The organism is Hymenobacter properus (assembly GCF_015694735.1).
In the GTDB taxonomy this organism is placed as follows: domain Bacteria; phylum Bacteroidota; class Bacteroidia; order Cytophagales; family Hymenobacteraceae; genus Hymenobacter; species Hymenobacter properus.
In genome coordinates this window covers 864,799-979,768 of sequence record NZ_JADQDP010000002.1, presented here as the reverse complement: position 1 = coordinate 979,768, position 114,970 = coordinate 864,799, and the positions used below count along the sequence as shown (strand labels likewise).

Genomic DNA, 114,970 nt, shown 5'->3' with positions numbered 1-114,970 from the left:
GGCCATCCTCTACGCCGATTACATCGTGAACCTGGCCGGGGCGAGCGTAAGCGACGGCAAGTGGACCGACGAGCGCAAGCGCGACATCATGAGCAGCCGGCTGGGCGGGCTGGCGCTGCTGCACCGCGAGCTGAGCAACCCGCGCCACCACGTGCAGGCGTTTATTTCGGCTTCGGCCATTGGCGTGTACGGCGACACGGGCGACAAGCTACTGACCGAGGAGACGCCCCCCGGCCTGCCCACGCACGATTTCCTGGCCGACGTGGCCCACCAATGGGAACTGGCGGCGGCGCCCATTGCGCAGCTGGGCATCCGGACGGTGGTGCCGCGCATCGGCATTGTGCTGAGCACCGAAGGTGGGGCCCTGCCCCAGATTGCCCGGCCGGTGAAGCTGGGCGCGGGCGCGGCGCTGGGCAGCGGCAAGCAGTACATGTCCTGGATTCACCTGGACGACATTTGCCGCCTGTTCATCGCCATGCTGGAAGGCGCGGCTTGGGAGGGCACCTACAACGCAGTGGCCCCGAACCCGGTGACGAACGAGGCCTTCACCAAAGAGCTGGCCGAGGTGCTGCACCGCCCGCTGATTTTGCCCAAGGTGCCGGCTTTCGGCCTGAAGCTGGCCATGGGCGAGATGAGCGAAATCGTGCTGGCTTCGCAACGGGTGAGCGCAGCCAAGGTGCTGGCGCAAGGCTTCCGGTTTGAGTACCCGGAGCTGCGCGGGGCGCTGGAGGCGCTGTATGGGGGAGAGTAGAAGCTGTACCTAAGCATGGCAATGGTTTCACAGTCAGATAGATAGCACGGGAAGTGTTTGTGGCAAGGCAACCAGTCGGCCGATGGCCGCGAAACACGTTAGCTTAATAAACGTTGTTTCCGCATTATTCTAAAAAGCCGCTATGCAACAACTGCCTGACCTCGAAATGGTGGCTGCGAAAGTCCACGAGGCCTGGATGCAAACCAAGAGGGCGCAGGGCGTCATAAGCCGCCTGAGCGAAACCGGTGAAGAATTGATGGTGCCGTATGCGCAGCTCAGCGAGCCAGCCAAGGAGTTGGACCGCATGACCGTGCGGACGGTGTATGCGGCAATTAAGGCGGTGGGTAAATGACCCACAAGCCCTAGTTACAATTTCCCACGAATGCTGAATTTCATCAGAAAGCTCTTCATAAGCAAGCCGGCACCGAAAGCGGACGCCATGTCCGCTGAGTTTCCCGCTTATGCAGACAAGGCTATTCAGCTAATTGCAACCAGTAACGGGCAACTTGAGAACAAAGAGCTCTTGGGCTTATTCACGACTGCGGGCATTCCTGAAACTGAGGCTACTGAATTGCTGCTGTTTTTGCCAACGGCCTTCTGCCGGCATATGCTTCCCAAGGTGGCTTGGCCCGCTTATTATGTTGAGTACGTTTCTGACAAAGACCAAAAGCAGGTGCAGTATGCTGACAACCTGCGATACTTGGCGATGCAGGCAGCGATGATGCGCTATTTGACCACCCCTTTCGAACAGGCTGACTTTCTAAAAATAGCCGGGCGTAGTGCGGCTTTTAAAACCATCAATAGCTTGCTCAAAGACCACCCAGCTTTCAGTCCTGAAGATGTAGAGCTTACCCCCGAATACGTGGTGCGCTAGCGCCGGATGCTGTCCGGCACCCCGCCCCCGTTGTTCATCTGCTCCAGCAGGTTGTCGGCGGCGATGGTGTCGATGGCGGCGGCGCGGCGGCGCGGCTCCGATTCAGACACGCAGGTGTACTTCTTGTTGATTTTGACGGTGGGCTTGGGGAAGTGGCCGGGCGTGTAGCCCAGGTCCTTGTCCTGGTACACTTTCTCCATGAACTTGCCGAAGATGGGCAGGGCCGTGCGGCCACCTTCGCCCTGCTGCGAGCCCACGAAGTGGATGCTGCGGTCTTCGCCGCCCACCCACACGCCGGTCATCAGGTCCTTGGTCATGCCCATGTACCAGCCGTCGGAGTAGTTGCTGGTGGTGCCGGTTTTGCCGCCAATCTGGTTGTCGTTGTGCCAGAGGTCGTAGTCCCAGAGGGCCTGGGAGGTGCCGCCGGGCTCTTCCATGCCGCCGCGCAGCATGTAGGTCATCAGCCAGGCGGTTTCGGCCGGGATGGCGCGGTGCTGCATGGGGTCGAACTGCTGGATGACGTTGCCGTTACGGTCCTCGATGCGCGTGACGAGGCGCGGGTCGGAGCGGAAACCGTTGTTCATAAACGTGCTGTAGGCGTCCACCATTTCGTACACGCTCACGTCGCCGGCCGAGCCCAGGCCAATGCTGGGCACCGGCAGCAGCGGCGAGGTGATGCCTACTTTGTGGGCATACTTGGCCACGTTTTCCCAGCCCACTTTCTCGGTCAGCTGGGCCGTTACGGAGTTCACGGAGCGGGCCATGGCGTGGCGCAGCGTCATGTTGATGCCGGTGTATTCGCGGGTCACGTTGTCGGGCTTCCACTCCATGGGCTGGCCGTTCTCGACGTAGTTGATGGTGACGCGCTGGTCGCGAATGCGGTCGCAGGGCGAGTAGCCGTTGTCGAGGGCGGTGAGGTAGACGAAGGGCTTGAACGTGGAGCCGGCCTGGCGCTTGCCCTGCTTCACGTGGTCGTACTGGAAAAAGCGGAAGTCGAGCCCACCCACCCAGGCCTTAATCTGGCCGGTGTAGGGGTCCATGCACATCATGCCCGATTGCAGGAAGTGCTTGTAATAGGCCAGCGAATCGAGCGGCGACATCACCAGCGTGGTGTCGTTGTCGTCGTGCTTCCAGGTGAAGACCTTCATGGGCCGCTTGGCGTTCAGGGCCGAATCGAGGCGCTGGGGCTGGCCTTTGTAACGCGCGGCGAGGCTCTTGTAGCTCTCGGTGCGCTTCATCTGAGTGAGAATGAAGTCGGGGATTTCCTGGCCTTTCTCGTCCACCCAGGGGTTCGAGCCGCGGTTGCGCCAGAAGTTGTCGAACTGCCGCTGCAGGGATTTCATGCGCTCGTGCAGGGCTTCCTCGGCGTGGGCCTGCATGCGCGAGTCGATGCTGAGGTAGATTTTCATGCCGTCGCGGTACATGTCGTGGCCGGTGCTGTCACACCAGGCGTCCACAAACTGGCTGATGGCGCTGCGGAAGTAGGTATCGGGCCCGTCGATGTGGGGCTCAACGTGGTAGTTGAGCACGATGGGCGTGGCCTTGAGGGCCTTGATTTGGGCGGCGGGCAGCACGCCGGCCTGGCCCATGCGGTCGAGCACCACGTTGCGGCGGCGCAGAGCGGCGGCGGGGTGGAACTTGGGGTTGTAGGCCGTGGGGTTGTTGAGCACGCCCACCAGCATGGCGGCCTCCTCGGGCTTGAGGCTGTCGGGGGAGGTGTGAAAGAAGGTTTTGGCCGCCACCTTGATGCCGAAGGCGCTGGAGCCGTATTCCACGGTGTTGAGGTACATCCGCAGAATTTCTTCTTTGGTGTAGCGCTGCTCCAGGTCCACGGCCGTGAGCCACTCCTTGGTCTTGGCCACAATGGTGCTCACTACCGGAATGTAGCCCAGGGCCCCGCGGCTCTGCTGCCGGCGGATTTTGTAGAGGTTTTTGGCTAGCTGCTGGGTGATGGTAGAGCCGCCGCGCTTCTCGCCGCGCAACGACGAGAACGCGCCGCCCACCACGGCCTGTAGGTCGATACCCGAATGCTCGTAGAAGCGCACATCCTCCGTCGCAATCAAAGCCTTGATGAGCAGCGGCGACATTTGATTGAGGGCCACCGGCGAGCGGTTTTCGCGGAAATACTTGCCGATGAGCACGCCATCCGAAGTATAGATTTCCGAGGCCTGCTCCACCTTGGGGTTTTCCAAATCGGCCAGGCTGGGCGACTTACCGAAGAGGAACATGAAGTTGGTGCTAACCAGAAACGGATACACCAGAAACAGAATGACGACCAGGCCGAACCCTACCCAGGCCCAGCTGGCCAGCCGCAGGGGCCAGCGGCGGCGCGGCGCTTTCGGTTTGGGGCCCGTAGAAAGGGAAGAGCTTGTCGGTTGGGAATCGGCCATGCGGGGCTGCAGAGTGGAATGCGAAGCCGAAACTCCGCCGCGAAGAACGACAAATATACCAGCCTATGCGCCTAAGCAGGCAGGAACCGGGTGGCACAAGTACAGCAAAACTCCATTTCGTGGTACTGGCGCTAGCGGCGCTGGCGGGCAGCCAGAATGGCCTGGTGGTGCACGTTGCGCCGGGCCCGGGCCTTGTTGCGCTGCCAGCGCCAGGCCAGCTCGGCCAGGGCCAGCAAGATGATGCCCAGCCCCAGGAAGTAGCTCCAGTGCAGCATGCGAATCTGCCCCCGGGTGGGCGCTTCCAACTCCTTAAACAACAACAGGCCCCACAGCTCATCGAGCAGCGTGAGCAGCCACACCACGGCCGCAAACACCCGACCCACCCGGCCCAGCGCCAGCTGCCAGTGCAGCAGGTAGAGCGTGAGCCCCGGCAGGGCCGACAGCAGCACCAGTGGCTGCTCCTGCACCAGCGGCAAGCCCAGAAACACAATGCTGAGCGTTTCCTTCAGCACCTGAGCCGCAGCCAGGACGCGGCCCAAGCGCGAAATTTTGGGGATGGAAGGCAGCGGATGCAGGTGATGCGAGTGAGGCATAGCGCGGGCAGAAACGGAGGCCAATACGCCGCCAATATAGGCAGCCGGCGTTAGTAGCGGCGCAACATGACGCGGCTGGCCTGGCAGCGCCAAGTTAGGATGACGATGAGCAGGCCTTTGACGGAATCGAGCAGCAGGTTTTCGGGCTTGCCGAAGGCCAAATAGATGCCAATGCCGATGCCTATCCACCACACGCCCAGCACGTAGCACCAGGCCGCGTAGCCACGCTGGCGCTGCCCCACCTGCACCAGCGCCACCAAGGCCACCAGCGATACAAAGCCGAGCAACCAGCCCAGAATGTAGGTCAGGAACTTGGTTTCGGGGCCGTATTTCACGCCAAACTGCGCCAGGGTGAACGCGGGCGCGAAGAAGGCGCCCCCCGTCAGCGCCACCTCAATGAGCAAGGCGATGAGCAGCACAACCAAAAGCAGCGTACGGGCCATGAGCGAAGGCAAGCAGGAAGCCGTCACAAGCATTTCTCAGACGCGGAAAGCCCGACGGGCCGCCAAGCTAACTAACAAACTTGGATTTGTTACTATTCAGACATAGCGTCCGTTCTACCTTTTCCTTTGTAGGGGACCTGACAATGCGCATGTTCGCACTTCTGGTGCTACCACACCGGCCACCCCTTTCTTGATTATATTAAATTTCAATTCAGCAAAATTCTATTCAGCGCGATGAAATAATCGGGCCCGTTTGTCAGTCCCCACGATTCAACCAATCTCAGCCCGCGCTCAGAAACGCCGCCCGCAGGCCACTGAGCAACGACAGCAGCAACGTGACCAAGGCCACCACCAACCCCACCGCCACCGACAGGCAGCCCAACGCCAGCCGCAGCCAGCGCGGCCCGTTGTAGCTCATGGGCCAGCGCAGCAGCACGCCAATGGTTTGCAGGCCGCCCGCCAGTAGCAGGAGTGTCAGGGCTACCCAGGCCCAGAGTTTTGCTTGCGGGAAGTTTGGCCATATTTCCTGCTCGAAAAGCAAGCTGAGGCCCACTAGCCCAATGCCCGCGGCCGTGAGCCACAGCCGAGGCGGCACCTCGGGCCAGTGCGGCAGCAAGTGCCGCAGGTGGTGTTGGAACATATTTTTTTAGATGAATTAGGGTACCAGGGCGGGCCGCTGGCTCGCAGCCGGCTGTCCGCTCGCTGCGAGAACAATGCCGAGTTGGGCCAACGACGAGCGGACAGCCGGCTGCGAGCCAGCGGCCTGCCCCGGCTTTATTTCGACGACCACAACAACATGAGTTGCGTGAAGGCCAGCAACAGCAGGCCCAGCAGCACCACCGTAGCCGGCAGCACGCCGCGTATCAGGCGTTGCCAGCGCACGTCGGGCGTGGCGCCCCGCTCCTGCCAGGTGAGCAGCACGCCGAGCACGGCCACGTCGCCGATGCAGAACAGGATGCCGAGGAAAGTGAGGGCGAATTGGGGGAACATTGCTTTAGTAGTTGACTAGGTTAAAAAATTGATTTTAAAGGCTATTCGACCCACATATTCCTGCCGTCATCAAACCAGCTGAATACCATAATCAACGCCAGCATCGCATTCACTACCCACCAGCCGGCCAGTAGCAGCCTCAGTCCCACGGCCCAGCCGAAGGCCATATTTCTGGCCCAGCCAAAGCAGGTTATTTGCCGAAAAAAGGGGGCGAAGCCAATGATGGCCTTATTGTTAAATAGGTGAGCACCCAGCACGAGGACCACCGTGAGTGGTGTAATTAACCAACTGGTGCCGCAGGTGCGGCAGTCGGCGTCCTGCACCACCATTACCCAATGCCACAGTGCAATGCAGGGCAACATGCAGGCCACCGCCCAGGCCAGGCTGCGGGCCAGCCAGCGCCCCAGTCCCAAGGGCGGGACCGTATGATGGAGCTTATTCATGGGCGCGCAGTTTTTGGCCCGCCTGCCAGTGGGCCCAGGTGAGGCTCTGCCAGTCGGTGGGCGCGGCGTAGGCGGCGCGGGCGTTGGCCAGGGCCACATCGAGGCGGCGCTGGGCTTCGGCGGGGGCTACGACCTGATAGGTGCCGTATTCGGTGTCGGCGGTGAGTTGGGGCACTTGACTGAGCACGGCGCGGCGGGCTTGCAGGGTGGGCAGCACCCGGTCGGGCATGGCGAGCAGGAAGCCGATGTCGATGCTGCGGAAGCGGGCCTGCAGGTTGTACTCGGCTATCCAGACCTCCCAATTGCCAGCGGCCAGCAGCAGTAGCACCGCGTAGGCGGCCAGCGCATTGAGCCGCACGAGGCTGTAGGCCGAGCGGCGCTGCCATACTTTGAGCAGCACCGTGCCCAGCCCGAAAAATACCAGCAACAGAAAAAAGCACACCCCGATGCGCTTGTAGGCCACCCCGCAATGCAGGATGTAGTAGTAGTTCCGCAAACCCACCGACACGGCCAGCACTGCGTTCTGCACCACCCACACCGTGGCCCCGCCGCGCAGCCAGCGCAGGCCGGGCTGGTAGAAATTGAGGTTGCGCCGGAAAAACCACAGCACAATGCCCATGGCCAGCAGGATGCTGAAGATGAGCACATATGTTCCCTCGTGCACAAACTGCATCAGGTTGAAGCCCGGCGCGGGCTCGAATCCAAACCACAGCCAATGAATGTCGATGGCATTCACCACCAGCAACAGCAGGTTGACGAGGCCGAATACGGCCGCGGCGGCGTAGAACTCCTTGCGCAAATCGAGCGCCCGCATGGTTTTCAGTCGGAAATCGGGCCGCCGCACACCGAAGGAAGCCACCCGGTCGCGCTGCCGCCGGATGAACTCCCCGAAGCGCGATTCGTGGTCGGCAAAGGCATACACCGGCACCGCCACCAGCACCCCGGCCACCACCACGAAGCCCACCATAACGAACAGCAGGTGCGCCAGCGAGATGTCGGGAATCAGCCGGGCCAGCCAGCGGCCCAGCACTGCCAAGGCCCGCCCGCTCAGGCGGTCGTATACTGGGTTGGCGATGGCGAAGAGCAGGTGAAACGCGCCTAGCACCACCAGCGGCACCACCAGCAGGCGGGCGTAGAACCACCCGCGCCTTACCCCCGCCCCGCCCTGGCGCGGCGCCCGCAGCCCGCGTAGCACCCGCAACCAGGCCTGTGCCGCGCTGCTGGCAGCCGTGAGCGCCGCGTAGAGCACCAGCTTCAGGTGGGGCTGGTTTACATAGCCCAGCAGCAGCAGCACTGAAGCCCAGCAGGCCAGCGCCGCGGCGCCCGAGCCGTACACGGCCATCATGGCCCCGCTAAACAAGGTGCCGGCCATTACCAGCCAGAAGTAGGCCGAGCGCCGCACCGCCGCCACCCGCGGCAGCACTACTAGCTGCGCCACCACTATGAACACCATAAAAACCAGCATGTTTGCGCCGCCTTTTTCCAGCCAGAACAGCCAGTCGAACAGCACCATGCCTAGCGGCAGCAGAATTTTTTGCGCCTTGGTGAGGGGTGTGCGCGCCGGTTGGGCGAAGGTGGTGGGAGCCAGCGGCCATTGCGCCGCCGAATCAGCAGTAGGATTCATGCTTTTGATTTATTAAAGAACTTTGTGTTACAAAGTCAACACGCAAAAAAAGAGAGATTATAGCTGGTGTGTTTGCGGCTGCGGTGAAAGCGACGGCTGCAGTTGCGCTGCATTCAATTGCGGCGCCTGCGCCCCGGGCCGGTTCGTCCATTCCCGCGTGGCAAACTGCGCGGTGCGCAAGGCCACGGTGCCGCCCGGTTGCTGCATCTGCTCCAGCCGCCGATACTCGGCCGCAATAGCCGCGCCGAAGCGCCCCACGCCATAGCCACCGGCCCGGAATGTGCGCCAACTGGCCGTGTACACCACCAGCGCCGTGCCGGCCATCAGCCCGCGGTAGAACTGCTGCCACAGCCACTTGGGCAGCCGCCCGCGCCCGAACGACCACTGCCTAATGGCCACGCAATGGTAGGCCAGGTGCATTTCCTCGTCGTACAGAATGCGGCGGCAAATCTGCCGCAACAGCTCCGAGGTGGTCGCGTCAGCCAGCGCCCGGTAGTAGACGGCGGCCACCACCTCGGCCGTGAGAATGACGCGCACCATGTGCTCCAGGCCCAGCGGCCGCCCCAGCGTGCGGAAAACCTCATGCAGCCAATGCGTTTGCAGTTGCGGAATGCCCTGCTGGTCCATAAACCGCCCCAGCATGGCGGCGTGGCCTTCCTCTTCGGCTATGAACAGTTGCATGGCGGCCGCGTAGTCAGGCACGCTGTACTGCCGGGCCAGGTCCATGAGGTGGTCGCCGCCGGTGCCCTCGCCGCGCTGGAAGGTTTGGAGGGAGGCGCGCACGGCGCGCAGCTCGGCCGGCGTGAGCGGCTGGGTGGGCTCCCAGGGCAGCGCAGCCAGTTGGCTGCGGTTGACCTGAAAGTAGGTTTTGATGTCGGTGAACGTCATGGTTTTGTGGTTAGAGTGTTAGCCCGTAATGTTTCCCCAGCTGGCACCGCCATCCCAACCGAAGGTTAGGCCTATGGCCGCTAGTAGCAGCAACAGCATGGCTACCTGAGCCAGCGTGAGTACAGCAGCCCAGGCAGTGACCGCGGCTTCCTGCAGCCACGCACCAGGGTTGGCGGGCCATGACCAAATCCCTGGAAATGCTTTCCACCATATCGACGCGTGAGCAACGACCGCCGCACCAAGAATCACCATCCATAGCACCGCGCCGTGTTGGGAGCCATCCTCCACTATCAATAGCAAGCTCGACAGCAGTAGCCAGCCTCCCAGACAGCTCATGGCCCAGCCGATGCTTTGGGCAAGCCATTGCCCGGGGTTGGCAAAATTTTCGGGTTGTTTCATCTAAGATGGTGTGCTTTGAAAGCACTTTATTTTTAATTGAACCCTTCGTGCCCTGAAATCAAAAGGGTCAGAAGCGTGCCTATTGCTCCTGAAAGGGCCATGGCAATTTGAAAGAGGAGCAGAACAACATACCAAAGACAGCCGAGGGCTTCGAGCGCTGAAGTCTGCCTTATTGGAGAGCGTAGAAAGGTCGCCTCTCCGCTCACTGCACGCCGCCATACCAGAATATGCGCCAGCCAGAACGTGCTGACTACAAATAGGTCGGCGCCAAGACTGCGCAAGCCCCAACCGAACGAAACCGACGTCAGCCCCCACCAGCCGCCCATGCAAGCAACGGTCCAGCACACGCTACCCAGCAGCCATTGCCCCAGCGTCAGCGGCTTTGCAAAAGGGTTACGCATTGTTAGAACGTGGCAAGGCTTGTAGGTGACTGGCGCTAATCGGGCTTTAGCGGTTGGCTAATCATTCCACCCGCCACCGTTGGAACCCGAGCTGCCGGAAAGCGCCATCCATATCAGGGTTCCGAAGGCGATGCCGAGGACCGACAAAACGAAAGCCGCTGTCTGGAGCAGGAGCCATAGCCCCGCCAAGATGTTCATTGATAATACCTCCCGATTATCAGACCAGAGGCGCCACCCAACTTTAATGACGCGTTTCCACATCAGAATGCAGACAAGCACGGCCGCGCCAAACACCAGGAACATTCCATCATCACTCTTCCACCACCACATGCTACCCCAGCTGAACAGGCTGAATGCTACCCAGCAGCTAGCGGCCCAGCACGCACTGCTGAGCAGCCATTGCGGCAATGTTTCGGGTTTTTCAAAAGGACTGCGCATCAATCGTGTGTTTATTGAATTGGTAAATTCTCAGTAAGCATTTTTCACCGCTTCAGCACCGGCAGCGGCAGCAGCATCCCCGAGTCCCCTGCTGGCGGGGCCGCTGCGGGTGCCTGGCCCCTCCCCTCTTTGCCACGCACCTTGCTCAAAATGGCTTCCAGCAGCGGGCGCATCGAGTCGAGCTGGCGCGACTTTATCATGAAATTCCAGAGGGGCTCGAATTTTTTCCAGCCGCCGGCGTAGGCGAAGTGCTTGAGCTGGTGGCGCAGGGTGTCGTGCACCAGGCTGGCCTTGGCGATGTTGGTCCAGGAATAGAAGTCGCGGTAGGCGCCGTCGTAGCCTTCCTTGAGCTGGCGGGCCGTCAGATAGGGGCCGGGCTGGCACACCACGGTGCGGGTGTCGTACTCGTTCCAGCGGCGGTGCAGCAGGCGGCCCTCGGCTTCCATGCGCTGAAATAGGGCCGTGCCGGGGTAGGGCGTGGCAATGTGGAAGGTGGCCGTGGTGATGCCCTGGCCCACGGCCCAGTCCACGGTGCGCCGGAACACGTCGGGCCGGTCGTCGTCGAGCCCGAACACGAAGCTGCCGTTCACCATGATGCCCAAATCGTGCAGGCGCTGCATGGCGGCAGCGTAGTCGCGGCCCAGGTTCTGGGGCTTGTTGCTGAACTTCAGATTAACCGGGCTCAGCGTTTCAAACCCCACAAACAAGCTGCGCAAGCCCGCCTGCGCCGCTTTTTCCAGCAGCCCGTTGTCGCGCAGAATGCTATCCACCGTGGCCGCGCCCTGGAACAGCCGCCCCATGCCGCGCATGCCCTCAAACAGCCCCGCCGCGAAGCGCGTGTGCCCCAGCAAATGGTCGTCGAGAAAGTACAGGTGCCGGCCGGGCAGGCGGTCAATTTCGGCCAGCGCATCGTCCACGGTCTGGGTGTAAAACCCTTTGCCGCCTTCAAAAAATGCGTCTTTGTAGCAGAAGTCGCAGTGGTGCGGGCAGCCGCGCGTCACCACAATGGAGTTGGGCACGAGGTAGCGCTCCCGCTTGATGAGGTCGCGCCGAATGGGCGGCACGCCCACCAGCGTACGCCCGGCCTTGGAAGCGTAGCGCGGTAGCGCCCGCCCGGCCTGCCAGTCCTTCAGGAATTGCGGAAAAATCTCCTCGCCTGGGCCCAGAAAAATGCTGTCGGCGTGGGGAGCGGCTTCCTCGGGCAGGCTGGTCACGTGCAGGCCGCCCAGGCACACGTAGGCACCGCGGGCGCGGTAGTGGTCGGCCAGCTCGTAGGCGCGGTAGGCGTTGGTGATGTACACCTGAATGATGACGAGGTCGGGCGCGTCGTTCACATTCAGGGTTTCGACGTGCTCATCCTGCATGTCGGCCTCCCAGTGCGCAGGCAGGTAGGCCGCCAGCGTGGCCAGCCCCAGCGGCGGAAACAGTGAGTACTTGATGGGCCGCCAGTACGGGCTGGTGGCTTCGGTGAGGGCCGGGAGGATGAGCTTTACTTTCATTTTAAAGAACTTTGTGTTTCAAAGTTTATGGACAAAAAAAGAGAGCTGCTAAGGAATGGGGACTAATAATTGGCCATAGTCATAGCTCCTGCCGGCGCAGTTGCTTTAGCATATGCAACAAAGGGCTTTGCCTGCGGGTAAGCCACCCGAATTAAGCCGTCGTTGAGCTTGCAGTGCAAGCGGCCGAAGTTGAAGCGCGTGTAAGAACGGCGGGCCAAAGGCTGGAAAAAGTAGTTATCGTAAAACACCACCGTGCCCGGCGCCTGGCGGATGTACAGCAAGTCGAAGGCGTAGTAAAGGCCCCAATCGGTGCGGCGGGCGATGTAGAAAGGGCCCGCCGCGGCTTGATGCCGAAACGTGATGCCTGGCTTTTGCAGGCGCAGGGCCTGTTGCACTTCGGGGTGGCGCAGCAAGGGCTGGGCATCGAAGCGTAAAGTGTCGCCGCGGCCGCCGCAGTAGTGGCCCAGCAGCTCAGCCGCCTGTGGGTACACCACCCGGCCGCCCAGCTGCAAAGCGCCGTAGAGCAGCCGCAGCCCAAATTGGTCGAGGCGGGTAGAGCGGCCCGCCAGAGCCCGGCTTTCCACGCCGTTCAGCACGCGCTGCGTCAGGCCGAAGTCGCCCACGGTGTACAATACGCCCGCCCCGGCCAGCACGGCCGCTGCACCAGCCGCCGCCCAGCGGAACCGGCGGCCCAAGCGTTTTGCAGGTTGAATGGGCAGTGGCATCGGAGCAGAAAATATTGATTGCGTAATCGGTTGCCGGCTTTCTTACCCTCGCAGCAGCTTCTCCAAGGTTTCGAGGTGCTGCTGAAAGGCCACTTTGCCGGCGGCGGTGGCGGCGTAGGTGGTGTTGGGCTTTTTGCCCACAAATTGCTTGCTCACCAGCACGTATTCGGCTTTTTCGAGGGCGGCCACGTGGCTGGCCAGGTTGCCGTCGGTGAGGTCGAGGGCTTCTTTGAGGTCGTTGAAACTTACGGATTCGTTGGCCATCAGCACGGCCATCACGCCCAGCCGCACGCGGTGGTCGAAAGCCTTGTTGAGGGTGTGGATGAGGTGCTTCACGCAGAGACAGCGGGTTTGGCGGCCGCGCCCGGCCGCTCGTAGCGGTTATACATCACCAGGCCATAACCGATGTGGCCCAGCCCGAAACCCAGCGCAAAGAAAAGCAGTCCGTACTCCGGCAGCAGCATGCACACCAACCCGAGGCCAATTTGCGTGACGCCCAGCCACCGAATTTCGTCTAGCGTGTACTTGCTGGCGTTGAGCAAAGCGAGGCCGTAAAACAGCAGCAGGCCCGGCATTACCATGGCCACGTCGGGGCCCAGGTACAGGCGCAGGCAAAACAAGCCGCCTGCCACCAGCGGAATGGCCAGCGCCAGCGCCAGCCGCCGGCCGGGGGCGCTCCAGAGCTTCTGGCCGCCGCTGTGGGTGCGGCGCCGCGTGAAATAAAAAGCCACCAACACGGCCAGCGCAATCAGGCCGCCGGTCAGGAAAAGCAGGCTGGGCAGCTCCCGCATTCGCATTTCCGGCGTGGAGTGCAGCAGCCGAGCGTAACCACCCGATACCGAGGTATCCTGGAAAGCGCTTTCCAGCAGCCGCATGCTGAAGGCCGTGCCCAGCAGCGCCACCACGCCCGCCCCCACCCCGCTCAGGCCCGAGAGCGACAAAAAGCGCGAGCTGCGCTCCATAATGGCGCGGATTTCGGTGAGCTGGGCTAAGGGGTCGGGGTTGGCGGGCTTCATAAGTATCGAAGTGCTTTGTGTTGCAAAGTTACTGTGGTTATTAACTTGCGCAAGTCCCCTGCAAAATTATTTGCCCATGCCCTCCCCCGCCGCTCAGCCGCCACAGTTGTCGCGGCTGCTTTGGTGGCACTACCGCTGGCACTTGGTGGTGGGTCTCGCTATTTGGACGGGTGTAGTAGCGGCCTTTGTGCTCGCCAAGTACTTGCAGGACAGAAGCATAATATTGCACGAACCTTTTTACGCCCACAATCAGGCCGAGTCCCTGCTTCATGCCGCAAGCAGCAATGCCGAGTTGGGCTTTATGCTGCTGGTCACCGGTTTTGTTCCGGCGGCCATTGGGGGCCTTATCCGGTTTCCTGCCATGGAGTTTCTGGGCCGCCGGGCCCGGTCGCGAAACGAGTTGATTTGGAAGTCGCTGCTGGTTTTTGCGGCGCTGGTTTTCATTGCGACGCTTGTTCCCTGGCCTATTGCCTACAATCGATTCAGCGCCGAAATGGTGGGCCGGCAGTTGCGGGTATTATCCCTCATCAGCTTGCCTTGGCTGTTGAGCAGTGGCCTGGCCTCGCACAAGCTGGCCCGCAGGCTGGGCCTGTCAGGGCGGAGCACGCCCCCGGCGGTGGGCAATTAACTGCCCCTTGGGCCGTTATCAGACCATCAACTTCAGGTACTTACTCCCAGAATTGGAAGTCAGGAATTGTATTTACTGCACACTACAATTGCTGTTTTAATAACTATTTAATTTTCAAGCCAATACACCAATAGCTCCGAAGGTCGGAAACATCCCAAAAAGGGGTTGATTTTTCCCAAAAATATAATTACCACCATTACAAACCGCTCATTTACAGCCATTCGTAGGTCCTGCCGTTAGCAAATAGCTTGGTGATTTGTGCACGCTTTTTGCTACTGGCCATTTGCTACTCGCTCCACACGCTTTCTATGAAAATGAATTACCCTACCACAGCTCTTTCGGCTCGCCCATCTGCCCTGGCGAGCACGCTCTACATCTGGCTGTTTACCAACGTGGGGGGCACCGCGCAGCTTGTGGCCAGCTTCGGCCTCGACGAGCCCGCCGACCTGAAAGTGCCGCTGCTCATTGGCTTGGTGGCGGCGTTGTTTTCGTTGGCGGCAGTGCCCTTGGCGGTACCCGTTTTTGCGCTGGCCCAGCGGGCGTGCACGAGTTGGCGGTGCCGCTTCACGGCCCTGGCGGGCGTGCTACTGGCCTACGCCATAGCCAACGCGTTGCTGCTGTACGCGCTGCCACTGGGCCCGCCCGCAAGCTTGCTGGGCCTGACGTGGCCGTACCTGGCCGCCGCGTTGCTCGCCGTGGCGTGGCTATACCGGCCCCGCCCGGCCATTGGGCGGCTGAACCGTCCGGCGCCCCTGCTCAGCGCGTGGCAGCACCGCGCCTCCAAGGCCACCCCGGCTTATTGAGCCCGCTACCTTAGCCCGTGGCGCTAGCCTTTGCGGGCAAAAGCGGCCGGCTGGGCCGTTTGTGCGTACAGGGAGGCCATGCGCCTTCGCCTGCGGTTGTTTGAGTTTGAGGATTTGCCGTGGTTTCCGGCCATCATTCGGGCCGGGATGATGGACTACCTGCGCTTCATGATTTCGGGGCTGGGCACCTACCGACCCATTGCGCCGCTGCTGGCCGAAGGCCTGGCCCGCACCGGCCAAACCCGCGTGCTGGAGCTGGGCGCCGGCGCGGGCGGCGGCACCGAAACCGTGCTGGCGGCCCTGCAGGCCCACGGCCAGCCCCGCGCCACCATCACCCTCACCGACCTCTACCCCCAGCCCGCCGCCTGGGCCGACATTGCCCGGCGCACGCACGGCGCCATCGGCTTCGAGCCGGCGGCCGTGAATGCCTTGGCCGTGCCCGCACAGTTAGCCGGCTTCCGCGCCATCTTTTCAGCCTTCCACCACTTCCCGCCCGAGGCGGCCACGGCCATGCTGCGCGATGCCGTACAAGCCGGCACCGGCATTGGCGTATTTGAGGGCGCGGGCAAGCACTGGGTTGAACTGTTGCTGGCCTGGACGGTGCTGCCGGTGGCCCAGCTGCTGCTTACGCCGTTTTTCCGGCCATTCCGGCTTAGCCGGCTCGTTTTCACTTATTTGATTCCGCTCATTCCGCTCTGCACCATCTGGGACGGCACGGTGTCGGTGCTGCGCATGTATCCGGTGGATGAGCTGCTGAAGCTGGCCCACGCGGCCGACCCGGAGGGGCATTTTGCCTGGCAAGCTGGCAAAAAGCGGCACTGGTGGGGCCCGGAGGTGACGTATCTGGTGGGCTGGCCCGCGGCTGACAACCTATAAGGGGCGTCATGCTGAGCTTGCCGAAGCATCTCTACCGCTCAAGTAATTCTCTCTATTGAATTAGTATTGCGGTAGAGATGCTTCGGCAAGCTCAGCATGACGTTTTTCTATCTCGACACAATTTCATTTCCAAACCGCAATTGGCTCTCGCCCACTATAAAAAGGCCCTGCCGCTGCTGCGCATTCCGTTTTCGGTGTACCTCATGCCAGTGTTCTGGTTTGGGCTGAGCGCCTTGCGCGGGCCCTGGAGCGGGTGGCGGGCGCTAGGCGTGTTTGTGGTGCTGCACCTGCTGGCTTACCCGGCATCCAACGGCTACAACTCCTACTACGACCGGGACGAGGGCAGCATCGGGGGCCTGAAGGCGCCGCCTAAAGTGACGCCGGAGCTGCTGCACCTGGTGTGGCTGTTCGATGTGCTGGCCGTGGCGGGCGCGGCGCTGCTGTCGTGGCCGTTTGCGGCGCTGGTGCTGGTGTATCTGCTGGTGTCGAAGGCGTACAGCTACGAGGGCATTCGACTAAAAAAATACCCGCTGCTCAGCACGCTGGTGGTGGTGGTTTTCCAGGGCGCATTCACTTTATTGATGACGCAGGTGGGCGTGGGTGCCACTGCGGCGCAGCTTTTTGAGAAAACCAACCTGCTGCTGGCGCTGGTGAGCACGCTGTTTTTGTGCGGCTCCTATCCCCTTACGCAGGTGTACCAGCACGAGGAAGACGCTCGGCGCGGCGACCGCACGCTGAGCCTGCGGCTGGGCATTCGGGGCACTTTTGTGTTTGCGGCGGTGGGCCTGCTGGCGGGGGCAGCGGCCCTGGGGCTGGCCTACTGGCTGCGGCAGGAAGTGCGGCCCCTGCTGATATTTCTGGTGGCCACGGGGCCGGTGGTGGCCCTGTTCAGCCGCTGGGCCTGGGCAGTGTGGCACGACGAAACGGCTGCTGATTTCGAGCACACCATGCGCATGAACCAGGTTTCCTCGTTGTGCCTGAGCGCGGCCTTCATCGTCATGCTGCTGTGGCGGTAGCAGGCGGCCAATGGCCCAGGCAACTTAGGGCACCCTGGGTAGCGTATTACCTGAACATTATTCAACCAACCTGCTTTCGCTATGCGCTTCGCCTGGCTCCTGCTGCTGCCGCTGCTGGCGGCCTGTAACTCCACCCCCTCGGCAGATGGCACGGGCGCCGCAGCCGACGTTTCCGAGCAGGGCGCCTCGGCCGATACCGCCGCCCTCCCCGCCCCCGATACCTCTGCCACCAAAGCCGTTTCGGCCGGGCATGACACGCTGCGCGTGGTGCGGCAGAAGCACAATTTCAGCAACCCCAAGGGCCCGGCCGACTTGTTCAAGCTGGTGTTTCGGGGGCCGTCGTTTCTTGAGGGCACGGGCGAGTTCACCATCACCAACCCAGCCGGCCAGGTCATTTTCCGGGAAGTGCTGACCGAGCCCGACCTCGAAGCCGCGCTGGTGTATGAGATGAACAGCCCTACCGCCAGCCACAACGAGCGCGAAGCCTTCGTGCGACGCCGCATCGACCGGTTTTTCGCGCCCTCGCAGTTTCACACGCCTGCCATCGCCCCCGACGCGGAGTTTCCGGTCGATTTGGTGAACCTCGAACGCGCCACCTGGGACGACCTGCAGCACCGCCCCGACGCCATTGGCTTCGACTACCTGAAAGGCAAGGAAGACCGGCAGCGCATCGCCTGGTCGGGACTCACCAAGCAGGTGGTGCGGGTGCAGTAGAGCCGCTTGGCACGAGTACGCCGAAGCTGTGCTTCGGCTTGAGTTGAACAATAGACGTTCTTGTAGAACGAAGCACAGCTTCGGGGGCCTCGTTCTAGCGGCCCGCTTCCTCGCGCAGCAGTTGCTCCAGCCCGGCGCTCATTTGCTCGTAGGGCTGAAAGCCACGGGCCAGCACGTAGCCTTGTTCGCCAATGCGCACTACGACCGTGGGAAAACCCTCGACGCCAATGCGGGCCACGGCGGCAAACTCCTGCTGGGCGGCCCGGGCCGATTCGGGCGCGGCCCAGCGGCGCTGAAACTCCACCACATCGACCTCAAACGGCGCCAGCAAGGCGTTGTAGGTAGAGGGGTTGTTCAAGTCCTGGCCGTCGCGAAACAGGGCCGCCTGCACGGCGTGGGCAAAGGCCACGGTGCGGGCAGGGTCTTGTGTGAGCTGGCGGAAGGTGGCAATGGCCCGGCACGGCGGCTCCGAGTCGTAGACGTACTCGCCGGCCGCGCCCAAGGCTTTGAAAGCCTCGCCGAACTGCACGCCGGTTACTTCCTCCACCTCATGGAGGCTGGTGCGCAGGCCCTCCCAGCTGTCGGCAATCGGGCCCACGTCCTCGCCCTTCACCATGCCACCGCACAGCACCGACACGTCGAGCCGGCCCGCAAACTCCTGCTGCAGGCGGCTGATGACCGGGCTCGTGCCGTAGCACCAGCCGCAAAGTGGGTCCTGGATGTAGAGCAGTTCGGGCAGGTTGGCGGGCGTGGTTTCGGGAGTCATGCGGCAAAATAACCGCTCAATGAGCGAGCTGGGGGCACCGTGGTAGCGAGTGAATCAAAATTTCGGCACATTTACCGGCTAACTTACTCGCCTGCTGATGGAAACACTCTCCTCCGCCCTGGCCCCGGCGCTGGTGGTGCCCGTGCCGCCCACGCCCGAAACCCCCACTTGCGCCAGCTGCCACACGCCACTGGCAGGGCCCTACTGCCACGCCTGCGGCGAAAAACGTCTGCACCGCCACGACTACGCTCTCAAGCACTTCCTCGAGCACACCATCGACACGGTCACGCACTTCGACCTGCGCGTGGTGCGCGACTTATGGCTGCAGCTGCGGCGGCCGGGCTTTCTGGCGGCGGAGTGGCTGCAGGGGCGCCGCGTGGCCCACGCCCCGCCGGTGCAGCTGTTTTTGGTCACCAACTTGTTGTTCTACCTGGCGGCCAGCGCCTCGCATTTCAGCGCTTTCGAAACCAAGCTCCAATACCATTTCGGCAGCCGCAACCTCTACGGCGGCTTTGCTTCCCGTTTGGTGCAGGCGCACCTGCATAAAACGGGCCTGACCTTCGACGCCTTTGCCGAACACTTCGACCACCTGGCCCACGGCTATTCCAAAAGCCTGGTTTTTCTGTTCATTCCGCTGCTGGCGGGGCCGCTGTGCCTGTTATTCATCCGGCAGCGGCGCTACTTCGTGGAGTGGCTCATGCTGAGTACCTACCTGTTTGCCGGCATGCTGCTCGTGTACGCCGCCATGGCCCTGGTTATGTACGGGTTGCTGTTCATGTCCGTCTTAACCCCAGCCGTTAATCAGGACGGTCTGCTCACCCTGCTGATGGTCACGCTCACAACCACCTACATGGCCCTGTTTTTCAGGAGGGCTTTTCCCCGTCAGCCCTGGCCGTTGAGCGGGGGCAAGGCGTTAGTTCTAACTTTTAGCTTCGCTTTGGCCCTGGTAATTCCCTACCGTTTTGTGCTGTTTCTGGTGTGCTATTGGGCTGCTTCTTAGGCTGCGGAGAAATAGCTGTCCGAAGTTGAATCCTTTCGCTGCGCCCGCCGTTACGGCCTCAATATGCTACCCCGGTAGTGCTAGGCTCGATACTTGTTGATATATAAGAAAAAGCCCCGTGACAGCACTGCCACGGGGCTTTTTTATGGCCGAACTAAAAATTACTAGCCGTTCATGGCCAGCAGGAATTCTTCGTTGTCCTTGGTGCCTTTGATGCGGTCCTTGAGGAATTCCATGGCTTCGGTGGCCGTCATGTCCGACATGAACTTGCGGAGCACCCACACACGGTTCAGCTCGTCCTTGCCCATCAGCAGGTCTTCGCGGCGCGTGCCCGAAGCCGGAATGTCGATGGCCGGGAACACGCGCTTGTTGGCCAGCTTGCGGTCGAGTTGCAGTTCCATGTTGCCGGTGCCTTTGAATTCCTCGAAGATAACCTCGTCCATCTTGGAGCCGGTTTCAATGAGCGCCGTGGCAATGATGGTGAGTGAGCCGCCGCCTTCCACGTTGCGGGCTGCGCCGAAGAAGCGCTTGGGCTTTTGCAGCGCGCCGGCGTCGATACCACCCGAGAGGATGCGCGAGGAGCTGGGCTGCACCGTGTTGTAGGCACGCGCCAGGCGGGTGATGGAGTCGAGCAGAATCACCACGTCGTGGCCGCATTCCACCAGGCGGCGGGCCTTGTCGAGGGCCATTTCGGCGATTTTCACGTGGCGGTCGGCCGTTTCGTCGAAGGTCGAGCTCAGCACTTCGGCCTTCACGGTGCGGGCCATGTCGGTTACCTCCTCCGGGCGCTCGTCGATGAGCAGCACCATGAGGTACACCTCGGGGTGGTTTTCGGCAATGGAGTTGGCCACTTCCTGCAGCAATACCGTTTTGCCGGTTTTGGGCTGGGCCACGATGAGGCCGCGCTGGCCCTTGCCAATGGGCGCAAACAAATCGAGCACGCGAGTGCTGATTTGGCTGGGCTTGGTGGTCAGCTTCAGCTTGGAATCGGCGAAGAGCGGCGTGAGGTGGCTGAACGGCACCCGGTCGCGGACTTCCTCCACGGTGCGGCCGTTCATGCTTTCCACGCTCACCAGGGCGAAGTACTTTTCACCCTCGCGCGGCGGCCGGATGTTGCACACCACGGTGTCGCCGGCCTTCAGGGCAAACTGCTTCACCTGCTGCGGCGACACATAAATATCGTCTGGCGAGGCCAAGTAGTTGTAATATGGCGAGCGCAGGAAGCCGTAGCCGCCATCCGGCATCAGCTCAAATGTGCCGCCGCCGGGCACCACAAGGTCCAGGTCCTGGCGCTGGGGGCGCTGCTGTTGCTGGTTTTGGTTCTGGCCCTGCTGGTCGGTGCGGGGCGAACCGTCGGCATTAAGCTGCTGGTTTTGCTGCCGCTGCTGGCGTTGCTGGTCGCGTAGGGCGTAGCGCTCCTCACGAGTCAGGTTGCGGTTGTCGCGGCCGTCGCGTGGCTGGTCGTTGCGGGGCTGGCCGTCGCGGTTTTCGCGGGGTTGATTGTCGCGCGGCTGGTCGTTGCGCGGCTCCCGGGGTTGGTTGTCGTGGCGCGGTTCGCGGGGTTGGTCGTTGCGTTGTTCGCGCGGCTGGTTGTCCTGGCGTTGCTCGCGGGGCTGCTGGTCCTGGCGGGCGGGGCGCTGCTGGTCGCGGCCGTCGCGCAAGGGTTGCTCACGGGTGTCGCGCTCAAACCGGTCGGCGCGGTTGTCGCGGCGGTCGGCAAAACCATTGCCCCCGAACTCACGGCGGCGATTTTCCGGGTTATTATCGCGTGATTCAGCGCCGTTTTCGGCCGCTTTAGCGGCGGCCGCTGCGGCTTCGGCGGCGCGTTCGGCGGCCATCTCGGCGGCGCGCTGCTCGGTGATGGGGCGGCCGGCGCGGTCTACACGCTCGCGGCGGCGGGGTGCGGGGGCACCATTTTGGTCGGCCGCGGGGGCGTCGGCGGGCGCTTCGGCTGCAGCGGGCGCCTCGGGGGTGGTTTCTGGCACCGACGTGAAAGAAGTATCCGGCTCGGCGGCCAGTACGGCGCCGGTGGCATCGGCAGCGGGCACCAGGGCCAAGCCTTCGATGGGGTCGAGGATTTCGACGGTGGCAGCGGCGGGCGCCTGAGCCGCCGGGGCCTCACGGCGGGGCTCGCGGGCCGGCCGGGCGTTCGGGGCCTTGCGGGTGGGCGGAGCTACGTCAGAGAAAGGCTGCTCGGCGGTGCTGGGGGCCGGGCGGCGGGCCGGCTTACCGGCGCGGGAAGCAGGCGCGGCTGCAGTGACGGGAGCTGGTGCGGCAGGCGCGGGGGCGGGCTGCTCGTCAGCGGTGGGAGTCAGGGCCTGCTGGTCGAGGATTTTGTATATCAAATCCTGTTTGCTCAGTCGCTTGAAATTGCCCACGTTCATTTTCTCGGCAATTTCTTTGAGGTCGGACAGCAGCCGGTCCTTCAGCTCGTTAATGGTGTACATAAATGGAATAAGGGAGGGAACATCGGCTTGGGGCGAGGGAGGCCGGCCGCGCGGCAAAGCCTACACAAAGGGCTTGCAAGGCCGGCAAGGCACAGAGCGGTAAGGCCGCAGCTAGTACTCGCGGGGTGCGCAAAGGGCACCGGATACGCGCCTGGGGCGCAATCGAAATAAGCAGGAAATGAGGTGCAGAATGGGCCGCTGGAATTTTCAGCAAGAGACGGGCCGGAGGCGGGCACTGCGGCCCGCAAACCCAGACCACGGCGGCCGGTTGCTCCCGCAATGTTAGGGCATTACGGGCAAACTGCCAAATCGGATGCGGCCGGATAGGGTTTAAACACGGCGGATTGAGAAATAAGTTGCTCAGCACGGCTAACGTCTTAGCGGGAAGGCGCAGCGCGGCTCAGATTTCTTCCGACCTTTGCCCGCATTACCTTCTGATTTATGCTGCAACTTTCCGTTCTCCGCGACCAGACCGACCTCGTGCTGGCCGGCCTCGCCAAAAAGCGCTACCCCACCGGCCCGGCCGACGTAGCCGCCATCCTCGACCTCGACCAGCGCCGTCGGCAGCTCCAAACCAGCCACGACTCGTCCCAGGCCGAAGCCAACAAGCTGGCCCAGCAAATCGGTGGCCTGATGAAATCGGGCGACAAAGCCGGCGCCGAAACCCTGAAAGCGCGCACCGCCGAGCTCAAGCAGCACATCCAGAGCGCCGCCGCCGAGCTGGCCCAGGTGGAGGAAGCCCAGAAGCAACTGCTCTACAAGCTGCCCAACCTGCCCCACGCCAGCGTGCCCGAAGGCCGCAGCGCCCAGGACAACGAAGTGGTGCGCGAGCACGGCGCCAAGCCCGAGCTGGGCGCCGATGCGCTGGCCCACTGGGACCTGATTAAGAAATACGACATCATCGACTTCGAGCTGGGGGTGAAAATCACCGGCGCGGGCTTCCCGGTGTACAAGGGCCAGGGGGCTCGTTTGCAGCGCGCCCTCATCAACTTTTTCCTCGATGAGGCCCGTGCGGCCGGCTACACCGAGATGCAGCCGCCCATTCTGGTGAACGAGGCCAGCGGCTACGGCACCGGCCAGCTGCCCGACAAGGAAGGCCAGATGTACCACGACGCCAAGGACGACCTGTACCTGATTCCGACCGCCGAGGTGCCCTTGACCAACATCTACCGCGACGAGATTATTCCGGTGGAGAAGCTGCCTATTCGCATTACGGGCCACACGCCATGCTTCCGCCGCGAGGCCGGCTCGTGGGGCGCCGACGTGCGCGGCCTCAACCGCCTGCACCAGTTCGACAAGGTGGAAATCGTGCATATCACGGAGCCTGAGCAGAGCTACGCGGCCCTCGACACCATGGTAGCCCACATCGAAAACCTGCTGCAGAAGCTGGGCCTCCCCTACCGCGTGCTGCGCCTCTGCGGCGGCGACATGGGCTTCACCAGCGCCCTCACCTTCGACCTGGAGGTGTGGAGTGCCGCTCAGGGCCGCTGGCTGGAAGTAAGCTCGGCTTCGAACTTCGAAACCTACCAGGCCAACCGCCTCAAGTGCCGCTACAAAGCCGAGGGCGGCAAAACCCAGCTGCTGCACACCCTGAACGGTTCGGCCCTAGCCCTGCCCCGCATCGTGGCCGCCCTGCTGGAAAACAACCAGACGGCCGATGGCATTAACCTGCCGGAGGTGCTGCACTCGTACTGCGGGTTCAGCAAGATTGGGTAAAAATGTGTCATTGCGAGGCCGTAGGACGTGGCAATCCGTCCTGTTCTCAGCGACCAGCCTTCTAGTGTGACTAAGCCTTAACAAAAAGCCCCGGCACTGCGCAGTGCCGGGGCTTTCTGATAAAAGGACGTATCTGATTTTTGACAGGACGGATTGCTTCGGCTCCGCCTCGCAATGACAGGCGAAGCTGCAGCCGCTCTTAATACTCCGCCATTTCCTCATCCACATAGCACCAGAGCCACCGTTCGCCGGGCTCGGCGGAGGCGATGACGGGGTGTTGGGTGGCGTGGAAGTGCTTGGTGGCGTGCTGGTTTTTGGAATTGTCGCAGCAGCCGACGTGGCCGCACTGCTGGCACACACGTAGGTGCACCCAGCTGTCGCCGAGGGCCACGCATTCGGGGCACTCGTGGCGGGGCGCGGTTTTAAGGCTGGTGAGGGAGGTGAGGTGTTGGCAGGGCTCGGGCATGGGATGAAGGTAGGAAAACGGTGGGCAATGCGGCCGAAAGAAACAGCGCCGGATTGGAAATCTGCAACTCCCTTTTCTCCGGGCCAAACAGTGCAACCGTCGATGCGAGGCCGCAAACCGGCGATTGCGGGGAAGAAAGGGGAATGTTGGGCGGCAATTTCGAATTGTCAGACTGCGAGAGTATCCCCTTTATCTTATTTCATCCCTCCCCCAACGTCATGGAAAGAAAACATTTTTTGAAGAGCCTGTTGCTGGGAGCCGCCTCTACGCCCGTGCTACTTTCGGCCTGCGGCAAGGAAACGGTTTCGCCCACGGCCAGCACCAGCGGCACCTCGGGCACGACCGGAACCACGGGCTCCAGCAGCGGCTCGGGCAGCTGCGCCGTGGCGCCAACGGAAACTGAGGGCCCTTTCCCCACGAAAACGCCGTCGTCTTACGTACGCACCGACATCACGGACGGTAAAACGGGCTACGCGCTGACCATCAGCATCACCGTAAACAACAGCAACGCCAACTGCGCCGCCCTAGCCGGTGCGCTGGTCGACATCTGGCACTGCGACGCCGAGGGCAACTACTCCGAGTACGGCGGCTCGGGCATGCAGGCCACCAACTACCAGTCGGTGCACTTCCTGCGCGGCCGGCAGGTAACCGATGCTAGCGGCAAGGTGACGTTCAGGAGCATTTTCCCGGGGTGGTATTCGGGCCGGGCCACGCACATCCACGTGCACGTGTATTCGGCCACCGGCACCTCCCTGAAGGTGACCCAGATTGCCTTCCCCGAAGGCAGCGGCACGGCCGTGGCGGCTGTGAACGGCTACGCCAAGGGCCTGAGCGGCTACACCGCCAACGCCCAGGACAACGTGTTCAGCGACGGCGTGTCCCTGGAGCTGGCCACTGTGACGGGCAGCACCACGGCCGGCTTCCAACTGGCGTGGGCGCTGAGCGTGCCGGCGTAGAACAACCCAGCAGGCGGTGTCATGCTGAGCGCAGCCGAAGCATCTCTACAGCGCAATGCAATTATTCACTATTGCGGTAGAGATGCTTCGGCTGCGCTCAGCATGACGTTCTCATGATTTTATTCTTCCCATAGCCATCATGCCCGACCGCCTCATCACCCTGTGCTACCGCAAAATCATTGATGCTACGGCCACCCGGCCCTGGGACAAGCTGGTGTGGGGCGACAGCTACACTGAATTCCGGCTGCAGGCGCAGAATTTCAACCCCGAAAACCGCTACCGCTCTTTCGGCGAGATGTTGCACTATGTGCCGGGCGCCGAGCGGCTGCACTTTCTGGTGAGCGGGGCCGTGACGGGCTACGTGCAGCAACTCAGCGAGCGAATGCCGGACATTTTCAACAACCTGGGTCGGCAGTTCTTGCGCTTCAACCGGTTTCAGTTCGAGCTGATTAATTCCGACCTGCAGGACAAAAGCAAGCATCAGGTGGCCGTAAATTTCGTTTCGACGACGCTGCGTTGGCACGACACGGTGGGGCAGTTACTGCTGGTGTCGGATGCAGCTCCGGCTGCAGCGCCAGGCGGCGAGGTGCTTACCCACTTAGTACAGCTTCAGGCTTTCCTCAGCATTTACTCCATTCAAACGCCCGAAACTGATGCGCCAGCAAACGCCGGGTAAAATCTTCCTCGCCGATGAGCGGGGCCTGATAGAATCGGACCGTTTCCGGCGGTTCAGCACATTCAATTTCGGCCCCTGGGCGCGCCCGCACAAAGGGCCGTTTGGTCGTCTCTACGGCTTCAACGAAGAAACCCTGGCCGGGCAGCACGCCGTGGCTTTCACGGTGGCCGAGGCCTCGCATGTGCTCATCATCCCCGTCACCGGTGCCGTGGCGCTGGCCGTTGATGGCGCTCCGGAAGTTACTACTGAGGTGGAGCAACTGCAGGTGCTCACCTTGCCAGCTGGCAGCGTGCTCACAGTGAAAAATCCGTATGCGGAGGAGTTGGTCATCTTCCTACACCTATGGCTGCTGGCTGATGCGCCGGTTTCAACCGGCTGCACGCAGCAGGCCGAATTTCGGTTTGACGCCGCGCCCGGTCAGCTACAGCCCGTGACGCCTGTACCGGCCGGCCCTTCGCTGCCCTTCGCTGTGCATCTGGGCCGCTTCGCGGGCCGCGAGGAAGCCGTTTACAAGCTCCACGGGCCAGATTCCAGCTTTTTCGCCTTCGTGCTGGCCGGGGCCTTTGAAGTGGAAGGCCGGCTGATGCACGAGAAAGACGGGCTGGCGCTGTGGCAGGTGAGCGAAGTGGAGCTGGAGGCGCTGAGCAACAACGCCGTTATTATCGTGCTCGGCCTCCAAAACCGCGCAATGGCTTAGCCGGCAACCAGCGGCCAGTCCAGGTTCAGGTTTTGGTCGCGCATGCATTTGAAATGGCCTTGCGGGCATTTGGCGAAGCCGATTTTGGAGCACGGCCGGCAAGGCAGCCCTAGCACTTCCAGGGTCTGAAATTCGGTTTTGTAAGGGTACATACCGAAGGCCGGCACGGTGTTGCCCCACACGCTATAAATCAGCTTGCCGAAAGCGGCTGCGATGTGCATCAGCCCGGTATCGTGGCTCACCACAAACTGCGCCTGCCGCACCAGCGAGGCCGATTGGTGCAGCGAGTAGCGCCCGCAGCCGTTGTGGATTGGTGAGCTAGCTTGGCCCAGGGCCGCGATGATGGCCTCGGCTGCCGGGGCGTCTTCGGGGCCGCCGAGCAGCATGATGGGGCGCGGCGCCAGGCGCTGGCACAGCTCCACCAGCTTCTCCATGGGCAGGCGTTTGGTGGCGTGCTGCGCGCCGATAGCCACGGCCACGTAGCCGCGCTGGAAGGCTATGGGCAGCGTGGCCGGGTCGATTTCCTGAGCGGCGGGGATGAAATAGTCGAGGCCGCGGCCGTCGTCGCGCACGCCCAGCGGCGCGGCCGCGGCCAGGTAGCGCTGCACGATGTGCACGCGCGGCAGCTTATCCACCTTGAAGTTTACCAGCAGCCACTTCTGCCAGTTCAGCTTGTCGAAGCTGCTCGATTTGACGCCCAGCCGCAGTTTGATGAGCCGCGTGCGCAGGTTGTTGTGCAGGTCGACGATATAATCGAACCGCTCGGCTTTCAACGCCTGCACCAGCTCGCCCAAGCTGCCCGTGAGGCAGTGCACCTTGGTGATGTAGGGGTTGGGCTCCAGCAGGCCGCGGTAGGCAGGCTTGGTGGCGAAATGCACTTCCGCCTGCGGCACCTGCTGGGCCAGCGCCCGCACCACCGGCGTGGTCAGCACGATGTCGCCGATGGAAGAAAAGCGGAGAACGAGGATTTTCATTGATAACTCGGCAGAACGTCATGCTGAGCGCAGCCGAAGCATCTTGCGTGCTTCCACTAACTCCATTCGTTCAGCGGTTGTAATTACTGCTGCACGCGAGATGCTTCGGCTGCGCTCAGCATGACGTGCTAAAGTGATGCCTACTCAAACAATGACTTCTTGTATTCCAGCGGCGGCTTGATGTTGGCCTTGCGCTGTTCGAAGTAGGCCGCCACTTCCTCCACCGTCTTGGCATTGAAGGTCATCTCTTTAGTCAGGTGGCCTTTGCGGCCCATGAGCACGCCGTAGCGCATGTCTTCGTAGCCGTTGGTGTGGTGGGCGTCGGGGTTGATGCTGAGCATTACACCCTGGTCCAGGGCGTAGCGCACCCAGCGCCAGTCCAGGTCGAGGCGCCAGGGGTTGGCGTTGATTTCGATGATGACCTGGTGCTGGGCGCAGGCGTCGATGACGGCTTTGTAGTCGATGGGGTAGCCCTGGCGGCGCAGCAGCAGGCGGCCGGTGGGGTGGCCCAGCATGGTGGTGTAGGGATTTTCGATGGCGCGCAGCAGGCGGTCGGTGGCCTTGCGCTCGTCCATTTTCAGGTTGGAGTGCACCGAGGCCACGATGAAGTCGAAGCTGGCCAGCACGTCGGCGGGGTAGTCGAGCGAACCGTCGCCGAGAATGTCACTCTCGATGCCCTTGAAAATGCGGAACGGAGCCAACTCGGCGTTCAGCTGGTCGATTTCCTGGTGCTGCTGGCGCACGCGCTCCACACTTAGGCCGTTGGCGTAGTGGGCGGCCTGGCTGTGGTCGCACAGGCCCAGGTACTGGTAGTGGTGGTCGCGCAGCCAGGTGGCCATTTCCCGGATGCTGTGGTTGCCGTCGGACCAGGTGCTGTGGTTGTGCAGGGAGCCGCGCAGGTCGCCGTCTTCCAGCAGGCGGGGCAGCTTTTTGTCGGCGGCGAGGGCGATTTCGCCCAAACCTTCGCGCAGTTCGGGCGCGATAAACTGCAGGCCGGCCTTCTCGTACAGTGCTTCTTCCTGTTCAAACTTCTCACGGCGTGCCAACTGACGCAGGGTGGCCGGCGCCCCGCCGCCGTGGCCCTGCACGCCGGGCAGGGCTTCGTCGAGGTGCTCGCCGGCGGCCGAATTCAGGAATACTTCGGTGGCAAAGGCTTCGGGCGACACCAGCAGCACCTCCACCTGCACACCCGATTCGGTGGCCCGGCCGCGCCAGGCAAACGGGCCCGAGCGGCGCGGGTCGGCCGTGAGGCCCTCCAGCCCGTTCAGCAGCTGGTGGGCAGCGGCGGACTGTGCGGTGGCAGCCACCAGGCGCACGGTTTCCACGGTTTCGAGGCGGCGGCGGATTTCGCCGGCCACGGCTACTTGTTCGGTTTTGAGGGCTTCGCGCAGGCGCTGGGCCAGGTCGTCGGCCAGCTGCTCGGCTTGGGGGTAAAGCAATTTGCCGCTGCTCTGGCCGGCAAATTCCAGCGCTTCCAAAATGCCTTCCTGGGTCTTTTTGCCGAAGCCTTTGAGCTTGCTCACCTGGTCGGTTTCGGCGGCTTCGCGCAGTTGCTCGATGGTTTCGATGCCCAGTTCGCGCCACAAGCTGCGTATTTTCTTGGGGCCAATGCCTTTAATTTTCAGCATCTCTACCACACCGGGCGGGGTGATTTCCAGCAGGCGCTGCAGGTCCGAGAACGTGCCGGTGTCGAGCAGCTCGGCCACTTTGGCGGCGGCGGTTTTGCTCAGGCCGGTGCGGTCGGGCAGGCCGGAGCGCTCCACTTCGGCCACCGGGAAGCTCAGGGCGTCCAGGGCGTTGGCCGTGCCTTCGATGGCGCGAATTTTAAACGGGTTTTCGTCGTGCAGCTCCATAAGCTGGGCAGCCAGCTTGAAGGCGCGGGTGAGGGCGCGGTTGTCCACGGGAAGTTGGTTGTTGGAAGAACGAATGTAGCGTACCCGGCTGCTTACGCGGAAAGTGGCGGGCACGGCCAGCCGCGCCTTTTCCGCGTACGGACCTGAAACGCCTTACCTTGGCTTGTTACCCTTTCTGATTTTTGTTATGAGGTTTTGTTTCTCCGTCCGGTTCTGGCCGGTGGCCTTGCTGCTGCTCGCCACGGCCTGCGAGCGTCGCAAGTCGGTCGTTATTTATTCCCCGGCCTCCATGAAACAGCTTGAAGGCACTTGGCTCAGCTCGCGGGAAGAAGACAGCGGCGACACCTTGGTTTATCGGCCCAACACCTACCATTTCCCGTCCAGCCGGGGCCGCCCTGGGTTTGCCTTTAAATCGTATGGCCGCTTCGAGCAGTTCAACATTGCGCCCACCGACGGCCTGGCCGGCTATCCTGGCACCTGGGTCATCGACGGCAGCAAGCTCAATAAAATACGCATTCACCTCAACGAAGGGCAAGAGCCCGATTACGACCTGGAAGTGTTTTCGCTTAAAAACAAGGTACTCAAGCTGCGCAAGCTGCCGGCCGGAAAGCCCTAAGCAGGACGCTACTGGCCGATTACTTCTCCGGGCTGGTCGATGCGCGCGGCCTTTGTTCATGGCGCGCTCATGCGGCAGCAACAGCTTTGTAAGGCCGAAGGCACCGTCTTTGCAAACGGCTGTCAACCTCCACAAAGGCCCCGCGTAAGAACCACGCAGCGCCCGCCAATGGTTGTGCAGGCCTTATCATTTAGCCGCGTTATCATCATGTCTATCAATCCATTCTCAGCCCCCACCCGAGTACTCATTCTCGGCCTGGCCCTCAGCGCCGGCCCCGCCTTGGCCCAGAAAACCACCATCAAAGCCAAAGACGATAAAGTCAAGACCAAAACCACGGCGGCCGATGGCAGCACCAGCAAAACCAAAACCGTAGCCACGGCCGCGCCGCAGCCCGTTTCGCCAGCGGCTTCGGCCCCGCAAACGGTGCTGCCGGCTGCTACGGCGCCAGCCCAGGGGTTGGCAGGCTCCGAAGGCTGGGTGTCGGACCTGGGCGCCGCACAGGCGCAGGCCAAAGCTACCAACCGGCCCATTCTGGCCGTTTTTTCGGGCTCCGACTGGTGCAAGCCCTGCATCATGTACGAGCAGGAAGTATTTGCCAAGCCCGAGTTTGCGGCCTACGCCAAGGACAAGCTGGTGCTGGCCCACTTCGACTTTCCCCGGATGAAAAAAAATCAGCCCAGCGCCGCCCAGCTCAAGCTGAACGAGGCCGCCGCGGCCCAGCTCAACCGCGAGGGAGAGTTTCCATTGGCCGTGGTGATTTCGCCCGAGGGCAAGGTGCTGGCCAAAACCGGTTACATCGCCGGCGGCCCGGCAGCCTTTGAAGCCTATCTGAAAACGGTGGTGCCCACGCTGTAGGGCAAATTTGTTCCGGAGTGCATCCTAAAACGCTGCTGATTCTGTTGCTACTGGGGCTGCTGAGCGCCGGGCCCGGCCGCGCCCAAACGGCGGCGCCCGGGCCGCAGCGCCACACCTTCTCCCGCAGCGCCCACCTCATGGGCTCGCACTTCACCTTCACGGTGGTGGCCGAAAACGACTCTGCCGGGCAGCGGGCCCTGCGCGCGGGCCTGCTGGAAGTGCGCCGCATCGACCGGCTGATGTCGTTTTGGGATTCCGCCTCCGAAGTGGTGCGCGTCAACCGGATGGCGGGCGTGCGGCCGGTGGCGGTATCACAGGAAACGTTTGACTTGATTAGCCGCACGCTGCGCCTCTCGCAGCTCAGCGACGGCGCTTTTGACATCACCTTCGCCAGCGCCGACAAGCTGTATAAGTTCGACCGACAGGCGCACGCCGGCCTGCCCGACTCGGCGGCGGTGCGGGCCTCGGTGCGGCGCATCGGCTGGCAGAAAATCAAGCTCGATGCTACGCAGCACACCGTTTTTCTGCCCGAAAAGGGCATGCGCATCAACCTGGCGGGCATTCTGCAGGGCTATGGCCTACGCCGGGCCAAGCAGGTGCTCGACGGGCTGGGCATTAAAGGAGGGCTGCTGAACGGCTCGGGCGACATCTACTGCTGGGGCCGGCAGGCCGACGGCTCGCTCTGGCGCGTGGCCATCGGCGACCCCGACCACCCGCGCAGCGTGGCCGCCTGGATTGACGTGACCGACATAGCCGTGGTGACAGCCGGCAACTACGAGCAGTACTTCACGGTGGGTGGGCAGGTGTACGGGCACATCATCAACCCGCACACCGGCTACCCGTCGGTGGGTTTGCGCTCGGTCACCATCCTGTGCCCTGATGTGGAATTGGCCGATGGATTAGACGAAGTCGTCTTCGTGAAAGGCCCAACCGCCGGTTTGGCGTTTATCAACGGCTTGAAAAATGTGGATTGCACGTTGATAACCGACGACAACAAAACCCTCGTATCGAAGGGCATGAAGCTGAATTATTACCACGGCGCCACCCCAACTCAGCCTTGATTTCTCGTATTACTCCCGTGAATAAATCCCTGCTCCTCTCCTACCCGCGCCTGGCCCTGGCGCTGCTGTTGCTGCCGATGGGCGCTGCCCTGCCCAGCTGCGTGTCGGTGGCGGCTTACCAGAAGGTGTACCTCAACGACGAGGACATGAAGCTGGCCAGCAAAACCGTGGAAACGCCCGAAACCAACTTCGAGAGCTACCGCGAAGGCGCGGGCGGCGCCAACGGCGGCAAGGTGGGCGGCGGCTGCGGATGTAATTAGGGGTTAGTGGTAAACGTCCTGCTGAGCGCAGCCGAAGCATCTCTACCGCAGCAGTAATCCAATCGAATGAATCCGTTGCGCGGTAGAGATGCTTCGACTCCGCTCAGCATGACGTTCTTTTTTCTCTTGAAAACGCTACTCCTCTCCTTCCTTGCTCTCGCTGCCCTGGCTGCCCCGGCCTGGGCCCAGACCGGCACTACCCAAAACCCCAACCGCATCGACGGCTACGGGGCACCGGTGAGCCCGACGGCCCCCGCGAGCCGGCCGGCCGGCGAAACCACCATCGACATCATCGGCGGCTACTACCAGCAAGACGGCAGCCACGGCGCGGTGGAAGGCGGCCGCGGCACCCAACAGTTGACCGACGTGCCCCCGGCCATCATTGTGAACGTGCCGCTCGACACGGTGAGCCGCCTTTCGGCCAACTTGGGGGCCGACTTCTACGCTTCGGCTTCGACCGACCGGATTGATTTTGCGCTGAGCACGCCCTCGACCCACGATGTGCGCTACCACGGCGACTTCGGCTACACCCGCGAGCACAAGTACAAGGGCACCATCTGGGGCGTGGGCGCGGGCGTGTCGAAGGAATACGACTATTTCTCCACCAACGTGGCCGGTTCCTTCGCCAAAACGTCGCGCGACGGCAACCGCCAGCTTAGCCTCGCCGGACAGGTTTTCTTCGACCAGGTGACGCTCATTAACCCCATTGAGCTACGCCCAGGCTACAGCGGCAACCTTACCGGCAAGGGCAACTACGGGTCCGATACGCGGCAGACCTATAACTTCACGGCCACTTACTCGCAGGTGCTCACCAAGCGCCTCCAGGCGGCCGTTAGCACCGAGCTGGTGTCGCAGAACGGGCTGCTGAGCACGCCGTTTCACCGGGTGTATTTCCGCGACAATACCGTGGCCAACCCTGAGCCTGCGGCCGGCGGCGAATTCGCGCCGCGCTTCCCCACGGCAGCCCGCATCGAAAACCTGCCCCGCGCCCGCTTCAAGTATCCGGTGAGTTTACGAATGAATTTTTACGCCACCGACCTGGTGCAGGTGCGCGGCTTCTACCGCTTCTACAACGACAATTTCGGCATTCGGGCCCATACGCTGGAAGTGGAGCTGCCGGTGAAGGTGACGCAGTTTTTCGCGCTGTATCCCTTCTATCGCTACCACACCCAGACGGCGGCCACCTACTTTGCGCCCTTCGCCCAGCACTCCGTCAACGACACATATTACACTTCGGACTACGACCTGTCGGCATTCTCGGCCAACAAGCTGGGCCTGGGGCTGCGCTACTCGCCGGTGTACGGCATCACCCGCTTCCGCGTGCCGGGGCAGGATGGGCAGGGCCGCCCGCATGTAATGCGCCTCAAGTCGCTGGATGTGCGCTATGCGAACTACCAGCAAACAGGCTCCAGCATCTACAGCGCCGCCGACCGCGCCGACCTCAAGGCCAACATCGTCAGCTTCGATTTGGGCTTCGCGCTATGAGTTAGCGGATTGCTGGGTTGGTAGAATGGTGGATTATTGAGTTTGCTGGCTGGTGTATGCAAATTGCGCGGCCAAGGCATCAATTCACCACCCCACTCATCCACCAATCCACCACTTGAGACACTGGCTCGTTAAATCTGAACCCGATAAATATTCCTGGGACACCTTCGTGGCCGAGGACGGCACCGACTGGACCGGCGTGCGCAACTACCAGGCCCGCAACAACCTGAACCTGATGCAGCCCGGCGACCTTGTGCTCTACTACCACAGCGTGAGCGAGAAGGCCGTGGTGGGCATTGCCGAAGTGGCCGCCCTGGCCGCGCCCGATGCCACGGCTGAAGCCGGCTCGCCCTGGGTGGCCGTGCACCTGCGGCCCGTGCAGCCCCTGCCCCAGCCCGTGGGCCTGGCCCAGATTAAGGCTGAGGCCCGTTTGAGTGAGCTGGCCCTGCTGCGGCAGTCGCGCCTGTCGGTGCTGCCGGTGCGGCCCGAGGAGTATGACGTCATTCTGGCGCTGGGCGCAAAATAAAAAGCCACCGGCGGGCACAAAACCGCCGTATTAGCCATTAACTTTAGCGAAGCAGCCGCTCGTTGGAGTCGGTATTTCCAACTGCTTTTCTAGAGCACTCGGGCATGAAACTCCGCTACTTTCTTCTGCTACTCTGGGCCGGCTCCCTCGTCGGAGCACCTGCGGCGCGGGCTCAGAAACGGGGCCAGTTGTCGGCCATACCGGCGCCGGGGGCGCCCGTGCAAACGGCCCGTACCGAACTGCCCCTGGAGCCGTCGGACAGCGAGGTGCACGTGCAAGCCCTGCCCGCCGACAGCACCGTGGTGCTGCTGCTAGGCCGCAATAAGCCGCTTTCCAGCAAAACGCTGTTCAGCTTTCAGCAGTACGACCACGCCCTGCACCTGCGGCAGGAAATGCCGCTGGAAGTGCCCGACGAGTTCGATTTCACTCGCATGTGTGCCGAGGGCAGCACCGTGTACGCCCTGTTTGCCTCGCACAGCAACCCCGGCCGGCTGTGGGCGGCGGCCTACAACGGCCATCTCGGCCAGGTGCGCACCCAGCAGTTCGACACCAAGCTAAGCCGCGACGTGGTAGAGCTGAAGGCGCTCGACGGCCGACTTTTCGCCACCGTGCTGCTCAACGACCAGCTGCACGTGACGGCCCTGCTGCTCGACGTGGCCACCGGCCAGATGCAATACCTGCCCTCGGTGTACGAGCCGCTGCCCACCCAGCTCACCTTCGTGGCCGATGCCGCCACCCGCCGCGCCGAGTACGTGCTGAGCCAAACCAACGGCCGCAAAAGCCGCCTGCTGCTCAAGCAGCTCACCGACCGGGGCCAGCTCGTGAAGTCGGAATTTGTGCAGGCCGAGAGTGAGCGCAGCCTCATCACGGCCCAGGTAACGCCCCCGCAAGACACCACTGCCCGCTTGCTCATGGGCACCTACTCGCTGCGCGGCCCCGATTTTGCGCAGGGCCTCTTCGCCACCGACCTGGGTGCTCCGACGAGCCCCGGCACCAAGCAGCCGCTGCGTTTCTACGATTTCCTGCACCTCAAGCACTTTTTCGACTACCTCAAGCCCTCGCGCCAGGCCCGGCTGCGGGCGCGCATGGCGCGCCGGCTGGCCCGCTCCAGTGCGCCCGTGCGCTGGCACTACCGCCTGCTGCTGCACGAGTTGCTGCCCCAGCCCGACGGCGGCTACGTGCTGGTGGCCGAGGCCTATGTGCCCCACTACCGCTACAATAGCTACGGCAGCTACACGGGCCCTTTTAACAACCTTGGCAACCAATTTGGCCCTTTGCCCTACGCCAACTCACGCGTGTTCGACGGCTACCAGACCACCCACGCCGTGGTGTGCGGCTTCGACCACACCGGTGCCCTGATTTGGGACAACACCTTCGTGGTGGAAAACCTGCGCCGCGTCGAGCTCGAAGAAGCTGTGCGCCTGCAGCGCCTGCCCGACGGCCGCCTCGTGCTGGCTTACCTCGACGAGGACAAGCTGCGCTACAAGCTGATAAACCGCGCCGAAGACTCGCCCAACGACCAGCAGGTCGTCATCCGCACCGGCACCGGCGCTGCCGAAACCGGCCCTGAGCGCACCAGCGACACCTCGCAGGCCGACCTGCTCCCGTGGTTCGGCAGCCGCTTTGTGGCTACCGGCTACCAGCGCGTGAAGGTGGAGCACGGCCCCGACCGCCAGGTGTTCTTTCTGAATTCGGTGGTTTTTTAGGCTGAGTGCAGGAAAGTTGTCCTGTCATGCAGAGCGTAGCGAAGCATCTCGCGCGCAGCAGCAAATCAATCGTCCGTCATCCTGAGCGCCGCGAAGGACCTTCTCATGCCTCGACCAACTGTGCTGACGTGATAAGGTCCTTCGCGGCGCTCAGGATGACGGACGATACGTGGCAGGACGTTCTTTTTTCTGGATTTCTCGTTATTCCGAAAACACACTTCTCTTACCCCAACACTCCTGTATGCTTGCCAAACTCCGCTTTCCCGTCCTTTTCCTGATTTTGCTGCTGGCCGGCTGCCGCGCCGGCGGCCCCGGTACGCCCGCCAAAACTGTGGCTTCATTCTTCTCGAAATACGAAAACCGCGAAGGTTTTAAAGCCACCGAATGGTCGGCCGACCTGCTGCAGCGCCTGGCCTTGGTGAAAGCCGCCAAGCTGCTCGGCGGCTCCGACCTCACCAACGCCATTACCGGCATCCGCGCGGCCCGCGTCATCAGCTTCACGCCCACCACGTCGTCGGCCAAGGAACTGGCTGCGCAGGGCCTGCGCGCCGAGGCGGCTGGCATTCTGCAAAACAACAAGTATGACCCGCTTTCCACGGCCGGCTTTGGCGGCAGCAACTACGCCATTTCCACCCGCGGTTCGGGCAATAGCGTGTCGGAGTTTGCTGCCTTAGGCACGCTGCCCGACGTAGCCGATTCTTTCGTGCTAGTGTCGGTGCAGGGCAATTTTACCAAGTCGCAGGTAGAAGCACTGGGCAAGTACTTGCCGCAGATAGTGCAGGCGACGGCGAAATAGTCTTGCTTTACACCCGAACGAAAAAGCCCTTCCCGCTGCGCAGCGGGAAGGGCTTTTTTCCTATTATACAGCCGGGATTTAGCGCCCTGCCGCCATCAAATCTTCAATGGTATCGGCCTGCAAGGGAATGTCGGCCATTAAATCCTCATTGCCACCGGGCGTGATGAGAATGTCATTTTCCAAGCGGATGCCCAGCCCTTCTTCGGGGATGTAGATGCCGGGCTCGCAGGTATATACCATGCCGGGCTCAAACACGCGGTATTTGTAGCCCACGTCGTGCACATCGAGGCCGAGGTAGTGGCTGGTGCCGTGCATGAAATACTTCTTATAGAGCGGCGCGGCGGGGTCCTGATTTTTAACGTCCGAGGCATTCAGCAGGTCGAGCTTGATGAGTTCCTGCTCCATGCATTCGCCCACCAGGCGGTGGTACTCCTCAATCTCGGCGCCGGCCACGAGGCGGGTTTTGGCGAAGGCCATCACGGCCAGCACCGCGTCGTACACCTGCCGCTGGCGCGGGGTGAACTTGCCGTTGACGGGGATGGAGCGCGACAGGTCGGCCGCGTAGTTGGCGTACTCGGCGCCAAAGTCCAGCAGAATCACGTCGCCATCCTGACACTGGTTGTCGTTGGTGGTGTAGTGCAGCACGTTGGCGTTTTTGCCGCTGGCCACAATGCTGCCGTAGGCCGGCCCGCGGCTGCGGTTGCGCATAAACTCGTGCACAATTTCAGCTTCAATCTCGAACTCCCACACGCCCGGCTTCACGAAGCCCAGCAGCCGCCGAAACGCCTTGCCCGTGATGTCGCAGGCCTGGCGCATCACCCGGATTTCCTCGGGGCTCTTGATGGCGCGCAGCTGGTGCAGCAGGCGCGCGGCGCGGCGGTAGTTGTGCAACGGGTACTGCGCCTGCAGCATCTTGATGAAGCGGGCGTCGCGCGTTTCCACCTCCACCACGGCCCGAATGTGCTCGTTCGAGTTCAGGTACACATTTTCGGCCTCGTTCATCAGCGCGGGCAGCACCGACTTGAAGCTGTCGAGCCACATAATGGTCCGGATGCCGGAGTTCTGCCGGGCCTCGTCCTTGGTCAGCTTGTAGCCCTCCCAAATGAGAATGTGCTCCGACGTCTCCTTCAGAAACAGAATTTCGCGGTGCTGCGGCAGCCGCGCATCGGGGAAGATGACCAGGATGCTTTCCTCCTGGTCTACCCCGCTCAGGTAGAAAAGGTCATTGTTCTGCCGAAACGCCATGGTGCCGTCGGCGTTGGTGGGCATGATGTCGTTGCTCTGGAAAATGGCCAGCGAAGCCGGCGGCAGCAGTTCGCGGAAGCGGCGGCGGTTTTCAACAAAAAGCTCGGGGGCGAGGGGAGCGTAGCGCATGGGCAAGGGTCGGTTAGGAATCTGGGCGCAAGTTAGGCCGCTGGCCGCGGCGGGGCCCGGCGGGTGGGCGCTAATATGCAAAAAAAGGCCTTGCCATCACGGCAAGGCCTTTTTTAACAAGTGCAAGGCCGAACCTTACATTTTGGTTTTGGTCGTTTTTACCGTCGACTTGTTGGCCTTGTAGCGCATGTCGGGCGTGCCGTCGGCTTTCATGGGCCCGGTGGTTTTGGTCATCTTGTTTTCCTTGTAACGCATGTCGGCGGTGCCGTCGGCCTTCACGTGCGTGCTGCTCGACGTGGACGATTTCGTCATGCCCGAAGGCGTGGTCATGGTGCTCGACTTGGTCATCGAACCCGAGCTCTTAGTCATGGTGCTCGACTTGGACATGCCCGCCGGGTTTTGCATCGTGCTCGACTTTGTGGTCACTTTCGAGCCGGGCTGGGTTGTTTTGGTAGTTGTCATCTTCGTTGAGCTGCTGCTCGACGTAGCAGCCGGCGCAGTTTGCGCGGGCATGGTGGTTTGAGCCACGGCGGCCGTGCCACCTAACAAGCTCAGGGAAACGAGGAAACCGAGGATGCGCTTCATGTTGAAAGATAAAAAAAGGGTGAGAGATGGGCCTCCTACGCGACTTGAGGCCATGTAGTTGGCGTGGCATTATCCTCAAGGCGAAGCTGAGGTTGGCAACCGGAACAGTAGCGCTTTAAATTACAATTTCGCAAATCGCATTAAACGAGTATTTAATCCCCATTTCTTCTTCCAAAACCGCCTTAAAAGTGACCCTCCCCGGCCTTTTTCGGCCACAGCCTACACGTATAAAAGCTCCAAATCATTCTTTATTCAGTTAATTATTCGACAGATTATCAATGAGTAAGCACGTCATTTAGAAAATTTCCTTATTTAATAGCAATAATAACTTGAAATATATTTGGCAAAAATGTAATTAGGCATACATTAGCACCCACCGACCAGCAACCACGGCGCTTAGCTGCCGTTTGTGTGGGGCACCGGCATCTTCATTTTATACTCTTTACTCATGAAAAGACACCTCTACTCTTTCGTCCTCGGGGCATTGCTGATTTTTGCGCATAGCGCAGCACAAGCTGCTAACAGCTACCTGCCCACGCCCGACAACCCAACCGAAATGCAGCGCAAAGCCGCCGCAGCCGAACGCCGGGCCGCCGCCCGCGAAAAAGTGGCCGCCGCCAAGCAGGTTTCCAAGATGAAGAAGCTTTCGGTTAAGACAAACCGCTTCGCCGCCAAAATGCAGCATGTGATGTTCGTGGTGCTGGGCCTCGAAGAAAGTAAGGGAGTGACTTCGCCGCGCCAGCTGCGCCGGCAGCTGCACGGCCACCAAAAGCAACTGAAGCTGCACGCCAAAATGCAGTCGCGCATCCGCCGCAGCCATACCCACGACTAATCATCCTCCCCAAAACACCTGAACAGAAAAAGCCCCTTGCCGCACTGGCAAGGGGCTTTTTTATGAACGAGGCGAGGGCGCTTAAGCCGTTACCTGGGCTTCGAGTTTTTGGGCGAGCACGTGCTTGGGCACAGCGCCTACTTGCTTGTCCACGATTTGGCCGTTCTTAAACACCAGCAGCGTGGGGATGCTGCGGATGCCGAACTTCATCGAGGTCTGGGGGTTGGCGTCCACGTCAACTTTGCCCACCACGACTTTGCCTTCGTATTCGCCGGCCAGCTCTTCTACCACGGGGCCTACCATGCGGCAGGGGCCGCACCATTCGGCCCAGAAGTCTACCAATACCGGTTTGTCGCCGCCGATGATTTCTTCGAAGTTGGCGTCGGTGATTTCAATTGCTTTGTGTCCCATTTCGATTGGGGTTGGGGGTTAAATAATGGTCTGGCGTATACGGCCAACGGGGTCGCAAGGTAGCAGATTGGAGGTAAAACAGAGCGGGCAGGGGAAAGTTCAGGCCGGGCCGGCCGTGGGCGGGCAGCGGCGGATTATCTGGGCGAACGGCGCGTTTGGCCAAGCCAACGGCGGGCCGAAGACGACGTGTGGAAATTTTGCGCTATTCTTGATGAGCCAATTAATTACCCCGGCCGGGCTAAATAATTTTTCCGGCTCGCCAAGCCAGCAGGTCTGAAGAAGGCAAACCCAACATCTTCTGCAGCAGGCCACCCGTACTTGCTTCAGTACATTACTGCCGCGCTTCCAGCTCTTTACCATTCCGCTATGCTCACACTGTTTACGCTACTGACCTCGGCATGCCTCCACCCGGCCGCCAACGGCGACACGGTTCGCATCGATTGCGGCAGCTCACAAGCTTATCGCACCACCGACGGACGCCTGTTTCTGGCCGACCAGTATTACACGGGTGGCCGCCCCTATGCCAACCCGGCCATTGTGGACATTGCCGGCACTGCCGACGACGCCTTGTATCGGACGGAACGCAGCGGCCCGCCGTGGCTCGCGCCGCTGCGCTACGACATTCCGGTGCCGGCCGGCGACTACCTCGTGCGCGTGCACTTAGCCGAAATCTACCACGGCGCCACCAACGGCGGCCCCGGCGGCAGCGGCCGGCGGGTGTTTAGCATGCGGCTCGAAGACCAGCGCGTGCTCATCAACCACGACCTCAACGCCACCGCCGGCCCCATGACGGCCGTGGTGAAGGAATACCGCGCTACTGTCACGGATGGCTTTGCGAGCCTGGAGTTTGTGCCGATGGTAGACCAGCCGACCGTGACGGCGATAGAAGTACTGCGACAACCGGCCGGCTCGACGCCGGCCCCTGCGTGTGCCTGGACGCCGCGCGCGGCCAGCGTACTGGAGCGCAAGGAAGGCCAATGCGGCCTGGTGGGCAACCAGTTTTACACCTTCGGCGGTTATTACAGGGGGCTTCTGGCCACTAATCTGACGCAGCGATACGACTTGGCTGCCAATACCTGGGCGACGCTGACTCCCATGCCATTGATGGCCACCCACACCGCTGCCGCCGTGGCCGGCCCAACTATTTGGATAATGGGTGGATTTGTGGGCAACTACCCCGGCGTGGTCACAGATGCGGTGCAGGTGTACGACACGCGCACCGATACCTGGCGCATGGGTCCGCCCCTGCCGGCGCGGCGCGGCGCGGGCGCAGCAGCCCTGCTGGGCCGGCAGCTGCATTACTTTGGCGGAGTTGAGGCCGATATTCAAACCGATTCGCCCATGCACTACGTGCTAAACCTCGACAACGAAGCAGCGGGCTGGCAGGTGGCGGCGCCGTTGCCGCTGCCGCGCTGCCACTTGGGTGGAGCCTCGGTGGGCGGCAAGATTTACGCCCTGGCCGGCCAACACGGGCACAACATTTCGGTGACCCAGACAGCGCTGGTGCACGAATACGACCCACTGACCAATGCCTGGACGCGGCTCCGCGACTTTCCCACCGTGCGCTCCCACTTCGAAGGCACCGTGACGCCCCTCGACGGCCGCCTGCTGACCATAGGGGGCCAGGACGACTACACCAACCGCGAAGATGTGCTCAGCTACGACCCCGGCACCGACCAGTGGACCGAACTTTGCCGACTGCCCACCATGCTCGGCGGCGCCTTTGCCACCGTATTGAATAACACGCTCATCGTGGCGCAAGGCGAAATAGAGGGCGCGCTGGGCCCCGAAACTGCCACGCGCACCACCCCGCTGGCTCGTACCCCGGCTTATAATTTGCATTTTTCGCGGGCTCAGCTCAGCGCCCAGGTGGTGGCTGGCGGACAAGTGGCCGTCCGCAATTTGCTCTGGACGCCCAGTGGCACGGCCAACTACACCCTCAGCGCCTTGCCGGCCTGGCTCACGCTGGCCGCGGGCGCCCGCACCGGAACAGTGGACCCATCGGGGCAGTATGTGGTGCTGCAAGCCGACGCCACCGGCCTCGCGCCTGGCACCTACACGGCCACACTGCAAGCCACTGCCCCCGGCTACGCCGCGGCCAGCAGCACGTTCACGCTGACCGTGACGGCCCCGCTGGCCACGGCCGTTGCTGCCTCACCGGCCCTCCTGCGCCTGTTTCCCAACCCTGCCGCCGACCAAACCACGCTGCAATTCACCGCGCCCTCGACCCAACTGGCGCAGGTTGAGGTGCACAACGGCCTTGGCCAACTGGTGTGGCAGGGCGCGCACCCCGCCGCCCCGGGCGACAACCGCCTTGCGCTCCCTACCTATTTATTGGCCCCCGGTGTGTACACGGTGAGGCTGCGCTTGCGCGAGGGCAGCACCACTGCCCGGCTGGTGCTGGCGCGCTAGGGCACCAGCACTAAGCCTAAATCAGCGTGCAAACTTCCATTTCTAGCTCCTTCATCTTCTCGATAAAAGCCTTCGGCTCAATCTGGAAGCGGCGCGAGAACATGTCGACGGCCAGGTGCTCGTGCGGCTCCACGAACTGGATTTCGAGGCGCTTCGAGCCTTTGGCAAACTCGATGGCTTCTTCCAGGCGGTCGAGCATGGGCTCGGTCACGGTGCGCAGGTCGAGGCGCACGCGCACGCCCTTGCTCATCTTCTCGGCAATGTCGGCTAGCGGCTGAATGCTGAGGATGCGCAGGTCCCACTGGTCCTGGGTGTGGCGGCGCAGCTCCTGCTTGAGACGCACGTACATGGGCGGCACCTGCTCGTTGGGGTAGTTGCGCGGGTTGATGAGGGGCGCAAACTTGGTGTAATCGTCGCGGAACAGGGCCGGGCTGATGCTCGTCTCGTAGTCTTCGAGGGTGAAGGTGCAGAAGGGCTGGCCGGTTTTGGTGGTCTTGAACATCACGTTGGTGATGAGGCCGGCCACGGCTAGCTCCTTGTTCTTAATCTCATCTACCTTTTCCAGGCCGCAGGTGCAGTATGCGTCCAGCTCCAGCTTGTAGCTGTCGAGCGGGTGGCCCGAGAGGTAGAAGCCCACCACTTCCTTCTCGCGGCGCAACTGCTCGGTTTTGCTCCAGGGCTCCATCTCGTGGATTTTGGGCATGGGCGCGGCCACCGCCCCGAAGGCCCCCGCCCCAAACAGGCTGTGTTGGGCCGACTCCTTAGCCGCCGCGTGCTGCTGGCCCACGCGCATGGCCTTTTCGATGAGGTTCTGGTCGCCTTGGGGCGCATCCAGGTACAGGCGGCGGTGCTTGCCGAAGTTGTCGAAGGCGCCGGCCTGGGCCAGGCTTTCGAAGGTTTTCTTGTTCACGGTGCGCAGGTTCACGCGCTTGGCGAAGTCAAAAATGTCGGTGTATTCGCCGTTTTTCTCGCGCTCCTGCACCATGCTTTCCACCGCGAGTTCGCCCGCTCCCTTCACCGCACCCATGCCAAAACGGATGGCGCCCTCCTGGTTCACGTTGAACTTGAGCAGGGATTCGTTCACGTCGGGCCCGAGCACGGGCACGCCTTGCTTGCGGGCTTCCTCAATGAAGAAGGTCACCTTCTTGATGTCGCCCATGTTGTTGGTGAGCACGGCGGCCATGTACTCGGCCGGGTAGTTGGCCTTCAGATAACCCGTCTGATAAGCCACCACCGAGTAGGCGGCCGAGTGCGAGCGGTTGAAGCCGTACTCGGCGAACTTCTCCATCACGTCGAAGACTTCGTTGGCCTTCTTCTCCGGGATGTTGTGTAGCTCCTTGGCGCCCTTGGTGAACTTCTCGCGCTCCAAGGCCATCTTTTTCATGTCCTTCTTACCCATGGCGCGGCGCAGCAAGTCGGCCCCGCCGAGCGAGTAGCCGGCCAGAATCTGGGCCGTCTGCATAATCTGCTCCTGGTACACCATGATGCCCTGGCTGTACTCCAGGATGGGCTTGAGCAGGTCGTGCGGGTACTCTACTTCCTCGCGGCCGTGCTTGCGGTTGATGAAGTTCGGGATGAACTGCATCGGGCCCGGCCGGTAGAGTGCGTTCATGGCAATCAGGTCCTCAATGTTGGTCGGCTTCAGGTCCTTGAGGTACTGCCGCATGCCCTCGGATTCGAACTGGAACGTGCCAATGGTGTCGCCACGCTGGTAGAGCGCGTAAGTCTTTTCGTCGTCGAGCGGAATCTCGTCGATGTCGATTTTGACGCCGTGGTTTTTCTCAATCAGCGTCAGCGCATCCACGATGATGGTCAGGGTTTTGAGGCCCAGAAAATCCATCTTCAACATGCCGGCGCTCTCAATCACCTTGCCGTCGAACTGCGTCACCAACAGGTCCGAGTCCTTCGAGGTTGAAACCGGTATGTACTTAGTGATGTCGTCGGGCGCGATGATGACGCCGGCCGCGTGGATGCCGGTATTGCGCACCGAGCCTTCAAGCTGCGTAGCGAGGCGTAGAATCTGGCCCTTGAGGTTCTCCGGCGATTCATCACGCCGAATCATATCGAGCTCCTGGTTTTCGGCGAAGGCACCGGCCAGGGTGGTGCCGGGCTTGTCGGGCACCATCTTGGTGAGGTCGTTGGTGTGCGGCAGGGGTAGCTCCATGGCGCGCGCCACGTCCTTGATAGACGATTTCGCGGCCATCGTACCGAAGGTGATAATCTGGGCCACCTGCGTTTTGCCGTACTTGTCCACCACGTAGTCGATGACGCGCTGGCGGTTCACGTCGTCGAAGTCGATGTCAATATCGGGCATCGACACACGCTCGGGGTTGAGGAAACGCTCGAACAGCAGCGAGTACTTGATGGGGTCGATGTTGGTGATGCCCACGCAGTAGGCCACGGCCGAGCCGGCGGCCGAGCCCCGGCCCGGGCCCACGGCCACGCCCATGTTGCGGCCCTTGTTGATGAAGTCCTGCGTGATGAGGAAATAACCCGCAAAGCCCATCGTCTGGATGATGCGCAGCTCGTAGTCAAGCCGTTCCTCAATCTCGGGGGTGCGCTCCGAGTAGCGCGGCGGCTTGGTCATGGTCACGGTGCCGTTGCCGGCGCTCGGGCCAAAGGCGCCCACATAAGTCAGCTCGCGCAGGAACTCGTCGGCGTTGGCGAAGGGCGCGGGAATGGGGAAGTTGGGCAACAGGATGTCGCGCGCCAGCTTGGGCGGCGTCACTTTGTCCACAATTTCGTTGGTGTTGTCCAGGCTTTCGGGCACGTCGGCGAACAAGTCGTTCATCTGCGCCTGCGTCTTGAAGAAGAACTGGTCGTTGGCGAAGCCAAAGCGGGTGTGGGGCTTGGGCTTCTGCAGCTCCTCGTCGATGCGGCGCAGTTGCTGCTGGGCTTTTTCGTCGCGGCCGTAGGCGGCGCGCAGGTTGTCCAGCAGGTCGTACTTCACCTCGCCCTTGCTGGTCATCAAAGTGTAGTAGTTGGTGCGGATGTCGCCGACGGGGATGCTGTGCTCCTCACCAGTGTTCACGCACAGCAGCAGGTCGTGGGCGGCGTAGTCGGTCTGGTCGACGTAGTGCGAGTCGTTGGTGCAGATGACTTTGACGTTGTATTTCTTCGCAAAGCCCAGCAGCACCTGGTTCACATCTTCCTGGCTTTTACCGGTGCCGTCGAAGTTCATCAGCCCGTGGCGCTGGATTTCGATGTAAAAATCCTCACCAAACAAGTCGAGCCACCACTTCAGCTTTTCCTCGGCCTCGGCCTCAGTGCCGAAGAGAATGGTTTGCGGAATCTCGGCCCCAATGCAGCACGAGGTGGCAATGAGGCCCTCGTGGTATTTCACCAGCAGCTCCTTGTCGATGCGCGGAAACTTGGAGTACACACCCTCGATGAAGCTCAGCGAGCAGAGCTTGGCCAGGTTGTGGTAGCCGGCCTGGTCTTTGGCTAGCAGCAGCTGGTGGAAGCGGTTGTCGCGCTCCCCCTTTTCGCGGCTGAAGGTCTTGCGGTGCCGGTCCTCCACCAAGTAGAACTCGCAGCCCACGATAGGCTTCACGTTGTACTTGTTGGCTTCGGCCACGAAGTTGAACGCGCCGAACATGTTGCCGTGGTCAGTGAGGGCCACGGCGGGCATCTCGTCCTTCTGGGCTTTCTTCATCAGGGCCCCGATGCTGGCCTGGCCGTCGAGTAGCGAGTATTGCGTGTGCGAGTGAAGGTGCGAGAACGTGGGCATGAGAGGCGGCGCTTAATGACGAATGAAGAATGAGGAACGAAGAATTGAGAATGCCGTGTGGGCAATTCCCGTTCTTCATTCCTCATTCTTCATTCTCAAAGATACCCCCGGTTGGCGGGCATTCCCAAACCTCAATTTGCCCCGGTCTGATTCCCTGAGCGGTGCATTTTGGCTTATTTATTCCACCACCACGCGCTGCGTGAGCGGCGCGAGCGCGGCGGCCTGCACGGTGAGCAAGTACACGCCCGGGCCCAGGCCATTAGTAGTCAGGCTGGTGGCCTGGCCGTTGAAAGCTTGTTGCCGAACCAAACGGCCTAAGGCATCGTGCAGGGTGGCGGTAGCGGGGGCGGCCGTCGGCAGTTCTATCCACAACTGGCCAGTGGAAGCTGTGGGATTGGGCCAGCAGCGGAACGCCGTGGTGAGTTGGGGGCGCGTGGCCGAGGTGGTGCGGTTGGCGTTGCGGCGCAGGAGCAGCGGCGCATTCACGGCCGTCTCGATGGCGAGCACATCCAGGTCGCCGTCGTTGTCCATATCGGCCACGGCCAAGCCTCTGGGGGCGCCGCTGCTGGCCACGGTGGCCGCCGCGCCGAAACCTCCCCGCCCGTCGTTGAGATGCACGAAGTCGCCGACGCCGTGTACGAGCAGGTCCAAGTCGCCGTCGCCGTCGAGGTCGGCGAAAGCGGCCCGCTGCGCACCAGAACCCGACGTGAGCGTGGCGCCCGCGGCAAAAACACCGGCCCCGTTGTTGAGCAGCAGCCGAACCGGGCTGGCCATCTGGTAATCCACCACGGCCAAGTCGAGGTCGCCATCGCCGTCCACGTCGCCCAGCGCAGCACCGCCCGAGTAGTTAGCGGCCGGGTACACGGGGCCGGCGGTGTAGCTGCCAGCGCCGTTGTTGAAAAAGGGCTGCGCAAAGCTGTCGACCCCATTGCCATTGCAGCACAGCACTAAATCCAAATCGCCATCCTGGTCAAGGTCGCCCGGCTGGAGCGTGGCATAGCCGTATTGCGCCGGCACCGTCGTCGCCATGGCGGCGCCAAAGCTGCCCGTGCCGTTGTTGAGTCGCACCTCAAACTGGCGGGGCGCCGCGCTGTTCCAGTTATAATAAGCCATATCCAAGTCGCCGTCGCCGTCGGCGTCGAACAGCAGCAGGCTGCTGGCTGAAGTGTTGACAGCCGAGGTGGAAACCGCCGAAACGGTAAAGTTGCCGGCCCCGTCGTTGCGGGCGATGTCGAACTGCGAAGGCCGGGCAGCACAGGCCACCACATCCAAGTCGCCGTCGCCGTCGATGTCGCCTACGGCCACCTGTTCCGCGTTGTTTGCGACGGAAATGAATCGGTTGGCGCTAGTAAGTTGGCCGCTGCCATCGTTCAGGTACCACGCCAGCAGCCCCGACCCATACCCGCCGGGCACCAGCACGTCGAGGTCGCCATCGCCGTCCAAGTCGGCGGGGGTAATGGTCGCGGTGCTGCCGCTGGTCTGGCCGGGCGCCGTATTCACGGAAGTGGTGGTGGTGAAGGTGCCCGTGCCGCCCGTGGCGGCGGCCACGAATTGCCACACGTGCGGCGAAGCGCCGGTCAGGCTGGTGGTCACCGTTTCGCCGGGCCGAAAATCGACGGCCGGGGCGAACGTCACGGCATTGCCGCTCACGGTGCTGCTGCCAGCCTTCCGGCCGCCGGCCTGGGCACTGAACACGCGCAGGGCGGCCATTGGGGCCGGCGCAGCCAAGGTGGCGGAGACGACGGTAGCGCGGTTAGCAGCCGGCGCATTGCGCGCGGGCACGAGGCTGCTGACCGGCTGGCCCCAGGCAGAGCTGGCCAGCAAAAGCATGGGGAGAGTGGCGTAGCTTTTTTTCATGAAGTTTAGATGAAAGGAAGGTAGTTGCAAATGTGCATTAAAACCTTTGTTTCAGCTAGTTTTCTTCATCTACAAACCAGTTGTTTCTGGCAATTTTCGGCCACTCGGCGCGTCCACCACCACTCACTCGTCGAACCAAATTACTTGGCAGGAGCTTGCACCCGCAGCACTTCTCCAATCTTAGCCGAAGCATCTTCGGGTGCCTTGCCATTCCAGGCCTGCAAATCAGCTACGGCCACTTTGTACTGCCGGGCAATGCTATAAAGCGTTTCACCCTTAGCTACGGTGTGCGTGGCTTGGCTGGCGGGGGCCACGGGCGCAGCCGGCGTGGCAGCGGCGGCCGCAGCCGCCGGGCTGGTTTTCTTGGGCACGTACAGCATGGCCGGATTAATCCGGCCGCTGGATTGGGAGGCCGGGGCAGGCGCTTGGCTGGCCGCTGGGGCGGGCTGCTGGGGCGCTTTGGCCACTGGCGCCGCCTTGGATACGGCGGGCGCAGCTTCGGGCTCGGCGGCTTTCAGCTTCAGGGTTTGACCCAGCACCAAACCGTAGGGCGGCTGAAGCTGGTTGATGGCAATCAGCGTAGCCGGCGGAATGTTGTAGAGACGGCTGATGGAATACACGGTTTCCTTGGCCTCGACGCGGTGGGTGGCATCGGCGGGTGCGGCCTTCGGGGCCACGGCCGTCGGCTTTGTTACCGCCACGGGCGCCGTAGCTACTGGCTTAGCCGCCACAACCGCCGGGTAAGTGGGCGCGGGCTCAGCAGCCTTGGCCGGGGCTGGCTTGGGCGTGGGGGCGGGTTTGGATACGGTGGTGGGGCGCGCCGGCGCAGGGGCCACCGCGGCCGAATCTATTTCCCCGGGGTCGTCGGCCAGGGGGGCGGGCGCCGGAGCAGCGGCGGGCGGCGGCAGGTAAGTCGCTTTGGCCACTGCCGGCCGGGCGGGTGTCGGTGCCGGCGGGGTGGGCGCAGGCACGGCGGCTACCGGCGCAGGAGCCGGAGCTACTGCGGGCGTCGGAACGGGAACCGGAGCCGCGGTAGCAGCGGCCGTGGCCAGAGTTTCGCCCCAGCCGTCGGCGTCGTCGGCCACTACGCGCTTGGACTTGGTTTTGCCGTCCTCGCTTTTCACCTTGACTTTCACCTTCACCTGGCCGCTTTCGGTGGCCGCACGGCGGGGCAGGGTAATGGCTTCGTTGGCGGTGCTTACCAAGGCGTCGGTTTCGCGCTCGGCGGCCGTCGGGGTGCTGCTGGGGCGCTCCAGGGCCACCGATTCGGTGAGGGCGCGGTATTCGATGGCGGTTTCGCGTGGGCGCGTGTGCTGCAGCCAGAGCACGCGACCGGGGCGCAGCTCCTCGTTGCGGGCCATGCGGTTTTTGTTGTACACGGCTTTCTGGCGCATGCCGTACTTCTGGGCTACGTCGAACACCGTTTCGCCGGGCTGCAGCACATGGTATTCCACGGCGGCCGCGTCGCGCTTGCTTTGCAGGTAGTACGGGCGGCCGGCCACCACTTTGTCGAAGCCGGTCATCTCATTGTGGCGCAGGAACTCGCCCAAGCGCTTGTGCGCGCGGCGGGCCAGGTCCACCATGGTTTCGCCGGGTAGGGCGATGAGGGCGCGCAGGCGGTTGATGCGCACTTCGGCCGTGTTGCCGGCCACGGCGGGTGCATTCAGCAGCTCACCGCGGCTTTGCAGGCGCTGGTTGGCCAGAATGCCGGCGGCCTGCGTCACGTCGCCCACGGGCACAATGAGCGTGTAGGGCCGGTCGGCAGGCACGGTAGCGGCCAGCAGCCAACGATTGTGCAGAGCCAGGGCGGCGGGGTCCACGTGCAGGGCCGCAGCTTGGGCGGCCAGGGGCTGCCCGGCCACGGCCGGAAACTCCTGAAGCAGCAGCGCGGGCTTGGGATTCAGACCGCAGGCGGGCTCGAAAACCACTTTGTGCGCCAAAAACGCCAGCACATAGGGCGAGGTGGCCTCCGTAATGGCCATTTCGGTGGCGTCGAAATCAGAAGGCAGCGTGTAGGGCTGCACGCCGGCGGGGCCGGTGTAGTAGCTCAGCAGGGCGTTGAGCCAGTTGTGCAGCGGTTTGTTGTTGCGGCTGAGGTAGCGGGCGGCGGCGCGGGTGCTGGCCGCCAGGTGCTGGCGCTCGTCCACAGCGTCGTTCACGGTCAGGCCCAGGCCGGTGGCGGTTTCCTGCTTGAGCTGCCAGTAGCCTACGGCTTCGTGGTTGCTGCGGGCGTCGCCAATCAGGGCGCTTTCCTGCAGGGCCAGGTAGCGAAAGTCGAGCGGCACGCCTTCCTCCTTCAATACCCGGTCGATGATGGGGAATGAAGCATCGGCCAAATCCACCCGAGCCTGGAATGAAGGCTGGTGGCGGCTCAGGCCGTCTACCTTTTGCTGCACCAGGCGCTGGGCTTCGGCATTCAGCACAAGGTGCAGGCCGGCCACGTCGAGGGCGGCGGGCACGGTGGGACGCAAGGGCGAGGTGGTTTGGGCCACCACAGACTGTATCAGAAGCAGGCTCAGGCCGAGCAACAGGGCAACGGAATTTCGCATAAGCAAGACGGGCGGAAGGCGGCCACCGCGGCCCCCTCCCGCCCGGAAGTTGCAAAGAACCTGATTTTTGAGCAAAAAGCCGCCTCTCGGTTGTCATGCTGAGTGCAGCGAAGCATCTTTACTGCAATGGTAATTTGATTTACTGCTGCGGTAAAGATGCTTCGCTGCACTCAGCATGACGGTCGATGTGACGTGCCGACTGCGTTCTTACTGCGGGCCGCCTCCCCCACCGCCGGGGGGCGGGCCGCCCATGCCGCCGCCCTGACCGCCACCATCGGGCCGGCCGAAGCCGCGGCCTTCCCCACGACCCTCACCCCGGCCTTGGCGTCCCCCATCCTCACCTGAACTGGGCGCTATCACGTTGCCGCTGCGAATGTTGTAGGTGAACATCAGCATGAAGTAGCGCTGCAGGATGTTGGTTTGCACGTCTTCGTAGTAGGCCTCGGTCACGTTGCGCGAGATGCTGCGGTTTTGGCCCAGCAAATCGAAGGCGTAAACCTTGATTTCGCCACGCTGGCCCGGAAACAGCTTCTTGCCGATGCTGGCGTTCCAGAGGGCGTATTGCTGGTTGTAGCCGGCCGAGAGGCCCGCGTAGGCCTGGTGCACCAGGTCGGTGGCAATGTTGATGCCGGGGCCCACAATCCAGTTCAGCCGCGCCCGCGTCACCTGCGAGAAGTAATTGGTGTTAAGCTTAGTCTGAAGGGTGTTGATGACGTAGTTCTTGCTCGACGTGGTGGAGGCCGTGAAATCAAGGTTGGCGCTGATGTTGGAGCTGAGCGTGAGGCCAGCCCCGAACGAGGGCACGCGGGCGTAGTTCAGGCCGCCGTTCACCAGGCCAGGGTTTTGGGAGAAACCGGCGTTGGCGCTCAGGTTCACGTTGGTTTTGATGGCTTTGATGGGCCGGCCGTAGCTGGCCAGCGAGCGCACGTTGTACTGCTGGCTCAGGTTGGTGGGCTGGGTGAGCTGGCCGCCGGCCGGAATGGTGACGGGCGGGGCGCCCTCCGGCGTCACGGTGGTTTCGCGGGCCGCCACAATGGTGCGGTTCGAAATCGGGTTCTGGGTGTAGGAGCCCGAGAGCAGCGCGAAGAAGTTGCTCGACACCTCGGGGTTCGACACCGAGTAGCGGATGTTCACCGAGTGCTGGAATTCCTGGCGCAGAGTGGGGTTGCCGATGGTGAGCTGCAGCGGGTTGGAGTTGTTCACCACGGCCTGCAGCTGGCTCACGCTGGGCGGGTTGGTGTTGGTGCGGTAAAACAGGCGCAGGTTTTTCTGGCGCGTGAAGCGGTAGTTCACGTTGGCGTTGGGCAGCACATTCACGAAGTGGTAGCGCCCAATGCTGGGCCGCGGATACTGCGCGTCGCTGTACAGCTCGGCGTATTGGCCGGCGAGCCCCACACCGGCCTGCAGCTTCTGCGTCACGTGCCGGAACGTGACGCCGCCCGCCTGCGTGAGGTAGTAGTTATCAAACACGTTGCTCAGCCCCTCGTTCAGCTGCCGGGTGTCGCCATTCAGCCGGTCGTAGGTGTACTTGTTGCTGTTGTTGGGCGCGTAGTTGATGTTGTAGCTGGCCTGCAGCATGTTTTGCCGCGAAAGGGCCTCTGTCAGAGCCAGATTGGCGCTGATGTTGCCACCGTGCTGCGTGAGGTCGCTCAGCTGGTTGAGGTTGTTCCGCGCCGAGCCTGTGTCCTCGGTTTGCAGCGTGGTGGTGGAGGTGCGCTGGTTGTAAGCGCCCCCAATGCTGAGGCTGGCCGTGCGGCCCGCCTTGGCAAAGCGGTGGCGAAACAGGAGGTCGCCGCCGGTGTTCATGCCGCTGTTTTCGCCGGTGTAGGTGCTGTTGAGGCGGCTCTGCTCGATGCCCCGGCGGCTGGTGATGCCGTTGAGCACGCTGTTCGAGTTGTTCATTTGCGAGCTGAACCGGGGCCGAAACAGGATGGAGTTGGCCGAGTCTATTTTGTGCTCCAGCCGCAGGTTGAAGCGGTGGTTGGTGTTCTGGCTGCGGGCGTTGGCGGCCTGGTTGTAGCGCGTGCTGGCCGTATCCACGTAGTAACGCTGGGTGCTGCTGGTCAGGGCGTTGTTGGCGTGGTTGAAGAAGTAGCTGGCCGAGAGGTCGGTCTTCTTGTTCCAGGAGTTGGAGTAGTTCAGGCCCGCCGCGTTGGTGGTGGTGATACCGCCGCTCTGGTTCACCAGGAAGTCGCCGGCGTTGCCGCCGTTGCCGGGGCCGCGCCCGCCCCCACCCCCACGGCCCCCGCCGCCGGTGTTGGAGTTGCCCACCACGCCCAGCAGGTCTTCGGTGCCGAAGTTCTGCTCGTTCACGTTGTTGCTTTGGGCCAGCACGGCCACCCGCTGGTTACCGTTGAACTTGTTGATGTTGCCGCTAGCCCGGTAATGGTCGGGGCCAGCGCCGCCCAGCACGCGCCCAAAGGTGCCGTTCCGAAATTCAATCTTCGTAACGATGTTGATGGTCTTAGTTGTGTTGCCATCGTCGAAGCCCGAAAAGCGGCTCTGCTCGCTGCGCTGGTCAAACACTTCTACCTTGTCCACCATTTCGGCGGGCAGGTTTTTCAGCACCGCGTCGGGGTCGGTGCCGAAGAAGGGCTTGCCGTCCACCAACACCTGCTGCACGTTTTCGCCCTGGGCCTGAATCTTGCCGTCGGCCCCGCGGGCCACGCCGGGCATCTTCTCGATGAGGTCGCCGGTGCTGGCGTCGGGGTTGGTTTTGAAAGCGCGGGCGTTGTACTGCGTGGTGTCGCCCTTCTGCACGCTCTGCGCCGCCTGGCCCGTTACCACCACGCCTTTCAGCTGAATGCCGCCCGTTTGCAAGGCCAGCGTGCCCAGCTGCACCGGCGTGCCGCTCACCGTCACGGCCTGGCTCAGCTTGGCATAGCCCACAAAGGAAGCATCGAGCACGTAGCGCCCGGCCGTCACGTTGTCGAACTGAAACTTGCCCTCGGTGTCGACGGCCGTGCCGCGCTTCACCGAGTCGGGCAGGTGAATGAGCAGCACGTTGGCCCCAATAAGCGGCGACTGGTCTTTGCCGTCGGTTACGCGGCCGCTCACCGTAGTGGGCGCAGGCGCCTGCGCCCGGGCCGCACCTATGCTCAGCAGCAATAAAACAAATAAGGTAAAGTGCCGCATGCGAAGGAATTGAGCGCTGGAGGTTTGTCTTGACGGGATTAGCCCGGCGAAGGTTGGCGGAGCGAGAACAATCGATTGTGTAGCTACTACTTTTTGCGCAGCAGCAGCAGCCCGTCGCGCAGGGGCAGAAAAACCGGCTCCACACGCGCATCCCGGGCCATTTTGTCGTTGAAGGCGCGCACCAGCGGCGTGTCCTTGTCGCCCGTTTTCACGGCGTGGTCGGGCAGCACCTTGCCGCTCCACAGCACGTTGTCTACGACGAGCAAGCCGCCCGGCCGCACCTGTTCAATGACGGCTTCAAAGTACGCGTCGTTGTTTCGCTTGTCGGCGTCAATAAAGACCAAGTCCCACACTTCATCGACCAAGCCCGGCAAAACATCGAGCGCCGCACCAATGTGCAGCTGCACCCGCTCCGTGAGCCCGGCCGCCGCCACGTAGCGCCGGATGCGACTTTCTTTTTCCGGGTCGATTTCGATGGTATGAATCAACCCGTTATTAGCCAGCCCTTCGCCCAGGCACAGCGTGGCGTAGCCGCAAAACGTGCCGATTTCGAGCACACGCCGCGGCCGCATCAGGTGGCTGAGCAGGCTCAGGAAACGGCCCTGCACGTGGCCGCTGCTCATGCGCGGCATCAGGGTTTGCAGGTGGGTTTCGCGGGTAAGCTGGGCCAGCAGCGGCGGCTCGGGCGCGGTGTGTAGGGCGGCGTAAAGGTCGAGAGGGTCTTGTTGCATGAGATTAAACGGCGTGGAGACGCAACCCTTTGCGTTTCGTCGTTGAACAATGACGCGATAACGACGCCTGAACGAACCCAGATGGCGCGGGTTGGAACGTTCAACGACGAGACGCAAAGGTTGTGTCTCTACGCGCCAACTAAAGGCCGTAGCCGGAATACGTAGACCAGAAAGCCCGATTTTCCCGGCGCGTAGGTTGAGCCCACTACCTGATATAATCCTTCGTAGCGGTACACTTCCAACTCGCCATCGTCAGCCGGCACCTTGCGTAGCACGCGCACCGGCAGGCCGGTTTCCACGCTGCGCAGCAAGGCCAGAATGCCGGTGGTGGCTACTTGGTCGGTGATTTGGCGACCGGTTTTGGGGTCGCGTCCCCCATTGCCGGAGTACTGGATTTCTTCTTCCTCGAAATTGTCCTCCTCATATTGCCCGGCCAGCACGATGCTCTCGGCCCCCAGGACAGGGGTGCCGCACACGCCGGCCCGGCGCGGTCGGTGCACGCCGCTTAGCGATAGGTCGATGCGGTTGCGAAAGGTGTCGCCGGGCCGGTAGGTGCCGGGGTGGCCGAAGGTGGGAACAGGCATAAGCTTAACGGCTCAGACAAGTTTGCAGCCATTGTACGCACTCGGGCGCATCCACTATCGACCAGGAATGAGGAAACTGCCGGCCCTTTAATTTCCCTTTGCCGGTGGTTTCGATATACTCGGCGCGGGTGTTGCCTTGGCGTTGCAGGCAATCCACCAATTGCCGGAGCGTTACCGCATTGAGGTCTTCGAGCTGCATGGTGGCGCACAAGTGCCACCGCCAGTAGGCCATATCCGGCTCGCAGTACACCCGCACGGGCGTGGCCGCCAGCTGGGACAGGTTGCCGCCGGTCGGACTGGTGTTGATAAAAGCCGAGTATTGCTGGTACACGGCCGGAACTTGCTCCGGCGAGCCGCCGAAGGCATCCCCCAGCGTTTTAAGCGTGGATTGACCTCCACGCACGAGCAAGGCGCTGCAGTTCCGGTCGATGTCACGTTGGCCCCGCTGCCATAGGTTGGCCAAATCGGCGGGCGGGTCCACCCCAAACACGGCCTTCACCCGCCAGGTTTGCCGGACGCTGTCCCGTACCAATTGCTCTGCGTACGCCAGAGCCAGTTGTCCGCCGGCCGAGAAGCCGCCGAGGCACAAGTTGCGGCCCGCAGTGGGGTATTGCTGCGCTACCCGGTTCAGCACCTGCCCCAGCAGGCGAGTCCCGGCCGAATCCAGGTACAAACGGTTGTTCAGCGTGGGCACCGCCACCACGAAGCCCGAGCGGGCGGCCTCCTGCGCCAGTGCCGTTTCCTTGAACACCCCTTCGGCCGGGCAGGCGAGGCCCGGCAGCAACAGCAAGACGCCGCGCGGCGGGCCCGCCGGGGCCATTAAATAATAGGCGAGTTCCCCGGCGTGCTTGCCGTTACGGTAGATGTCGACGGGGTCGTTGGACTGCACGCGCTGCCGCTGCACCGGCTGCGCCATCGCGGCTGAAGCCAGCGATAGAAGCGTGAACAGCCAAACCAGTACGCCGCTCGTTCTCCGCATCGCGCTACTTCCCTTCCGGCACGTATTGCAGCACGCTCAGGTGGTCCTCGGTCAGCACCTCATTGGCCATGTCCTGCAGCTCGGCAGCCGAAACACGCTCGATTTTCTCGAAAATTTCGCTCAGCGGCTCCACGCGGCCCAGGTCGAGGGTGCTTTTTCCCAACAGCTGCATCAGGCCGCTGTTGCTTTCCTCGCTCATGGCCAACTGGCCCATGAGCTGGTGCTTGGCAATGTGCAGCTGGTTGGTGGTGAGTGGCTTTTCGCGCAGCAGCTTCAGCTCCTTCTGCACCAGGCCCAGCGTGCGGTTCAGCTGCTTGCCCTCGGTGCCGAAATAGATGCCGAACAGGCCGGTATCGGTGTAGGGCGAGTAGGTACTGTCGATGGTGTATACGAGGCCATACTTCTCGCGCACGGCCAGGTTGAGCCGCGAGTTCATGCCCGGCCCGCCCAGGATGTTGTTCAGCATGAAGAACGGGATGCGGCGCGGGTCAGTCAGGGCGTAGGCCGGGCCGCCCACCAGGCAATGCGCCTGCGAGATGGGCCGCTTCTCTACCTGCGTTTTGCGCGTGTAGTCGCCCACCGGGCGGCGCACCCGCGGCCCCCGTTTTGCCGGCAGCGGCGCCAGAAACTTATCGGCCAGCTTCTTCACCGCCTCAAACGGCAGGTTGCTCACCGAGCTGAACACCAGCCGGTCGGTGCGCATCTGCTCCTGCAGGAAGGCGTGGAAGTCGGCCGTCTGGAAGCGGCTCACGCTCTCGCGCGTGCCCAGAATGTTGACGCCCAGCGGGTGGTCGCCGAAAACGACGGTGTCGAAATCGTCTACGATGGCGTCCTCGGGCGCGTCCTGGTACATGCTCATTTCCTCCAGAATCACGCCCCGCTCCTTCTCCACCTCGCGGCCCGGAAACACGGAGTTGAACGTGAGGTCGGTCAGCAGCTCAAACGCCCGCTCAAAGTGAGTGCTGAGCAGCGCGGCGTAGAAGCAGATTTTCTCCTTGGTGGTGTAGGCATTCAGCTCGCCGCCCACGGTTTCGAGGCGGTTGAGGATGTGGAAGCTCTTGCGCTTCTCGGTGCCCTTGAAAGCCATGTGCTCCCAGAAGTGGGCCAGCCCTTGCTGGTGCGGCGCCTCATCGCGCGAGCCAATATCGAGCAGGAACCCGCAATGCGCTATTTTAGTGTGCGGTACCTGCTTGTGTAAGAGGCGGATACCATTGGGATATTCGTGAATGTGATAATCGAGCATAAGAAAACAAAGGTACGGGCAGCCGTAGGTTGTCAGTTGCTCGTTGTCCGTTGTTAGTCACGGAATACCTGGCAACGAACAACGAGCAACTGACAACTATAAAACCGGCAACGTGGCCAGGAGTTGCTCCACCTCAATGGTGTGCGCGCAGCGAAAGTGCCCCAGCGGGCAGGCGCCGTGCCCGTGCAGCCCACAGGGCTTGCAGGCCAGCGGCTCCCGGGTTTCGACCACGAACGACGCGGGCGCCAGCGGCCCAAACCCGAATGCCGGCACAGTGCTGCAGAAAATGGCCGTGACCGGTGCTCCCACCGCCGAGCACAGGTGCATGGGCGCTGAGTCGTTCACGTAGTTCATCACCGCCCCGCGCATGAGGGCCGCCGAAGCCAGCAGGCCAATTTTGCCCGCAATGCTTACCACGTTTTCGCGCCCGCTCGCGGCAGCCAGGCGCTCGCAAGCGGCCACGTCGGGCGGCCCGCCCAGCAGGTACACGCGCAGGCCAGCGGGCAGGGTCGCGAGCAGCTCCAGCCACTTGCTTTCCGGGTATTGCTTGGTGAACCAGACCGACGTGGGGGCCATACAGATGTACGGCCCGGCTGCCGCGTAGCCAGCCACCGCCGCTTCATCAGCCGCCGTGGGATACAGGCGCGGCGGCACCAGCGGCGTGGGCACGGCGTCGGTCAGCAGGCGCAGGTTGCGCGTCACCTCGTGGGTGCCGTCGCCGATGTGGTGCGGCACGCGGCGCGTGAAAAACCGGCTGAGCGGGTTTTTGGCGAAGCCGATGCGCTCCTTCGCTTTCGAAAAGGCAGTGAGGAAACCCGTGCTGGCAAAACGCTGCAGCGTGACTACGCGGCCGTACTGTGCGGCCCGAATCTGGCGCAGCAGGTCCCACAGGGCGGCGTACTTACGGTGCTTTTTGTCCCAAATCAGCACTTGGCGCACGTGCGGGTGGCCGGCCAGCAGGCCCTCGTTGCCGCGCCGCACCAGCACGTCGACGGGCGTGGCGGGCTCGGTGTGGTGCAGGTATTCGAGTAGCGCCGTCATCAGGATTACGTCGCCGATGAAAGCGGTTTGAATGAGCAGCGTGGCGGGCGGAGGGTTCGACATGGGCAGGCACAAAAATAGGGCAGTCCGGCCACGCTGGTTTTGTGGTGTTGCACTGTTCAGCCTGGCGCTTACCTTTCCGCCTGGCTTTCCGCTGGCAGTGGCTTGCCTTCTTGTAATGCCTGTCAATCAACGCCGATAAATTCCACGCTTTCGCTTTAACGCTTCACCCTTTTTCTTTTCTGCTTTCTATGCTTCTAGTTATTACCGTTTCATTGGCTTACACGCTGCTGGGCATACTAGTAGGCCTGCTGCTGATAATGCTCCTGGCCAAATCGTTGCTCGGCATCGTCGTCATCGGCGAGATGCAGGTGGGCGTGGTGGCCAAGAAATTTTCCAGCCGCAACCTGGCGGCCGGGCGCCTCATCGCCCTCGAAGGCGAGGCCGGCTACCAGGCCGACACGCTGGCGCCGGGCTGGCACTTCTTCCTCTGGCCCTGGCAGTACGCCATCACCAAAGAGCCGGTGGTCATCGTGCCGCAGGGCGAAATTGGCCTGGTGGTGGCCAACGGTGGCGAGCCCATCCCACCCAGCCACATCCTTGCCCGCGAAATCGACTGCGACAACTTTCAGGACGCCCGCGCCTTCCTAACCAAAGGCGGTGAAAAGGGCCGCCAGGTGGGCATGCTCACGGCCGGTACCTACCGCATCAACACGGCTCTGTTCAGCATCATCACCCAGCGCAACGCCGCCACCATGGGCATGCGCCCCGAGGAGCTGTTCATCTACCGCGTGGCGCCCGACGCGGTGGGCATCGTCACCACCCTCGACGGCATTCCCATCGCGCCCGGCGAAATCGCGGGCCCCGTGGTGCCCAACCACAACAACTTCCAGGACGCTCAGGCCTTCCTCGACGCCGGGGGCAGCCGTGGCTTGCAGGAGCAGGTGCTGCTGTCGGGCTCCTGGAACCTGAACCCCTGGTTTTGCCGCGTGCAGCAGGTGGCCATGACCGAAATCCCCATCGGCCATGTGGGCGTGGTTATTTCCTTCGTGGGCAAGCCCGCCGTGGACGTAAGCGGGGCCGACTTTACCCATGGCAACCTCGTGGAAGTGGGCCACAAGGGCATCTGGGCCACGCCGCTCTACCCCGGCCGCCAGCCGCTCAACACCGAAATTATGAAGGTGGAGCTGGTGCCTACCACCAACATTGTGCTCAACTGGGCCAACCGCACCGAGGCCCACGGCTACGATTCCTCGCTGAGCAGCATCACCGTGCGCTCGCGCGACGGCTTCTCCTTCAACCTCGACGTGTCGCAGATTATCCACGTGGCGGCGCTGGATGCGCCCCGCGTCATCTCGCGGGTGGGCTCGATGCAGAACCTCGTCAACAACGTGCTGGAGCCCATCGTGGGGAACTACTTCCGCAATTCCAGCCAGGAATACACCGTACTCGACTACCTCACCAACCGCGCCGAGCGGCAGCACGACGCGGCCACCTTCATCCGCAACGCCTTGGCCGCCTACAACGTGCAGGCCGTCGATACGCTCATCGGCGACATCGTGCCCCCGCAGCAGCTCATGACCACCCAAACCGACCGGAAGCTGGCCGAGGAGCAACGCAAAACCTACGAGGTGCAACAGGTGGCCCAAACCCAGCGTCAGGCCCTAGTGCGCGAAACCAGCATCGCCGACATTCAAAACTCCCTGGTGCAAAGCGAACAGGGTGTTAACATTGCCGAGCTCAACGCCAATGCCCAGGTAAAAAAGGTGCGCGGCGAAGCCGAGGCCGCCAAGCTCCGTGCCGGCGGCGAGGCCGAAGCCATTCGCCTGCGCGCCATCGCCGATGCCGAAGCCACCCGCCTGCGCGGCGCCGGCGAGGCCGAAGCCATCCGCGCCATCGGCAACGCCAAGGCCGAAGCCTACCGCGTGGGCGTGGAGGCACTGGGCACCCGTGAGTTCACCGGCCTGCAACTGATGCAGATTATCGGCGACCGGCAGGTGAAAATTGTGCCCGAGGTGCAAGCCAACGGCGGCGGTGCCGGCGCAGGCGGCGGGCTGGTCGAGGCGTTGATTGGCTTATTGGCCCAGCAGCAAATGGGGCAGTTGAACGCCCCGACCCCGGCTGCCCCCACTACTTCACCGGTCGCGCCTGAAGCTCCTTCGGCTTCTTCCGAGCCGAAGGGAGAATAAACAAAAAATAGAACGTCCTGCTGAGCGCAGCCGAAGCATCTCTACCGCAGCAGTAAATGAATTACGTTGCGCGGTAGAGATGCTTCGGCTGCGCTCAGCAGGACGTTCTTATACATTGACCGTCAGCCGGTCATCGAATTAAGTCAGCTGCGTGGGGCGGTTTACTACCTCCTCCAGCGAAATCAGCGTTTCGGTGCGCTCGATGCCGTCGATGGGCTGAATCCGGTCGTGAAGGACGTCGCGCAGGTGCTGCGTGTCGCGGCACACGAGGCGGGCAAATACGCCGTAGGCACCGGTGGTGAAATGAATGCTTACCACCTCCGGAATGTCGCGCAGCTGGTTGACCACGCTGGTGTACACCGAGCTCTTGAGCAGGTAGATGCCGAGGAAGGCGCTCACGCCGTAGCCCAGCTTCTGGTAATCGATGCGCAGGGTGGCGCCTTGCACAATGCCGATTTCTTCGAGCCGGGCCATGCGCACGTGCACCGTGCCACCCGAAACGTTGACTTTTCGGGCGATTTCCGTGTACGGCATTTTGGCATCCTGAATCAGCAGGTTCAGAATGTTGCGGTCGGTGTCATCAAGTTCGTAATTTCTAGCCATTTTTTGCAGGAGTGTTTGGAATGCTTTACAAAATTAAGGCGGCAATATTATTTTTATTGTAAATTTTTACTTGAACAACAAAAATATTTGCATCACCTTAGTTCGCCTCTTACATTTGTTGCAATCCAAGGCAGAAGGCCACGGCATAAGAGTCGCAAAAGAATAAGTTCGCAAAGAAACGGAGGATATCCGGCCTAATTGCAAGCTTTCGGCCTCAAAGAGGGCCAGTTATTTTCGCGATTGCCGTGGTCGGATACGGAGGAGAAGAGGGGAAAACGAGGCAGCGCATCTGGGTGGGTGCGCGCCTCACACATGTAAGAGGCGACCTCTGGGTGGGGGTCGCCTCTTCGTGTATTAAAACGTTTGCGGAAACAAGGGATGCCTACGAAACAGGCATTCTTGCAAAAAAGCCCGTCATGCTTTGAGTTCGCTCAGCATGACGGGCTTTTTCATAACGTTTTCAGCAGCAACTATTCCGCTACCTAGCAGCTACGGGGCTGCGCTGGCTCTGGTATTGCTTCACCCCAGCCTCTAGGTAGGCGCTGAATTTGGCTACGTCGGGCTCGTAGGCGATGGGCGCTACCAAGGGCTTGTTGGTTGGGTCGTCGGGGTTGAGCAACACGTAATAGGGCTGGGCGTTGGCGTTGAACTTGCTGATTTGGAAGTCCAGGTTTTGCTCGCCGATGCTGGTTTTCTGGCGGTTGTCGCGCGGCGAGGTATACCACTCGGAGGCCGGCAGCGTGGTTTTATCATCAGCATACAGGGCCACTACCACGTACTTTTCGCGTAGCTGGCGCAGTACTTCTTCGTGCGACCACACATCGGCCTCCATGCGGCGGCAGTTGCCGCAGTTGTGGCCCGTGAAATCGACAAAAATGGGCTTGCCCTGCTCCTTGGCGCACTTAATGGCCTCCTGCAAAGTGAAATAGCCATTCAGCCCCAAGGGCAATTCCAGAATATCATCGTAGCGGGCCGGGGCACAGTTGCTGCTGGCTACGGCGGGTGTGGCCGGCACGGCCGTCCCGGCCGTGGCCAGGTTGAAATCGTGGCGCGTGGGCGGCGGCACAATGGCCGAGAGCGTGGGCAGCGGCGCCCCAAACAGGCCCGGCACCAGGTACACGGCAAACATGAAGGCAATCATCGACAATACGAGCCGCGGCACGCTCACATGCACCGTTTCGCTGTCGTGCGGCAGCTTGATTTTGCCCAGCAGGTAAAAGCCCAGCACGGCCGCCAGCACTATCCAGATGGTGAGGAACAGCGGACGCGGCACCAGCCCCCAGTGGTAGGACAAGTCGGCCGAGCTCAGGAATTTAAACGCCATACCCAGCTCCACGAAGCCCAGCACCACCTTTAGCACGTTCAGCCAGCCGCCCGAGCGGGGCAAGGACTTAAGCCAGGTGGGAAACAGGGCGAAGACGATGAACGGCAGCGCAAAGGCCAGCGAAAATGCCAGCATGCCCAGCGTGGGCCGCAGCAGCTCACCTTTGGAAGCTGCAATGGCCACGGCGCCCACAATGGGCACGGTGCACGAAAACGACACCAGCACCAAGGTAGCCGCCATGAAGAACAGCCCGGTCCAGCCGCCCTTGTCGGCTTGGGCGTCTACTTTATTCACCAAGCTGCTCGGGGCCTGAATCTCGAACAAGCCCAGAAACGACAAGCCGAACAAGATGAAAATCACGAAGGAAAGCAGGTTGGGCAGCCAGTGCGAGCTGATAACATTAGCAGCATCGGCCCCAAACAGCAGGCTGAGCACCACCCCCACGGAAGTGTAAATAGCAATAATGGATAGCCCATAAACGCAGGCCATGAGGATGCTGCGCCCGCGGGTGCCGCCCATGTTAGTGAAGTACGACACCGTCATGGGGAGCATGGGGTACACGCAGGGCATAATCACGGCTACCAGTCCGGCGCCGAAAGCCAGCAGCAGGTACTGCCACAGCCCCAGGCCAGCGCCGCCCGCTTGGTCGGCCGGGCTGGCGGCCGCGGCAGTAGCGGCGGGTGCGGCAGCATCGGGGGCTACCGTTTCGGCCGGGGCGGCGGCCAGGGGCTGCCCGGTCGTGGCCTCCGCTGCCGGGGCTTGGGCTACGGCAGGCGTGTCTATTGCTGCGTGAGTGGCGGCAGCAGTGGCCGGCGCAGCAGTGGCAGCGGGTGTGGCAGCGGCCACGCCTTTGGCTGGGTCGGTAGTGGCGGCAGGCGGCGCGACGGCGCCGGTGGCTTTTGCCGGAGCCGCGCCGCCCGTCACGGTGAGGGGGCCAAAGGTGAGCGGGTCGTTGCCGGGCACGCAGCGGCCGTCGACGGTGGTGCAGCTTTGGTAGTCGGCGGTGCCGGTGATGGTGAGCGGGCCGGCTTGCAGCACTTTAATGCGTTGGCGCAACTGCCCGGTTTTTTCCCAGAACGCCACCTCGCCCTTGAATACCTCGTCCTGCTCGTGGTGCGACTTTACGGATTGCAGCTTCCCCACCAGCGCGTAGGCCGGGCTGGGCTTGAAGGCCATGGTGAACACCACGGGCCCCACTTCGTCGCTGAAATCGGAAGCGTAGAGGTGCCACTTGTCGTCGATGCGGGCGTTGATGATGAGCTCCACTTCGTCGCCTACCTTGGCGGTGGGCTGGCTCAGGGCCGTGCTTAAGTGCGTGGGCGTGAGGATTTGGGCCGCGGCCGATGTGGCCAGCCCCAACCAGAGCAAAAAGAATTTAAGTATCCCGGACGTATTCATTAGCTGACATAACCCCGTGAGTTGGGGCAAAGTGGGGTAATAACCAAAAAAGGGCGGCCCTCGTTGCAGCCGGAGCATCCAAGAGGGGGCGGAACGGCTAAAAAGCATAACCGCTGGCCCGCTTCCGGCCCCACAAAATAAGGTCGGGCTGATGACAATCGGGCGGCGCAAAAGTTCATCGGGCCAACTACCTGCGCCAAACTCCGTACTTTTGAAGCATAAAGGCCCCCAGACCGACCGCGTCGCGGGGGCCGCTACCATGGGTTTAAAAATACTTATCACCGTTTTACTGGTTCTGGTAAACGGCTTTTTTGTGGCGGCTGAATTTGCCCTGGTGAAGGTGCGAGCGTCCCAAATCGATTTGAAAGCGCAAGAGGGCAACCGGCTGGCCAGCCTCACGCAAAGCATGTTGCGCAACCTCGACGCCTACCTGTCGGCCACGCAGCTGGGCATCACACTGGCCTCGCTGGCGCTGGGCTGGATTGGGGAAAGCGTGGTGGCCGACATCGTGCTGACCACCATCGAAAAGCTGGGCTTCACGCTGGCACCGGCCGCGGCCCACGGTTTCGCCCTCGTGGCGGTGTCATTCACCATCATCACCACGCTGCACATCGTCATCGGCGAGCAGGCGCCCAAGGTACTGGCCATTCAAAAATCGGAAGCCACCACGCTGGCCATCGCGGCGCCGCTGCGGGTGTTTTACGTGGTGACGTACCCGGCCATCTGGCTGCTAAACAGGCTATCGAACGGCTTGCTGGGCTTGTTTGGGGTGAAATCGACGCACGGGCACGACGTGCACACGGCCGAGGAGCTGCGCTTTTTGATTGACCAGGGCAAGGAAACCGGCGAAATCCAGGATTCTGAGCACGAGCTGATTGAGAACGTGTTCGAATTCAACGACCGCATGGTGAAGCAAATCATGGTGCCCCGCACCAAGCTCTCGGCCCTCGACGTGAACGCCCCGGCGGATAAAATTCTGGACACGGTGTTTGCCGAAGGCTTCTCGCGCATGCCCGTGTACGAAGGCAACATCGACAACATCGTGGGCGTGCTCAACGTGAAAGACCTGCTGCCCATCATCCGCCGCGGCGAACCCGTGGAGCTGGCCCGCATCATGCGCCCGCCCTACTTCGTGCCCGAAACCAAGAAAATCAACCGCCTGCTCCGCCAGTTCCAGCGCAAACACATTGTGATGGCCATTGTAAGCGACGAGTTCGGCGGCGTGTCGGGCATTGTCACCATCGAGGACATCATGGAGGAGCTGGTGGGCGAAATCCAGGACGAGTACGACAACGAGGTGCCCGTGGTGGAGAAAGTAGCCGAAGACGAATACCGCGTGAACCCCGCCACGCCCATTCCCGACGCCAACGAGTACCTCCCCTACCCCTTGCCCGAAGGCGAAGACTACGAAACCGTGGGCGGCCTGCTCAACGTCATCTACGGCAGCATCCCGGAAGTGGGCGACGTGGCTGTGCTCGACCCCTACGAGTTCCGCGTGCTGCAACGCTCGCGCCGCGCCGTGGAGCTGGTGCAATTGCGCGTGACCACGCCCACCGAGCGCGAAGCCCCGCGCGGCGAGCTCGACGACGAGTTGTAGGCTACTTCAATACAGACCTAGCGCATTGGCTTTTATTGGCTGACTACCTTTCATAGTCACCGTCCTTAGGCAAGAGGTCGTTGGCGATAATGCGAACGATGTCGGAGCCCAGCCAGATTTCGATTGCTATGGTGAGCAGCAGGGTAACGGTGAAGAACCCCGATACCGAAGCCGTAGCGGCCAGCAGGCTTATCAAACTCAACAAAAAGAAAAACGCCGCTGCGGCTGTTAAACCCAGATAGGCAGCCCCTTGGGCATAATACCCGAGGTAGAAACGGTGTGCGCCGAATGGGCCGAGAAAAACCGCCAGTAGCAAGGCAACGGCTTTGCTGCGGTGTCGGCCGGGTCCGGGCTGAGCAGCGTTTTTCTGGAGATGCTTCGCGGGTTGATAATGGGTCTGCGCCGTTGGGCGCCGCTGCCCGCGGGCCGTTGCGGGCCGGGCTGCTCTTACTACGCCAACCCGCCGCTGGGCAGCTGCAACAACTGGTTTACGGTGCCATAAAATCCGTTTCAGACGAAACAGGTCCTTCCCTGCAGCTTCAGGGGGGCGCGACAGAGCCGTAAGTTCAGGGGCAACATCTGCGCCGGGCAGCGCAACAGGGGCCGCTGGCGCAGCAGGCACCGGCTGAAAAGAATAAGACGCCCGCTGGCATCCCGGTAGTAGCGCTACAACCAGCGCTAACAGCGCCACGATGGGCAAAACACGATAACGCGGGCGCATAAGAAAGACATGTAGCGGTTAGAGAAAACGAATGACTCCATGCTACGCTCCTCATCCAAATCAATATTTCATTTTAAAGGACTTCCCTTTGAGTAACATTTTGGTGAAGGCACGGCTGCAATTATTTGATATTTAATAATAAACCTCACGTAAACACTTGCAAATTTCGGACTTTACTGAACTTCACCCGCCGGCTCGAACCAGCTGGCGTACGTCTGGTAATTAGCGGCCGTACGCTTCAACCCTTCGCGCTGGGCTTCCGTCACGGGCTTGATTTTGCGGGCCGGAACGCCGGCGTAGAGAAAGCCGGGCTCGCACACAAAATTTTCCAGCACCACGGCCCCGGCCGCGATGATGCAGCCCGTGCCCACTACGGCGTGGTCCATCACGATAGCGCCCATGCCAATAAGCACCTCGTCCTCGACGGTGCAGCCGTGCACCAGCGCCCGGTGCCCGATGCTGACGCGGCTGCCGATGCGGAGCGGTGCTTTTTGGTAGGTGCAGTGCAGCACCGCGCCATCCTGAATGTTGGTTTCGTCGCCAATGCGGATGCTGTGTACGTCGCCCCGAATAACAGCCGTGAACCAGACGGTGCATTTCGAGCCCAGCACCACGTCGCCGACGATGGTGGCATTATCGGCTACGAAGCAGTCGGCCGGAATTTGCGGAAAAATGCCGTGAACTTGTAATACGAGAGCGGGCATGGCGATACAGTAATTGGTTCGGTCGTAAATATGCGGCTGTTTCTGGCACAACCTCCTTTTTTCTTACTCCCATGCTTTTTCAGGAACGTCAGGTTTTCATCCGTCGCTGGTGGCCGCTGCTGCTGGCGCCAGCTATTGTGATAGCAACGCTGTGGTGGTTGCTACCGGCCAACCCAAACCAAGCCGGGTGGTCGGCGGCGGTAGCGGGCGTGATAGTGGTGCTGAGCATTGGCCTGCTGCTCACGCTGCGCCTCGAAACTCGGCTGGATGCAGCCGGAGTGCACTACCGCTTGTTTCCGCTGCAATTAACCTGGCGCTCCCGGCCCTGGACTGAACTAGCAGCAGCTTACGTGCGCAGCTACGACCCACTAGGCGAATACGGCGGCTGGGGCCTGAAAGGCTCGCAGAGCAACCGCGCCCTAAATATCTCGGGCGACCAGGGCTTGCAACTGGAGCTACGCGACGGGAGCCGCCTCCTACTAGGCACCCAACGCCCCGCCGAAATTACCCAGGTGCTGGAGCAATTGGGAGTACCAGGCCCTAGCACGGTACCGACCAATTAGGCACCAATCAGCCGCTTCCAGGTGCCTTTTTCCCAGTTATACTTGAGCGTGCTGGGCAGCGCCTGCCAGAAATACTTACTGGTTTCGACGGCGAAGCTAGGCTGCATGTAGCAGTTGATGGTGCAGCCCTCGCACTGCGGCAGGCGGCCTTCCAGCGCAGCCAGACGCTGGGTTTCGGGCGCGTTGTACAGGTCGAATAGCTGCCCGTTGATGGGGAATTTCTGCTCACCGAGGTGGTAGCAGGGCAGCACCAGCTCGTTGCTGGGCGAGATGACCAGCGTGGTGCTGGCGGCCCGGCACACGGGTGCGGCCACGTGGTTACCGCCGTCGCGCCGCAATTGGATGAAGGCCTCGTTCAGGTACACGCCCTTGCGCCGGCCAAAAGCCGAGAGGTAGTTCAGTTCCTCAGGGGTGAGCTGCTCGCCGGTTTGCACCTCACCGTATTCGAAGGCGGGATTGAGGATGAGCACGAGGCCGTTGGGCTGGGTGATTTCCTGGTAAACAGCCTCCAAATCCTGCAGATTTTTGCGGAAGACGGTGAACAGGATATCCGGCCGCTCGCCCAGCTCTTTGGCCACCCGGATGCTTTCGAGCACAAAATCGTAGCAGGTCACGCCGCGGCCCCGGTCGTGCGTTTCGCGGTCGATGCTATCGAGCGAGAAGTGCAGCATATCCACCTTGCCGCGCAGCTTTTCGGCATTTTTGGGGTAGAGCAGGCCGTTGGTCGTTACGGTGGTGATGAAGCCCATCTCCCGCGCCAGTCCCAGAAACTCGGGCAGCTGCCGGTGCAGCAGCGGCTCGCCGCCCGTGAAATCAATCACCGACACGCCCAGCCGCTTGAGGTCGCGCAGGTTCTGCGTCACGTCTTCGAGTGTGATGTAAGGCGAAGGCTTCTCCCAGATATCGCAAAACGCGCACTTCGCATTGCAGCGGTACGTGACGTAGTAATTGCAGAGGACGGGATGCTTGACGAGGCGCATAGGAGGGCCAAAGGTACGGTGCGGCACCCCGCATCAGCCCGTTCGTTGGACTGATGCAACGTTGACCGGGAGTGGCCAGTCATAGCGGTGGCGCTTCCAACAAGTAGAACGCCCCCCCTTATGTTCAGGCTCCTTACTCCGCTAGCTGCTCCCCTACTCGGCCTTGCTCTGCTCACAGCTTGCCATAAAGAAAACGCTACCCCAGCCGCGGGCAATACCCTGGTGTTCGGCAGTTACTACGGGGAATGCGGTGGCCCTAACTGCATCCGCATTTTCCGACTCGACCTGGCCCAACAGGCTTTAGCCGAAGATGTAGCTGACAAATATCCATCATCTTCAGCACCCTACCAGGGCCAGTACGTGGCGCGTAGCGCCGCCAATTTTCGGCGGGTGCAGGGCTTGCTGCAACAGGTGCCCGCACAATTACTGGCGGAGCGCTCCACCGTGATAGGCCAGCCCGACGCGGGTGACTGGGGCGGCTACTACGTAGAAGTGCGGCAAGCCGGAATCCGGCGCTTCTGGCTGATTGACACTCAGAAAAGGAACCTCCCAACCTACCTGCACGCCTTCACCGACAGCCTGCAGGCCAATATCCGGGCGCTACGCTAGCACCTGCCTCAGTGCGGCAGCTTGCCCCAGGCAGCCGCGTTCCACTTATCCGGCGTGGCGGCCAGCGCCTCGGCCGTGGCCGGGCCGAAATGTTCCTCGTAGTAATTGCAGAAGCCCTTCAGCGGGCAGCGCGCGCAGTTCGGCTTCAGGAAAAAGCAAATCTGCTGGCCGTGCCAATAGTTGTGCTTGTGAAAGTTGAACAGCGTTTCAGCGTCGGCCGGCAGCAGGGCCAGCAGCACGGCGTGGGCCTTTTCTACCGACACCTTCGGCCCCAAGAAGCCCACCCGCTGCGCCACCCGGTGCACGTGCGTATCGACGGGCAGCACGGGCTTGTGGTAGTTGAAAAGCAGCAGCAACGACGCTGTTTTCAGGCCAATGCCGGGCATATCCGTCAGCCAGGCCATGCCCTTCTCAGTGGGCCAGTCGGCCAGAAAATCCAGCTCAAACGGCCCACCCGTTTCGGCCCGAATGCGGCGCAGAATTTCCTGGATGCGCGGCGCCTGCGTATCGGGCCAGCGAGTGGTCCGGATGGCGTGGGCCAGCTCCGAGGTGGGCGCAGCCTCCACCCCGGCCCAGTCGCCGAAGGCTTCCAGCATGCGGTCGTAGGCCAGCTCTTCGTCGGCGTGGGTGGTGCGGTGCGAAAGCACGGTCGAAATCAGCTCGCGCATGGGCGTGCGGCGCGGCTCCGGCGGCAGGTGGCCGTAGAAGTGGTCGAGAATCTGATGGTCGGCCCAGGCTTTTTCGGGGGCAGATGAGGCGTAGGCAGCGTCGGGAGAAGGCATTTCGATTGTACCCACGGCCGAGCCACAAGGTTGCCGTTAGCATTCAACGCGGCGCACACAAGCACAAAAAAGGCGACCAAACTGGTCGCCTTTTTAGTTGAATACCGGCGGCGCTTACCGCCACCGGCTTTGTCTTACAGCTGGCCTTTTTTGGCGGCCTTCTGCATTTTCTCGTTGGCATAGATGGCCACTTCCACGCGGCGGTTGGCAGCTTTGCCAGCGGCGGTGTTGTTGTCGCCCACGGGCTGGCTTGAACCGTAGCCTTTAGATTCGATGCGGCCAGCGTCTACACCTTGAGCTTGAATTTCGTTCGATACGGCCTGGGCACGACGTTCCGACAGGGGCTGGTTGATGGCGTCCGAGCCTGAAGCATCGGTGTGGCCCTCAATCAGCACGTTGGTGTCAGCGTATTTTTTCAGGGTAGCAGCCAACTGGTCGATGTTGCCGGCGGCTTCAGGGGTCAGGCTCGACGAGTTGGTGGCGAACAGGATGCCCGAAGCGAAAGTGATTTTGATGCCTTCGCCCACGCGCTCTACCTTGGCGCCTTCCAGGTCGCGGCGCAGCTCAGCGGCGGCTTTGTCCATTTTGCGGCCGATGAGGGCACCGGCGGTACCACCCACCACGGCGCCAATGATGGCGCCTTTGGCCGTGCCCGACTTACCGCCAATCAGACGGCCGGCCACGCCACCGGCTACGGCACCACCCAGGCCGCCAATGATGCCGCCTTTCAGGGTTTTGCTCATGCCTTTCGGCTTTTCAGTGGAGACGGTCGAAGTTTGGGCCTGCGCAAAGTTGTTTACCAACAGCAGCAGGGCCAGCAGAAACGAGAGGGATGAACGAAGAAATTTCATGTTTAAAAAAGGGTTTGGATAAAATAGGCCAGCAACAAATGCGACTGGCGCAATGAGGCGGCAAGTAAGCTATTTGCAACCACCTTGCCAAACTCCGTTGCCAAGCTCACTCATTCACAAAAAAAGGCTCTGCCGTAGAAGCAGAGCCTTTTTCACAAGAATAATTGACGGCTAATGCAGCCCCTTACTTCTTGTTTTTGTAGTTGTAATAGCGAGCAGGGTCTTTCTTTTTGTCCTTGTTGCGGCCAATCAGGCCACCGCCCACCACGCCGGCCGCGCCACCGATGAGGGCGCCTTTGCCGCCGCCCAGCACGGCGCCAGTCACAGCACCGGCACCGCCGCCAATGGCCGCGCCTTTGGCTTTGTTGCTCCAACCTTTTTTAGGGGTTTGGGCCTGGGCGGCCGAACCGACCAGCATCAAAAAGGCCATTACCAGCAGGAAATATATTTTGAAAGTCTTCATGACGAAAGTTGATTTTGAATGGAAAGATGGGAGTTAAACGAGGGCACGCGCATGGAGGTTGTGGTTCGGTTAGCTCAACCATGGCCAATCACAAAAAGCATAAAAAAGGCCGCCCGATTGGGCGGCCTTTTTAACTTATATCCGGGCCACTAGGCGACCCTAGAATCAGCGAGCGAATTACAGACGGCCTTCTTCGGCAGCCTTTTTCATCTTCTCGTTGGCGTAGATGGCTACTTCCACGCGGCGGTTGGCCTGGCGGCCTTCGGCGGTGGTGTTGTCGCCCACGGGCTGCGTCGAGCCGTAGCCGTTGGTGGTGATGCGGCTGGCGGCTACGCCTTTGGCCATGGTAGAGGTAGCCACGGCCTGGGCGCGGCGCTCCGACAGGGGCTGGTTGATGGCGTCGGTGCCGGTGTTGTCGGTGTGGCCTTCAATCAGCACGTTGGTGTCGGGGTATTTCTGCAGCACGGCGGCCATCTTGGCGATGTCGGCTTCCGAGGCCGGACGCAGCGTCGAAGAGTTCGTGTCGAACAGGATGCCCGAGTCGAAGGTGATTTTGATGCCTTCGCCCACGCGCTCTACCCGGGCACCTTTCATGTCGTTTTGCAGCTCAGCAGCGGCTTTGTCCATTTTGCGGCCGATGATGGCGCCGGTGGTACCACCCGCGGCAGCGCCCACAATGGCGCCAATGGCCGTGCCCTTGCCGCCGCCCAGCAGGCCGCCTACCACGCCGCCAATTACAGCGCCGCCGCCGGCACCCAGCAGGCCGCCTTTGGTGGTTTTGCTCATGCCGGTTTTGCGGGCGCCCGTGCCGTTGCTGCTCGACAGGTCGGGCTGGGTGCTGGCCTGCTGCGAGGTGGCGCAGGAACTAAACAACAGCACGAAGGCCATCAGGACGGAAAGGAGGGATTTGGAGGTGTTCATGAAATGAAGAATTGGTGAGTATTTGGCCTTATACGGGAAAAGCCCGCTCCGGTATCGGATACGGGCTTTTCAAGAAGTGTGCCGAAAGCAAAAAATGGCCCTGGCGAGCTGCTATCAGGCTTTTGTGGCGGTGCGTTGCGCATCAGAGAGCTCAGCAGCCGCCACGGGTGCGGGCCGCAGCATGCCCAGCAGGTCGGCCAGACGCTGCTTCATTTCGCGGCGGTCCACAATGAAATCGAGGAAGCCGTGCTCCAACACAAACTCGGCGCTCTGGAAGCCCTTGGGCAGGTCCTTGCCGATGGTTTCTTTGATAACGCGCGGGCCGGCAAAGCCAATGAGCGCGCCCGGCTCGGCAATGTTAAAGTCGCCCAGCATGGCAAACGAGGCCGTGACGCCGCCCGTGGTGGGGTCCGTGAGCAAGCTCACGTAGGGCACGCCGGCCTCAGCCAGCAGGGCCAGCTTGGCCGAGGTTTTGGCCATTTGCATCAGCGAGTAGCCGGCTTCCATCATGCGGGCACCGCCCGACTTGGAAATCATCAGGAAGGGCGTACGGTTTTGGCGGGCAAAGTCAATGGCGCGGGCAATTTTTTCGCCCACCACCGAGCCCATTGAGCCGCCGATGAATTTAAAATCCATGGCCGCCACCACCAGCGGCTGGCCCGCGCTCAGGCCGTGGGCGGTGCGCACGGCGTCTTTCAGGCCGGTGTTGCGCTCGGTGGCCGCCACGCGCTTGGGGTATTCCTTGGTGTCGACGAAATGCAGCGGGTCGGCCGAGGTCAGGTTGGCGTCGAGCTCGGTGTATTCGCCTTGGTCGAACAGGAATTCGAAGTAATCGGCGGCGTCGATGCGGTCGTGGTAGTTGCAGTTGCCGCACACGTAAAGCAGGCGCTTGTGCTCGGCCATGGTTACCACGGTTTTGCACTCGGGGCACTTATACCACAGGCCGTCGGGGGTCTCCTTTTTCTGCTCGGTGGGGGTCACAATGCCCTTTTCTACGCGCTTGAACCAGGCCATATATTGTTATCTTTTAGCTGTTAGCAGAGGGCTATTAGCTTTTAGTTTTGAGGGAGAAGCCGCCGGCGGTGGGCTGGCGGAAACGGATGAAACGGGGCGTCAAAGATAAGCTACGCGCGCCGCTGGATGGGCAGCCGGCGGTAGCTCGGCCGTAGTTTACGCAGGTCTGGTTTTTTGGTCGAAGCACAAGCGTACGCTAACAGAAAGGCCGGCGTGCGGAGAATTTTCGAATTTGCCTAAGCCTTTGCAGGCAAGCAAATATAAGCCGAAGTCCTGCGCAAAACCCGCCTTTTCGCGGGCCTGGCTGCGTCTTAAGCGCTACCTTGCCATGCCAACGCGGCCGGGCAGTCCGGCCGCCGACGGCCCGGCCCTGCGCCTTCTTCTGCCCGTGAAAAGCTTCTCTCCTGCCCTGCTGGGCCTTTCGCTGCTGGCCGCTTCGGCCCTCAACGGCTGCGTGACGGCCCGCAAATACGACGACCTCAGCGCCCGCCAAAAAGCCGATGCCCAAGGCAAAGAGGCCGCCGAGCGCCAGCTGCGCGCCACCACCGCCGAGCTGCAAAAAGCCTCCGACGAGCTGGCCCAGCTGCGCCTCACCCAGAAGCGCCTCGTGACCGACTCGACCGAGACCGGTGCCGCCTACCGCAAAACCCGCTCGCTCTATAACGAGCTGACCAACAGCTACGACAAGCTGCTCAAAAACAGCAACCGGGAGCTGGCCAACAAATCGTCGGACTACAACAAAGTGGCCCAGGACCTGGCCCGTCGCGAAGCCGAACTAGGCACCCTCGAAACCACGCTGCAGAAAAGCAAGGCCGACAACGACCGCCTCGCCGCCGACCTCAAAACCCGCGAAGCCCGCCTGGCCGAGCTCACCCAAGCCCTGGCCGACAAGGACAAGGCCGTGGCCGACCTAAAGGCCCGCGTGAGCAAAGCCCTGCTCAGCTTCAACAGCAGCGACCTGCAGGTGAAGCTGAAGGACGGCAAAGTGTACGTGTCGCTCTCGGAGCAGCTGCTGTTTAAATCGGGCTCCACCAAAGTAGACCCCAAGGGCCAGGAAGCCCTGAAAAAGCTAGCCACCGTGCTGCAGGAGCAGCAAGACGTGAACGTGGTGGTGGAAGGCCACACCGACAACGTGCCCATCCTGCGCGGCACCGCCGGCATGACCGATAACTGGGACCTGAGCGCCCTGCGCGCCACCGAAATTGCGCGCCTGCTCACCACCAGCGGGGTGGCGCCGGAGCGCGTCACGGCCTCGGGCCGGGGCCAGTACGTGCCCGTGGCTGCCAACGACTCGCCCCAGAACAAGGCCCTGAACCGCCGCACCGAAATCATCCTCACGCCCAAGCTCAACGAGCTGTTTCAGATTCTGGACAGCAACTCGGCCACACCAGCTACCTCGGCTGGAAAATAAAGTGTTAGCACGGTAAAAGGGCTTGATTTTTGCTGCGTTATGTGTGCGGCAGCCGAGGTCGGGTGCTGTTGGCTCCACTTCCTTTCCCTTCTTCTATGCTTACAGCTTTCCGCCTTCGCAGCCTGCTTGGTGCGCTTTTTTTGTGGTTGAGCAGCAGTTCTGCGGCCTGGGCTTCGCACGCCCTGGGCGCCGACATCACTTATGAATATGCGGGCACCGCGACCAGCCCCGACCAGTACCATGTGACGGTGCGGCTGTTTCGGGACCTGGGCTCGCCGGTAGACGACCCGTATGTGACCCTAAATGGCGGCCGCAACGGGTGCAGTGCCACCACGCCGGGCGGCTTCACGATGATGGTGCCGCGCAGCCGCCGCACAATGGTTTCGGCGAGCTGCAACAGCACGCCAATCAACTACGAGCTTAATACCTACGACGCCTTGGTGCAGTTGCCGCCAGCCAGCTGGACGCTCAGCGTTGAAATGTCAAACCGTGCCTCTGGGATTGCCAACATCGCCAACTCGCAGACGCAAAGCATTTTTGTTAAAACGGAGCTAAATAACAGCAGCGGGCTGGTCAATTCTTCGCCCCGCTTCCTCGTCGACCGGCTTATTCAGTTGACTAGCTCGCAGGCCCAGCAGCACTACAGCATCGGGGCTTTCGACAGCGAAGGCGATTCGCTGGCCTACCGGTTGGTACAGCCCCTGGCGAACCCTACTCCCACGGCTCCGTGCGGCATGCTCACCGTCGGGGCCATTGCACCGCATTTTCAGGTCGATGCCGCCACCGGTGAATTGGTGACTGTAGCCGGCCCCACGCAGCAGGGCTACTACGTGCTGGCCGCTCGGGTTGACGAATACCGGCGCGTGAACGGTAGCTGGCAGCAAATCGGGAGCATCACCCGCGATATGGCGTATTTCGTGTTCGCTGGCACCAATCAAACGCCGGTTTTCACCCGCGTGGCGCTGGACAGTGCGCCCAGTGGCCAGCTCCTGGGCCAAACCATTCAGGCCTACCCCGGCACCCAGCTGTCGCTGCGCCTCACCGCCACCGACCCCGACGCCGGTCAGACGCTGGCGCTTTCCGGCCCTTCGGCGGGCGCCGTGCCGGGCGCCGCGTTCCAGGATTTAGGCGGCGGGCAGGCGCAGCTTACCTGGCAGATACCCGCCACGCTCCCTGCCGGACGTTATTTGCTGGCAGCCACCGCGCTGGATAATTATTGCGCCTCTCCGGCTTTTGCCGTTGTAACTGTGCCGGTGCAGGTGGTGCAGCGGGTGCTGGCCACGGCCAAGCGGCAGGCGCTGGCCCAAGCCCCGTTTCCGGTTCCTTTCAGCGAAGTGGTGCGGTTCCGGTTTGCCGGCGCGGGCGTCCAGCCCGTGACCATTACCGACGCCCTGGGCCGCCAGGTAGCTCAGCTGGCCACGGCTGCCGATGGCAGTGTGGTGTGGCAGCCGGGCGCATCCTTGTCGGCGGGCCTCTACTTTGCCCGCAACCTGGCGGGCACGCAGGTAGCAAGGCTGCAGTACAGCGGCCAGTAAGGGCGGCCTAAACGATGGCGGCATGAAGCTAGGCCGGTGCCGGTGGCCACTCCCGGCACGCTCAGCCCAATGCCATCCCCCCGCACCGGCACCATCCACCGCTCCACCTCGAAAAACGGTTGCAGAGGCAGGGCAGCCAGTTCAATACGTGAAGGCTAAACACTTGCTCCAGCCAGGAGGACTGTCGTTTTTAGCCAATTGCGAATAGCTTTGAGGGCTATCAAGCCGGCCGGTATTGCCGTGGCCTTTTACCATTGCTTTTCTTAACAATGCTCCGCTTTTCGCTTTTTCGCGCCATCCTGCTTCTCTTCTGCTGCGGGGGCAATGTGCTGGCGGCCCACGCCACGCACATGCTGGGGGGCGACCTTACCTACGAGTACGCGGGCACCGCAGCTTCCCCCAACCTCTACCGCGTGACGGCGCGCATTTACAGCGACGGCAGCGGGTCGGTGAACGTAGGCACGCCGCCCACGGCGATTTCGCTCGCGTGCAGCCCGAATGGGTGCACCGTGCCCACCGTTACCGCCACGCTGACGCGGGCAGCAGGCCAAACGGTTGCCACCTCGTGCACGGGCACCAGCGAGTCGGTTGTCATCACCACCCTGCAAGGGCTGGTAACGCTTCCTCCCGCCCAGTGGCAACTGACGGCCGGCGTCGCGTCGCGGGTAGTCGGCATCACCAACATCGCACAATCCGGCACCGTTGGGCTTTCCTTGAACGCCGAGCTGGATAATTCGACGGGCCTGGTGAACTCCTCGCCCCGGTTCACCGCGTCGCGGCCCGTGCACCTCGTCAGCGCCCAAGCGCAACGGTACAGCCTCAGCGCCTTCGACAGCGAAGGCGACTCGCTGGTGTACGAAGCCGTGCAGCCCCTGACGGGCATGTCCCTTCCTACCACGACTTGCCCCGTCACCACTACGGGCACCGCCGCCCCGCACCTGCAACTGAATGCCGCCACCGGCGAGCTACTGAATGTGGCCGGCGCGGCCGGGCAGTTAGGCATTTATGCGCTGGCCGCCCGCGTGAACGAGTACCGGCGCGTGAACGGGGCCTGGCAAAAAATAGGCAGCGTGATGCGGGAGCTGGATTATTACGCTTCGGCCGGCACCAACCAAGCGCCGGCCTTCACCCGCGTGGCACTGGCGGCTGCTCCCACCGGCCAGCTGCTGGGCCAGGAAATTCGCATTGCCGCGGGCCAAACGGCTACCCTTATCCTCACCGCCGCCGATACCGACGCGGGCCAATCGGTGACGTTGAGCAGTGAAGTGGCTGGGCTAGTGCCCGGGGCCGCCTTTCAGCCCCTTGCCAATGGCCAGGGCCAGCTGACCTGGCAAGTGCCGGCCGCGCTGCCGCAGGGCCGCTACCGGCTAACGGTTACGGCCCTCGATGATGCGTGCCCCTTGCTAGGGCACAGCGTGCTCACCTTGTCGTTTCTGGTCACGCGCACGGGCTTGGCCACGGCGGGGAGGCAGGCGCTGGCCCAGGCGCCGTTCCCGGCGCCGTTCAGCGAGGCTGTGCGGTTTCAGTTTGCCGGCCGGGGCGTGCAGCCCGTTGTCATCACCGACGCCCTGGGCCGCCAAGTGGCCAAGTTGGCCACGACTGCCGATGGCAGCGCAGTGTGGCAGCCGGGCGCGGCCCTGCCCGCCGGGCTTTACTTTGCCCGCAACACACAGGGCACTCAAGTAGCTCGGTTACAGTACAGCGGCAAGTGATGCTTGTTTCAGCGAGAATCAACAAAAAGGCCCCTCATACACTGAGGGGCCTTTTTGTTGCAGCTGAGAGCGCAGTGCTTACAACGTGAAATTCAGACGGCCAAAGTAGAACGCGCCGTTGAAGCCGAACTGGTTGGAGTTGTACAGGAAGCGGCCGCGGTTGGTGGCGTCCGCCGTGGAGTAGGCCAGGCTTTGTTCGTTGTTGTTGGGGTCCTGGTAGAGGCGGTCGGGGTACACGTTGAACAGGTTGTTCACGCCCACGCTCAAGCCGATGTTCCTGATGATTTGGGCGCTGACGGTCAGGTCGGTCACCCATTTGGCCGAGAACGTCTGGTCGATGAAGGAGCGGGCGGGGTTGGGGTCCTTGGTTTGCACCTCGCCGAAGCGCACGGTGCGCAGATTCACGCCAAAGATTTTGTAGCCATAGTCGGCGCTCAGGTTGATTTTGCTGCGGGGCTGGCCGTTTTCGAGGCGGGCGCGCTGGGCGCGGTCGAACAGGGTGTTTTGCAGGCTGGGGTTGCTGTCGATGAAGGCCGAGCTATTGAAGCTGCGCACCACCGTCTCGTTGAAGTTGGCGGCGGCCGTCAGGGTCAGGCGGTTGTCGGAGCCGAAGGTCAGGCGCTCGTTGGCCACGATGTCGAGGCCGCGGGTACGGGTGTTCACGGCGTTGGCAAAAAACTGGATGCCCTGCACCGGCAGCGTGCCCAGCAGCGTGTTCACCAGGGGGTTGTCGCGGTTGAATTGGGAGCTGAGCACAATCCGGTCGCGGATGTCAATCTGGTAGGCATCCACGGTCAAGGTGATGGTTTTCAGGATGCGCGCGGTGAGACCCAGGCTGTAGTTGTTCGACTTTTCCTGCTTTAGCGACTCAATGCCGAAGGCCTGAGTCAGCGGGCTGTCGTTGTTGGTGGTGAGCACGTCGCGCAGCACGCTGCCGCTGAACTGGGTGCTGGAATTAGTGAAATAGCGCTGCTGCAACGACGGCGCCCGGAAGCCGTTGCTGATAGCCCCGCGCAAGGCCAGGCCGTCGAGAATGCTGTAGCGGGCCGCCACTTTGCCGCTCACGTTCGAGCCAAAATCGGAGTAGCGCTCGGCCCGGCCGGCCAGGCTCAGCAGCAGCTTTTCGGTAATGTCGCTTTCAAAATCGAGGTAGCCGGCCAAGTTGGTGCGCGATTTATTGGTGGCGTCCTGCGGCTGGTAGCCGGGGAAGCCTTGGGCCGCGCCGGCCGCGTAGGTGGGCGAGCCCATTGGCGTAGTGGCGGGCGCTACCACGCGCTGGTAGTTGCGGTAAGAGCCTTCCTCCCCGGCCACAATCTGAAAATTATCGACCCGAAATTCGCCGCCAAAAGCCACGTTCAGCGTGGCCAGCGGGCCCACTTCGGTGAATTTGCGCGAGAAGCCCAGGTTGGTGGTGTTCTGCTGGAAGGCCAGCTGGCCGGCGTAGAACGAGGTGGGGCTGGTGCCCAGCGGCAGCGAGGCGTTCAGCGTATTGGTCACGTTGTAGTCCAGGGCATTGCGGCCGTAGGTATTGCTCAGGTCGGCGGCGAAGCCCAGCACCCGGCCGCGCAGGCCCACGATGGCCGAAGCGTCGTTCACGGTGCTGTTGATGAAGGGCAGGAAACCGTTTGGGTAGATGCTGGCGTCGGTTTGCGTCACCTGCGTGGGCAGCCGGTAGAGGGCACCCGAGCGGCCGGTGCGGCGCGTAAGGCCACCCGCAAAGTAGGCTTCGAGGCCGATGCTGGGGACCAGCGTGTAGGCCGCATTCACGAAGCTGCCGTAGGTGCGCGTGTCGGCGCTGCCCACCCGAATGTCGCGGCGGTTGAAGCCGTTTTGGGCCACCAGGGCATTGTCGCGGGCTTTCAGGTCGAGCTTCTGCGCGTCGGAGAGGCCGCTGGGGTAGTTGCCGCCGGAGGTGCCCAGGTAAATGAGCGGGGCCGTATCCGGGCCGCTGCGGTCCACAAAGCTGCGGTTCGAGAACTGCCCGCTCACGTCGATAAAGCCCCGGCGGCCCAGGCCGAAGCCCAGGTTGGCATCGGCCTGAAACACCTGGCCGTCGCTCTTGGTGGTTTGGCCGGCGGTGCTGCTCACGCTGATGCCGGTAGTGTCGTCTTTCAGCTGAATGTTGATGACGCCCGCAATGGCATCGGAGCCGTACTGAGCGGCCGCGCCCTCGCGCAACACTTCAATGCGCTTGATGGCGGCGGGCGGAATCACGTTCATGTCGGTGCCCACCGAGCCGCGGCCGGGCGTGCCGTTGATGTTGACCAGCGCTGAGGTGTGGCGGCGCTTGCCGTTCACCAGCACCAGCACCTGGTCGGGGCCGAGGCCGCGCAGGGTGGCGGGGTCCACGAAGTCGGTGCCGTCGGTCACGGTCTGGCGCGTGCTCTGGAACGAGGGCGCGATGTAAGTCAGAATCTGCGTCACGTCGGTCTGGGCGTAGGCCTTGATTTCGCGGGCCGAAATCACATCCACCGGCGAAGTGGTGAGGATATTGGAGCGGCCCTCAGTGGCACGCGAGCCCGTCACCACCACCTCGTTCAGCTCGGTCTGGTTGGTGGCCAAGCGGATTTCTAGAGTGGTGCGGCCGTTCAGCGGTACCGTCTGCGTGACGGAGCCCACAGCGGAAAAGACCAACGTGGCTGTGGCGGGCACGTTGCTGAGCGAGAAGCGGCCGTCGCCGTCGGTACTGGTGCCGTTGGTGGTGCCTTGTTCCAGCACGGTCACGCCGGGCTGGGGCTGGCTGGTGGCGTCCAGCACGCGGCCGGTCACGGTGAGGTTCTGGGCCCAGGCGGTGGCCGCGGTCAGCCACCAAAGCAGCGCCAGCAACCCGATTCGGGTAGTCGTGGAGTGTGTCATATATCGGAAAAATTGGGGGAGAAAAAAGGGCGTTTTCCAGGCCGCAACAGCAGCAGTTTGAGAGTGAAACGCCAAAAAATAAATGAGGGCCGAAACGCGTCGAAGCCAACGCGCCATACGGTAGCGCTTTACTAATCAAGCAACTACCTCAAACCAAAATCCAAAAGCGTGGCTTGCGCAACGAACCGCATGAGCAACACCGGCTAGGACAGCGTTACCGATTCAGCTCGGTTTTTTACCCAGAAAAAGTTAATTGCGCCAAACGCTTGCGCTACACCCCGGTCTTATGAGCCCCGTGGGCCCGGCCGGCGGCTAGCGCCCTTCTACCAACAACAGCAACAGCACCCCAGGCCCAGAGCGCACACGGGCGCCAGCAGGCGGGCAGGGGTCAGAGGAAAGCGGGTTGGAACCAACCGGCTTCCCAGAACAGAGGGGGCGGCTGTGGGTAATTGTATCACGGGGCAAAGCTAAAAACGAATTTCGGCGACGCCGCAGCGGACCGGATTCGAGCGTGTATAAGCTGGCCGCCGGTTAATTGTTTATAGTCGGGCTTTTTATTTTATGCCCATATCTGCTGACCAGCGCTGGCGCGCGTCTCTGACGCGTGCTAGAGCGAAAAACGCCTGTCATCCTGAGCGCAGCGAAGGACCTTATCACGTTGGAAATACTTGTTCGAACATGATAAGGTCCTTCGCTGCGCTCAGGATGACAGGCGTTTTTTTAGTTGTTTGCAACGCCGTTTACCGCTCCCACCAGCGAGAATTGAGCGGGCCGGCGGCCACGTCCACGCGCTGGCCCGGTGCAGGCAGTAGCAAAGGCACATCAGCGTCGGCAGCTTCAAGGAGACGCTCCACGGGCTGGCGCCAGGCGTGAAAGGCTAGGTTGAACGTGCCCCAGTGCAGTGGCAGCAGCGGGCCACCGCCCAGCAGCCGGTGGGCGCGCAGCGCCTCGTCGGGGCCGAGGTGGATGTTGGCCCACTCGGGGTCAGAGGCGCCGATTTCCAGCAGCAGCAAATCGAACGGGCCGTAGGCCTCCCCTATTTGCCGGAAGCCCTCCTCAAAAGGGCCGGAGTCGCCGCCGAAAAACACCTTGTGCCGCGGCCCCAGCAGGCACCAGGAGGCCCAAAGTGTGTTGTTGCGGGTGAGGCCCCGGCCCGAGAAGTGCCGGGCCGGCGTGGCCACCAGCGTGAAGTCGGGGGCGAGTTGGGCGCTTTCCCACCAGTTGCGCTCGGTGATGCGGGCGGCCGGCACACCCCAGCGGCGCAGGTGCGCCCCCACTCCCAACGGGCAGAAAAACGGCACGTCGGTTTTAGCCAAAAAGCGAATGGCCGCCGCGTCGAGGTGGTCGTAGTGGTCGTGCGAGAGGATGACGGCGTCGAGCTTGGGCAGCTTATCAAGTGGCAGCGGCGGAGCAAAAAACCGCTTCGGCCCCATTAGCTGCGAGGGCGAGGCCCGCTCGCTCCACACCGGGTCGGTAAGGATGCGGCGGCCGTCGATTTCGAGCAGCGTGGTGCTGTGGCCCAGCCAGGTAGCGCGAAGGGCATCGGCGGGCACGGGCGCGGCCAGTGCCGCGGCATCGGCCCGGAAAGGGCCGAGCGGGGCTTTGGGCTCGCGCTCGGCTTTTTCGAAGAGGTAACGTTTCAGCAGTGGGCCGTAGCCCGAGGGCGGGCTCACGGACGTGGGCAGCGTGTTGTGATAAATCTTACCGTCGAAGCGGGCCTGAACTTGCATGGAATTGTGGCTGAACAAAACCTCATTTTATGGTTTTGTTTGCCCAATGACGCACAAGCCAGCCGCATACTTTACGGCGGCTACCGCAGCCGGTACACCACCCCCAGGCGCAGCACACGGGCATATACTTCGGGGCTGGCGCCCAGCAGGCCGCCCCGGTAGTTTAGGAAACCGTGCGAGTAGCTGGCATTGAAGCCCAAGCGCTGGTGCCACACCGTGACATCGGCCCGCAGGCGGGCGTCGGCGTGGTTGGGGTTGCGGCGTTCCTGGTTGGTGCTCCAGGCGGTGCCACCATTGTAGTCGTAAGTGCCGCTGCCTTTCTCGTGCACTTCTAAAATGTAAACTGCTTCGGGGCCCACCAAAGCATCCACGTTCACTTTACCGGCGGCGAAGCGGTGCCCGAATCCCAAAAACGCCGTCAGGTTGTGGGTTTGCAGTGCGGTGCTGCCATCGGCTTTGTAATACCCGATGTAGGAGCTGTAGATGGGAACGGCTCCCCAAACCGCCGTGACATTGGTGCGGCTTTGCAGCCACTCATACCCAAGGTCAAAAGCCAGCAGGCCCTGGCGGGCGCTCACCCGCTCGGCCCGGCCGCCCAAGGCCACGCCGGCGCCCCAATGGCTACCGTAAGGGCTGTTGGTGTAGCCCAAATCCGGGGTATTGGAATAATTGACGAAAGAGCTGCTTTGCGCGTTTGCTCCCCCAAACCGGAACAAGCCCACCCCAGCCCGCGCCTGCAATTCGGTGTGTTGGGCGGCCACCGGGGCCGCCAAGGCCAGCAACGGCCAGAGAAGTAATTGTTTCTTCATGAGTAGTAGGAAAGGTTTGCCGGGCCGCGGGAGCGCGCCGGGCAGCGGCATGACCGGTAGCTCCGCGCCAAAGTTGCGCCGGCTGCCACCTTCTTTACATGAGCCGGCCCAAACGCTTGCTAAGCGTTTGGGCCGGTGGTTCGGGTTGCATGGCGGTGCCGCGCGGGCACCCAAGCCTAAAAATCGGCTTTCACCCCCAGCGCCAGCGTCAGTAGCTGGCCAAAGCCCAGGCCGCCCTTCTGGTTGTTGAGCCAGCTAGCCAGGTACAAGTCGTTGCTGCCCAGCTCGTAGTACACCGAAATTTTGCGCGGCTGCCCTGTAGCGGCCACCGGCGGCGCCAGAAAGGTGAGGCGGCTGCCCAGCAGCGGTCCGTAGCGCGTGTCGGTCGAAAACCAGTAGTAGTCGCTCGAATACTGGCCCTTCAGCTCGTCGTTGATGGTGCCGTGGGTGTAGCTAAAATAGGCGCCCACCGTGAGCGGCACCACCTGAATTTTCTCGCCCACCGGCAGGCGGAAGGGCGAATACATGAACTTCAACGAAGCCAGGCTGAGCGTGGAGCCGGCATAATGCTTGGGCACGTAGCCGATGAGAATATCGGTTTCGAGGCGGTCCTTGGCAAATTCGTAGCCGGCGCCGGCGGCCACCATGCCCAGGCCCCCGCCGGTTTGCAGCACTAGGTGCTTGGGGCGGTACCACGGGCGCTCGGGGGCGCCGGGCGCGGGCGTTTGGGCGGCAGCTGTGACGGCTGTGGTATCAGTGGGAGCTGGAGTGGCATGGGCACCGAAAGCGGCCAGCACCAGGGTCAGGGAAAACAGCTTTTTCATTAGAATTTGACCCGTTTGATGCGAAACTGTTTGTCGCCCCACACCGTGACCACCATGTAGTGCCGCTCCGAAAAAGCGTCGGAGTTCACGTAAGTCACGCCGTCCTTATAGGGCTCCGTGATGCTGTACGAATGGTTGTGGCCGTTCATTTCGAACACCAGGTTCTGGGCCTCGGCCAGGGCCCGCACGTAGGGCGTGCGCAGGGCGGGGTCGAAGTCGTCGTTGGTGGGCGGCACGTGGCTGATGACGATTTGGCGGCGGGCGCCGTCGCGGTTAGCCAGTTGGGGGCGCAGCCAGCCCATGTCGGGCGCCGTGCCGTCGAAGTTGTACTCGCGGCCATTGGTGTCTACCATGATGAACTTGGTGTCGCCGTACACAAACGAGTAGTTGAAGGCGCCGAAAATGTGGCCGTAGGTGGGGCGGCCGTTGCCCACCAGGTCGTGGTTGCCGATGACCGTGACGTAGGGAATGGTGAGGCGGCGCAGGTGCTCGTCTACCCACTGCATTTCGCGGGCCAGGCCGAAGTCGGAAATGTCGCCGGCCACAATCAGAAAGGATATTCCTTTCTGCTGGTTCACGCTGGCCACCAAGTCCTTGGACTCGTCATAAAACTGCTGCGAGTCGCCGGTGAAGATGAAGCGCAGCGTGTCGCCGGCCGCCAGGGGCTTGGCTTGCAGCCGGGCCAGGTTTTTCTCGGTAAGGTTGGTAAATTCTTCGGGGACGCGGTGGTCGTTGGGGCTGAACTCGATAAGGTTACAGCCCGCCAAACCCAGCAGCGCCGCCACGGGCGCTACCCGTGCCCGGCGATACAACTTAGAAAAGGGGAACATACTAGCAGGCCTATTGCGGAAGACCGATAAAAAACCAGAATTAAAACAGAATTATGACTTAAACCCCCGCTCCCTGGCCAGGGTTGGGATTTAATGCAGTTTTAATTCAGGCTCAGCCCGATAATCTACCCACAAAGCCCAGCCTGCAAGCCCGCTGCACGCGGCGGCGGCCGCTCAGCCCATCACCGCCACTAGGCCCAGGGCGGCTTTGGCCAGCCGCTCCTCCCCCGCCAGCTGCACCAATGGCTCGGCCTGGGCGGCGCTCAGGCCCTTGGTGAAGAGCCGCCACGCCACTTCGGGCTCAAGAGAGATTTCGGCGGCGGGCGACGCGGCCGCGGGGGGCGCTAGGTGCCAGTTTTCGGCGGTTTTGAGCAACTCCCAGGTGCCGCCCGCGGCTGTTTGCACGCACATCCGCACTCGCGTGCCTGCCGGCGCCTCCACGGCGCGGTAGGCGTGCGGCAGGCCACGCATTAAGGTCTCGATGAACGGCCGAAACAGGGCCGGCGTCAGCAGGGGCGCGGTTTGGCCCACGGCTTCGCGGATTTGCTGCTGGTGATGCCATTTCTCGGTGTAGTCGCGGGCAATGTGAAACCAGTTCTTCGACTCCGTTTCGCCGGCCCAGGCCACCGGCCAGGCCGCCGGGCCCCACGGGTCCAGCGTGTGCAGGTAGGCCGTGTATTCGGCCCCCGACTGGGTCAGCCAGTCTACCAGCACGGCTGGGCTAAGGCGGCGCATGGCCCGCACCCAGTCGGCGTTCAGGCGGTTGAGGTAGGCCACCATGCCGGCGTAGCTGAAATCGTCGGGTGTTTCGCCGAAGTGGCCGTCGCGCAGCATAGAGAGCGTGCGCAGGTTACCATCGAGCAGGTGCGCGGCCACGTCTTTCACTGTCCAGAGCAGGGCCAGGGTGGGCCGCTGCCAATCCGCAGGCGTGAGGCTACGGAGCAGCTCCAGCAGCAGGCGGTCGAGCTCGGCGAAGAGCGGCAGCGTTTCGATAGGGGCGGCAGGCGGGCTCATCTTTATTTACGCAGCGTGTATTTCACCTGAATGGCCAGCGTGTACGTCACGGCTGGTTCTACCACTACCGGATTGATAACCCGGTCGAACCCATCGGCGCTGGGTGGGCTGTAGTAGTACGTGGTAAGCGCCCGCAGTCCCTTGTAATTGTAACCCTGGCGGTAATCGTAGTTAAAAGGCGTGGCAATTACCGCCTCATAGTTCTCGTATTGCCCGCCCGGCACATAAGACGTGAACTGCTCGGCGTAGGGCTGTGCCGATGGCCGCAACCGGGCCGCTGTCAGCAGCAAGTACTTGTCTTTTTTGCGCTTAATGACTTCCGCCGCCGCTTTGAACAGGTTGTCGTAGACCTCTTCGGGTTTGTTGACAATGTAATCCACCTTCACCAAGTCAAATACACTGTCGGCGGCCGCCGCCACGAGCATATCGTTGAGCAGGTTGATGCGCCGAAACGACACGACAATGTTGCGCGTCGACTCGAAGCCGCGCACGTACTCCTCGGCCTGGAAATTGATATAGGCATTGTTGTCCCGCTCCTTAACGGGCCGTAAGTCCTTGATTCGCTGCTGCGTGACAATGTCCGTGTAAACATCTTTCCCTTCGACTCCCAACTGCCGCAAGCGCCCGGTAAAACGCTGCACGCGAGCCGTCAGTCGTTTCTCTGCGGCACTTACCGTGGCTGCTTCCTGCCGCAGCCCAAACACGGCCACGTAGCTGTCGGCCCGCACGTGTTGCATCACATTAGCGCCCAGCACAAAGGTGCTATCGGTCAGAAACAGCCGGTCGGGCAACACGGTAGGCCGGCGGTTGTCGGTCTGCTCCTCCTGTTGGTAGCGGTAGCGGCGCGCATTGCCCGTCACTTGGTTGCCAGATACCTGAGCCTGCGCCAGCCCAGGCAGTGCCAGCAGTCCGAGTAATAACCTAGACCTATTAGTAGATTTCCAATTCATGTTGTTTGGCAAGGGCTTGGCTGAGGACGTAAAAATAACCGGCGGCATGCAAGCACGCCGCCGGCTTTTCGGCTACGGAGATGTCTGCGAGTGGCTAACACCCTTGGGGCCTCGCTCCTACCCTATTGCCTGGGCCAGGTCTTCAATCAGGTCCTCGGCATCTTCAATGCCCACGCTCAGGCGAATGAGCGAGTCGGAAAGGCCCGACTTGCGGCGCTGCTCGGCCGGGATGCTGGCGTGCGTCATGGTGGCGGGGTGGCCCGAGAGGCTTTCCACGCCGCCCAGGCTTTCGGCCAGGGTGAAGTACTTAAACTTCTCCAGCACGGCAATGGCATCCTCCTTCCGGTCGCCCTTGAGCACGAAGGAAATCATGCCGCCGAAGTCGCGCATCTGCTTGGCCGCCACGGCGTGGTTGGGGTGGTTTTCGAAGCCGGGCCAGTATACTTTCTCCACTTTGGGGTGCTGGCGCAGGTACTCGGCCACGGCGCGGCCGTTTTCGCAGTGGCGCTGCATGCGGATGTGCAGGGTTTTCAACCCGCGCAATACCAGGAAGCAGTCCTGGGGCCCGGGCGTGCCGCCGCAGGCGTTCTGGTAGAAGCTCAGACGCTGGTGCAGCTCGTCGTCGTTTACCACCAGGGCGCCCATCACCGTATCGGAGTGGCCAGCCATGTACTTCGTGAGCGAGTACATCACGATGTCGGCCCCCAGGTCCATGGGCGTTTGCAGGTAGGGCGTCGAGAAGGTGTTGTCCACGGCCAGCAGGGCGCCGCAGTCCTTGGCCACGGCCGCGGCGGCGGCAATGTCGATGACGTTGAGCAGCGGGTTGGTGGGCGTTTCCACCCAAATCAGCTTGGTTTTGTCGCTGGCCACGGCGCGCACGGCGGCCATGTCGTGCATGGGCACGAAGTGGAATTTGATGCCGAACGGCTCGTAAACTTTCGTGAACAGGCGGTAGGAGCCGCCGTAGAGGTCATTGGTCGAAATCACCTCGTCGCCGGGCTTCAGCAGCTTCATCACGCAGTCCATGGCGGCCATGCCGGAGGCGAAGGCTAGGCCGTGCTTGCCGTTGTCGAGCGCGGCCAGAGCATCCTGCAGCTGCGAGCGGGTGGGGTTGTGGGTGCGCGAGTACTCGAAGCCCTGATTTTTGCCGGGCGAGGTCTGCACGTAGGTCGAGGTCTGATAAATGGGCGTCATGATGGCCCCGGTGTGGGGGTCGGGGTGCACGCCGGCGTGAATGGCTTTGGTGGCGAATTTCATGGTGGGAGTTTTGGGAGGAATAAGGCCCCGCGGGCCGGCGGCAAAGGTCGTCGTTTAATCGGAAACCGACGGGCCGCCCAAACCGGCCGGCGTGCTTATCTTGCTACGTTGTTTTCATTCACCATTTTACCATTTTCTACTTTTGACTTCCTTTCTATGAAGAAAGCTTTACTCGTGCTGGCTACCCTGGCAGTGCACTTCACCGCCCAGGCGGCCCCCAAACCCCCGATGACGGCCGCCGACTCGGCTGCCCGCCGCACCTTCGTCATCGACTCGCTCAACAATTCGCTGCACTACCAGCAGGGCCACATCACGCTGCCCGGCGGCATCAGCGAGCTGGAAGTGCCCCGCGGTTTCCGCTACCTCGACTCGGCCCAGAGCCGCACGGTGCTCACGCGCTACTGGGGCAACCCCGACGGCAGCTCGCTGGGTATGCTCTTCCCGGAGAAAAGCAACCCGCTCGACGACGGCGCCTGGGCTTATGTCATTGAATACGACGGCTCGGGCCACGTGAAAGACGACGACGCCGACGACATCAACTACGACGACCTGCTGAAGGACATGCGCGAGGACATGGCCGAAGGCAACAAGGAGCGCACCGAAGCCGGCTACCCCGCCGTGACGCTGGTGGGCTGGGCCTCGCCGCCCTACTACGACAAAACCAACCACACCCTGCACTGGGCCAAAACCCTGCAGTTCGGCGAAGGCGCCGAGAACACGCTCAACTACAACGTGCGCATCCTGGGCCGCAAGGGCGTGCTCATCCTCAACGCCGTGGGCAAGCCCCAGGACCTGACCGCCATCAAGGCCAGCATCCCGGGCCTGCTTAGTGCCGTCTCGTTCAGCAAAGGCCAGGAGTACACCGATTTCAACCCCGGCCTCGACGAAGTAGCTGCCTACGGCATCGGCGGGCTCATTGCGGGCAAGGTGCTAGCCAAAGTGGGCTTGTTTGCGGTGCTGCTCAAGTTCTGGAAGCTGGGCCTGCTGGCCCTGAGTGGGGCCTGGGCGGGCATCAAGCGCTTCTTCACGGGCAAAGGCAAGCAGGAAGAGCTGGCACCCGCCGGCGGCCCCGCCCCCGACCCCGAAACTCCCAGCGAAACGCCGGAAGCCTAATTATCTCGGCGCGGCCGCGCTTTTCACCGTACTTGCAGGGCGAATCCTCGCTGCCACTGGGCGGGGGTTCGCCCTCTTTTATGTTCCGAGTGCTGCGCGAGCTTTTCCGAAAGAATTTTTCCACCCTGCTGCCCATGCTGCTGCTGGTGGTGGTGCCGCTGGTGGGCAGCTCGTCGCTCACCTGGGTGCTGGCCCGCAACCAGCAGCTGCTCGAAAACCTTACCACCGCCCAAAGCCTGCTCTACTTCGCGCTGGTGGGTGTGGCCATGGCCTTTTCGCTGGTCAACACCACGGCCGTGGTGCTCATCACGGGCTTTTACCTGGGCTGGAGCGGCTTTCCGGGCATGGTGGTGGCCTACGCGCTGTCGGCCCTTGTGGGCTACCAGATAGCCACCACCCTCGACCACGGCAAGATGACGGCCTTCATCAGCCACTTCCCCAAGGCCGACGCCGTAATGAAGGAGCTGAAAACCGAAAGCTGGCAGCTGATTTTCCTCACGCGGGTGTCACCCGTCACCCCATTTGCCCTCATGACGTTCGTGCTGGCCATCATGCGGGTGCGGCTGAAGCCGTTCCTGCTGGCCTCCATTGCGGGCATGCTGCCGCGCAGCCTGTTTTTCTACTGGCTCGGCACCAAGGCCAAGGACGTTTTCACGCTGCTGAAGGACCCCGGCACCGGCACCGCGGGCAAATTGCTGCTGCTGGCGCTGGTGGCCGCCTCGTTTTTCGGTCTCTACTACCTCTTCAACCAGGCCCTGAAACGCGCCCTGCACAAAAGCGCCGCCGCCAGCGCCGAAAAATCTTCGGCTGATTCTTAGCCACTTGCTGCCCCAGCCGCAATTTTCTTTCTGAAAAATGTGCGCACAGCTTGTGTAGCCGCTTTTTATCGTCTTACCTTTGTGCTCCCAACACGGGGAAATGGTTGCATAGCTCAATTGGATAGAGCATCTGACTACGAATCAGAAGGTTTAAGGTTCGACTCCTTATGCGACCACAGAAAAAGGCCCTCAGTTTCTTACTGAGGGCCTTTTTGCATTGTTGGGGTACAGCTTGGGGTACAAACCAGTGCTTTCACAGCCTCTTTTCTTTTTAGAATCAATTCAAATCTTGGTATAGGTCCGCCTCATCATCCTCGCGCTTGGCATCATTGCTATAACATTCTCCTAGGCGGCGAAGCACTGCTGCAGTAAGGGGCCAGTCAGTAGCCAATGAGGCAGCATCAACGTTGTATTGAGCAGCAATTTTTCTTTCTTGGTCACCCCCTGCATAGGCTGCACGCCAAGTAGGTCCCCGACCATTGCGCTTACCTATGCTGAAGCCGCGCTCGATGTTTTCGTTTCCGGTGGCTTCAAGGGCCGCCCGTACAATTTCGTGGGGCCAGATGCCGTCAGTGCCGTTCGGGGCAAAACTTAGCATCTGGCCAATTGCTTCTTCGCCGACGATGGCGCGGTCAATGGCAGCACACGCCTGCTGCACTGCTGCAATCCATTTGAGCAAATAGGCTTCGCTGGCCGTTCCGTTCGTACCCAAGCCCGGGATGGTGTTCCAGCTCCGAAGCAAGTGGTAGGCGTTGGCAGCCGTGGTTCCTTCAGCGGTGGGTGGGTCTGACCGGTCGTTGGAGTAGGTGTACATCCGCAGCACTTCAGCAAAGAAGTCAGGGCGAGCAGCTAACTCCCGGTAAAGCATCTTCGCCTGCGGCTCGTTTTGAGAATGGGCGGAAAGCAACGCAAATTCTAGGCGGACTACACGGATGGGGTCGGCATCGGGGGCATCGGCCAAAAGAGCTACCAATTCGACTAATTCATCGGCAGAGATACGAAGCTGTGGTTCGGCACCGCTGGGAAAACCTAGAGCTTGCTCCAATGCGGTTGTGAGGTCGTCAATAGGCACTGTAACTTCAGGATACAGATGGACCACGTGGACCGCGGCAAGTGGGCGACCGTGACGTAGAAAAGCAGCAAAGGCTTGCGGCGCACCTGCCGTCTGAACACCGTAGGGGGAAGCAAGCAACCAATAGTGCCTTTCGGTTTCAGGGCCCAACTCGGCCGCGAGTGCCCAAGTAGTGAATGTATTGGGAAAGGTATCGAGCCAAGCGGCTTGCTGAGCAGGCGCCCATACCCTTTGCAATCGGCGTACTTCTGCCGTAGCCCATACCCATGGGTCGGCATGAGTGAGACGGTAATCAATGCCGAAGCCGTGAGCAAATAGGTATTCGCGCCGTTCCGCGCTTCCTAAAAACCTTACCAGCAGATGGTCCTTCTGGTTGTCGGTCAGGTCGGCCCTTCCACCTAGTCTGCAACCCAGTGATTGCGGGTCTTCTACGGTGTAAAGCAACTGCACAACCTCCTCAAGGCTTATTTCGGCCAGGAGTGCATCAAGGGCGGCGTCGCGGGCAGCATTGATTTTGATGGAATACTCGTCGAGGCTGCGCTTGTATCGCTCCCCTGACAGCAGCGTGGGCCAATGGGCAAAGAGCCAGGCGTAGCGGTTGGCCGGCTCTAGTGGTAGTAGCGCGTGGTAAGTCGCTTCCAATTGCTGTAACTCATCGGAAGAAAAATCGGCCTCGCGTTTGGTGAGCGAGCGTTGAAGATGAATGGCCGAGCGGAGCTCTTTGCTTAACGCCAAGCGGTCTTCTTCTGTAACGGCGAGCGTTGCTAACTGGTGGAGTTGCTGGATGGCGAGGCTACGTTGCCGGGGGAATAAATGCCTAATGTTGGCAACTAACCCTACCCAGCGGGTGAGGTCGGTTCCGGCTGCTTGCACTACTCGGATGGAAACGGCCTCCTGGGCAGCGTAGAGGGCCGCGTAGGTGATGCTGTTTGGGCGTTCGGCAGGGGCCCAATCGCGCCAAGCAGGCCGCTTGGTTCCGAAACTGGTAGTATGGCCCAGAGGCAGCAGGTGAATCAGCAGCGCCCATCCGACTTCGGGAGTATTCCGTATGAGGCCATCAAGGGCGGTCATCTGCTGGGAAAGGTCGGCGGTGGTATGTGGGAGCCAAGGTAAAAAAATCTCGCGCAAGCTATTTTTTGGGCGGTTGGAGGTGGTGCCTCCGGGGTCAAGTTGGGCAAGGCGAGCAAGCGAGCGGGTAGCCTGGGACAGGTATTGAGGTGACCAGGCCAGCAGTTCGAGCGCCCACAGCAAGCCGGCATGTTCGGAGGATTTGTAGAGCAGGCCGGGCTTTTCCTCGAACAACTCCTGAATAGGCGGAGGTGTACCGCGCAGGCCGGTGGCAATACCTGCAAGTAGTTCATCGGGGGCAGCTTCGGCCAGCTGGGGCAGGTAATTAGCAAGCGAAGGCCAAACGTGGGGCCGCTGGTTGGCGCGATTTAATAACTCGTGCACAACTTGGCGTACCATGGAAGCGATGGCAGCAGAGGCAGCATCCTCCGCACTCAAAAAGGCCAAGGTGTCGGCTACTTCACGACGAAGCTGATAGGAATTGGGGCTAGAAAAGCCGTAAAGGTTTGCCCACAGCTGCTGCTCGGCCGGCAACTGGTAGCGCGGGAGCGGAGTGCCCAGGATTTGAAGCGCGGCTACAGCAAAGCGGTCGAGCAGGTCAGGGGTATGAAAATGGGCTAGCAACGCCCAGACATCGGCTTTGTCTACGACATACCACGTAGTAGCAACAAGGCGAACTGGTGGCTCTGGAAGGTTGGCGAAATGGAGGAGTTGGCTGCGCACTTGGTCGTATGGCAAGTTTGCAAGTGCAGCAATGACTGCTTTATCAGCAGCGGCCTGCTGCTCGTTTTCGTTCCAAGCGCCTGTGAAGGCAGCAGCTAGTAATACAGGTGCATTGGCAGCGATGGCCCAAACCGGGGCAGTGGTACTAAGGGAGTTGAGAGAGCGGTGGCGGCGAAAAGCAGCGAGGCTGCGACGGGCAATGCCTGCCAGGGCTTCGGCGCGGGCTGTTGGGATGCCGGCAGAGTGTAAAGAAGCAGAGGCAGCTTCGCGGGTGAGGCGAGGCAGCTGGCGGGCGCGGCCAGTAGCATCGGTACGGTCAAGGGCAAGGAAGACGTGGTGGCCTTGGCGGACGGCATTGGCCACGGCCTGGTCGTCGCGGAAGAGCGGAATGAGAAGAAGCGCCTGGCCGGTGTTCGTTAGCTCCTGCCAGGCGCCAGCCGATTCCACAACGATGGCACGGGCCAGAACCGCCGTGCGCTCGGCTTCTGATAAAGCCAAGACGGCAGCGGCTAAAAAGGCAACGGCTTCTTGGCGGGTATCGGCTACTAGTGGAAACGTTGGTGTAGGATTGGTGAGCCATGAGTGAACGGCTTCGCAGTCGGCATCGCGGCCAGACAACAGAAACTTGTCAGGCACAGCGGGGGTAGTCATGGCGGCCCAATCACGCCAAAAGTTTTCTAGGTCCTGCACACCTACGGGCTGCTTATGCAAGAGCCGCGAGAGCCAGATGTGTGTAGCCGGAGCATCAGTAAGCCAAGTGACAAGGTCGTCGGCATCGTAGGCCCGGACATCGCGCCATTTGCCCTCGTTGCGTCGCGCATTGGCCCACTTTTTTCGTTGCCCCCAGCGGCGGGGAGTACAAAAAATGAAGGTTGAATCAGCCGTCACCAAACCTAAGGGGTCGAGGGTGCGGGTGTCGTAGTCGCGTTCGGCTTTACCTTTTTGGGCTTTGTCCGTACCAAGCTCCCAGCCGATGGGGCCAGCAGGGACATAGGGGGTAGCCGCATCGGCTGTGGTGAGGCCGTCCCAGCCTTCAAGTTGCACTCCCTCGGCCGATGGAAAACTGAGTCCCATAAGTGTAGTGGTGCGTATAAGGCGTCGCATCAGTTCCGGGAAGGTAGCTTTTCCTTCAAGTAGACTGGCCCAACGGTCTAGGTCAGTGGCCGTGGCCAGTAAGGCATGGAGCATAGAGAGTTACGGTAGCAGTTATAAAACCATTCCGGCAGATTAAAGGCCCATTTAAAGGTGGCTCTCAATTATTGAAATAACGAGTAAATTTTGGCCATTATTAGTAAGTTGCACGGCTATTGAAGCTGAAAAATAATGCTTCAACTAACCATCTCTTTTTTCAACAGCTCTGTATGATTTCTTCTCTACCCGAGGAGCAACTTTCGCTCGCCGCCCGCCTAGAGGCTTCCCGTCAAGAATTATTGGACTTGGGCTTGCGCAACCCGCTGCTCAACTTTCGACTATCCAAAGCCCAAGGAGTAGCAGTAGTTCGGGAAGAAGCTGCTCCGGCGTACGATGTCTTGGTAAAACAAGGCAAGACGATGTATTTCCAGGCCGCACCAGAGTCAAAGAAAAAAGCTGCTGCGACTAACTCTCTTTTCGAGGCCACTAGTCTAGAAGCAATAGAAAGCGATGTACTCCCACCGGAACCCAATACGCTCACCGAGGCCGAACGGCAGGCATTGTTGACGGATAATAAGTTACAAACCGCCGAGCCGCTCGCGAAGCTGGAGAGCCGTCTGCTCAACACCTACTACACGGCGCGGACCAGCCTGGAAGAGCAAGGGGTGAACATTCTATACCTAGCGTTAGGGATGCTCACCTGGTATGAGTCAGAAAGCAGCGAAGAAGCCCGCCAAGCGCCGCTGGTACTGGTGCCGGTGCTGCTGGAGCGCGGCACTGCCGCCGAACGATTCAAGCTGCGGCATACCGGCGCCGAAGTGGAGGGCAACCTGTCCTTACAGGCCAAGCTGAAGGCCAGTTTCGGCCTCGCACTGCCCCTCCCCGACCTGGACGAGGAAGGTAACCTGGCCACTTATTACGCCGCCGTTCGCGAAGCCGTAGCAAGTTTTACGCGCTGGCGGGTAGAGGAAGACAGCATTGCCCTGAGTTTCTTCTCGTTCGGCAAGTTCATGCTGTACCGGGACCTGGACCCCACGACCTGGCCGGCCGGTGAGGGATTGTTGGAGCATCCGGCCATCGGGGCGCTGCTAGGCCGGGATACGGGTTTCCGCGACGCAGCGCCCTCGGTCAATGACACGGCCTTTCTGGACAATGAAAGCCCGGCGGCGGAACTACACCAAGTGTTAGATGCCGATTCGTCACAGCTGCTGGCGCTGCTTGCCGTGCACGAGGGCCGCAACCTCGTCATCCAAGGACCTCCTGGTACCGGCAAGTCGCAGACCATTGCCAATTTGTTGGCCGAAGCCATCGGCGCGGGCAAAAAGGTGCTGTTCGTGGCCGAAAAGATGGCGGCCCTTGAAGTGGTGAAGCGCCGCCTAGATGCGCTGGGCTTGGGCGCAGCCTGCTTAGAACTGCACAGCCACAAAGCCAACAAGAAGGCGTTGCACGACGAACTGCGCCACACGCTGAGCTTGGGGCGTCCCGCCACAGCCGCCGTAGTGGCCGACCAGATGGCCCAACTCCCACGCTACCGCCAGTCCCTAAACGACTACGCTCTGGCCGTAAACGCGCCGCTAGGCCGCAGTCGTCGCACTGCCCAGCAGGTAACAGGCGAATTACTGCGGCTCAATGAGGAGCGCGGTTCGGTGGCGCTGCCGCGCATCGCCTTTGCCCGGTTGAGCAGTTGGACGGATGCCGACGCGGCTCATGCTGAAGCCCTGGCCACCCGTCTGCAAGCCACCTTGCAGAAAACGGGCGTGCCTAAAAACTTGCTCTTTTGGGGCAGCGAACTGACGGTGCTCTTACCGGCCGCCCAAGATGCCCTAGTGGTGCAATTGCGCGACGCCCAGGCGGCGGTACAGGCCCTAGAAACTGCCGCAACCATCTTGGCAAGGCACTTAGGGCTGCCGGTCCCCGAGGAGCGAACGGCGGCCGAAGCCTTATTGCCAGCTGCCCGCCATGCGCAGTTGGCCCCCCCACTGATGGGTGCAGCCGTCGCCGATGCAGCGTGGGCGCACCAAGGAAGCCGCCTAGCCGAGGTGCTACAAGCCGGCGAGGCATACGCGGCGCTGCATCAGCAATATGATACCACGCTGCTGCCCGAAGCCTGGAGCCAGCAATTGTTCCCGGAGCGGGCCGCCTTGCTGGCCTATGGCGACAAGTGGTGGAAGTTCCTGAGCGGCGATTACCGGCGCGCCCGCAAGCGGCTGCAAAGCATTTGGCAAACGACCTTGCCCGACGAGGCGGCGGCTGTGGTCACGGTAATTGACGCCATCCACGAGGCCAGCCGACATAGCCAAACCGTTGCGGAGGCCACGGCACTGACCGGCCCATTATTTGGTACGGCTTGGCAAGGCTTGCGCTCGGACTGGGCGACGCTCCGCCGCGTGACTGATTATCTGACGGTAACGCACCAGCGCATCAGCCGCAACGAGTTGCCGGAGGCGCTTGTGGGCTACCTCGCCCAAGCCACTGCTTCTGACGCCGTGGCCAGCCCTTTAGCATCTTTAGAAGCAGCATTGGCCCAGCAACGCACCGCTGTGCAGGGCCTAGCCGATGCCCTCCGCCTAAACGAAGCCCGCCGCTTTGGCCCTAACGGCCGGTTGCAATTCCAGGTATTCGACTTGCAGCGGGCCACGCTAAGCGCCTGGGCCGACGATTTGCCGGCCTTGCGCCTAGTGACGGAATGGAACAACGTGGCCGCCAGTGTCCAGACGGAACAGCTACCCGAATTGCTCCTGCTGGCCGAAAGCTGGTCAGAAGCAGCCCGTTTTCTAGCCGCTGCCGTGCGCCAAACCTGGCTGGAATACCTCCAACAGTTGGCCTACGAGCGGCACCCGGCCTTGCGCCAGTTTGAGCGTGCGGGGCACGAGGAGCTGGCCACCCGTTTCCGTCAGGCCGACCGCGATAGCCTCTACCACAACCGCGTGCGGGCCATGCAGAACCACCACGCCCAACTGCCCAACCCGCAGGCCGGTGGGCAAATGCTCGTCATCAAGAACGAATTTGCGAAGAAGACCCGGCACCTGCCCTTGCGCAAGCTCATGCGGGAAGCGGGCCGGGCCGTGCAGGCCATCAAGCCGGTGTTTATGATGTCGCCGCTGTCCGTGGCGAGCTTTCTGCCACCGGGCGCGGTGGAGTTTGATTTGGTCGTGTTCGACGAAGCCAGCCAGGTGAAGCCCGTCGATGCCTTGGGCGCTGTGGCTCGGGGCAAGCAATTGGTCGTCGTGGGCGACTCCAAGCAGTTGCCGCCCACCAGCTTCTTTGACTCGCTCACGGGGGCGGGCGAGGACGCCGACGAAGAAAACGTGACCGCCGATATCCAAAGCATTCTGGAGTTGTGCAAAGCCCGCCAGATGCCGGAGCGTATGCTGCGCTGGCATTACCGCAGCCTGCACCAGTCGCTGATTGCCGCGTCCAACCACCTGTTTTACGAGGACAAGCTGGTCATTTTCCCCAGCCCCGGCGGCAAGGGCCAATTGGGCCTCGTGTACCATCACTTGCCTGACACGCACTACGAGCGTGGCACCACGCGAACCAATCCACTGGAGGCGGCAGCCGTGGCCGATGCCGTGCTGCACCATGCCCGTACCACACCCAAGCTCACACTAGGCGTGGTGGCCTTCAGCACGGCCCAGCGCCAGGCTATTCAGGATGCGCTAGAAATTCGCCGCAAGCAGCACCCCGAAACGGAAGCCTTTTTCAATCGCCACGCCCACGAGCCCTTCTTTATCAAGAACCTGGAAAACGTGCAGGGCGACGAGCGGGACGTGATTCTCATCAGCGTCGGTTACGGCCGCACCAAGGACGGCTACCTTACCATGAGCTTTGGGCCACTCAACGGCGAAGGCGGCGAGCGTCGCCTTAACGTGCTCATCACCCGTGCCAAGCAACGCTGCGAAGTGTTTACCAACTTGACGGCCGACGACCTCGACCTCAACCGCACGCGGGCCAAGGGGGTAGCAGCGCTCAAAACCTTCCTCAATTTTGCGCAACACGGCCGTCTGAACCAGAACGAGGAAACGGGCCGGGAAATGGAGTCGCCGTTTGAAGAAGCCGTCTACCGGGCTCTCACGGCCCGAGGCTACCAGATACGCCCCCAAATTGGCAGCCAGGGGTTCTACATCGACCTAGCCGTAGTGGACCCCGACCAGCCGGGCCGATACGTACTCGGCATTGAGTGCGACGGCGCCATGTACCATTCAGCCCGCTCGGCCCGTGACCGGGACCGGCTGCGCCAACAGGTACTCGAAGCCGTGGGCTGGCGTCTGCACCGCATCTGGAGCACCGATTGGTTCCGCGACCCCGCCCGAGAAACGGAGCGCGCCGTGGCCGCGATTGAAGAAGCTCGCCGGCTCCTCGCCCTTGACCAACCCGATGAGCCAGAAGTAGAACCAGCCGCTGCACTGGAGGGTGGCTTAGAGCGTGAAGAACCCACCGCCTCTGAGGTCACAGCAGCTTTGCCCTACCAGGTAGCCCAATTGCCGGCCGCCATTCGGCAGTTGGAATTGCATCAACACCCCACTGGCCGTCTGTCCGCTTGGGTAGCGGAAGTAGTAGCCGTGGAAAGTCCTGTTCACGCAGATGAAGTAACACGCCGATTAGCTTCTGCCACCGGGGCCACCCAGGTGGGTTCCCGCATACGTGCCAGTGTCGCTGAGGCGATTCGACTGGCAGGCAAGATGGGCAGCGTCCGGCAGCAGGGCGACTTTCTGTGGGCCCCAACCATGCCGCCTTCCGCTGCTCCCCTACGTGAGCGCAGTACCTTGCCGGCCATTTCGCGCAAACTCACCTTTATTGCCCCCGAGGAATTGGCGGCGTCCGTACTTACGGTGGTGCGGGACAGCTTCGCCATAGAGAGGGAAGCAGTGGCCCTTCCAGCGACCCGCCTGTTGGGCTTTAGCCGCCCAAGCGAAGAACAGAGGCAGGTTTTTGCAGCAACTATTGACCGGCTGGTAGCCGAGCAAAAACTAACCGAAACCAGTGGGATTTTAAAGCCATTATAGTTTGAGGTGAGAGCTATTGCAGCGTCATGCGGGTGGTAACGTCCTCGCAATCCCTACTATAATATTGGCGCTTGAAATCTGTCCTCGCGGGAGCGTGTGTCGTTAGCTTTTATTAAGTCTGGGGCTGTTCCGTATTTAGTTGCGAGCTGTTTCCTGGAGAAAGCAGGCGAAATGTTCTGTCTGCCTTAGACCTCGGGGAACGACCTTAATCCAGTCCAGTGCTCGAAGTCATATGCTAATGGGCGCAATCTCTGCGCTATGTTGTGCGAATTGATAGAAAACCTGCGTTTCTGGCCGCGTAAGGGTATTACAGTCATTCTTGTTAAGAACAGCCGGGGTTGTTTTCGCTGGGTTTAACCTGGCCCGCCTCCCCAAATTACCTCCTGAGCAGCGAATTGGCAAACAGAACAAGTCTCGCTACTCTAGTTGTACCCGGTCTGGCAATTGTGTTTCTTTTCGTTTTACCCTCCCCGCCCGTTACAGAATAGCTCCTAAGGTGTAGGTACTTTAACTGTCGTGCCTTCCTTTTGAGGAAAGTGCTGACATTTCGGTGGCGTAAGCGTTGAAGCTCTGCGCCAGGTAGGAATAATGCGTCGAAACCGCCGTTTTCCTGAACGCAAGTTCAGGGAGGCCGACCAACCCAGTGGACACGGCCACCCGCGCGGGTGCTGGCCTATGTTTCTTCCATATATTAGCCCGCCGGAAGGACTCACCTTTCTGCTTTTGCCGCCCCGCTATATGCCCCTGCTCCAGTTCTACGCCCATCTGTTGTTCCGGGCAGCCGCGCTGCTCACGGCGGGGCTCGCCCTGGTCTGCCTCGCGGTCATCAACGTGCTGGGTGGGGCCCTGCCGGGGGTGGAGCTGAACGAACTGGTGGCCCGCGCGGCGACGGCGTTGCACCGCGACGCCGGCCGGCTGCTGGCTTTGGCCCGGGCCCGCCACGCCCCAGAGCCCACCGTTTCCAGGTCCGGCGACGCTGAATAAGCCCGGGGATGGCTTCCCCCGAAAAGCCGCTGCCCCTGCCGGGCCGTCGCGGCTTTTTGGCGGGGTTTTGTTCTTATACTCCCCCAAAAATGAGGCACTGGGGCCCGTTCATTGCCAGGAAAGAGCTTATTAGCCTACCCGTAGAGACCAGAGCGAAGGTAGCATTAGCGCGACCAGTCGGCTAAGATATTCTTCCGTTCACCGAACTGGCAGCCGAACCGGCGCGGAACCGGTGACCGATTTAGAGCCGATGCGGCGCCGAACCGGTGACGGCAACGGCACTTGCTCATTGGACCGTTTGCGTAAACTATGATATACGCTGACTTGAACTCGTTCTTCGAAATGGATGTGGCCTGTGCGTTAGGCAAACAGCGATTACTTGAGGAGATTGCTGCCGGCCAAGATGCACTCGACACCATCTTCGACGTGGATTACAACGTGTACCGGTTGGTTATCCGCTTTCATGACAACCACGTCGAGTTCTGGGATGCCATCAGGGCCGCGTTGGAAGACGGACAAGAGCCCGACACAACGACTCTGGAAGCTTTCCAAAAAGCCGTTGAAGCCTACGTTCCCGGTACCATTCGGGCAGAGTTTATGTCAAATAGCGCGGCATGACGACAGCCTTGCAGCCGACGACCAGCGCATGTGATAACAATCCTTCAATCGAACGGAGCGCGTCTGCCATCGGGCCCTTTTAGCAGAAAAAATTCGACCAAGCTGTTCCATCTGTAAGCAGAAGGCACATACCAGCGTATAGATGAAACCAGTAACAAGCAGCATTTGAATGACTTCGGCCATGTCCTATTTGGGTCAGTTCAGCGGTGATTTGGGCGAGTTGGTGCACATGGGGCTGGCGTCGGGAGAAAGGACGGGCGAGCTTGCGGTCTCATCCTCTTTAGACAGCTAGCAATGGGCGTCCAAACACGCATATCTGGTTCTAGAAATCGTCATGCGCGCAACCGTTGTTTTCGTCATCACCTGCCAAAAGGGCTGGCCCTGAGCCTGGTGGCCTGTTTGGGAAGTTCCCGGGTTGGGCTGGCACAGCCTAGCGTCCCGCGCCTGACGCCCGCGCTGCCGGTCGACAGCGCCCGGCCGGTCTACCCCGCGCCCATGCTGCGGCCGCTGGTTATCCAGTCGGGCCTGCTGCCGGCGCGCCGCATCACAACCGAACACGAGGGCCGCTCGGCCGATAGGGAAGCATCCCCAGGGCATCAACTGCGCGTGGTGGGGGTAGCCCCCTTGCTCATCACTACGCCGGTGGTGCTGCTGGCCGGCGTCAATTACTTGCGCGAGCAGGGAAGCTATAGAAGGGCGGCGGACGCAAACGGGGAAAGCGGCTCCTACACCTACGTGCGGGAAGATTTATCCTTCTCTCTGACGGCCGTGCGACAGGACTCGCTGCTGCAACGGCCGGTGACGTACCTGGCCTCGGTCACGGGGGCGAGCCGCCGCTTCGACTGGCCCGAGAAGTTTGTTGGGGGCCTCACGGCCTTGCTCACGCTCCGCCGCACCCCCGAAACGAAGCTCAGCGCCGGCCTGACGGTGCAGTTGAATCCGTCCGTAAAAATACCGATAAGTCCCGTGGTTTCCTACTGGCATCGCTTCGGGCAGAGTGCCTGGGAGGTTGACGCGCTGCTGCCGTTGCGGGCCCACCTGCGCCGCCCCTTGCTGGCTAACAAGTGCTGGCTTTCCGTGGGCACGGAGGTGATGAGCACCCATTCGTTTGGTGCCGGCACCGTTCCAGGATTCAGCAGCACCTTTGAAGCCAACAGCCTTTCGCTGCAAACCGGGGCCCTGTTTGAGTACGCCGTCAACCCTTATTTTATGTTGGGCATCCGGGGCGGGCTCGATACGCCGGTTTCCATGTGGGTGGCGGCGAAGAACTCCAGCCGGGTGCTCGTCGAAGCGGAGGCTGAAAACGCCGCCTACGTGGGGCTCACCATGTCGGTAACGGTGCCGGCCCGGAAACGCTGAGTTACCGGCCTTGCGGACAGGAGCCGCTGCCGGTTGGCCAGCTAAGTGCCTTGCCGTATTGCCACTGTTTTTATTCCTGGTGCCGCTGCAAATTTGTACGCCTTGCCGCCACCGATTTCGCCTGCTTTACGCTACCCATCGCATGCCGCTCCTCCCCTCCGACCTGCACCGCCTTGGCGCCCTGATGCGGGGCGTGGCCGCCCGGCAGGCCCCGGTGGTAATTACGCCCCGGCAATACCCGTGGCTGGTGCTCTTCACCTGCACCCTGATGGGCCTGATGGTGGTGCCGTGGATTAGCACGTTCTCGCCCGGTACGACGATGGAAGCGGCCTTCAATGCGTTTCGCTTCATCTCCTTGAGCGTCGCTTTCCAGATGGCCATCAACTACGTGCTGCGCTACGGCGACAACCGGCTGCGGCACTGGCTGGACTACCGGCCGCTCTGGCTTAACATCCTGTTGCGCGTTGGCATTGCGTTCAGTGCCGCGGCGTTGTTTACCGTGGTGCGTTTTTTCCTGCCGCACAGCTGGGGCATGCACCACGAGCAGCCCCGGCTTATTAACGCCTTGGCCGGTTCGCAGATTTTCGCTTTCATCATTATCGTTGTGCAATTGGCCATCGAAACGATGGAGCGGAGCCAGTACGTGTCGACCGAAAACGAACAGCTAAAGCAGGAGCAACTGGCCGCGCGCTACGAAGGCCTGAAACAGCAGCTCAGCCCCCATTTCCTGTTCAATTCCCTCTCCACGCTCGGCAGCCTCATCCACGAAGCGCCCGCCGCGGCCGAGCAATTCGTGGAGGAAATCGCGGAGGTGTACCGGTATTCATTGCAGCACGGCGAGCAAACGGCCGTTACCCTTAGCGAGGAAGTGGCCTTTCTGCGCTCGTACTGTTACCTGCTGCAAATGCGGTTTGGCGAAAGCCTGGACCTGCACATCGACTTGCCCGCCACTGTCATGGCCCGCACCATTCCCCCGCTGGCCTTACAGCTGCTGGTCGAAAATGTGGTGAAACACAACGTGTTTACCCGCAAACGCCCGCTGCGCGTGGCCATCGAGTTTCAGGCCCCGGCCACGCTGCTGGTGCGCAATACCTGGCAGCCCCGCCCAATGGCCGCCCCCAGCAACGGCGTGGGGTTGAGCAACCTCACCAGCCGGATTCGCATGCTCCATCACCAGGAAGTATTGGTTGAACAATCAGCCGATGAGTTTCGGGTGTACGTTCCCTTGCCTGCTTAACCTTATCCCACGTGAACATCCTCCTCGTAGAAGACGAACTCAGTACCGCCCGTTCCATTCAGCGTTTTATCGGCGAGGTGCGGCCCGATGCCCGGGTGCTGGCCCACCTGGAAAGCGTGGCTGACGCGGTGGCCTGGCTGCGCGAAAACGCCGCCCCCGACCTGATGCTGATGGACATCCAACTGGGCGATGGCCGCAGCTTCGACGTGCTGCAACAAGTGACGGTGACCTGCCCGGTCATCTTCATCACGGCCTATGACGAGTACGCGCTCCAGGCCTTTCAACAAAACGGCATCGAGTACCTGCTCAAGCCGCTCACCCGCGCCAAGCTCGAGCGCGGGTTTGACAAATTCGACGCCCTGCGGCAGCACTATGCCGAGCCTGCCTCCCCGGCCAACACCAGCCCGCCCGTGCCCGACTTTGCCGAACTCCTGCGCACCGTGCAGCAGTTGGGGGGCGCCACTGCTTATAAAAAGAGCTGGCTGATTCCGCACAAAACCAAGCTCATTCCCGTTGCCGCGGCCGAGGTGGCCCATTTTGCCATTCGCAACCGCCTAGTCTTTCTAACCACTCTCAGCGGGCAAGAATATGCCCTAGATGTGTCGCTCGATGAACTGGAATCGCAGGTCAATCCCGGCGAGTTTTTCCGGGCCAACCGGCAGGTGCTCTTTGCCCGGACCAGCGTGGCGGAGCTCGAGCCGTACTACAACGGCCGGATGCTGGTGCACCTCCGGCCCGCCGCGCGCGAAGACGTCGTGATTTCCAAGCCCCGCGTGACCGAATTGAAAACCTGGTTGGGGGGGCAGTAAGCTACCGGCCCGACGGGCAATTTTCTGCGAAGAGTACGGCGAGTTCGGTGCTTGTTTCGGCGAGTTGGGGTGGTTTTGGCTAGCCATCGGGCGCCGAAACGTCTTGTTTTGACATCAGTTCGGGGCGCTTACAGTGGCCTGGATAATGTTAAAATTTTTAGACTAATTCCTTGGAAAACAACCGCTCCGGGCCCATTGCCTCGCTGCCTGCTCCGGCCGGCCGGTGGGGTGCCCACCATGTTACCAACGGGCTGGGCTTGCCGGCCATCTGCCTGCTGACGGCCCTAAGTCTGCAACCCGCCCAGGCCCAAACCCGGGTGACGGTGAGCGGCACTATCAAAGACCTCAAAACCGGCGAGGACCTGACCGGTGCCACCGTCCGCATCCTGGAGCTGCCGGGCGTGGGCACCGGCGCCAACGCCTACGGCTTCTTCACCCTGACGGTACCCGTGGGCACCTACACGGTGGAAACCAGTTTTGTGGGGTACCAGACGCAGGCGCGTAAAGTCACGCTTACCAGCAGCCAGCGGCTCGATTTTAAGCTCAGCAGCGGTGGGCAGGAACTGACCGAGGTGGTGGTGACCGGCCGCAGCAGCCAGGCCAACGTCAGCAAGGCCCAGGCGGGCGTGGAGTCGCTCGACTTGAAGCAGGTGGCCAAGGTGCCGGTGCTCTTCGGCGAAAAGGACGTCATCAAAACCATGACCCTGCTGCCGGGGGTGAAAACGGCCGGCGAAGGCAGCAGCGGCTTTTCGGTGCGCGGCGGCAACGTGGACCAGAACCTGATTCTGCTGGACGAGGCCCCTGTATACAACGCCTCGCACCTGCTGGGCTTCTTCTCCACCTTCAACTCCGACGCCATCAAGGACCTGACCGTGTACAAGGGCGGCATGCCGGCGCAATACGGCGGGCGGCTCTCGTCGGTGGTCGACATCAAAATGAAGGACGGCGACAACCAGCAGCTGCACGGCAGCGGCGGCCTGGGCCTCATTGCCTCGCGCCTGGCCCTGGAAGGTCCCATTGTGAAGGACAAAGGCTCGTTCTTGGTGACCGGCCGGCGCACCTACGCCGACTTGTTCCTGAAGGCCTCTTCGAATGAGACGACCAAGGATGCCCGGCTATATTTCTACGACCTGAACGTGAAGGCCAATTACCGGCTCAACGAGCGCAACCGCCTCTACTTCTCGGGCTACCTGGGCGAGGACGTGATGGGCATCAGCGCCTTTGGCAGCAACTACGGCAACCAGACGGCCACGCTGCGCCTCAACCACTTGTTCACGGACCAGTTGTTTTCGAACACTTCGCTCATTTACAGCAAGTACGATTTCGGCATTCGCCTCACTTCCAGCGACCAGGACATCAACATCGATTCTAAAATTCAGGACTGGAACCTGAAGCAGGACTTTGAATACTCGCCCAGCGCCAGCCAGACGTTCCGATTCGGGGCCCAGGGTATTTACCGCACCATCACGCCGGGCCGCATCTCGGCCGCGGCCACGGCCGATATCAATTCTACCCCGGACAAAACCAACCACTCGCTGGAAACGGCGGCTTACGTGTCGCACGAGTGGAAGGCCACCGAAAAACTGGACTTCACCACCGGCCTGCGCCTGTCGGGCTTCAGCCTTCTGGGCCAAGGCAATTATTCGACGTATGACCCGGCCGGCAAGGTGCTCGCGAGTACCCACTACGCGACGGGCGACTTCGTGAAGACCTACCTGCGCCTAGAGCCGCGCTTGGCCGCCAGCTACCAACTCGCAGAAAACACGGCCCTGAAAGTTGGCTACGCCCGCAACGCGCAGAACCTGCACCTGCTGAGCACGTCGGCCGCCTCATCGCCGACGGATTTGTACATCCCCACTTCGCTCAATGTGAAACCCGAGCTGGCCGACCAGCTTTCGGCGGGTTACTTCCGCCAACTGGGCCCCAATGGCGCCTATTCGCTCTCGGCCGAGGTGTACTACAAGTGGCTGCAAAACCAGATTGACTACCGCGACAACACCCGTCTCAGCCCCAGCACCGACGTGGAAAGCACCCTGCTCTACGGCAAGGGCCGGGCATACGGCGTGGAACTGCTGCTTAAGAAAAACACGGGCCGCCTCACGGGCTGGGTAGGCTACACGCTCAGCAAATCGGAACGACAATTCACGGCCATCAACAGCGGGGCGTGGTTCAACGCGCGCCAGGACCGGCCGCACGACCTGTCGGTGGTTGGCGTGTACGAGCTGACGCCGAAGTGGAGCCTGTCGGGCACCTTCGTGGCCAGCACCGGCAACGCCGTCACCTACCCCGTGGGCAAGTACCAGGCGCTGGGCCAGACCGCGAGCCTTTATGGCCTGCGCAACGCCGACCGCCTGCCCTACTACCAGCGCCTCGACCTCGGCGCCACCTTCGAGAAACCCCAGCAGCCCGGCAAGCGCTTCCACCACAGCTGGAACTTCTCCATCTACAACGTGCTGGGCCGCCAAAACCCCTACACCATCACCTTCGAAACGGTGCCCGACGACGCCACCCGCACCCAGGCCCTGCAAACGGCCCTGTTCCGCATGATTCCCTCGGCCACCTACAATTTCAATTTCTAAGACGGCTTACTACCGGGCACTGACGCAAAGCGTGAGCGCCTCTTGGCCATTTCCCTACTTTCCCATGAACACCTGCTCTTTTACCCGCCTGCTGGCGGCTGGCCTGTTGCTCGCGACTTCCGCCTGCCAGAAAGTGATTGACCTCGACCTGAAAGCGGCTGCGCCCCGGCTCATGATTGAAGGCAACCTGGCCGACGACGGCCAGCCCTGCACCGTGCTCCTCTCGCGCAGCACCACGTACACCGATACCAACACCTTCCCCCCCGTTAGCGGGGCCCTTGTCACCCTGAGCGACGACGCAGGCGGATTCGAAACCCTGGCCGCCACCCGCACCCCCGGCCGGTACCAGGGGCGCACCCTGACCGGCCAGCCGGGCCGGCGCTATACCCTGCGGGTAGAAGTGGATGGCGAAACCTACGTGGCCACGGCCACCTTGCCCGTGGCGGTTCCGCTTACCGGCCTGCGGGCCGAGAAATCCAGCTTTGGGGGCGACAACATCCAGCTCATACCCGAATTTCAGGACCCGGCCGGCGTGCGCAACTTCTACCTGTTCCGACAGTACCGCAACGGCCGCCTCAATAAAACGGTCTTTCTGCAGGACGACGAGTTGACCGACGGCAAAGCCAATTCCCGTCCGCTGTTTGCCCGCAACGCGGACGAGGCGGATGACATCCTCGTCGGCGACAGCGTGCGGGTCGACATGCAATGCGTAGACGCCGGAGTGCATGGTTACCTCGCCACCCTGAGCCAGATTTTGCAGGGAGGCAGCTCGGCGGCCCCGGCCAATCCAACGTCCAACTTTTCGGGCCATGTGCTCGGCTATTTCAGCGCTCACACCCTGCGTCGGCGCAGCCTAGTTGTGCCAGCGCTGTAGCCAAACCGGCTGCCAACCGCTTTAAAAACGTCGGATTAAACCCCTTGTCAAGCGATGAAGTACCCCCGGCTGTGGAACTGGTTTTCCGGTCGGGTGGCCCGCGCCGCCCGCCAATCCGTCGGCAGCACACCGCTCCCGATGGTTACCAGCGAATGGGTGGAGCATCGGTTGCCCAACCTTCTGCTGGCCTTTTTGTTAGGTTTCCTACTCGTGGGCGAACTCGCCTTGATAGCAATAGCCAAAGCGTAGACGACGACAAATGACTGCACTGGCAATCAGCATGACCTTTTCGGTGAACCTCCTTGAGTTATTAGGCTAAGTGTTGCTTACCTGCTGCCGGGCTTTATGCGGGCGCTCATTACGGTAAACGCCGCGTAGCCTAGTCCGAGGGCCTTGTAAACAACAGCCTCGTTGAGCTGTGGCTTGCGAATATGCACGTATAGCGTCCGGTTTTCATGCACCCACAGGGCCGTATCAAGCTGGTAGGCTAAAAAAGTAGGCTCATAGCCCGAGGGCCCAATCACGCGCCGCACCTGGGCCGGGTGCTGGCCCCCACCTGTGCCACGCCGCAGCCGGCGTTACCCCCTGCGTTGCAATCACCACCTCATCAGCGGCCGGCTCCGCCTCGGGGCTACGTCCGCAGCCTTTTGGCATCCCGCCATCAGCAGGACCAGTATAAGTAAGGACTTTTGCATCGATTGAAAGAGTTGGTTGACCGGATGACCGGCCCTGGCCGGCAACCGTTGCATTAGTGCACGGATTCGGTCCGGCTGGCGAAACTTCGTTCTGTTAATCGAACCTTTAACGTAAAGCAAAAAACGGCCACCTACTTTCTCTTTCGCAACACGACACGTGCTTCAACGGGTTGTAATCCTACCGCTTAGAAGCCCGCCGATTTCTCCGCCGTATACGTGGGTGAACGGCCGAAGAAGAGAAGGGTAAGCGCACTTGAGGCCTTTGGGCAGCTGCATCCGCAGTTGCTGCTAGGGCATTGATGGCAGGAAACAGCCACACGCCTGAGAAAAAACAGTCTACATCGTAGCCTGCTTCTAAGAAGCCCTCCAGCGCCGTCAAAAGGACGTGGAGTAGCCCATAACGCGTCGCTTTACGCCACACGCTCGCACCGCCTCTGTCGGGCAGAAGGCTGCCTTTCGCTTCGGCGCCGCTGACCAGACCGGGGATTATTGGCTGAGCTAGTGGCTCACGCCCATTGGGTTTTGGGGAGGGCACGCGCATAATGGAAGATGAAAAGGGCGCTGACCAAGGCCTAGTAGAAAGGGTGCGCCTCTTGCAGACGCCGCACGGCCAGCGCGCCGGCCGGTGTCACGATGGCCGCGATAAAGTTGTTCAGTAGCGCGCGGTGCATGTCAGCCCGGTCAATGGCGGCCGCTGTGCGAAAAATGCGGGTTTTCTCGCACCAGCGCCGCGCCTGCGCGTCCACATCCAGGTCGGGGCGGTACAGGCATTGCTGAATGCCCCAACGCAGGTTGTGGCACAAGTGCTTAGTGGAGAAACCCGCTACGTGCGACTGCCAGCGCTGCTGCTCGGCGGGGAAGTCAGCCGCCAGCTGTTGGAAGAAAGGCACCAAGCCGGGCTTCATTTCCGCGCTGGCCCAGTTGCGCAGCGCCAGCAATTCTTCCACGGCGTTGCTGCTGTGGGCCCGGTGCAGGCATAATTGCTGGTAAATGGCCTGCACTTGGGCATCCACTACCGCACCAATCAAGGCGGCCTTGTGTGGAAAGTGGTGCAGCACCCGGCCGGGGGATAAGCGCAGGCAGCCGGCAATGTCGGCCACCGATACTGCGGCGATGCCTTGGCTGACGTACAGCGCGTGGGCCACCGCCACGATGCGGGCACGCTCGCCAGGGGCCGTCCGCTCGGGCGAGACAATCGCGAAGGAGGGTGAAAAATTCATCAGAAACAAACGAAACACGCGCGGCTAGCTGCCAGCATTGGCCTTGTGGGCACCCGGCGCGGGGGCTGGAATAAAACGAGTTGTCCTCCGTTGCTTGCCCTGCCAGCGTTGCGACAGGGCAAGCAACGGAGGACAGTCTACCGCAGTAAATGCCACTCGGCTAATGGTAAAGCGGGATAATGGCTGTCGCGCTCGGCCGGGGCAGCCGAACGGCGTTCTAACACCTGAGAGGGAGGCTACAGGGCCTCGCCCGTGTCCACTACCGGGGCTAGGGATGGCACAATAAGCTGGCCTTCCTGCAGCGAGCGCACGCCCTTGAACACAACCCGGTCGCCAGCTTTCAGGCCTTGCTGCACCACGTACCCGGAGTCAGTGGCAAAAGGCAGCACCTTTACCTCGGTGCTCCTCACCTTGTTGTCGGCACCCACTACGTACACCAAGTGCTTGCCTTGCCGCTCGTAAGTGGCCGACGGCGGCACGAGCAGGGCCTTGGGAATCTGCAGCGGCAAGCGCACCAGCCCCTTCCCGCCGGTACGCAACACGCCGTTGGCATTGGGGAAGGTGGCTTTCACCGCCACGGAGCCGGTTGCGGGGTCAACCTGGCCTTTGGTTCTGTCCACCCGGCCGCGCTGTGCGTACACGGTTCCGTTGGGAAGCACCAACTGCACGTTGCTCATTTGCCAGAGTAGTTCCAGCATGGTGCTGTCCTGCCAGTGCCACTCGAATGCCTGAACGGCTTTTTCGTTCACCAGGAAATACGCGCGCATATTGCCCGTACCGGGCTGCTCCTGCAGCGAGGCGGGGTAATCAACGTGTAGGTTGGCCGTCTGAGGCGTCAGCGTAAGCACGGCGTATTCGTTGGCCGTCCGAGCCGCAGCTTTGGCATTTTTTTGGTCGGGAGTGGAGCTACAGGCTGCGGCGATGCCGAACACGAATACGCCGGCTACCATTGGGTGGAAAGGAACTTGTATCATAACTGGATAAGCGGTTAAAACACAGCCATGCTCTTACATGGCTCACGTGTTTACAGGCAACAGGCTACTTACCAGTAGCCCAACTGCTCAAAACAACGGCAGAGTCCGCCGTTGGGTAAGCACAAACCGCCTGAACTCGCCTTAATCACAACCGGACTCGCCGGCCACGGGGGCGAACTCGACCGCGTTCAGCGCGATTGGTGCAGGAGGTGCCTGGTAATAGAGGGCAGTCCATGCCGTTGAAAAGCCTGGAATGGTCAACCACTTGAACGGGGTCTTTTATGACAATCGGTAAGCGCTAAGTAGAATTAGTCCCTCCGGGCATAGTCGTGTTTACGAAACTCATCCCCTAATGCCGTTTCGTAAACTTTGAATCGTAGACGGGTTTCTTAAACTCGGCAGACGCCAAGACAGATGGTTTCAGGCTCTTGCCGAACTTGCAGACAGTGGACTTCAGTCGTTCAGTTAAAGGAGCGTTCTTGCTACTTTTGCTCCGTCGGTTCAAGAAACATGACAACCGATGAGCGACAAACCCTGGCGAAAGGGCGCATCACCTAGCGAGGCGACCTCTCAGACGATTGTTCCGCTGATTGGGTGGGGCAGCCGCACGAGCCAACGCCGTAAAGGCTGCCCGCAAGTATTTGCTCGAATTAGGCTGCGTCCTGAAAGCGCCACTGAAAAGAATCAAAAGCACGGTCAGGCGAACGGGCCGAACCAAGTGGGGGCCCTCTCAGAAAATGGAATAAATAGCACGTTAAGGCTTGGAAAGGGGCCATAAGGGCTTAAGCTTACCGGGTGCGCGTTTTGTGCACCACGAACAGTCCCCTTTCAGGTTAATTTGCTTCCAGCCCCGCGGCGATAAGTGGGGCAACAGCACTTCGTCCACCGGCGGGCCGTGGGCACGCATGGCCTACACGGAACGGTAAAGCCGGTGACCAGCCCCGCGACCCGCGCCTGAACAATGCCCTTGCCGCGCGTGGCTACCAGGGTGACTAGGGCCGGTGCGATGCCTGTTGGGTGGCGGCATATAGGGCCGTGAAGCATCCCGTTTCAACTCGGAGCTGGGTTTTCCCGTTGGGACCTATTCACCTGGTTTCCGCGCATGCTCCTTCTGCACCGCCTCACCTGGCTGCGTATCGCGGCCGCCTGGGGATTGTTCACGCTTTTTATGCTGGTGCTGGTGTATGCGCAGGCCCTCATCGGAGCAGCGCCCTGGCACGGGCGCACGCTGCTGCTCGCGCCCCTGATTTACGGCCTGACGGGGACGCTGCTCACGCCCCTGGTTTTCGTGCTGGCCCAGCGCTTCGACCTCACGGCGGGCCGGGCCCACTGGCTGCCTTACCTGCTGGTGCACGCCGCGGCCAGCGTGGCGCTCACCATTGCCTACCGGGCCGTGTTCCTGAGCGCGCTCTTTCTGGTGGGCAATGCCCAGGCGCCGGTTTCCTGGGCGGCTATCTTCTCGGGCGTTAACTTCTGGGTGCCCATCTACTGGATGCTGCTGTTCGTGGTGTACGCCCTTGACTACTACGCCAGGTGGCAGCGTCGCAACGTGGAGGCCAGCCGTCTGGAAATGCAGCTCGCGCAGAGCCAGCTGCAGGTACTCAAGCAGCAGCTCAACCCGCATTTCCTGTTTAACACGCTCAACGGCATTGCCACGCTCATCGGCGACGAGCCCCGGGCCGCGCAGCGCATGACGGCCAAACTGGGCGAGTTTCTGCGCCTGGTGCTCGACCACACCGATGCCCATCAGGTACCGCTGGCGCAGGAGCTGCACTTCATTGAGCTGTACCTGGAAATGGAGCAGGTGCGCTTTGCCGGCCGCCTCGCTGTTTCGGTGGAGGTGACGCCGGCTGCCCAACTGGCTGTGGTGCCGCACTTGCTGCTGCAGCCCCTGGTGGAGAACGCCGTGCGCCACGGGCTGAGCGCGCCCGGCGTGGGCAGCGTCCACATCCGGGCCGACCGGCGGGGCGACCAGCTGGTGCTGGAAGTGCGCGACTCCGGCCCGGGGCCGTACCCGACTACGCCCCACGGCGTGGGCCTGGCCAACACCGAGCAGCGGCTCCGGTTGCTCTATGGCACGCGCTACGCGCTGGCCCTGGAGGCGGCCCCGGCGCAAGGTGCGGTGGTGCGCCTCGAACTGCCGTTTACTACCCTGATTTCGCCGCAGCCGTGAGTTCGTTTCGGACCCTGATAGTAGACGACGAACCCCTGGCCCGCCGGCGCATCCGGCAGCTGCTGGCCGACCACCCGGACTTTGCGGTGCAGGGCGAGTGCGCCTCGGGCGCGGAGGCGCTGCAGGTGCTGGCCCAGGAGCCGGCTGCCGTCGACCTGGTGTTTCTGGACGTGCACATGCCCGGCCTTGATGGCCTGCAGCTGGCGCAGCAGCTGCCGCCGCTGGCGTTGCCACTGGTAGTGTTCGTGACGGCGTACGACCACTACTTGCTGCAAGCCTTCGCGGCCCATGCCGTCGACTACCTGCTCAAGCCGCTCGACCCCGACCGGTTTGCCCGCTGCCTGGCCCACGTCCGGCACCGCGTCGGCCAGTACCGGGCCGGGGCGGCGGTTGCCGCGCCCGCAGATTTGCCGCCGCTTGCGGGCCATTTCCCGGCGCAGCTGCTTATCAAGCAGCCGGGCCGCCTGTATTTTGTGCCCACCGCGCAGGTAGCCTACCTGGAAGCCACCGGGAACTACGTGACGGTGCACGCCCAGGGCACGCCCCACCTGCTGCGCACCACCCTGGGCCAGCTCGCGCAGCAGCTCGACCCGCAGCTGTTCCTGCGCATTCACCGCTCCTTGATTGTGAATACCCAGCACGTGCAGGAGCTGCGGCCCTGGACCCACGGCGAATACCTGCTCAAGCTACTCGACGGGACGCACCTGACTTCTTCGCGCAGCTATACCGGAGTCATTCAGCAGTTTATTCAACTACACAGTGTTTAGCCGGGGGTCACGCGCGGGCTAGGGGGCGGGCAGTTCGTCCCGGTTGAGAGCCGTTTCGTCACAGCATACCCTTCGCAGCTGACAAAGGCACGTATGCCGGAGCATTCTCTGGATTGAAACGGAGGCTTTTCCAAGCTATTCGCTGCAAGACGCGGCTGCTTCATGCTCTTTTCTACTACCCTGCAGCCGGCTGCTTATGCTTCTCCATCAGGTCCGCTGCCGGAGGCCTTGCCCGCCGTCGGTGCGCTGCCACCGGAAACGGAGTCGGAAGAAACCAGGCTGGTGCAGCGTCTGCTGGCCCGCGACGAGCGCGCCCTGCGCCTGTTGCACGACCGCTACGCGGCCAACCTGCTGGCTGTGGTGCTGCGGGTGGTGCGCGACCGGGACCTGGCGCAGGACGTGTTGCAGGAAGGCCTGCTGAAGGTCTGGCTCAGCATCAGTAGCTACGATGCGGCGCGCGGCCGCCTCTTCACTTGGATGGTGCGGGTGTGCTGCAACCAAGCCATCGACGCGCTGCGCAATCCTCGCCACCGCTTCAATAGTAGCACCCAGCCCCTCGAAGATGGGGAGGTGCGGCTGGCCTCGGCCGCTAGCACGTTCAACCCCGAGCACATCGGCTTGCGCGAGTTGCTGCTCCACCTCAAGCCCCGGCAGCGCGAGGTGCTGGACCTGCTCTACTTCGGCGGCTGCACCCAGGCGGAAGCCGCCGAGCAACTCAACATCCCGCTGGCCACCGTCAAAACCCGGGCCCGGGCGGCCATGAGCACGCTGACTCGCCTCTGCATCTAAACCCATTCCCGGTTCTATCTGCTCGTTTTTTTCAACGCCTCGCCTTATGAAGCACCTTCACCAATTTCGAATCCCCGCGCTGTTTGTCTCGGCGCTGGCCGTAGTGGCCGCGTGCCAGGGCGGCAACTCAACCCAAACAGAAACTGCGGTATCCGGGGCCGATGCCGCCAAAACCGACACGACTTCGACGGCCCTGCAAGTCGGTAACATCGAGCGAGGCCGCGAGGTGTTCCGCCACGAAACCTTTGGCGACGAAGGCTTCTGGACCGATGCCGCCCGCATGCCCCAGGGCATGAAGGCCGCCAAGATGACGGTGCTCGACGCCTTGAAAGCCGGCGTGAACTTCGACGTGGACGCCATGCCCGCCGACTTAAAAGCGGCCTTGGCGAAAGAAGTCAACACCGACCACTCGCCCGCCAAAGCCCCCAGGCTGAACGACCCCGCCACGCTCGACGCGCTGGTGAAGGCCAACGCCGTGATTGGCATGGTGCCGAAAGGTGCGAAGGTGGGCGTGACCTGCGCGCTGTGCCACACCATTACCGACAAGTCGCTGTATGAGCTGACGGGCAAGGGCACCATTGGCAAGCGCATCGACGGGCCCACGCAGCACTCGCTCAATGTGGGCAAGCTGCTGGCTACCTGCGATAATACGCGGGCCTTCTTCACTACCGCGCAACTGCAAATGCCCGATGGCAGCACCATCGGCCGGGCACCCAAGGGCCTGACGCCCAAATCGACCGAAGCCGAGTTTGATGCCTACTTCAGCAACCCGAAATACTACCCCGTGGGCTCGTTCGACGACTCGCCCGATGGCGTGGGCAATCCCATTCACATCACGCCCTTTTTCCGGCAGGACTTGGCCGCGCCCTACGGCTCATCGGGCCAGAACAGCGACCTGAACGACTTCAACAACACGGTGTACACCGCCCTGTTCGACCAGAGCAACCTGCTGTCGGACGGCGGCCGGCAGTTCATTCACACCCTGGGCGCGGCGGCCGGCGATTCCATGCTGGCCGGCTACACCAAGGTGCTGGCCGCCACTGGCGTTTCGGGCTACCCCTACGTAACAGCCGCCCTCAAAGGCAAGCCCGGCGACCCGCCCACGCCCACCGGCAAGCGCGTGGATGAGCAGAAGCTGCGCGACCTGCAAGCCTACGTCAACAGCCTGCCCGCGCCCAAAGGCGTGATGACCAACGCCGCACAGGTGGCCAGCGGCCGGGCCCTGTTCGTGGCGCAAAACTGCACCTCGTGCCACAACACCAACCAGAGTGAAGCGGTGCAGCCCAAACTGGTGCCGATGAACGTCATCTGGCCCGGCTATGCGCCCAAGGTAATTGCCCAGCGCAAGGCCCCGCTCACGCCCATCCAGAACGCCCCCGGCACCTTCGACGACAAGATGGTGGTGGTGGATGCCAGCCCCGGCGGCGGCCCGCGCGGCAACGCCCTGCCCCTGCTGCTGGACCTGGCCCGCAAGCCCGTGTTCC

At 61.9% G+C, this 114,970-nt stretch carries 97 protein-coding genes and 1 tRNA gene (2 of these 98 running past the window's edge); 45 read left to right on the top strand and 53 right to left on the bottom strand.

Annotation, left to right across the window (positions count from 1 at the left end; translation table 11 throughout):
* The 3 genes from I2I01_RS10335 to I2I01_RS10325 form a co-directional block, all read left to right on the top strand.
* Nucleotides 1-751, top strand: the 3' portion of a protein-coding gene (locus tag I2I01_RS10335; RefSeq protein WP_196286358.1) for a TIGR01777 family oxidoreductase. The gene continues 182 nt to the left of window position 1, outside the view; 751 of the gene's 933 nt are visible here — the last part of the coding sequence; the start codon falls outside the window, past its left edge; it ends in the stop codon at nt 749-751.
* Nucleotides 752-893: 142 nt separating this feature from the next.
* Nucleotides 894-1,103 (top strand): RyR domain-containing protein, encoded by a 210-nt coding sequence (locus I2I01_RS10330; protein WP_196286357.1) that lies wholly within the window; start codon nt 894-896, stop codon nt 1,101-1,103.
* A gap of 30 nt (nt 1,104-1,133) precedes the next feature.
* Nucleotides 1,134-1,625 (top strand): hypothetical protein, encoded by a 492-nt coding sequence (locus tag I2I01_RS10325; protein WP_196286356.1) that lies wholly within the window; start codon nt 1,134-1,136, stop codon nt 1,623-1,625.
* Here the strand turns inward: I2I01_RS10325 and I2I01_RS10320 are convergent.
* From I2I01_RS10320 to I2I01_RS10250, 15 genes are all read right to left on the bottom strand, one after another.
* Nucleotides 1,622-4,015 carry a penicillin-binding protein 1A gene (locus I2I01_RS10320; protein WP_196286355.1) on the bottom strand — a complete coding sequence of 798 codons (2,394 nt, stop codon included), beginning with the start codon at nt 4,013-4,015 and terminating at the stop codon, nt 1,622-1,624. The genes I2I01_RS10325 and I2I01_RS10320 overlap by 4 nt on opposite strands.
* 131 nt (nt 4,016-4,146) lie before the next feature.
* Nucleotides 4,147-4,608 carry a hypothetical protein gene (locus I2I01_RS10315; RefSeq protein WP_196286354.1) on the bottom strand — a complete coding sequence of 154 codons (462 nt, stop codon included), beginning with the start codon at nt 4,606-4,608 and terminating at the stop codon, nt 4,147-4,149.
* A gap of 50 nt (nt 4,609-4,658) precedes the next feature.
* Nucleotides 4,659-5,051 (bottom strand): hypothetical protein, encoded by a 393-nt coding sequence (locus tag I2I01_RS10310; RefSeq protein WP_196286353.1) that lies wholly within the window; start codon nt 5,049-5,051, stop codon nt 4,659-4,661.
* 280 nt (nt 5,052-5,331) lie between these two features.
* Nucleotides 5,332-5,691 (bottom strand): hypothetical protein, encoded by a 360-nt coding sequence (locus I2I01_RS10305; RefSeq protein WP_196286352.1) that lies wholly within the window; start codon nt 5,689-5,691, stop codon nt 5,332-5,334.
* Between the two features lie 134 nt (nt 5,692-5,825).
* Nucleotides 5,826-6,041 carry a hypothetical protein gene (locus I2I01_RS10300; RefSeq protein ID WP_196286351.1) on the bottom strand — a complete coding sequence of 72 codons (216 nt, stop codon included), beginning with the start codon at nt 6,039-6,041 and terminating at the stop codon, nt 5,826-5,828.
* Nucleotides 6,042-6,082: 41 nt separating this feature from the next.
* Nucleotides 6,083-6,484: a hypothetical protein gene (locus I2I01_RS10295; RefSeq protein ID WP_196286350.1), complete on the bottom strand. Its 402-nt coding sequence runs from the start codon at nt 6,482-6,484 to the stop codon at nt 6,083-6,085.
* On the bottom strand, nt 6,477-8,108 hold the full coding sequence (locus I2I01_RS10290; RefSeq protein ID WP_196286349.1) for a DUF4153 domain-containing protein: 1,632 nt from the start codon (nt 8,106-8,108) through the stop codon (nt 6,477-6,479). Before I2I01_RS10290 ends, I2I01_RS10295 begins: the two co-directional genes overlap by 8 nt.
* A 57-nt stretch (nt 8,109-8,165) precedes the next feature.
* Nucleotides 8,166-8,996 carry a ferritin-like domain-containing protein gene (locus I2I01_RS10285; RefSeq protein WP_196286348.1) on the bottom strand — a complete coding sequence of 277 codons (831 nt, stop codon included), beginning with the start codon at nt 8,994-8,996 and terminating at the stop codon, nt 8,166-8,168.
* 18 nt (nt 8,997-9,014) lie between these two features.
* Nucleotides 9,015-9,395 carry a hypothetical protein gene (locus tag I2I01_RS10280; RefSeq protein WP_196286347.1) on the bottom strand — a complete coding sequence of 127 codons (381 nt, stop codon included), beginning with the start codon at nt 9,393-9,395 and terminating at the stop codon, nt 9,015-9,017.
* Nucleotides 9,396-9,427: 32 nt separating this feature from the next.
* A complete protein-coding gene (locus I2I01_RS10275) occupies nt 9,428-9,796 on the bottom strand; it encodes a hypothetical protein (protein WP_196286346.1) in 369 nt (122 codons plus the stop codon).
* Nucleotides 9,797-9,853: 57 nt separating this feature from the next.
* On the bottom strand, nt 9,854-10,234 hold the full coding sequence (locus I2I01_RS10270; protein WP_196286345.1) for a hypothetical protein: 381 nt from the start codon (nt 10,232-10,234) through the stop codon (nt 9,854-9,856).
* Between the two features lie 44 nt (nt 10,235-10,278).
* The gene (locus I2I01_RS10265; RefSeq protein WP_196286344.1) at nt 10,279-11,733 is read right to left on the bottom strand and encodes a B12-binding domain-containing radical SAM protein; all 1,455 of its coding nucleotides are present in this window, start codon (nt 11,731-11,733) and stop codon (nt 10,279-10,281) included.
* 62 nt (nt 11,734-11,795) lie between these two features.
* Nucleotides 11,796-12,458: a hypothetical protein gene (locus tag I2I01_RS10260; protein WP_196286343.1), complete on the bottom strand. Its 663-nt coding sequence runs from the start codon at nt 12,456-12,458 to the stop codon at nt 11,796-11,798.
* 42 nt (nt 12,459-12,500) lie between these two features.
* On the bottom strand, nt 12,501-12,794 hold the full coding sequence (locus tag I2I01_RS10255; protein ID WP_196286342.1) for a winged helix-turn-helix domain-containing protein: 294 nt from the start codon (nt 12,792-12,794) through the stop codon (nt 12,501-12,503).
* The gene (locus tag I2I01_RS10250; protein WP_196286341.1) at nt 12,791-13,474 is read right to left on the bottom strand and encodes a hypothetical protein; all 684 of its coding nucleotides are present in this window, start codon (nt 13,472-13,474) and stop codon (nt 12,791-12,793) included. Before I2I01_RS10250 ends, I2I01_RS10255 begins: the two co-directional genes overlap by 4 nt.
* Nucleotides 13,475-13,550: 76 nt before the next feature.
* Here I2I01_RS10250 and I2I01_RS10245 point away from each other — a divergent pair, with 76 nt between their 5' ends.
* From I2I01_RS10245 to I2I01_RS10225, 5 genes are all read left to right on the top strand, one after another.
* Complete coding sequence (locus I2I01_RS10245) at nt 13,551-14,102, top strand: hypothetical protein (protein WP_196286340.1); 552 nt, start codon at nt 13,551-13,553, stop codon at nt 14,100-14,102.
* A 308-nt stretch (nt 14,103-14,410) separates the two neighbouring features.
* A complete protein-coding gene (locus I2I01_RS10240) occupies nt 14,411-14,905 on the top strand; it encodes a hypothetical protein (RefSeq protein WP_196286339.1) in 495 nt (164 codons plus the stop codon).
* A gap of 78 nt (nt 14,906-14,983) precedes the next feature.
* Nucleotides 14,984-15,781 (top strand): class I SAM-dependent methyltransferase, encoded by a 798-nt coding sequence (locus tag I2I01_RS10235; protein ID WP_196286338.1) that lies wholly within the window; start codon nt 14,984-14,986, stop codon nt 15,779-15,781.
* 140 nt (nt 15,782-15,921) lie between these two features.
* The gene (locus tag I2I01_RS10230) at nt 15,922-16,797 is read left to right on the top strand and encodes a UbiA family prenyltransferase (RefSeq protein WP_196286337.1); all 876 of its coding nucleotides are present in this window, start codon (nt 15,922-15,924) and stop codon (nt 16,795-16,797) included.
* Between the two features lie 81 nt (nt 16,798-16,878).
* On the top strand, nt 16,879-17,511 hold the full coding sequence (locus I2I01_RS10225) for a hypothetical protein (RefSeq protein WP_196286336.1): 633 nt from the start codon (nt 16,879-16,881) through the stop codon (nt 17,509-17,511).
* Between the two features lie 94 nt (nt 17,512-17,605).
* On the opposite strand, the gene I2I01_RS10220 is transcribed toward I2I01_RS10225, so the two are convergent.
* Nucleotides 17,606-18,277 carry a DsbA family protein gene (locus I2I01_RS10220; protein ID WP_196286335.1) on the bottom strand — a complete coding sequence of 224 codons (672 nt, stop codon included), beginning with the start codon at nt 18,275-18,277 and terminating at the stop codon, nt 17,606-17,608.
* A 97-nt stretch (nt 18,278-18,374) separates the two neighbouring features.
* Between I2I01_RS10220 and I2I01_RS10215 the strand changes: the two genes are divergently transcribed.
* Complete coding sequence (locus I2I01_RS10215; RefSeq protein ID WP_196286334.1) at nt 18,375-19,277, top strand: DUF3667 domain-containing protein; 903 nt, start codon at nt 18,375-18,377, stop codon at nt 19,275-19,277.
* A gap of 164 nt (nt 19,278-19,441) precedes the next feature.
* Here the strand turns inward: I2I01_RS10215 and rho are convergent, their stop codons facing one another.
* Nucleotides 19,442-21,724: a transcription termination factor Rho gene (gene rho / locus I2I01_RS10210; protein WP_196286333.1), complete on the bottom strand. Its 2,283-nt coding sequence runs from the start codon at nt 21,722-21,724 to the stop codon at nt 19,442-19,444.
* Nucleotides 21,725-22,165: 441 nt separating this feature from the next.
* Here rho and serS point away from each other — a divergent pair, with 441 nt between their 5' ends.
* Complete coding sequence (gene serS / locus I2I01_RS10205; protein WP_196286332.1) at nt 22,166-23,440, top strand: serine--tRNA ligase; 1,275 nt, start codon at nt 22,166-22,168, stop codon at nt 23,438-23,440.
* 199 nt (nt 23,441-23,639) lie between these two features.
* Here serS and I2I01_RS10200 read toward each other — a convergent pair whose 3' ends face one another.
* Nucleotides 23,640-23,906: a UBP-type zinc finger domain-containing protein gene (locus I2I01_RS10200; RefSeq protein ID WP_196286331.1), complete on the bottom strand. Its 267-nt coding sequence runs from the start codon at nt 23,904-23,906 to the stop codon at nt 23,640-23,642.
* Nucleotides 23,907-24,124: 218 nt separating this feature from the next.
* Here I2I01_RS10200 and I2I01_RS10195 point away from each other — a divergent pair, with 218 nt between their 5' ends.
* The 3 genes from I2I01_RS10195 to I2I01_RS10185 all read left to right on the top strand — a co-directional run bounded on the left by I2I01_RS10195 (nt 24,125) and on the right by I2I01_RS10185 (nt 26,235).
* A complete protein-coding gene (locus I2I01_RS10195) occupies nt 24,125-24,862 on the top strand; it encodes a dioxygenase family protein (RefSeq protein ID WP_196286330.1) in 738 nt (245 codons plus the stop codon).
* Between the two features lie 139 nt (nt 24,863-25,001).
* Nucleotides 25,002-25,538: a hypothetical protein gene (locus I2I01_RS10190; protein WP_196286329.1), complete on the top strand. Its 537-nt coding sequence runs from the start codon at nt 25,002-25,004 to the stop codon at nt 25,536-25,538.
* A complete protein-coding gene (locus tag I2I01_RS10185) occupies nt 25,516-26,235 on the top strand; it encodes a pirin family protein (RefSeq protein ID WP_196286328.1) in 720 nt (239 codons plus the stop codon). Before I2I01_RS10190 ends, I2I01_RS10185 begins: the two co-directional genes overlap by 23 nt.
* On the opposite strand, the gene I2I01_RS10180 is transcribed toward I2I01_RS10185, so the two are convergent.
* Together I2I01_RS10180 and polX are read right to left on the bottom strand one after the other, a co-directional pair.
* Nucleotides 26,232-27,209, bottom strand: a complete 978-nt coding sequence (locus I2I01_RS10180; protein WP_196286327.1) for a glycosyltransferase family 9 protein — start codon at nt 27,207-27,209, stop codon at nt 26,232-26,234. The two genes, I2I01_RS10185 and I2I01_RS10180, sit on opposite strands and share 4 nt — an antisense overlap.
* Nucleotides 27,210-27,349: 140 nt before the next feature.
* The gene (polX, locus tag I2I01_RS10175) at nt 27,350-29,110 is read right to left on the bottom strand and encodes a DNA polymerase/3'-5' exonuclease PolX (RefSeq protein ID WP_196286326.1); all 1,761 of its coding nucleotides are present in this window, start codon (nt 29,108-29,110) and stop codon (nt 27,350-27,352) included.
* A gap of 241 nt (nt 29,111-29,351) precedes the next feature.
* Between polX and I2I01_RS10170 the strand changes: the two genes are divergently transcribed.
* The 8 genes from I2I01_RS10170 to I2I01_RS10135 all read left to right on the top strand — a co-directional run bounded on the left by I2I01_RS10170 (nt 29,352) and on the right by I2I01_RS10135 (nt 36,367).
* Nucleotides 29,352-29,678, top strand: a complete 327-nt coding sequence (locus I2I01_RS10170) for a lipocalin-like domain-containing protein (RefSeq protein WP_211537898.1) — start codon at nt 29,352-29,354, stop codon at nt 29,676-29,678.
* A gap of 207 nt (nt 29,679-29,885) precedes the next feature.
* The gene (locus I2I01_RS10165; protein WP_196286324.1) at nt 29,886-30,533 is read left to right on the top strand and encodes a thioredoxin family protein; all 648 of its coding nucleotides are present in this window, start codon (nt 29,886-29,888) and stop codon (nt 30,531-30,533) included.
* 17 nt (nt 30,534-30,550) lie between these two features.
* On the top strand, nt 30,551-31,594 hold the full coding sequence (locus tag I2I01_RS10160) for an FAD:protein FMN transferase (RefSeq protein WP_196286323.1): 1,044 nt from the start codon (nt 30,551-30,553) through the stop codon (nt 31,592-31,594).
* A 77-nt stretch (nt 31,595-31,671) separates the two neighbouring features.
* The gene (locus I2I01_RS10155) at nt 31,672-31,854 is read left to right on the top strand and encodes a DUF4266 domain-containing protein (RefSeq protein ID WP_196286721.1); all 183 of its coding nucleotides are present in this window, start codon (nt 31,672-31,674) and stop codon (nt 31,852-31,854) included.
* A 126-nt stretch (nt 31,855-31,980) separates the two neighbouring features.
* Nucleotides 31,981-33,339 (top strand): DUF3570 domain-containing protein, encoded by a 1,359-nt coding sequence (locus I2I01_RS10150; protein ID WP_196286322.1) that lies wholly within the window; start codon nt 31,981-31,983, stop codon nt 33,337-33,339.
* A gap of 115 nt (nt 33,340-33,454) precedes the next feature.
* Nucleotides 33,455-33,865, top strand: coding sequence for an EVE domain-containing protein (locus tag I2I01_RS10145; RefSeq protein WP_196286321.1), 411 nt, complete (start codon nt 33,455-33,457; stop codon nt 33,863-33,865).
* A gap of 104 nt (nt 33,866-33,969) precedes the next feature.
* The gene (locus I2I01_RS10140) at nt 33,970-35,571 is read left to right on the top strand and encodes a hypothetical protein (protein WP_196286320.1); all 1,602 of its coding nucleotides are present in this window, start codon (nt 33,970-33,972) and stop codon (nt 35,569-35,571) included.
* 241 nt (nt 35,572-35,812) lie between these two features.
* On the top strand, nt 35,813-36,367 hold the full coding sequence (locus I2I01_RS10135) for a DUF4252 domain-containing protein (protein ID WP_196286319.1): 555 nt from the start codon (nt 35,813-35,815) through the stop codon (nt 36,365-36,367).
* A gap of 78 nt (nt 36,368-36,445) precedes the next feature.
* Here I2I01_RS10135 and I2I01_RS10130 read toward each other — a convergent pair whose 3' ends face one another.
* Nucleotides 36,446-37,741 (bottom strand): aminopeptidase P N-terminal domain-containing protein, encoded by a 1,296-nt coding sequence (locus I2I01_RS10130; protein ID WP_196286318.1) that lies wholly within the window; start codon nt 37,739-37,741, stop codon nt 36,446-36,448.
* A gap of 135 nt (nt 37,742-37,876) precedes the next feature.
* Nucleotides 37,877-38,326 (bottom strand): hypothetical protein, encoded by a 450-nt coding sequence (locus I2I01_RS10125; protein ID WP_196286317.1) that lies wholly within the window; start codon nt 38,324-38,326, stop codon nt 37,877-37,879.
* Nucleotides 38,327-38,774: 448 nt separating this feature from the next.
* Here I2I01_RS10125 and I2I01_RS10120 point away from each other — a divergent pair, with 448 nt between their 5' ends.
* Nucleotides 38,775-39,158, top strand: a complete 384-nt coding sequence (locus tag I2I01_RS10120) for a hypothetical protein (protein WP_196286316.1) — start codon at nt 38,775-38,777, stop codon at nt 39,156-39,158.
* A gap of 81 nt (nt 39,159-39,239) precedes the next feature.
* On the opposite strand, the gene trxA is transcribed toward I2I01_RS10120, so the two are convergent.
* Nucleotides 39,240-39,569, bottom strand: a complete 330-nt coding sequence (gene trxA / locus I2I01_RS10115; RefSeq protein WP_196286315.1) for a thioredoxin — start codon at nt 39,567-39,569, stop codon at nt 39,240-39,242.
* A gap of 366 nt (nt 39,570-39,935) precedes the next feature.
* Here trxA and I2I01_RS10110 point away from each other — a divergent pair, with 366 nt between their 5' ends.
* On the top strand, nt 39,936-41,981 hold the full coding sequence (locus tag I2I01_RS10110; RefSeq protein ID WP_196286314.1) for a Kelch repeat-containing protein: 2,046 nt from the start codon (nt 39,936-39,938) through the stop codon (nt 41,979-41,981).
* Nucleotides 41,982-41,997: 16 nt separating this feature from the next.
* Here I2I01_RS10110 and dnaE read toward each other — a convergent pair whose 3' ends face one another.
* The 9 genes from dnaE to I2I01_RS10065 all read right to left on the bottom strand — a co-directional run bounded on the left by dnaE (nt 41,998) and on the right by I2I01_RS10065 (nt 57,893).
* Nucleotides 41,998-45,711, bottom strand: coding sequence for a DNA polymerase III subunit alpha (gene dnaE, locus I2I01_RS10105; protein WP_196286313.1), 3,714 nt, complete (start codon nt 45,709-45,711; stop codon nt 41,998-42,000).
* A gap of 177 nt (nt 45,712-45,888) precedes the next feature.
* Nucleotides 45,889-47,568 (bottom strand): T9SS type A sorting domain-containing protein, encoded by a 1,680-nt coding sequence (locus I2I01_RS10100; RefSeq protein ID WP_196286312.1) that lies wholly within the window; start codon nt 47,566-47,568, stop codon nt 45,889-45,891.
* A 140-nt stretch (nt 47,569-47,708) separates the two neighbouring features.
* A complete protein-coding gene (locus I2I01_RS10095; RefSeq protein WP_196286311.1) occupies nt 47,709-50,117 on the bottom strand; it encodes a LysM peptidoglycan-binding domain-containing protein in 2,409 nt (802 codons plus the stop codon).
* Between the two features lie 207 nt (nt 50,118-50,324).
* Nucleotides 50,325-53,252, bottom strand: a complete 2,928-nt coding sequence (locus I2I01_RS10090) for a TonB-dependent receptor (RefSeq protein WP_196286310.1) — start codon at nt 53,250-53,252, stop codon at nt 50,325-50,327.
* Nucleotides 53,253-53,338: 86 nt separating this feature from the next.
* Complete coding sequence (locus I2I01_RS10085; protein ID WP_196286309.1) at nt 53,339-53,983, bottom strand: O-methyltransferase; 645 nt, start codon at nt 53,981-53,983, stop codon at nt 53,339-53,341.
* Between the two features lie 128 nt (nt 53,984-54,111).
* Nucleotides 54,112-54,567, bottom strand: coding sequence for a YDG/SRA domain-containing protein (locus tag I2I01_RS10080; protein WP_196286308.1), 456 nt, complete (start codon nt 54,565-54,567; stop codon nt 54,112-54,114).
* 4 nt (nt 54,568-54,571) lie between these two features.
* Nucleotides 54,572-55,546 (bottom strand): alpha/beta fold hydrolase family protein, encoded by a 975-nt coding sequence (locus I2I01_RS10075; protein WP_196286307.1) that lies wholly within the window; start codon nt 55,544-55,546, stop codon nt 54,572-54,574.
* A 4-nt stretch (nt 55,547-55,550) separates the two neighbouring features.
* Nucleotides 55,551-56,789 carry a M16 family metallopeptidase gene (locus tag I2I01_RS10070; protein WP_196286306.1) on the bottom strand — a complete coding sequence of 413 codons (1,239 nt, stop codon included), beginning with the start codon at nt 56,787-56,789 and terminating at the stop codon, nt 55,551-55,553.
* A gap of 96 nt (nt 56,790-56,885) precedes the next feature.
* On the bottom strand, nt 56,886-57,893 hold the full coding sequence (locus I2I01_RS10065) for a glycosyltransferase family 9 protein (protein WP_196286305.1): 1,008 nt from the start codon (nt 57,891-57,893) through the stop codon (nt 56,886-56,888).
* Nucleotides 57,894-58,081: 188 nt separating this feature from the next.
* On the opposite strand from I2I01_RS10065, the gene I2I01_RS10060 reads away from it, so the two are divergent.
* Complete coding sequence (locus I2I01_RS10060) at nt 58,082-60,019, top strand: SPFH domain-containing protein (RefSeq protein ID WP_196286304.1); 1,938 nt, start codon at nt 58,082-58,084, stop codon at nt 60,017-60,019.
* Nucleotides 60,020-60,157: 138 nt separating this feature from the next.
* Here the strand turns inward: I2I01_RS10060 and I2I01_RS10055 are convergent, their stop codons facing one another.
* Nucleotides 60,158-60,622, bottom strand: a complete 465-nt coding sequence (locus I2I01_RS10055) for an Lrp/AsnC ligand binding domain-containing protein (RefSeq protein WP_046244611.1) — start codon at nt 60,620-60,622, stop codon at nt 60,158-60,160.
* Nucleotides 60,623-61,100: 478 nt separating this feature from the next.
* Nucleotides 61,101-63,344, bottom strand: a complete 2,244-nt coding sequence (locus I2I01_RS23410; protein ID WP_196286303.1) for a protein-disulfide reductase DsbD family protein — start codon at nt 63,342-63,344, stop codon at nt 61,101-61,103.
* A 211-nt stretch (nt 63,345-63,555) separates the two neighbouring features.
* Between I2I01_RS23410 and I2I01_RS10045 the strand changes: the two genes are divergently transcribed.
* Entirely contained in the window at nt 63,556-64,941 is a 1,386-nt protein-coding gene (locus I2I01_RS10045; protein ID WP_211537896.1) for a hemolysin family protein, read from the top strand.
* Nucleotides 64,942-64,984: 43 nt separating this feature from the next.
* On the opposite strand, the gene I2I01_RS10040 is transcribed toward I2I01_RS10045, so the two are convergent.
* On the bottom strand, nt 64,985-65,662 hold the full coding sequence (locus I2I01_RS10040) for a TM2 domain-containing protein (RefSeq protein ID WP_196286302.1): 678 nt from the start codon (nt 65,660-65,662) through the stop codon (nt 64,985-64,987).
* Between the two features lie 173 nt (nt 65,663-65,835).
* Nucleotides 65,836-66,366 (bottom strand): gamma carbonic anhydrase family protein, encoded by a 531-nt coding sequence (locus I2I01_RS10035; RefSeq protein ID WP_196286301.1) that lies wholly within the window; start codon nt 66,364-66,366, stop codon nt 65,836-65,838.
* Nucleotides 66,367-66,437: 71 nt separating this feature from the next.
* Between I2I01_RS10035 and I2I01_RS10030 the strand changes: the two genes are divergently transcribed.
* Nucleotides 66,438-66,929 (top strand): hypothetical protein, encoded by a 492-nt coding sequence (locus I2I01_RS10030; protein ID WP_196286300.1) that lies wholly within the window; start codon nt 66,438-66,440, stop codon nt 66,927-66,929.
* Here I2I01_RS10030 and I2I01_RS10025 read toward each other — a convergent pair.
* Nucleotides 66,926-67,909 (bottom strand): radical SAM protein, encoded by a 984-nt coding sequence (locus tag I2I01_RS10025; protein ID WP_196286299.1) that lies wholly within the window; start codon nt 67,907-67,909, stop codon nt 66,926-66,928. The genes I2I01_RS10030 and I2I01_RS10025 overlap by 4 nt on opposite strands.
* Nucleotides 67,910-68,029: 120 nt before the next feature.
* Between I2I01_RS10025 and I2I01_RS10020 the strand changes: the two genes are divergently transcribed.
* Nucleotides 68,030-68,518 (top strand): hypothetical protein, encoded by a 489-nt coding sequence (locus I2I01_RS10020; RefSeq protein WP_196286298.1) that lies wholly within the window; start codon nt 68,030-68,032, stop codon nt 68,516-68,518.
* An 8-nt stretch (nt 68,519-68,526) separates the two neighbouring features.
* Here the strand turns inward: I2I01_RS10020 and I2I01_RS10015 are convergent, their stop codons facing one another.
* From I2I01_RS10015 to accD, 5 genes are all read right to left on the bottom strand, one after another.
* On the bottom strand, nt 68,527-69,300 hold the full coding sequence (locus tag I2I01_RS10015; protein WP_196286297.1) for an endonuclease III domain-containing protein: 774 nt from the start codon (nt 69,298-69,300) through the stop codon (nt 68,527-68,529).
* 134 nt (nt 69,301-69,434) lie between these two features.
* Nucleotides 69,435-70,151: an OmpA family protein gene (locus I2I01_RS10010; protein WP_196286296.1), complete on the bottom strand. Its 717-nt coding sequence runs from the start codon at nt 70,149-70,151 to the stop codon at nt 69,435-69,437.
* Between the two features lie 184 nt (nt 70,152-70,335).
* Entirely contained in the window at nt 70,336-70,614 is a 279-nt protein-coding gene (locus I2I01_RS10005; protein WP_196286295.1) for a YMGG-like glycine zipper-containing protein, read from the bottom strand.
* Between the two features lie 177 nt (nt 70,615-70,791).
* Nucleotides 70,792-71,535, bottom strand: a complete 744-nt coding sequence (locus I2I01_RS10000; protein WP_211537895.1) for an OmpA family protein — start codon at nt 71,533-71,535, stop codon at nt 70,792-70,794.
* A 114-nt stretch (nt 71,536-71,649) separates the two neighbouring features.
* Nucleotides 71,650-72,549, bottom strand: a complete 900-nt coding sequence (gene accD / locus I2I01_RS09995; RefSeq protein ID WP_196286294.1) for an acetyl-CoA carboxylase, carboxyltransferase subunit beta — start codon at nt 72,547-72,549, stop codon at nt 71,650-71,652.
* Nucleotides 72,550-72,877: 328 nt separating this feature from the next.
* Between accD and I2I01_RS09990 the strand changes: the two genes are divergently transcribed.
* The 3 genes from I2I01_RS09990 (at nt 72,878) to I2I01_RS09980 (ending at nt 77,207) form a co-directional block, all read left to right on the top strand.
* On the top strand, nt 72,878-73,960 hold the full coding sequence (locus tag I2I01_RS09990) for an OmpA family protein (protein WP_196286293.1): 1,083 nt from the start codon (nt 72,878-72,880) through the stop codon (nt 73,958-73,960).
* Between the two features lie 95 nt (nt 73,961-74,055).
* The gene (locus I2I01_RS09985) at nt 74,056-75,495 is read left to right on the top strand and encodes a hypothetical protein (RefSeq protein WP_196286292.1); all 1,440 of its coding nucleotides are present in this window, start codon (nt 74,056-74,058) and stop codon (nt 75,493-75,495) included.
* Between the two features lie 269 nt (nt 75,496-75,764).
* A complete protein-coding gene (locus I2I01_RS09980; RefSeq protein WP_196286291.1) occupies nt 75,765-77,207 on the top strand; it encodes an Ig-like domain-containing protein in 1,443 nt (480 codons plus the stop codon).
* A 78-nt stretch (nt 77,208-77,285) separates the two neighbouring features.
* On the opposite strand, the gene I2I01_RS09975 is transcribed toward I2I01_RS09980, so the two are convergent.
* The 8 genes from I2I01_RS09975 to I2I01_RS09940 form a co-directional block, all read right to left on the bottom strand.
* Entirely contained in the window at nt 77,286-80,063 is a 2,778-nt protein-coding gene (locus I2I01_RS09975; RefSeq protein ID WP_196286290.1) for a TonB-dependent receptor, read from the bottom strand.
* A 740-nt stretch (nt 80,064-80,803) separates the two neighbouring features.
* Nucleotides 80,804-81,793, bottom strand: coding sequence for an MBL fold metallo-hydrolase (locus tag I2I01_RS09970; protein WP_196286289.1), 990 nt, complete (start codon nt 81,791-81,793; stop codon nt 80,804-80,806).
* Nucleotides 81,794-81,873: 80 nt separating this feature from the next.
* The gene (locus I2I01_RS09965; protein ID WP_196286288.1) at nt 81,874-82,602 is read right to left on the bottom strand and encodes a hypothetical protein; all 729 of its coding nucleotides are present in this window, start codon (nt 82,600-82,602) and stop codon (nt 81,874-81,876) included.
* Between the two features lie 176 nt (nt 82,603-82,778).
* Entirely contained in the window at nt 82,779-83,426 is a 648-nt protein-coding gene (locus I2I01_RS09960; protein ID WP_196286287.1) for a hypothetical protein, read from the bottom strand.
* Entirely contained in the window at nt 83,426-84,256 is an 831-nt protein-coding gene (locus I2I01_RS09955) for a metallophosphoesterase family protein (protein ID WP_196286286.1), read from the bottom strand. The genes I2I01_RS09960 and I2I01_RS09955 overlap by 1 nt, the downstream gene beginning before the upstream one ends.
* A gap of 174 nt (nt 84,257-84,430) precedes the next feature.
* A complete protein-coding gene (locus tag I2I01_RS09950) occupies nt 84,431-85,270 on the bottom strand; it encodes a maleylpyruvate isomerase N-terminal domain-containing protein (protein ID WP_196286285.1) in 840 nt (279 codons plus the stop codon).
* Between the two features lie 2 nt (nt 85,271-85,272).
* On the bottom strand, nt 85,273-86,220 hold the full coding sequence (locus I2I01_RS09945; RefSeq protein ID WP_196286284.1) for an SIMPL domain-containing protein: 948 nt from the start codon (nt 86,218-86,220) through the stop codon (nt 85,273-85,275).
* Between the two features lie 117 nt (nt 86,221-86,337).
* Nucleotides 86,338-87,477: a cystathionine gamma-synthase gene (locus I2I01_RS09940; protein ID WP_196286283.1), complete on the bottom strand. Its 1,140-nt coding sequence runs from the start codon at nt 87,475-87,477 to the stop codon at nt 86,338-86,340.
* Nucleotides 87,478-87,633: 156 nt separating this feature from the next.
* Between I2I01_RS09940 and I2I01_RS09935 the strand changes: the two genes are divergently transcribed.
* The 3 genes from I2I01_RS09935 (at nt 87,634) to I2I01_RS09925 (ending at nt 89,584) form a co-directional block, all read left to right on the top strand.
* Nucleotides 87,634-88,590: a DUF2167 domain-containing protein gene (locus I2I01_RS09935; RefSeq protein ID WP_196286282.1), complete on the top strand. Its 957-nt coding sequence runs from the start codon at nt 87,634-87,636 to the stop codon at nt 88,588-88,590.
* A gap of 80 nt (nt 88,591-88,670) precedes the next feature.
* Nucleotides 88,671-89,408 (top strand): TVP38/TMEM64 family protein, encoded by a 738-nt coding sequence (locus tag I2I01_RS09930; RefSeq protein ID WP_196286281.1) that lies wholly within the window; start codon nt 88,671-88,673, stop codon nt 89,406-89,408.
* A gap of 102 nt (nt 89,409-89,510) precedes the next feature.
* A tRNA-Arg gene (locus I2I01_RS09925) sits at nt 89,511-89,584 on the top strand.
* A gap of 101 nt (nt 89,585-89,685) precedes the next feature.
* Here the strand turns inward: I2I01_RS09925 and I2I01_RS09920 are convergent.
* Nucleotides 89,686-93,345 (bottom strand): hypothetical protein, encoded by a 3,660-nt coding sequence (locus I2I01_RS09920; RefSeq protein WP_196286280.1) that lies wholly within the window; start codon nt 93,343-93,345, stop codon nt 89,686-89,688.
* Between the two features lie 287 nt (nt 93,346-93,632).
* On the opposite strand from I2I01_RS09920, the gene I2I01_RS09915 reads away from it, so the two are divergent.
* From I2I01_RS09915 to I2I01_RS09880, 8 genes are all read left to right on the top strand, one after another.
* Complete coding sequence (locus tag I2I01_RS09915) at nt 93,633-98,408, top strand: DUF3320 domain-containing protein (protein WP_196286279.1); 4,776 nt, start codon at nt 93,633-93,635, stop codon at nt 98,406-98,408.
* A 675-nt stretch (nt 98,409-99,083) separates the two neighbouring features.
* The gene (locus I2I01_RS09910; protein WP_196286278.1) at nt 99,084-99,392 is read left to right on the top strand and encodes a hypothetical protein; all 309 of its coding nucleotides are present in this window, start codon (nt 99,084-99,086) and stop codon (nt 99,390-99,392) included.
* A gap of 309 nt (nt 99,393-99,701) precedes the next feature.
* Nucleotides 99,702-100,010 (top strand): hypothetical protein, encoded by a 309-nt coding sequence (locus I2I01_RS09905; protein ID WP_196286277.1) that lies wholly within the window; start codon nt 99,702-99,704, stop codon nt 100,008-100,010.
* A 399-nt stretch (nt 100,011-100,409) separates the two neighbouring features.
* Nucleotides 100,410-101,369 carry a hypothetical protein gene (locus I2I01_RS09900; protein ID WP_196286276.1) on the top strand — a complete coding sequence of 320 codons (960 nt, stop codon included), beginning with the start codon at nt 100,410-100,412 and terminating at the stop codon, nt 101,367-101,369.
* A gap of 142 nt (nt 101,370-101,511) precedes the next feature.
* Nucleotides 101,512-102,606, top strand: a complete 1,095-nt coding sequence (locus tag I2I01_RS09895; RefSeq protein WP_196286275.1) for a sensor histidine kinase — start codon at nt 101,512-101,514, stop codon at nt 102,604-102,606.
* Nucleotides 102,607-102,617: 11 nt separating this feature from the next.
* Complete coding sequence (locus tag I2I01_RS23555; protein ID WP_196286274.1) at nt 102,618-103,415, top strand: LytR/AlgR family response regulator transcription factor; 798 nt, start codon at nt 102,618-102,620, stop codon at nt 103,413-103,415.
* A 170-nt stretch (nt 103,416-103,585) separates the two neighbouring features.
* Nucleotides 103,586-105,994, top strand: a complete 2,409-nt coding sequence (locus I2I01_RS09885; RefSeq protein ID WP_211537894.1) for a TonB-dependent receptor — start codon at nt 103,586-103,588, stop codon at nt 105,992-105,994.
* Between the two features lie 64 nt (nt 105,995-106,058).
* Complete coding sequence (locus I2I01_RS09880) at nt 106,059-106,868, top strand: DUF4249 domain-containing protein (RefSeq protein WP_196286273.1); 810 nt, start codon at nt 106,059-106,061, stop codon at nt 106,866-106,868.
* Nucleotides 106,869-108,135: 1,267 nt separating this feature from the next.
* On the opposite strand, the gene I2I01_RS09875 is transcribed toward I2I01_RS09880, so the two are convergent.
* Both I2I01_RS09875 and I2I01_RS09870 read right to left on the bottom strand, forming a co-directional pair.
* Nucleotides 108,136-108,783: a TetR/AcrR family transcriptional regulator gene (locus I2I01_RS09875; RefSeq protein WP_196286272.1), complete on the bottom strand. Its 648-nt coding sequence runs from the start codon at nt 108,781-108,783 to the stop codon at nt 108,136-108,138.
* 236 nt (nt 108,784-109,019) lie between these two features.
* A complete protein-coding gene (locus I2I01_RS09870; protein ID WP_196286271.1) occupies nt 109,020-109,757 on the bottom strand; it encodes an efflux RND transporter periplasmic adaptor subunit in 738 nt (245 codons plus the stop codon).
* A gap of 1,102 nt (nt 109,758-110,859) precedes the next feature.
* On the opposite strand from I2I01_RS09870, the gene I2I01_RS09865 reads away from it, so the two are divergent.
* From I2I01_RS09865 to I2I01_RS09850, 4 genes are all read left to right on the top strand, one after another.
* On the top strand, nt 110,860-111,930 hold the full coding sequence (locus I2I01_RS09865; protein WP_196286270.1) for a sensor histidine kinase: 1,071 nt from the start codon (nt 110,860-110,862) through the stop codon (nt 111,928-111,930).
* A complete protein-coding gene (locus tag I2I01_RS09860; protein ID WP_196286269.1) occupies nt 111,927-112,697 on the top strand; it encodes a LytR/AlgR family response regulator transcription factor in 771 nt (256 codons plus the stop codon). Before I2I01_RS09865 ends, I2I01_RS09860 begins: the two co-directional genes overlap by 4 nt.
* A 162-nt stretch (nt 112,698-112,859) precedes the next feature.
* A complete protein-coding gene (locus I2I01_RS09855; protein ID WP_211537893.1) occupies nt 112,860-113,486 on the top strand; it encodes an RNA polymerase sigma factor in 627 nt (208 codons plus the stop codon).
* Nucleotides 113,487-113,532: 46 nt separating this feature from the next.
* Nucleotides 113,533-114,970 carry the 5' portion of a c-type cytochrome gene (locus I2I01_RS09850; RefSeq protein WP_211537892.1) on the top strand. It continues 146 nt past the right edge of the window, so the window shows 1,438 of its 1,584 coding nt (coding positions 1-1,438); it begins with the start codon at nt 113,533-113,535; the stop codon falls past the right edge of the window.

Excerpts from the sequence above, each read along its gene's own strand:
- I2I01_RS10330 (WP_196286357.1), top strand. The coding sequence starts at position 894 with ATGCAACAACTGCCTGACCTCGAAATGGTGGCTGCGAAAGTCCACGAG.
- I2I01_RS10325 (WP_196286356.1), top strand. The coding sequence starts at position 1,134 with ATGCTGAATTTCATCAGAAAGCTCTTCATAAGCAAGCCGGCACCGAAA.
- I2I01_RS10320 (WP_196286355.1), bottom strand. The coding sequence starts at position 4,015 with ATGGCCGATTCCCAACCGACAAGCTCTTCCCTTTCTACGGGCCCCAAA.
- I2I01_RS10315 (WP_196286354.1), bottom strand. The coding sequence starts at position 4,608 with ATGCCTCACTCGCATCACCTGCATCCGCTGCCTTCCATCCCCAAAATT.
- I2I01_RS10310 (WP_196286353.1), bottom strand. The coding sequence starts at position 5,051 with ATGGCCCGTACGCTGCTTTTGGTTGTGCTGCTCATCGCCTTGCTCATT.
- I2I01_RS10305 (WP_196286352.1), bottom strand. The coding sequence starts at position 5,691 with ATGTTCCAACACCACCTGCGGCACTTGCTGCCGCACTGGCCCGAGGTG.
- I2I01_RS10300 (WP_196286351.1), bottom strand. The coding sequence starts at position 6,041 with ATGTTCCCCCAATTCGCCCTCACTTTCCTCGGCATCCTGTTCTGCATC.
- I2I01_RS10295 (WP_196286350.1), bottom strand. The coding sequence starts at position 6,484 with ATGAATAAGCTCCATCATACGGTCCCGCCCTTGGGACTGGGGCGCTGG.
- I2I01_RS10290 (WP_196286349.1), bottom strand. The coding sequence starts at position 8,108 with ATGAATCCTACTGCTGATTCGGCGGCGCAATGGCCGCTGGCTCCCACC.
- I2I01_RS10285 (WP_196286348.1), bottom strand. The coding sequence starts at position 8,996 with ATGACGTTCACCGACATCAAAACCTACTTTCAGGTCAACCGCAGCCAA.
- I2I01_RS10280 (WP_196286347.1), bottom strand. The coding sequence starts at position 9,395 with ATGAAACAACCCGAAAATTTTGCCAACCCCGGGCAATGGCTTGCCCAA.
- I2I01_RS10275 (WP_196286346.1), bottom strand. The coding sequence starts at position 9,796 with ATGCGTAACCCTTTTGCAAAGCCGCTGACGCTGGGGCAATGGCTGCTG.
- I2I01_RS10270 (WP_196286345.1), bottom strand. The coding sequence starts at position 10,234 with ATGCGCAGTCCTTTTGAAAAACCCGAAACATTGCCGCAATGGCTGCTC.
- I2I01_RS10265 (WP_196286344.1), bottom strand. The coding sequence starts at position 11,733 with ATGAAAGTAAAGCTCATCCTCCCGGCCCTCACCGAAGCCACCAGCCCG.
- I2I01_RS10260 (WP_196286343.1), bottom strand. The coding sequence starts at position 12,458 with ATGCCACTGCCCATTCAACCTGCAAAACGCTTGGGCCGCCGGTTCCGC.
- I2I01_RS10250 (WP_196286341.1), bottom strand. The coding sequence starts at position 13,474 with ATGAAGCCCGCCAACCCCGACCCCTTAGCCCAGCTCACCGAAATCCGC.
- I2I01_RS10245 (WP_196286340.1), top strand. The coding sequence starts at position 13,551 with ATGCCCTCCCCCGCCGCTCAGCCGCCACAGTTGTCGCGGCTGCTTTGG.
- I2I01_RS10240 (WP_196286339.1), top strand. The coding sequence starts at position 14,411 with ATGAAAATGAATTACCCTACCACAGCTCTTTCGGCTCGCCCATCTGCC.
- I2I01_RS10235 (WP_196286338.1), top strand. The coding sequence starts at position 14,984 with ATGCGCCTTCGCCTGCGGTTGTTTGAGTTTGAGGATTTGCCGTGGTTT.
- I2I01_RS10225 (WP_196286336.1), top strand. The coding sequence starts at position 16,879 with ATGCGCTTCGCCTGGCTCCTGCTGCTGCCGCTGCTGGCGGCCTGTAAC.
- I2I01_RS10220 (WP_196286335.1), bottom strand. The coding sequence starts at position 18,277 with ATGACTCCCGAAACCACGCCCGCCAACCTGCCCGAACTGCTCTACATC.
- I2I01_RS10215 (WP_196286334.1), top strand. The coding sequence starts at position 18,375 with ATGGAAACACTCTCCTCCGCCCTGGCCCCGGCGCTGGTGGTGCCCGTG.
- rho (WP_196286333.1), bottom strand. The coding sequence starts at position 21,724 with ATGTACACCATTAACGAGCTGAAGGACCGGCTGCTGTCCGACCTCAAA.
- serS (WP_196286332.1), top strand. The coding sequence starts at position 22,166 with ATGCTGCAACTTTCCGTTCTCCGCGACCAGACCGACCTCGTGCTGGCC.
- I2I01_RS10200 (WP_196286331.1), bottom strand. The coding sequence starts at position 23,906 with ATGCCCGAGCCCTGCCAACACCTCACCTCCCTCACCAGCCTTAAAACC.
- I2I01_RS10195 (WP_196286330.1), top strand. The coding sequence starts at position 24,125 with ATGGAAAGAAAACATTTTTTGAAGAGCCTGTTGCTGGGAGCCGCCTCT.
- I2I01_RS10190 (WP_196286329.1), top strand. The coding sequence starts at position 25,002 with ATGCCCGACCGCCTCATCACCCTGTGCTACCGCAAAATCATTGATGCT.
- I2I01_RS10185 (WP_196286328.1), top strand. The coding sequence starts at position 25,516 with ATGCGCCAGCAAACGCCGGGTAAAATCTTCCTCGCCGATGAGCGGGGC.
- I2I01_RS10180 (WP_196286327.1), bottom strand. The coding sequence starts at position 27,209 with ATGAAAATCCTCGTTCTCCGCTTTTCTTCCATCGGCGACATCGTGCTG.
- I2I01_RS10170 (WP_211537898.1), top strand. The coding sequence starts at position 29,352 with ATGAAACAGCTTGAAGGCACTTGGCTCAGCTCGCGGGAAGAAGACAGC.
- I2I01_RS10165 (WP_196286324.1), top strand. The coding sequence starts at position 29,886 with ATGTCTATCAATCCATTCTCAGCCCCCACCCGAGTACTCATTCTCGGC.
- I2I01_RS10155 (WP_196286721.1), top strand. The coding sequence starts at position 31,672 with ATGGGCGCTGCCCTGCCCAGCTGCGTGTCGGTGGCGGCTTACCAGAAG.
- I2I01_RS10140 (WP_196286320.1), top strand. The coding sequence starts at position 33,970 with ATGAAACTCCGCTACTTTCTTCTGCTACTCTGGGCCGGCTCCCTCGTC.
- I2I01_RS10135 (WP_196286319.1), top strand. The coding sequence starts at position 35,813 with ATGCTTGCCAAACTCCGCTTTCCCGTCCTTTTCCTGATTTTGCTGCTG.
- I2I01_RS10130 (WP_196286318.1), bottom strand. The coding sequence starts at position 37,741 with ATGCGCTACGCTCCCCTCGCCCCCGAGCTTTTTGTTGAAAACCGCCGC.
- I2I01_RS10125 (WP_196286317.1), bottom strand. The coding sequence starts at position 38,326 with ATGAAGCGCATCCTCGGTTTCCTCGTTTCCCTGAGCTTGTTAGGTGGC.
- I2I01_RS10120 (WP_196286316.1), top strand. The coding sequence starts at position 38,775 with ATGAAAAGACACCTCTACTCTTTCGTCCTCGGGGCATTGCTGATTTTT.
- trxA (WP_196286315.1), bottom strand. The coding sequence starts at position 39,569 with ATGGGACACAAAGCAATTGAAATCACCGACGCCAACTTCGAAGAAATC.
- I2I01_RS10110 (WP_196286314.1), top strand. The coding sequence starts at position 39,936 with ATGCTCACACTGTTTACGCTACTGACCTCGGCATGCCTCCACCCGGCC.
- dnaE (WP_196286313.1), bottom strand. The coding sequence starts at position 45,711 with ATGCCCACGTTCTCGCACCTTCACTCGCACACGCAATACTCGCTACTC.
- I2I01_RS10100 (WP_196286312.1), bottom strand. The coding sequence starts at position 47,568 with ATGAAAAAAAGCTACGCCACTCTCCCCATGCTTTTGCTGGCCAGCTCT.
- I2I01_RS10095 (WP_196286311.1), bottom strand. The coding sequence starts at position 50,117 with ATGCGAAATTCCGTTGCCCTGTTGCTCGGCCTGAGCCTGCTTCTGATA.
- I2I01_RS10090 (WP_196286310.1), bottom strand. The coding sequence starts at position 53,252 with ATGCGGCACTTTACCTTATTTGTTTTATTGCTGCTGAGCATAGGTGCG.
- I2I01_RS10085 (WP_196286309.1), bottom strand. The coding sequence starts at position 53,983 with ATGCAACAAGACCCTCTCGACCTTTACGCCGCCCTACACACCGCGCCC.
- I2I01_RS10080 (WP_196286308.1), bottom strand. The coding sequence starts at position 54,567 with ATGCCTGTTCCCACCTTCGGCCACCCCGGCACCTACCGGCCCGGCGAC.
- I2I01_RS10075 (WP_196286307.1), bottom strand. The coding sequence starts at position 55,546 with ATGCGGAGAACGAGCGGCGTACTGGTTTGGCTGTTCACGCTTCTATCG.
- I2I01_RS10070 (WP_196286306.1), bottom strand. The coding sequence starts at position 56,789 with ATGCTCGATTATCACATTCACGAATATCCCAATGGTATCCGCCTCTTA.
- I2I01_RS10065 (WP_196286305.1), bottom strand. The coding sequence starts at position 57,893 with ATGTCGAACCCTCCGCCCGCCACGCTGCTCATTCAAACCGCTTTCATC.
- I2I01_RS10060 (WP_196286304.1), top strand. The coding sequence starts at position 58,082 with ATGCTTCTAGTTATTACCGTTTCATTGGCTTACACGCTGCTGGGCATA.
- I2I01_RS10055 (WP_046244611.1), bottom strand. The coding sequence starts at position 60,622 with ATGGCTAGAAATTACGAACTTGATGACACCGACCGCAACATTCTGAAC.
- I2I01_RS23410 (WP_196286303.1), bottom strand. The coding sequence starts at position 63,344 with ATGAATACGTCCGGGATACTTAAATTCTTTTTGCTCTGGTTGGGGCTG.
- I2I01_RS10040 (WP_196286302.1), bottom strand. The coding sequence starts at position 65,662 with ATGCGCCCGCGTTATCGTGTTTTGCCCATCGTGGCGCTGTTAGCGCTG.
- I2I01_RS10035 (WP_196286301.1), bottom strand. The coding sequence starts at position 66,366 with ATGCCCGCTCTCGTATTACAAGTTCACGGCATTTTTCCGCAAATTCCG.
- I2I01_RS10030 (WP_196286300.1), top strand. The coding sequence starts at position 66,438 with ATGCTTTTTCAGGAACGTCAGGTTTTCATCCGTCGCTGGTGGCCGCTG.
- I2I01_RS10025 (WP_196286299.1), bottom strand. The coding sequence starts at position 67,909 with ATGCGCCTCGTCAAGCATCCCGTCCTCTGCAATTACTACGTCACGTAC.
- I2I01_RS10020 (WP_196286298.1), top strand. The coding sequence starts at position 68,030 with ATGTTCAGGCTCCTTACTCCGCTAGCTGCTCCCCTACTCGGCCTTGCT.
- I2I01_RS10015 (WP_196286297.1), bottom strand. The coding sequence starts at position 69,300 with ATGCCTTCTCCCGACGCTGCCTACGCCTCATCTGCCCCCGAAAAAGCC.
- I2I01_RS10010 (WP_196286296.1), bottom strand. The coding sequence starts at position 70,151 with ATGAAATTTCTTCGTTCATCCCTCTCGTTTCTGCTGGCCCTGCTGCTG.
- I2I01_RS10005 (WP_196286295.1), bottom strand. The coding sequence starts at position 70,614 with ATGAAGACTTTCAAAATATATTTCCTGCTGGTAATGGCCTTTTTGATG.
- I2I01_RS10000 (WP_211537895.1), bottom strand. The coding sequence starts at position 71,535 with ATGAACACCTCCAAATCCCTCCTTTCCGTCCTGATGGCCTTCGTGCTG.
- accD (WP_196286294.1), bottom strand. The coding sequence starts at position 72,549 with ATGGCCTGGTTCAAGCGCGTAGAAAAGGGCATTGTGACCCCCACCGAG.
- I2I01_RS09990 (WP_196286293.1), top strand. The coding sequence starts at position 72,878 with ATGCCAACGCGGCCGGGCAGTCCGGCCGCCGACGGCCCGGCCCTGCGC.
- I2I01_RS09985 (WP_196286292.1), top strand. The coding sequence starts at position 74,056 with ATGCTTACAGCTTTCCGCCTTCGCAGCCTGCTTGGTGCGCTTTTTTTG.
- I2I01_RS09980 (WP_196286291.1), top strand. The coding sequence starts at position 75,765 with ATGCTCCGCTTTTCGCTTTTTCGCGCCATCCTGCTTCTCTTCTGCTGC.
- I2I01_RS09975 (WP_196286290.1), bottom strand. The coding sequence starts at position 80,063 with ATGACACACTCCACGACTACCCGAATCGGGTTGCTGGCGCTGCTTTGG.
- I2I01_RS09970 (WP_196286289.1), bottom strand. The coding sequence starts at position 81,793 with ATGCAAGTTCAGGCCCGCTTCGACGGTAAGATTTATCACAACACGCTG.
- I2I01_RS09965 (WP_196286288.1), bottom strand. The coding sequence starts at position 82,602 with ATGAAGAAACAATTACTTCTCTGGCCGTTGCTGGCCTTGGCGGCCCCG.
- I2I01_RS09960 (WP_196286287.1), bottom strand. The coding sequence starts at position 83,426 with ATGAAAAAGCTGTTTTCCCTGACCCTGGTGCTGGCCGCTTTCGGTGCC.
- I2I01_RS09955 (WP_196286286.1), bottom strand. The coding sequence starts at position 84,256 with ATGTTCCCCTTTTCTAAGTTGTATCGCCGGGCACGGGTAGCGCCCGTG.
- I2I01_RS09950 (WP_196286285.1), bottom strand. The coding sequence starts at position 85,270 with ATGAGCCCGCCTGCCGCCCCTATCGAAACGCTGCCGCTCTTCGCCGAG.
- I2I01_RS09945 (WP_196286284.1), bottom strand. The coding sequence starts at position 86,220 with ATGAATTGGAAATCTACTAATAGGTCTAGGTTATTACTCGGACTGCTG.
- I2I01_RS09940 (WP_196286283.1), bottom strand. The coding sequence starts at position 87,477 with ATGAAATTCGCCACCAAAGCCATTCACGCCGGCGTGCACCCCGACCCC.
- I2I01_RS09935 (WP_196286282.1), top strand. The coding sequence starts at position 87,634 with ATGAAGAAAGCTTTACTCGTGCTGGCTACCCTGGCAGTGCACTTCACC.
- I2I01_RS09930 (WP_196286281.1), top strand. The coding sequence starts at position 88,671 with ATGTTCCGAGTGCTGCGCGAGCTTTTCCGAAAGAATTTTTCCACCCTG.
- I2I01_RS09920 (WP_196286280.1), bottom strand. The coding sequence starts at position 93,345 with ATGGGACTCAGTTTTCCATCGGCCGAGGGAGTGCAACTTGAAGGCTGG.
- I2I01_RS09915 (WP_196286279.1), top strand. The coding sequence starts at position 93,633 with ATGATTTCTTCTCTACCCGAGGAGCAACTTTCGCTCGCCGCCCGCCTA.
- I2I01_RS09910 (WP_196286278.1), top strand. The coding sequence starts at position 99,084 with ATGTTTCTTCCATATATTAGCCCGCCGGAAGGACTCACCTTTCTGCTT.
- I2I01_RS09905 (WP_196286277.1), top strand. The coding sequence starts at position 99,702 with ATGATATACGCTGACTTGAACTCGTTCTTCGAAATGGATGTGGCCTGT.
- I2I01_RS09895 (WP_196286275.1), top strand. The coding sequence starts at position 101,512 with ATGCCGCTCCTCCCCTCCGACCTGCACCGCCTTGGCGCCCTGATGCGG.
- I2I01_RS09880 (WP_196286273.1), top strand. The coding sequence starts at position 106,059 with ATGAACACCTGCTCTTTTACCCGCCTGCTGGCGGCTGGCCTGTTGCTC.
- I2I01_RS09875 (WP_196286272.1), bottom strand. The coding sequence starts at position 108,783 with ATGAATTTTTCACCCTCCTTCGCGATTGTCTCGCCCGAGCGGACGGCC.
- I2I01_RS09870 (WP_196286271.1), bottom strand. The coding sequence starts at position 109,757 with ATGATACAAGTTCCTTTCCACCCAATGGTAGCCGGCGTATTCGTGTTC.
- I2I01_RS09865 (WP_196286270.1), top strand. The coding sequence starts at position 110,860 with ATGCTCCTTCTGCACCGCCTCACCTGGCTGCGTATCGCGGCCGCCTGG.
- I2I01_RS09855 (WP_211537893.1), top strand. The coding sequence starts at position 112,860 with ATGCTCTTTTCTACTACCCTGCAGCCGGCTGCTTATGCTTCTCCATCA.